Consider the following 103,736-nt stretch of genomic DNA (forward strand, 5'->3'; position numbering starts at 1 on the left):
TATAGTAAGTAAAATGACCCGATCTTTGTCTATCCCGATTTCTGTAGATATCGAACAGGGGTATGCCCAAGATGAAACAGCATTGCTTCAAAATATTAACCGATTAATTGAAGCTGGGGCTGTTGGAATCAATATTGAGGATGGCTTTCAATATTTAGAAAATGAGAATAACGAAATATTTAGTATAACAGATAGAATCAGGGCTATTAAGGCACATTGTAACCAACTAGATGAGCCTATGTTCATTAATGCTCGAGTGGATACCTACTGGCTGCAAGTATTTTCTGAAGAAGAAAGATTGCCACGCACTATCGAGAATGCAAATGCATATTTAGCTGCAGGAGCAGATTGTATATTTATACCTTCAGTCGATAACAAAGAGATAATGGAACACTTCATTTCTCAAATCAATGGGCCGATAAATTTCCTTCTTGGAAAAAACACACCAAGTCAAGACGTTTTATCAAAAATAGGTGCTGCACGATTAAGTACCGGTTCAGCTCCTTTTAGAAAAGTAACCTCAGCACTCCAAGCTCTTAGCTCGGAACTTCGAGAAGGGAATTTTGAATATTTATTCGAAGGCAGCATGACCTATTCAGAAATGTTTGATCATTTAAAGTAAAGCTAAGCTTGTCGACCATCAGCTAATCGAATCAGAAATAGACTCGCATCGAAGTGAATAGGTCTTGACGTCTGAGAAGCCGGCGGTTAGACTATAACAAATATGTGAAATGGTGGGATAGCGAAATGATGATGAATATGTTCCTGACAGCAGTTATCGGTTAATCGATATCTGAATAATACATGAACTTGTTGAAGGTTCCAAACAACAGCCTGTCCAAGGTTTGTTTGTGTTTGCCTAAGTTCGTGTACTACTGTCATGAACATTCATCATTATAGCTATGTATACATGAACCTCAAAGGATTCATTTTCTTTGTGATCTCATGTTGTCTTTAGCCGTAGATGGACATTTGTTCATCTACGGCTTTTTTGGCGTCCATTTTACTATATTTATTTAAATGAAAAGGAGATATCGAACGTATGAATCTTAAGCCAGAAGTATCGATTACAACGGTTCAAACGGTATTACAGCAGCACTGGGGGCGTCCTGCCGGGGAAGTATCCGCAGTCGTCGAGAACGGTAATTTCAGTACCGTCTATTACTTTACAATGGAAGGGGCAGAGTATGTCATTCTGTTTAATCAAGCTGGGGGAAGTTACCTAAGAGAGCAATACATTGCTGACTTACTGTCCGCTCAAGGTGTACGCTATCCCAAAATGCTGGGGAAAGGGACTGCGGGAAGCTATCGTTACTGTATCTCGGAGCGAATACAAGGGAATGTGTTGGCTGATTGCCACCCCACACAGAAGGTTGATCTGCTTGACGACTTGGTTCAATCGATCACTGCCATGAATCAGGTTCGATTACCTGAGACGACAACCGGATTCGGACCTGTGAGGGAGGACGGCAACGGAGAATTCCCCTCATGGCTAGACTATGTTCAGACTTTTTTTGCTAAGGATCAGACGGGGACTTTCTGGGAGAACTGGCATGATCTCTTCCACACCACTTGCTTGGAACGGGACATCTTCGAAGAATGCTTTGGCCGGCTGCTAACGTTTAGCCAATACAATGCGCCGTACCGTCATTTTGTCCATAACGATTGTCATGCTTGGAACATCCTATCTGATGGTAAAAGGATCACGGGCATTATTGATTCCAATGCGTTATACGGCGATTTTCTCATTGATGTAGCGACGATTGAAGATGCTATACCAGGGAGAGATGTGGCAGAGGCATTCCGTATTTATGCTGAACAGACAGGCAGACCGATACACAACTTTGCTGCGAGACTGACTGGGGCAAGGTACTTTAAGGGTCTGGATGGCATGCGATTTTATGCCAAAATGGGCTATGCCGACGCCTATGCCGAGCTCCGTGATAGTCTGCTTGCCCTTCCAACGGAGTTTCGGTAGTGGAGTACTTGTATGAGAAGAATGGCAACAGTTATGAAGATTTCGCAAGCGGAAGGGTGCTGTACAATGCCCGCGGTACCACTTCGTTTCCAGTCAGATTAGCCAGTGAAATTATTCAAAGATGCTTCCGGTTACTTGAGATAAAAGGAAATAAAGGTCCTTATTCCTTATATGATCCATGCTGCGGAGGAGCGTATATGCTTACTGTAGTTGGTCTAATGCACGGCCATCGAATTAACCATGTCTATGCTTCCGATGTTAATTCTGGGGTTTTGCAAGTGGCTGAACGAAATTTATCTTTACTTTCACCGAGCGGATTAGATCAGCGTAAAGAACAGTTGATTCAATTAACGGCATTATTTCAGAAAAAATCACATAAAGAGGCTTTAGTTAGCTTGGAGAGACTGCATGGACTCGCGGCTCGATTAAATATAGAAGGGACATTCGTGTCTCAAGGCGATATTACCTCACCCGAGAAGAGCAGCGAGCCGCATAGTAAGGTTAGTATTGTTATGACGGATTTGCCCTATGGCGACATAGTCAATTGGAGAACGGATAGCACAGATCCGGTATCGGACCTTTTTGATCAAATCCTGAAACGGTTAAAACCGGATCATTCGGTTGTAGCGATCATTGCGGATAAAGGCCAGAAGCTGAAGCACAAGAGATTTAAACGGCTGCAATATTTCAAGATAGGGAAAAGGCAAGTCGGGATATTTGAGCCGATCTGTTAGTTTAATTAATTTAAATAAAATAGGGCAACCGAAAGGTGGAGTAGATATGGGAAATGAACAAAACACGCTTATGGAGAAAAAAATACCTTTATTTATTGTGACAGGTTCGAGCGGCTCTGGAAAAACTTTCGTCATTAATGAACTTCGAAAAATATTACCTGATTTCGATATTTTTGATATCGATAATCTCCGCGAATTGGGTGTTTCGGACGAGCAACAAATACGAGAGGTTTGGCTAAGAGTTGCGCGAAATACGGCTGAAAGCGGACGGATGAGCATAATCTGCGGAACAGCAATGACATGGGATATAGAAAAATGTGTGGATTATTCTTATTTTAAGCATGTCTATTATTTGAATTTGCATTGTGATGATGCAACCCGCGAGAAACGGTTACGTGAAAGAAATTGGCCGGAAGAAATGATTCAAGACTACAAGGATTTTGCAAAATGGCTGGTTGATAATGCGGAGAATGCATACAACCCGCCAATGCCTATTGTCGATACTTCGGTTGCTGAGGCAGGTGTTGTAGCAGCTCAAATTAAAGAATGGGTTTTTCAATACGCTTGAACTAAGTTTCAGATCGTATGTAAAGATGCAAGCGGTTGAGAAGTCTTTGTACTCTTAAGTGATAGGAAGGAGCAGTTTACCAATCGGCAGCTGCTCCATTTCAGTTGTCAGCCGGATCGTTATCCGCCACTTGGCCAACGTCGAAACGAAATGTTGCTGTTAACAATCCCGCCTAGAATAATGATGACTCCAAGCCACTGAGGCCAGTTTATGACTTCTCCCAGCACTAATGACGACATGGTAATAACAACCGGGAGCTCGGATGAAGTAAGAATGGTCCCTAACCCCGAACCGACATGCGGCATTCCGATGGAATATAGAAGTGGTGGTAGGACCCCGCCAAATATACCTAGCGCTAATCCATAAGGAATGATTTCTACAAATACATTCAAGTTAAACAAAAACGCTGGCGGAAATACGATAAATACGGTCAATGCACCTCCCGTGGAAAGAAGGGCGCTTTTCAATATGGGAGGGACTTCCTTTCCAATTGAACCGCTTAAAAAAATGAATGCGGAAAAGGACGATGCCGCAAGCATTCCCCAAAGGCTTCCCTGCCACGATAACGGAAGGGATTCCTGAGATAGAATGTTGGCTGCTAACATAGAACCCATTAGAAGCAAGGCGATAGAGACAAGCTTCGTCCTGGTTGGTTTTTTCTTGTGGAATACCCACTCCAACAGAGCTCCGATCCAAACAAATTGGAATAAAAAAACGATAGCTAGAGAGGCATTTAAGGTTTGTAAGGCTTGATAATAAAAAATACCTGTTAGCCCGAATGGAACACCGGAAAGAATAAGCTTTACCGTTTGTATCCGCGTCAATCTTTTCTTTTTAGTAAATAACACTGCAAGCCAAGTTAGCACAAAGCCGAAGAGATACTGACCTCCAGTTACGGTTGACACGTTAAAACCTGCTGCATAAGCCAACTTAACAAAAGTAGACAAAACCCCATAACTGCAGCCTCCTAAAAAAACGATCAATGCATAGTGCCATAGCTTCATCTAATCAAGCTCCTCCTTTGTGAACGCAAAGAAACCACACAAATGACCGCACGGTCTTTGCGTGGCGAAAATAGAGATTGCTCTCCAGAAAAGTCCACATCATCCAAATAGGTTTTAGGTGTGATATTCAAAATCTTTTATAGTATAAAAGCATATTTTGAAATTTGTCAATTAGAAAAAACATTCCAGATTTATTCATAACGGAATCCATGCTTTGACTGAATGTGAAAAAGTAGGCTATAGTTTTGTTGTTGGTACTAGTACCTTATCGAGGGAGATGTGCAACTATGAAGTATTTTATAATAACGGGTACATCAAGGGGCATAGGAGAAGCTATTGCTGAACAATTAATTTCATCCGAGCACTTTTTGTTTTGTATTTCACGAGAAAGAAACGAGAAACTGTTAAATAAATCTAAGAATATAGAGTATCATGACTTTGATCTACAATACATTGATCAGATAGAAGATTTGTTGAATCGTATATTTGATGCAATAGACATATCCAGTGCAGAGGGAGTATACCTAATCAATAATGCCTCGATGATTTCCCCTGTTTCATTCATCAATAACGCCATGGTTAAAGATATCACTGGAAATATTAATGTTAACTTAATTGCACCGATCATATTTACTTCTTTATTTATTGCCCGTACAGAAAATTATCAAATAGAAAAAAGAATAATAAATATCTCTTCAGCTTCTGCTAAGAATCATCATCCTGGAATGAGCTTGTATTCGGCTGCAAAAGCAGGGCTAGATGTATTTTCTCAATGTGTTGGCCTCGAACAAAATCACTCCAAAGCACCAGTGGGAATAGTCTCGATCTGGCCTGGAATGATTGATACTAATCTGCAAAGAGAAGCCCGGAACCAAGACAAGGCTACTTTCCCATCTGCAGATATATTTGAAATGGTTAAAGAGAATGGAATGTTGACATCACCAGAGGAAACCGCGAAACAAATTATCGATTGCTTATTTAAAAAAGATTTTAAAAATGGTGAAGTTGTTGATATTTACGACTATTCAAAAGTTCAAAAGCATTTTGAAGCTCCATCGGAGGCTAGAAGAGCTCGATCTTCAAGTGAGACGGGAGATAACTAAGATGATATTTGAAAATAATGTATGGATTTTTAAAACAGATTATCCATCATTTTTATATTGTCGAGACATATTAATTGATTTGATAAGTCGATTTCCTCTAAATCAACAAGAAGCATTAAAGTTGATAAATACAAGGTGGGCACTTATAGAAATTAATGAAGGTGACATCACATACCATGAATTACCTAAGTTTTGGTCGTCAGATATGTATTGGGGAAGGGATTCTCTTTGGTGGAAACAAGGAAAGGAAAGAAAGAATTATAATCTGCCTGAATTAAAGCCATATCGGCCGGATAATGAAACAAAGTATGAGTTATGGGAGCCGCTTAATAGCAGTTTAAATGATAGTGATTATATTGACGATTACGTATTTGTAGATTACGGAGAAATTAATGAATTGATAGATAATCAGTTGATCATTGGGCAATATTATAAAACATGGGAAGTGACATCAAAAAATTATAGAGAAGCATTAAAGCTATTGCATGAGTATAAAGGATGGGGAAAGTATTTTGAGCTTTACTAATGTCTAAAGGAAGTTGCAAAAACTGCGGCTTTTTTTGTTATAAGCATAACAAAAAAGCCATTATTTCTTGACCCAGAAGCTGACCATGGTATCCTGAAGAAAAGGAACCTCAGTTTATACTATAATCTCACAAAATACCAATAGTTTCCGTATTGTTTATTGAGCTATGGTTAACGAAGAGGGGGGAACAGGAATGAAGACGATCAAATGCATGATGGACCACCTGTACTGGGCGGACGAACGTATCATGGACGCACTTGAGGAGAGTAAGACGCAGAACAAGGATCTTTTGAAGCTGGTTCGGCATGTCGCAGTTGCGGAACGCGTCTGGCTGTCCCGATTACAAGGCAAGGGCAGCGCGCATTATTCGTTGTGGGAGGAAGCGGAGGACCTAGTGGAGATCCGGACGATGTTCGAAGAAAATGCGGAGCAATATCGCGTTTACATCGAAGGGCTCGAGGAGTCCGATTTGGACGGAATTATCGACTACGCGAACCAGAGCGGGATTCCATTCCAAACGTCCGTCCGGGACATTCTATTGCAGGTCCTCTTACATGGTCAATATCACCGGGGACAGATAAACCGGGCACTTCGGATCGAATCGGCAGAGCCTGTCCAAGTCGATTACATCACGTTCGCGAGGCTCTAGCAGGGCTTAATAGTTGCAATTATGATGAATAGGAGTGACATTGAACTAACGGTAGATGATAGTAAAAAACATCACGACAGCTAACCAGAATCTAAAGTGAGTATTACTGAATTCAATTTTTGTGGAGATGAACATGAAAACTATATTTATAGTTCAACATTCTTATGAGGTTGGGGAAGGCAGCTTGTATGATGAGACAAAGCTAATAGGCGTTTATTCCTCTAAAGAAATAGCTGAATCAGTAGTTGAAAAGTTCAAAAGACTACCAGGTTTTAGAGATTATTTAGATGCCTTTTATATTAATGAATATGAAATTGACAAAGATAACTGGACTGAAGGATTTATTACATGTTCAGTAGCAAATGAATAAATAGATGAGTAAGCCATAAGTCCCATTGAGCATATGGAGAGCGTTAGTTCAATCAAAAAGCTGCAGCAGATCGAAGGATCTGCTGCAGCTTTTCTTCTTTATTCAGGCTTTCCAAGCCGTAATTACAATACTGCCCATCAGATTGGAGAAGCTGCTCATCAGGCGTTCATTTTTCATCATCATCGCAACCGCATCTGGTTTCGTGAATAGTTCATGCTCGATTACTCTTAAAGGATCGTTATCGGTGACCAACTGCTTCATCTTTGTGAAAGGAGACGTGGAGTACTTATGAAACCTTGATAGGCTCAACAGCTTCAGCCATTCCGGAACGGTACGCATATGATGAAGTCCGTAAAATGACTGGAGTTTTTTCTTTTGCACCGTGGATAATTTTCTGGCAAATGCCAGCTCGCGATCGTATAGAACTCCTTTTGGCTTCAGCACTCGCCAGTATTCGCCTATAGCGGAGCTTCCTTGGGTAAAAGCCGTAACTGACTCCGTAAAAACAGCATCAAACGTCTCATCAGGAAAAGGAATGGAAGCCGCATCCGCCTGTACGATGCGGACGGGAAAATTGCCTGTTTTCGCACGGTAAGCCGCTTTTTGAATCATTTCTTTGTTTCGATCTATTGCTGTCACGTTGCAGCCTAAGCTGGCTAAATAACATGCAGTCCGGCCTGTTCCGCATCCTGCCTCCAGAACTTTTGTGCCGCGCGGAAAGCTGATTTGAGTGATTAATTCTTTGGTCGCTTGGAAACCGCCAGGATGCGCACTTCCTTCGCCGAGCCGGGCTAATAAAGTAGGGTAATCCATCACCTTCTCACCTCTTCCGATATTCTATTCATAACCTCCGTCATGACTGCACCCATTTCTTTGCTTCTCTTGAATAATTGCTCCGTTGTCATCTTTCAGCATTTATCATGGCTTGAGAGAATAGAGCACATATCTTTTTTTTTAAAATAGAAGACAATCGTACAAACCTTATAGCAGTTTTTTTCATAGTCTAAGATATACTGCATCAAATTAGGAGGAATAAGATTATGCAGGAAGTTTATCCGGTTAGCCAGAAGACGGTCTATCCGTACATTGGGCGGAAGGTTAGTGCGGTTACGCATGACGGGAGGCATTTTATCGGTACTATAACAGGAGTGAAAGACGGTAAGTTAATGGTAGAGGACTGTACTTTTGACAAAAAGCCTTTAACTCTGTCATCCGTTCGAAACGGAAAGTCTTCAGCCAAACAAACCCGCTCTCAGCATAAAGCCAGAATCTCCGGTTATTATGACAGTTATAGCAGCGGTTATAACAGTTATGGCGGGGGTTATAACGGTTACGGTGGCGGCAACGGCGGAGGTTACGGTGGAGGTTGTGGCGGGTTCGGTGGCGGCTGCTTCTTTTTTCCATTTGCAATCATTGCTTCGCTTTTCATTTTGCCTTTCTTCTGTATTTAATTGTGTGGATACGATAACAATTGTGAAAAGAGGAATCATGCGATGGCATCCAGGAAATCTTCTAAAAAAAGAGAGCCTGAGGGAAGAGTTCATGCAGTCAAAAAAGCTAAACGATGGGTTGGGCAGCCCGTTTGTGTGTTATTAAATAATGGTGATTGTTATGTCGGAACGGTTCAAGCCATTCATGAACATAAGCTGATCCTTTCTGATACCAGAAACTGTGGTAAAGTGAATCCTTCTAATCGTTCCAAGACACCAGAAGTCCAAGTGTCGGGACTACTGGATTCCCTAATAGGGGGAATTGGCGCGCTCAACTCTTTTGGTTCAATGGCAACAGGCTTATTTAAGCCAATGTTTTCGAGTCCGTCAGTTTTGTCTGGAGCGGGCAGTCTAGCCAATCAAAAGGATGTGAAAGGCCAGTCAGGACCGATAGGTGGAGGGCAGCAGAGCGGATTATTCGGATCTTTTACACAAATGCTGCCGAATATCCAAGTCGGTCTTAAAATGGTCAAGTCGATTATGCCTTTAATGGGTATGTTCAAAATCTGATACTTTATTCCGTTGTACAGCCTGCCGGGAATCCCCGGCGGGCTGTTTTTATGCAGAAAAGCTTGACTAGAAGATTCCGAAAACCTTTTTGCAAGAATTTTTGCGGTTCAAGTTAATGACATCATCCGTGCCTACCTTATTGAGCTTATCAAATAATGCCTCCATGCCATTTTTGAGTTTATAGTCCATTTCCTCCTGATAAATTGGAATCAATGTGAAGAAATGTACGTCTTTTTCACTGGAGATAGATAGATTGAAAAATTCTTTTTTATCTTCAACGTCTGGAAGTGAAAGCAGCATTCCTTGAAATTTCACGTCCTCGCTGTAAGGCTTCGCCGGGTGACTATTCGCAAGGGTATGTCCCATATAAAGCCAGGTATTGTGCTCATGCGGAAATCTCGCCAATGTTTTTAGAGCACGGAATGGCCAGTAGTTTCGTTCATCTTTAAAATCTTCATCCGAGATCTTCCATGTAGGCGGCAAACAAATCATAAGTTCTGCGTAACGAAAATCCTCCGCACCCTCTGGTACCGTCATTGGCAATTCACTCATTCCATATGTAACCAGTGTATAATAGTTCCGTTTCGAAGTTGGAGCCGCTACTATAATGTCAATTGCTGTAGTATCCGAAATGATTTCCTGAAATACGCCTTCAATAGGACCAATATATCTTTCTACATGGGCATAAATCTTCTCATAATTCTCTGATGAACGAACCATATGGTTATCTCCTCTTTCAATTAATGTGCTAAAATAATAATTTTCGACATTTTCCTTTATTATCCTTCTTTTGTTGGTGATATTATCAATGTCAATGTATTTTGGAGATACCTATAAGTAATATTTCTTAAATAGTTTCATAGAGTAGATTCTCTAACGAAATACCTTCAACATTAGGCTTTTGAAATAACAGAGGATAAGCGTTATTATAATGTCGCTACAGCAGAAGAGCACTGCAATTCAACAGGTCATTTTACATATTCTTAGTGTATAAGTTATATTTAATTTTACATAGCACGTGTTTACGAATTATTGAAAACAGGCATATAGCCATTAAGGAATATACAAATGAAGTACTTTAAGTGGTATGTTTTTTCTTTTTATTTGATATTAATCTTTTTCATAATTAATGATCAAGAAGCAATTTTACACTGGATACGTGCTGACGAAAATGGACAGTTTTGGGTCATTTTTATATGTGCTATAGCACTTGCCACTATACCTTTCATTCCATTCGGGATCGTTGGGGCGATAATAGGTGCAAAATACGGCTTTTTTCTTGGCGGGGCAGTGAATTTAGCAGCATCCTCAATCGCAGCCGTACTCACTTATCTCCTATTTAATTCTCTATTTCGAAAACAGGGGCTAGCTTATAGCGTAAAGTCCGGCCGGATACAATTCATTGAGAGATCGATACGCAATAACACGTTTTGGTCTGTGTTTATTGGAAGGTTGATTCCCGTCATGCCAGCCTTTTTGATCAACTGTTACGCCGGTACATTTAAACTGGCGTTTAAGCCATTCCTGGCTGCGACTGTTCTAGGGAAAATACCGGCAATGCTAGTATTTGCATACATCGGGGATAATGCTATAACAGGTGCTAAACAATGGTTATTAGTACTTTCGATTTATGGTTTGTTTATACTTATTATTTTTAGGATTTATAAATTGTATATGAGCGTGCATCCGAAAAATTAAATAAATTACTTGAAGACATGCACGTAAATAAGGAATGAAGTGAAAGAACTAATAGTATCTAAATAATTCTTAATATAGTTGAGGACGTAACTCAAGTGAAGGCAAGCGAGCGTCCCTTTATATTATATAATTTAGAAAATAAAAAAGGGAATATATTGTATAATTATAGAGGGATTGGCTTATACAATTCAATCCAAAATGTGCAAAGATAATTCGTATGATAATGGTGCGCTTAACGTTCTAGAACTGTATAAGTACAGAACTGAACTATCACGGGAGGCAAAACATGAGTAGAGAAAGAGAAATAAAAGAATTCGAAGCACGTTTTAGTGATGAAATCATTGAGGTTGCAGTAGTTACAGGGGCAAATGGGGTTGGAGCTGGCAAGGGCGGAGGAGCTGTGATGTGGCATGCTTCGATCGATCTGATTGCTTGGAAAAACTTATCGAGTGACGAGCCCGCGAGTTATGAAAAACTCCAGTTGAGTTGGATAGTGGAAGATGGAGGTTTGGAACAATTCAGAAAGATTCTTGATAAAGATCGAATCTCAAAATTAGAAGTCCGGAGAGGAAAAGATTCTCTGATGCTGGTCAAGGTTTTGGAAGCCCATTATGCAGATCAGGAGTTAGACGGTTTTTTAAAGGAATCTCTCAAACCTGTGTTTTATCACGATGAAGTATTGGGTGAGTTTTCTTATGAAAGAGATTTAGATTGGTTTAAAAAGGATGTTTTGTGGGGCGGGCAAAACGGGAGTTTATATATTCATAAAGATTCCGATAAAAATATAAGTTCTGCTCTGAAAACAGCATGTGTACTCATTAAAGATGAGGAGACATGGAGTGAAAAGGTAAAAGAATATGCAGCAGATGAAATGCTAGACTTAGCAAACGAGTGGCTTGAAGATGATGGCGAGGCTGAAATAGATACAATTACAAAAGAAATGTTTGTGAAACGGATGGAATTTAGTTCGATCAGTGTTTATGCAGACGGCAGTTTTGAAATGTTTTTTGATGATGGAGATATGTTCTGGGGTCATTCGATCATCGTTGCCGGGAATATAAATGGACAGATGGAATCTGCACATATTTAATGAATAGCATCGAACCAATAATGGGCAGCCGACATATTTAGTTCGGCTGCTTTTTTTATAGAAGTTAATAAACATGATGTGGTTGTAGTGTATGTTTAGGCAATAAGTTTGGAAGTCCAACTAGCTCCTTTTTACAGGCTTATGCATATAATGTGATTAAATTTTTAGTGATTACATGAATAGTTATAATCGCAATTAAAGGAGGCGGCTGTCTTGTCAACTCACCGCCGATTTAAAAGTAGCGGTAAAAAAAAATTATGCGAGTATAAGAAGAGACGGTTTCGAAAGTGTAAAGCGACTAGAAAAAAACATAAATGCCCCACGCCAATCATTAAAATGATTGGTCCAACCGGTCCAACCGGTCCAACCGGACCAACTGGCCCTGCCGGTCCTCAAGGAACCACAGGCACTACAGGGCTGATCGGCCTGCAAGGCGAACAAGGACCCCAAGGAGCCCAAGGAATTGTTGGTCCTATGGGCCAGAATGGTTTAACAGGAGCAACGGGAACAACGGGCGTGACCGGAATAACAGGTGTGACTGGGGCAACAGGGGCTACTGGAGCAGGAGCAGCTGGAGTAACAGGTGCAACGGGATCTACAGGAACAACTGGGGTAACGGGAGTAACTGGCGTTACAGGTGCAACTGGGGTTACAGGAGTAACTGGAGCTACAGGAGCAACGGGCGTTACAGGAATAACGGGGGTAACTGGAGCTACAGGGGTGGCTCCGACTACTTCAACAAAAGTTATTTTGTTTGGAGGTACAAGTGAGGGTTTTCAAAAAGTTGCGTCATCCCCTGGAGCGGTTTCTAACATACTTCCATATGTAGTTGCAGGAACAACCGGAACCATAGTGGGCATATCTGGATCATTTAGCATCAATAATCTTCAACCTGGCGTTTATCTGTACGAGATTTGCAAAAATGTAACCAATAATGCTGTGTCACCATTGCCTGCAAATATTATTTCGACAATTACGATCGTACTCACGGCTGCAATTACTGGAACCGTTATTTTTTCCAGCCGGCCGTCAGATGGCGAGGGGGTTCCCACTGCCAACGTACTCGTATCCAACGGCGCGCCGTACGTGCTTGCTCCCGCAACAATTTCTTGGACTAGTACAATCATTGGTAATCCCATTACACGGGATAATGCGCTGAGTCTGTTCATAAACCCTAACATTACCCAAAGCGCTTCATATGCTGTTTTTATCAATACAGCAATCTAATCAAAACAAATCAAATAGGGTCAACCAATAAAACTGGCTGACCCAATCATACATATTCTATTAAATTTCAAAAAAGATGAGCCTCCGAAAATCCCGGGGCTCATCTTTTCTTCAATTAGTTCATCACTGCGTTCAGCCGCTGAAGCAATACAACTGCTTCTGCTCTGGTCGTCGACGCCTGCGGGAGGAACGCGTTGCTTGCTTGGCCTTGCACGAGCTGCGCTTTAGCCGCAGCGGCGACCCAGCCTCTGGCCCAGCCTGCGATTTGTGCGTCATCCGCGAAGGTAGTATTGGTGGTTGTTGAGGACAGACCGGCTGCTTTAGCGATCATGACCGCTGCTTCCGCGCGCGAAATGTTCACGTTTGGACGGAAGGTACGGTCTTCGTAGCCGCTCAAGATACCTGCCTGTGCAGCAGAAGCGATCGCCGAGGCAGCCCAATCCGGGATGCTGTTCGCATCATCGAACGGTAAGGATTGCGCTGCAGGCAGTTGAAGCACCTTGCTCAACATAACAGCGAACTCTGCTCGTGTGACAGCCCGGTTCGGCAAGAACGAACCGTTCGGATAGCCGTTCACCCAACCCAGTGCCGCGCTGGCTTGGATTTCTTTTTCAGCCCAGTGGCCGGCAATATCGTTGAAGGATGGTTCCGTGCTTCCCGGATTCTCCGTCACTGACAAGACGGCAAACAGCGTAAAGTGATCGGTTTCACCGGCTATTGTTGTGCCCGCGGAATTACCGGGTAACCGCTGCCACTTCTTGGCGGCCTCATCATAGTAGAACACAGCAGAAGTCTGTCCAGAGTCAACATTGGAGCTGCTGCGCGTCATCGTTATTGTGATAGGGGAGGCAAACTTCCCGTCTACATCTTTCGTCAAGCGGTACGCATCGCTTAGCAGTGCTTGATCGGTACCAAGCAGCTTTTGCGCATCGCTAGTGGCATTTTGAATGGAAATGGTTGTCTTCTGAGTCACTGCGCCTACCGGAATATGCAAGGTCATACTGCCATAGTTGAGCGTATAAGCTTGCCCGGGAACAACAACGAACTGTCCAGAAACTGGGGGCGTATAGGTACCTGAACCAGATTCCGGTGGCAAGTTCGCCACAATCGCTGTAATCTCGATGGAAGACACTTGTTCATTTCCAATGGAGTCTTTTGCGTACACGGTGTACTTGCCATTTTGCGTAATCGATATTCGATTCGAGACAGCTACAGCCGTGCCAAAAGCCGGATTCGAAAAGCTATCAATATTCAGTTCACCTGGCGCCCAGCGCAAGTCGGTAATTGAGTTTCCGGATGCTTCTGCATTGGCTGTTGCAGCAACCGTAATCTCTACATTCGTTGGCTTTCCGGCTTTCGGTGTATAATCCAGCACAATGGTTGGCGGGCCGTTTACGATGTTGCTGATAGTGATCGTCTCAACGTGATTGTTGCCTGCAGCATCTTCGGCATAAACCGTATATGTCCCGTTGCCCGGCACCTCGAATTGACCTGAGTCTACAACCGTTCCTCCGCTTGCAAAATAGGAGGCCGTCTGCGAGCCGGCAGCCCACTTCAATGAACGAATCGCACTGCCCGTTCCGTCAGCTGTGACTTGGACGATCAGCGCTCCGTTTGTAGGTGCCGTAGTCGATGGCGTCAAGACGATAGAAGGGAGGACGCCGTCAATCAGTACGCCGCTCAGCGAAGGTACGCCAGCAAGTGCCAACGGCACGCTATCTCCGATCGATGTGATTGCAGCTGGTGCTGCAGCTGTAAGGGAGCTGCCGAGGGCAATCCCATCCGAATCAAGGTCGCCGGCTTTCACCGTGTAGGTGAATGTCAACTGGGGCAACTGACCCGCCGGTTGCCCAGTATAGGCAGCGTTAGTATTTGAGCTGTTCAAGTGAATCGGAAGCAGTGGCATTCCCGTAACATCGACCGGATGATTGAACGTTACTGTAAAGTTCAGGTCCTGACCGATTCCGTAAGTTCCATTCGGCGGGACTTGCACGGATTGAATTTGCGGTGTCGGTACTGTGAGCTTCAAGCTATACAAGCCCTGCGATAGACCGTCCTGTGAAGTGACAAGCACATTGATCGTATTGTCCCCCAAATGAAGATTCAAGCTTGAGGATGATCCGCCATTTAGTGTCACTGTTGAGCCCGCGACGGCCGGTGTCGCAGTGATGACAGCTGTTGTCACCGGTGTATTTAAGGTTGCTGTGTAGAGGCCTGTATGCGCATCGAAACTCCCGAGCGAATGCGATGCCCCTGGCGTACTTAATGTCAAACCGGATAAAGTAACTTTAGCAAAGCTCGCCTTCGGCATCGGATAACCAGTACCCTCAATCATATCCCAGCTCTGGCCGCTGCCGACCGACCAATTGTCGGACGTGTAGGTTGACTTTTTCATCAGGTCGCTGGTTGTCTTTCCTGTGGCGCCGCCGCTAGACGTTGATTGCTGGCTGGTCTCCGTATCCCAGAAGGAGTGCATGATTGATCCAGCGTTCACATCGGCGACGAGACCTCCAGTGATTCCAGAAGCAGGGGCGGATACATAAGCTGTCGATAAAGCATAATTGATCTGCGAAGCTCCGTTTAGCTCACCGACCAGACCAGCCACACTGTCGTTTCCGTAAACGGCACCATGCACGGTTGCGTAGTTAACGGTCGTATTGATCGATGTACCGATCAGTCCGCCAACAGAATTGTTGCCGGTCACGTGTACATTCGTTATGGCCAAATCGGTAATTTGTGCACCATCTGTTCTCCCGAAAAGCCCGACTTCATCCGTCAACGGACGATTCACTTTTAGATTCGCAATCGTATGCTGATTGCCGTGAAAAATACCCGTGAACGGTACGGAGCTGCTTCCGATAGGCAGCCAGCCGTCGCCATCAGCATAACCGGATAGATCCAGATCAGCTTCCAGCTCGTAGATATGATTCATGCCGTAACCTGCAGTCCCATGACTGAGATCAGCAAGCTGGGCAGCAGTCGAAATGCGATGTGGAAATTGTGCCGTGCCCGCATCTCGGGTGACGTGCAGCTTATATTCGGCAGTTAATCCAGCAGCCGAAGTTACTTTAATCGTGATGGTGTTGGCTCCCGGATTCAGTGCAACCGTCTCCAAACTGCTGCTATTGTTAATGGAAACGGTAGACGTGCCTAGCTTGGCGGTCCCTGCAATATTAAGGTGGTCGATTTGGCTCACCACTTGTGCATGATAGATGCCATAATTGCTGGAGAAGACACGGTCTATGGGAATGGCTGTACTGTCGGCAGCATTAGCGACACTCAATGAATCTAAGGCAATGCTGTCGAATTGACTGAGGAGCAGTGGGGAAGTTGCCTCCTCAACGATGCCCCAAGTATTGGTGAAATCCCATCCCGCAAAAGTTGCCTTTCGCTTCATATCCGCTGTGGGGTGCCCTACACCGCCGCCACTTGATGTCAAGCGTCCGCTTGTTTCTGTATCCCAATGGGCATTGCTTACATTGGGAGCACCTTCCGCTTTGCCAATGAGCCCGCCCGAATTCGAGCTGGCATTGACTACGGCACTAGAGTAGACATTCCTGATAAATCCCTTGGTGTTACTGAAAGTCGCGTATCCTGCAATTCCTCCAAGCTCATCAGCGGCTGAAGTATCTCCAGCTATGCTTCCCGTCGTATAGCTGTCGGCAATACTCGACAAACTGCTGTACCCGGCCATACCGCCAACCGCTTCATGTCCGGTGACTGTACCAGATACCGATGAACCCGACAATTGGGATGAGGTAAAATCACCAACAAGTCCTCCGACGAACGTATTTCCACGAACATTTACATTCGTTAAATGCACATTCGTAATGCTGGCGCCATTGGTTTGCGCAAACAAGCCTATATTGTTGTCTCCCGGCCGATCAATTGTCAAATTGGAAATCGTGTGCCCTTGGCCGTCAAATTTACCGGTGAAAGGTGAAATGTTGTACACGCCAATTGGGCTCCAATTGGCATAACCCGATAGATCGATATCCTGGATCAGCCTAAAATTTTCGGAGGGATGATTCCTAATTTCATCGAGTTCCGCTGGTGTGCTCACATCAATCCACGTTTCAGCCGCAGCGGCTTCCTGCACTGCTGCAAATGAAGGCGCCAGCGTCATAATCAGCAGCAGGAACGCCGTCATGAGGGAGAAGCGCTTCTTTTTCAAATTTATTCACTCCTTCGTCGTATTTCAATAAAATGCAAACTTATATACATTATCCTTTTATCCTCAAAATCCTTTATTTTTTTCGACAAAAATTACCATGTTCTTATAGGCTGACCGGAGACGTTAATTAGGGAAATACAAAGCGACTGTCGGCTTTATTATATGTATAGCTAAATTTGCTTTAGTAGATATGTCTTTCGTACAATATTCATATAAATTATGGAAAGCAAGAAAGGTTGATATGAAGAATTATCAATTGCTAAGTGACTACAAGGACATTAAAACTTATAAGGAAAGCTTTAATGAATTAGGCAAATTAGTATTTGGACTTGATTTTAAAAAATGGTATTAAAAAGGGGGGGGGACGACAATTATATATGTTATTCCTACGTTGAAGGAGATAAGGTGATCGCAAATGCTTCTATAAACAAGATGACGGTTGTATCTAACGGTAAAGAATATAAAGCTATTCAAGTGGGTACAGTTATGACGCATCCCGACTATCGCAGCCAAGGATTATCAGGGAAATTGATGAAGCATATACTTGAGAAATATGAACAAGAATACGATCGATTACGATGTTATTTTAAATAGAATTGTTACGTCTGATACAGAAATCATTCATTTTCATTTCACGCCAGATTACGATAATGAAAGCCTTCATATAGAATTCATAACAGAGAGTGATGATACCTTGTTTGTTCGTCCGTTATGTGAAGATAGAACAAGACATTTCTTAATTCCTCTCACATCACATGCATAATTTTGCAAATAGAAAGGAAGGGTATTATGAGTGACTGGAATCTCTGGGAACAACGGTTAATTTCGTTTATAGATGCGATAGAACATATTGGGGGAGAAGCTGGCGGTTACAAAATCAAACCTCCAGCTGATCTTGGGGAAATCAAGAAAATTGAAGAGCAGCTTGGTCAACGTCTTCCGCAATCCTTTGTACGAGTTATGACTGAATTCTCAAGAGGGATGGAAGTATACTGGTCATTGCCGGACGAGGATTTACTCTCAATCCCATTACCAGAGGAGTTACAGGGATTATTTGCGTCTAACTTTTCTTGGGATATTGATGAGATTCTCTCAATTGAAGAAGCCAGGAGGGGCTGGGTAACAGAAGTGTTCCCTGACCCTAATGATCCATATGATTCTGTTTGGCACAATAAACTAGCTTTCATGGAAGTAGGGAATGGTGATTATCTAGCATTCGATCTAGCATTTGCTGAAGACTCTCCGATCATATATTTATCTCATGACGATGGTGAAGGGCATGGATTTCTTATAGGCAATAATTTTATTGATTTTTTCAATAAATGGACGCAAATTGGTTGTGTTGGATGTGAAGATTGGCAGCTGCTTCCTTTCATTAAAGATAGTAAATCAGGAATAGATCCGTTGTCAGAGAACGCTGTTCTTTGGCGCTCATGGTTAGGCAATGCAACAAACATTGTGTAAGTAATTAAAGGAAGAGAATTCTGCTAACACCGTAGCAGGCAACACCCCAAATTTTATTTTTTAGTTCATAATAGTAAATCGGGCAGCAGAGATCCGCTGCCCGATTTATTTGGAGCTAAGTCATCCCTAAGCACATATAAATAAACTTAGTTTGTTTAATATACAAACTAAGTTGCGAGTGATATCATCTCACCATAATAAACTTTACTCGTACATTATGAAGGAGGAGTAAGCCATCATGGATCAAAAAATTAAACAAGCGATAGTCAGGGGAGAAACCTCGCTTGGCATCGAGTTGGGATCCACACGAATCAAGGCTGTAATGATTGATTCCAATTTTGAAACAATAGCTTCCAGCAGTTACGAGTGGGAAAATCAATTGATCGATGGATATTGGACCTACGACCTCAATGAAATGATTAACGGGGTGAAAGAAACCTATCGCCAATTAAAACAAGAGGTTGTAAATAAATATGGCGTAACCTTGCAAAAAATCGGTTCAATTGGATGTTCTGCCATGATGCAGGGCTATATTGCACTTGATCAAGCAGGGGATCTACTGGTTCCATTCCGTACATGGCGCAATGCCACAACGGGCACAGCTGCATCGGAGCTAACTGAAAAATTTCAGTTTAAAATTCCTCAACGCTGGAGCATTGCACATTTGTATCAAGCGATTTTAAACGAAGAAGAGCATGTCCCTAATATAGATTATATTACAACTTTGTCAGGCTACGTTCATTGGCTGTTGACTGGCAGCAAGGCTCTTGGTCTGGGAGATGCCTCTGGTATGTTCCCAATTGATGAATCTCATCTTAAATATAATGAAGAGATGGTGGAACAGTTTACCGAATTAATTGCCGATAAAGACTACCCGTGGAGTCTTAAAAGTATTTTACCTAAAGTTCATACTGCTGGTGAACATGCTGGATATCTCAGTGAAACGGGAGTCAAGCTATTAGATCCATCAGGCAGCCTGCAGTCAGGTATTCCACTATGTCCTCCAGAAGGTGATGCCGGAACGGGCATGGTCGCTACGAATAGTGTGAAAAAGCGTACCGGCAATATTTCCGTAGGTACGTCTATTTTTGCCATGTTTGTATTGGATAAAGCTATATCCGTACACCCTGAGATTGATATCGTAACTACACCTGACGGCAGCCCTGTTGGCATGGTACTTGCTAACAACTGCTCCAGCGATATTAATGCATGGCTCGGCTTGTTCCGTGAATTCTATGAAGCGATGGGACTGAGACCCGACATGAATCAGTTATTCAGTGTCCTGTTCAACAAAGCGCTTGAAGCAGACGCTGATGGCGGCGGCTTGCTGAGCTATGGCTACTATTCAAGTGAGAACATTACCGGGATTCAAAAAGGCCGTCCACTGTTCGTCCGATCTCCAGAAAGCCGCTTCAATCTGGCGAACTTTATGAGAGTACATCTGTTTACCGCATTTGCTGCACTAAGGATTGGGATGGATATACTGACACAGAAGGAGCATGTGACGATTGACCGTATTATGGCGCATGGCGGATTGTTCAAAACGCCTTTAGTCGGTCAAAAAATGTGTGCCGCAGCACTGAATGTTCCTGTTTCGGTCATGTCTACTGCAAGTGAGGGCGGTGCGTGGGGAATGGCAATACTGGCATCCTATATGATTAATAAGGAGAAAGACGAATGCTTGGCTGATTACCTTACGTCAAAAGTGTTCAAGGATACAGAAGGACAAGAGGTTTATCCTGACAGTGCAGATGTGAGTGGCTTTGCCTTGTATTTTGAGCGTTATACGGAAGGGCTGGCAATTGAACAGGCAGCGGCAGATCATTTGATAGAAAATTGGAGGAAATGATTCACGGCAAAAGATGAAACTGGATCGACGACGATGGCGTAATGGCACGGAACAGCTCGCGGACGACAAGAACATCTCTGCAATGGAAGTCGCATAAACTGCGGCTTTTTTATTTTATACAAAGACCGTATTAGGACAAGAACTTCTAAACAGCCTCATAATCCCAGAAATTCACGATTTACTGAGATAAACCAGCTAATAGCTTGCCCCATTCGATTGGGTGTAAAGTACGAGCGAATTTTAAAGAAGGTTCAGGTCCCGCTGGTGTAATAGCTGGTATAATGGAGAATGAACTTTAAAAATACATAACGAAATAACCGGGAGTCAACGGATTATGGATATGGACTACACGCTGGATGACGGTGCGTGGCGGCTGCTGCTGGAGGGCGTCGCCGCGAACTTTGACGAACTGACGATTATACGAGGGTTTCAACAATATAAACAGGGACGGGTCGAGGAACTGGCGCTCCGCGACGATGGCGTCCATGTGGACGCGCGCGTTAAGGATAATCGAATGTACGACGTCGCCGTCGATCTGGGCGACCTTACAACGAGTGAATGCACTTGCTCTGCGAACCGCGCTTGCACGCACATGGCCGCAACGCTGATGGGGTACGCAGAGCTATGCGGCCGGCCGACTCAGGCGCTTGCCAACGCGCGCAGTGCTTTGAAGAGCGCAGCCGCAGCCGGCAAGTCAGGCGCGTCGCTGGACGGCAGAGGCGGCGGTGCCGCCCGAGTGGGCGAAGGAGCAGCTACGGAAGAACCATCCCGGGCTGGCAGCATCAGTGAAGGTGAGAACCGCAGCACCACTTCGGCGCCCCCTCGAACCGTCAGGCCGACCTTGTCGGAGGCGGAGCTGACCAAGCTTCCCGTGGTCAAGTGGCACGAACGGTTCGAGGAACGCTGCGGACAGATGCACCTGCACATCCGTACAGCGAAGGAAGCCAAAGAACTGCTCACCGACCTGCAGGCGATGCGATCCGAGCTGCCTTGGGCGCTGGAGCAGTTGTTCACACTTCATGCTCTGCTGTTCGTTCTGGAACGGATGGTAAAACCAGCCCAGGTGGACGGGCGCCAATCGGGTGCGTTCAAGGGCTACCATACGCAGCTCGCTTTGGACGGACTGCTTGTCCAGGCGAGGAACCTGCTCGAGGACAAGCTTGCTCTGGCAGACGACAGTTCCGAATACTGGGGCCGTCTGATGGAGACGGGGGATTTTCTCCGAAAGCGCATGTTAATCGAGGATCAGACACTCGGCTGCTTTGCGGGTCTTTATACTTCGCTGTGGCTGCAGTGGCTTGGCCCGGGCTCGGCCGGAAGTGAGGAACTCTACGATGAGGAACTCCGCAAGTTGCAGACAGCGGAAGCTGAGCTTGGACCATCATTGTCGCGGCAGCCGTGGACGCTCGCGCAGTGTCTGCTTCTGCTTTATAGGGCGCGCGACAAGGAAGCACTGGCACTGCTCGTGCGGGAAGGGAGCAAGCTGATGCTGAAGCCAGAGCATCTCGCGCCGCTGCTCGGCGTCCTTGAGCGGGCACAGCATTGGGCGCAGTTGAGCAACTGGCTCGCGGAGACTGGTCCGCTGATCGTCGGCTTCCGTAACGAGGACCTGACGGCCTATGGCGAATTTTGGGCCGTGGTCGTAGAGCAGCTTCCAGAGTTAGAGTCAGCGATGTGGCGGGCTCTCCAGGCGATGCTTCCATTCTCGCGGACCGTCTATGAGGACGCGATTGGCGGCGTACGGTCGATGGGACCGGTGGATCGATTTGCAGATGTGCATGGGGCAGGATCCGCTGTCATTCCGCATAACCACACTGAAGCCGATCGAGAAGGAAGCGCCAGAGCTGCTGCTGCCCTTCTACCATCAGGCGGTGGAACGGTATGTGCTGCAGAAGAATCGCGATGGCTACAAGGCGGCAGCCAAACTGCTGAATCGGCTCGCCGAGCTGTATGGGCGGCTAGAAAAAGGCGAGCGGTGGGAGCAGTTCTTCACCGCGTTCGTAAGCCGGAACAGCCGGCAGCGGACGCTGCAGGAAGAACTGCGTATAGGAGGGCTGCTGTCATGAATGTGTACGCTGATACGCTTACGATTCAAGCGAACCTGACCGAACAGGGCGACGCTTTGATCTTTGGCGCAGACGCATCGGGCTACGTGCCGGCGCTGCTCATCAAGCAGAGGTTGTTCGCGCGGCATGAGTCGTCGTTCTACGGCACGGAGCTTGAGATCGAGAAGGTGGGGGACGAGTTGGAGCTCGTCGTGCTGCCGGCCGAGATGGTCCTGCCGATTTTTTGCCGACCACAGTCTGCTGCCGATGCACGTGACTATTCGTTTCGAAGGCGACGCTGAACGGCTCGCCGCGATTGCTCCAGCGTTAGAGCGCGGCATCGCGGAGCGGAAATTTGTACCGAGCTTCGAGGCCTACAAGATTGGCAAGCTGCTTTGGACGTGGGACGCGGAGGCGTTCGACGTGAAGTCGCGACGGGCACTGCGCACGCTTGCGGGCGGTGAGGACCAGATGAATGGGGACAGCCTGTATGGAGGGCCAGACGAAGACGGTGATTGTGATGAAGAAAACCCTGGTCTGAAAGGTCTCGGCGCCGCCTTCTCCGCGGCGGTGTTCCAGCGCTATTACAGTACAGAGGAAGCTGCCGGCGATCTGCGCCGCGACTTCCCGCTGCTATTCGTTCGCGACCGCGCTGCGTCGGCCGCTGGCTTCGACGAGCGAGGCTGGCTCGTCGCCACAGGCTGGAAAGCTGACACGCTGCCGTTTCGGCCGCTTCTGCAGCTCTTCGAGCCCGCGGACGCCGAAGTCGGCGAATGGCATCTCACGCTCATGCTACAGGATAAGTTCGAACCGGCGAAGCTCGTGCCGATACGGCTGGCCGAGGATGGCGAAGCCTCCGGGACGTGGCCCTCGGGTTGGATGCCGCATGTGCAGGAGCGCTCCGCGGCTTGGCTTGCGCATCTGCGCGCAGGACTTCCGGCGGACCGGCTGGCCGGCAGCCGCGCGGACATACTGAACGCCCCGCTGTCGGACGACGACGCGTGGCGGTTCCTGACTGCGGAAAGCCAGCACCTCCTGGCCACAGGCTGGCAGGTGCTGCTGCCCGCCTGGTGGGAGGAGGCGAGCCGTAAGAAACCGCGAGTGCGCGCAAAGGTTCGCCCCGGTGAAGGCGAAAGAGAGGGATCGGGCAGCAGCCGCTCCTTCTTCGGCCTAGACGCGCTAATCGAATTCGACTGGCGCGTGTCCATTGGCAATACCGACCTCAGTGAGGAGGAGTTCCGGGAGCTGGTCGCCCGCGGCGAGCGGCTCGTACAGTTTCGCGGCCAATGGGTGCCGCTCGATCCCGCCCTTATCGCGCAGATCCGCAAGGCGATGGCAGGCGTTGATCCGCGGCGGGGCTTGTCCTTCCAGGACGTACTGCAGCTGCAACTGCGCCACAACCGCGGCTCTTTCATGCCGTTTGCCACAGACAAAGACAACGAAGGTGTTCGTGAAGATGACGGCGAGGACGAAAGCCAACTGGAAATGGAAGTTGAATTAAATACGCACTTGACGACTGTTATGGCGCAGCTGACGCAGCAGACGGAATTGCCGTCGGTACCCGTGCCGCCGACTTTGCACGCGGAGCTGCGCAGCTACCAGCAGGATGGCTTTTCCTGGCTCGCGCTTCTGCGAAGGTTAGGAATTGGCGCCGTTCTGGCAGACGACATGGGCCTCGGCAAGACAATTCAGTTCATCACGTACTTGCTGCACGTCGCTGGGGAAGCATCTGCGAATGGAGGACGCCATCCGTCACTGCTAATCTGCCCGACCTCAGTGCTCGGTAACTGGCAGAAGGAGGTGCGCCGCTTCGCGCCGTCACTGCGTATTCTGCTGCATTATGGCAGTAAGCGGCTGAGCGGGGATGAGTTTTACGCGGAAGCGGCGGAGGCCGACCTCGTGTTGACCTCGTTCGCGACGTCGACACTGGATCAGGAGCTGCTTAGCGGCTATATGTGGTCGGCGATTTGTCTCGACGAGGCGCAGAACATCAAGAATGCCGGCACGAAGCAGGCCAAGGCGGTCAAGAGCTTGCCCGCGCGGCACCGTATCGCGCTGACGGGTACACCGATTGAGAATCGGCTCGCGGAGCTGTGGTCGATCTACGATTTTACCAATCCGGGATATCTTGGTACTGCCCGCACCTTCGCCGAGCAATTCGGCCAGGCGATCGAACGCGAACGCGACGAGAAGCGGACGCAGGAGCTGCAGCGCCTGGTAAAGCCGTTCATGCTCCGGCGTAAGAAGAAGGATCCGAACATTATGCTGGACCTGCCGGAGAAGAACGAGATGAAGACATACATCCATCTCACCGGCGAGCAGAGCGCGCTTTATGAGCGGACCGTGAAGGAGCTAATGGAAGATGTAAAGAAGCTGAAGGGCATTCAGCGAAAAGGCGCGATTCTCTCCGCGCTGACACGGCTGAAGCAGCTGTGCGACCACCCCGTGCTGCTGACGAAGGAGGCCGTTCCGTTGCCGAAGGACGAACGAGAGGAAGCCGCCGAATCAGCGATGCTCATCGGCCGCTCAGCTAAGCTCGAACGGCTGCTAGAACTCGTGAAGGAGCTGCGCGATGAGGGTGAACGGTGTCTGATCTTCACACAGTACATCGGCATGGGGGAAATGCTGCAGCGGCTGCTCGGCCGGGAACTTGACGAGCCAGTTCTGTACCTGCACGGCGGTTCGTCTAAGACGGCCCGCGACCGGATGGTCGAGCAATTCCAGTCCCGGGAGCTGCCAGACGCGGATCAGCCGAATGTGTTTATCCTATCGATTAAGGCAGGCGGCGTCGGGCTCAACTTGACTGCGGCGAACCATGTTTTCCATTTCGACCGCTGGTGGAACCCCGCCGTGGAAAATCAGGCGACGGACCGTGCTTACCGGATGGGCCAGACGCGTGACGTGCAGGTGCACAAGTTCATCTCGCTCGGCACGTTGGAAGAGCGCATCGATGAGATGCTCGAGAGCAAGCAACAACTGAGCGACGATGTGATCACGAGCTCAGAAGACTGGATCACGGAGCTGTCGACAGACGCGCTCGGCGATCTGTTCACGCTGCGGCGCGACTGGTCGCAATAACGGCCGGTGCGCCTAGACGCCTGCTGGATTAGTTCCCCGCTACGGGTGAGACAACACATTCGCCCCATAGCATAACAGCATCAAGGATGGCCTCGCGCCATCCTTTTCTTAATGATGTTAAATTGGCGTGGAATATGAGCTTGAAAATCTTCTATAATTAAAGATACGTAACATTACATGCCAAGATTAAAAAGGGGAAAGTCACTTATATGAGGGGATTTATTAAGTCTACAATACTGCAAGGTAGTTTTCTTGGGTGTGTAGTGTTAATCGTATTGTTCACATTGAATTATCGTGTAGTGTTGGGAATGCTTAATACAAACAAACAAGAGGATTTTTCATATCAAGACAGTTATTCAATTGTTTATTATGGTGTTCTTCAGAATTCACCTAAACTCGCTATTATGTTTTGGATATTAATCGTTGCTATTGTTTCAATTACGATCGTAGGAGTTGCGAAGTTATTATGGCTTAGATTTCGTTCAACTAACAGGAAACAATAGCTTAATAAACAAGTAAAGCCGCTAGTAACTATGATCGGCGTGCAAATAAGTAAGCCATGGAATACATATATCTCCGGAAAACAATAACATATTTACAACGAACGCCGCATAAAGTGCGGCTTTTTTGTTTTTGTACAGATTCTCCGAGAGAAAGCCTTCATTTTTATAATGCCGCTTCAGCGGAATGAACCCGATTCAACATATTCGATCAATCCTGCACTGGCCTGTCGTTTCACCTCTTTAACATCTTGCAGGGGAGGGAGACCGAACAGACGGCGGTATTCCCGGTTAAATTGCGAGGAGCTTACATAACCTACCTCTAAAGAAGCATTGGTTACATCCATTTGGCCGCTGATTAGAAGCCTTCTGGCTTCCTGAAGTCGAAGCTGCTTCTGGTACTGCAGCGGTCCCATCGAAGTAACAGCTTTGAATTTGTGATGCAGACCAGACACGCTCATGTTGGTGGCATTAGCGAGCTCTTCCATAGTAAAGGAACGGGCATAGTGATCCTTGATCCAGGAGATAGCCTTGCCAATGCCCTCCGCTTGTTGATCAAAGAACACCTGTTGAAAGAATAGATGGCAATACTCGCCGGTCAGCAGTTTAAAGATCATTTCCTGTTTGATCAATCCTGATAAGAAGATGATTTCTTCTTCGGGTTTGTCGAGAAGCATCAAAAGCCTAACAAACAAAGCGAGTAATTCCAAATCGGCTTTTCCAATAAAAGCTGCATTCGAATGCTTTTCGCGTGGCCGAACTCTCAATCCGGAGTCCGTGATGACGGAAGCTATTTCTTGAATCGTAAAATCAATACGCAAGCCGATGTACGGTTGCGTATCTAATGTGTCTGCATTCACTTGCGCTATTGCCGGTAAAGCGATTAGGGATGTCAAAAAATCGCCTTCCCTTGCAAAAAGAATATGGTCTCCGGAATGAATTTTTTTGGAGCCCTGCAGCACCAGACAAAACGAAGGACTCAATACGACGGGAATCGGCGGTGTCTGGCGGCTGTATCGCCTCATTGTCAAATAGGGAATTTGTGTTTGATAACTGCTGTCAGTACTAATTCGGTTTTATTGTAAGTGCCTTAACTTGCTCCAGTAAATGTATCCGCAGCTCCTGCTGCCCTTCCTCGTCTAAAGATGTGAAGTTAACCATCGCGCGCACCTCTCTTTGCATTTGCAGGATTAGGCAATTTTCCGGCAGGAATCATCAGGTTTTTATGTTTATTGTAAGATATAATTTGCTTCAGCGGAAAATTGTTTTATCATCATTCAGCACTCAAAAGGCTGATTGTTTTGTAATTATTCCTATTGGAGAGTTGCATTAACCACTAAGTGTAATAAGGATCATAAAGGAAACGAATCAAGGAGGATATGAATATGCAGGATCAATATAAACAAACCGTTTTAGTTACCGGCGGTACTGGTTTTGTAGCGGGATGGGCCATTTACGAACTGATCAGACAAGGATATAAAGTTCGAACCACTGTAAGAAGTAAGGAGAAGGAACTGTCGGTTCTTAATATGCTTTCGGGTGTAGGAATAGATACCTCACCATTATCTTTCCATATCGCAGAACTTACCAGCGATGAAGGTTGGGATGCGGCGATGGCTGGAGTGGATTACGTGCTTCATATTGCTTCTCCTCTTGTTGCGGGGGATCCTGATGACCTGGATGCTTTCGTGATCCCGGCACGCGATGGGGCGCTTCGTGTACTCAGGGCGGCGGTTAATGCCAATGTCGAACGTGTGGTCATGACTTCTTCGCTCGCTGCGGCAACCCCTGATATTTCTAGTGAAGATCAGCAGGTTAACGAGACGTTCTGGTCTGATCCCAACGACAACAATCTGAATGCTTACCGCAAATCAAAAGCCATCGCTGAAAAGGCTGCTTGGGACTATATGAAGGAGCATACCAGCAAAACAACTTTAACAACGGTTCTTCCAGGAGCTATATTTGGTCCAATTCTTTCCGCATCCGTTCCGAGTTCCATTGGGGTAATCCAAAAGCTGGTACAAGGGGAAGGGCCCGGACATCCCAATATCGGCTTCGAAATCATTGATGTACGTGATTTGGTTGACCTTCATATTCGGGCGATGACTGAGCCGAAGGCATCTGGACAACGGTATATTGCAGTCAACGGATATATGATGATGATCGAGATGGCCAAGTTTCTGAAGCAAGCGTTAGGCGAAGCTGGAAATAAGATTGCGATCCAGTCTATTCCAGATTCTGTGCTAAAGGATGCAGCTAAAACAAATCCGTCTCTTGCCTCTTTAGTTCCAATGCTGGGACGTAAATTCCGGTACACTTCGAACAAAGCAAAGTCGGAGCTGGATTGGAGCCCTCGTCCAGCGGAAGAGACTGTTTTAGACAGCGCAAATAAGCTGATCGATTTTCATTTGATTTAATGAAACGTAACTTGAGATTAAATAAGTTCGGACATAATTTAGGAAGATATACAGGTATCTGATATATCTTTCTCAAACTATTAATTCGGACGTTGAAATGGCCCGAGACGAAACAATCGTCTCGGCTTTTTTATTTTCTTCCATAATCGCAGAATTGACAGATACGCTGTTTTGGATTGTAACAAATCGATGGTTTTGGATATTAAAGATCACTCCATTAATTGCTATACTAACGAGACTATTCATCAATACATAGGAGTGAAGATATGGAAAAGGTACGCTACCAGATTAGAGAAGTAACAGACAAAGCGAAAATCGAGGTTTTTCTGCAGCAAGCCCGCGTTGGCCATCTTGGAATGGTTGATGGACAATTGCCTTATGTTGTTCCACTTAATTTCGTTTGGACAAATGATAAGCTTTATTTCCATGGTGCTGCTGGGGGAAGACGAAATCAGGTTATGATGGCAAACCCGGAGGTTTGTTTCACGGTATGTGAAGAGTACGGGACTATTACGGATCCTGTGCCAGCTAAAACAGATACAGCATACATGAGTGTAATCATTTTTGGAAAAGCAGAGCGTATAGATGGTTTGGATGAGGCCACGCACGTACTGCAGGAAATGATTAATAAGTATGTTCCTGGGTACTATAACCGTCCATTGCCGCAACAGCATGTAGATAAATACCGTTCCGCTGTATTTGGCGGTCCGGTAGAGGTGTACCGCGTTGATCCTAAACATATTACAGCGAAAGCAAATCCAGTTGAGGAAGAGAAAATGTTTAAACCTAATAAATCGATCTAGACAATCAATTGAATGAGACTTTCCGGGAAAAAAATGGCGCTTTATCAATTTAGAAGCTGGCCTATAGAACGCAATTAAAAGGCAAATCCTCATCACATTTTATGATGAGGATTTGCCTTTTCTAAGCCTGTCTTCAAGGTTTGAACGTACTGCTGGCCATTCTTCTGCAAGGATTGAGTAATAAGCGGTATCTCTTATGCTGCCATCGCTTGCAGGAGCGTGAGCTCTGCGTATGCCTTCAAAAGCAGCACCTAACCTTTGTATGGCAGAACGGGAAGGAGTATTGCGAGCATCCGTTTTCAGGGTGACTCTGGCTGTTTTCCACGAATCAAATGCATGGGTAAGCATGAGAAGCTTGCATTCTGTATTGACACCAGTGCGCTGGAAAGAAGTTGCATACCAAGTGCTTCCAATTTCAGCTACAGTAGGCGGGACAAGATCCGTGGGAGAAGGCCCGCTAGCTACACCGGGAGGCCAAGGCGGGGGCCATGTAAAAACTTCGAGATCAAGAAATCGTGTTGTCCCGACAATACGGTCTGTTTCGAGGTGACGTACAACAAACGGCATCGCACGATTTTTCGAAGAGTCTGCCAGAGCAATTTCGATATAACGTTGGGCATCTTCCAGCCCGTCGGGCACATACGTAAAGGAGTAGAATGATCTATTTTCTGAAGCAGCATCGGAGAGGGCATTGGCGTGGTTAATTGTCATCGGTTCTAGTGAAACCAGACGGCCACAAAGGGTCACGGGAGTCAGCATAGTATCACATCCTATAATTGTTGATTAGCTTGAAATCAATTTTTGGATTGCTTATTTTTAATGTTTTGGATGTATGTAGCCAATCCATTTGTTGCTATACTAGCACAGTATTCTTCATACCTGCAATATTACACTGAAAGGGTTGAATCCATGGATCAGCTAGTAGAGCAAAACCTCAAAACAGTTAGGCAGCAGATGGAGTTGGCCTGCATCGCTTCCGGCCGCCATATGGATGACGTGAAATTGTTACTAGCCACCAAAACCGTTCCTCTTGATAAATTGCACCAGGCAATTCAAGCTGGAGAGGCGTTATTTGGTGAAAATAAAGCGCAAGAGCTACGAGACAAATTCCCGCTTATGCAGCAGCATAAACAGGTAGAGTGGCATTTTATCGGACATTTGCAAACAAATAAGGTGAAGGATGTTGTGAAATATGTGACACTCATTCATTCTGTAGATCGTTTAAAGCTTGGGCAGGCTTTGCATCAACAGCTTACTAAAGAGAACAAGTCGATGGATATTCTGGTGCAAATCAACACGTCATATGAAGAGAGTAAGTTTGGAGCCTCTCCGGAAACAGCGCTGGAACTGGTAGAACAACTATGCCAATTCGATACCTTAAAAATTAAAGGCTTGATGACAATAGGCAAATTAAATGCCACATCAGAAGAAACACGGGATTGTTTTCGATTGTTGAAAAAAGTGCAAGCACAAATTAAAGATAGAAATTATCCGCAAGTAGAAATGGACACTCTTTCAATGGGAATGTCCGGTGATTTCAAAGTAGCAATTGAAGAAGGAGCCACGATCATCCGCGTAGGGACAAGCGTATTTGGCCAACGGTACTTGCCGGATTCCTACTACTGGAACGAAAACATGCGCGGAGATGATTAGGTGAGAGGCAGGAAATATCAGAAAATGATACGCTCCATCAACTTCGTGGTCGTGATTTCAGATCATCTACAAGGAATGTTCTGCAGGAAAAAACTGGCAAGGATACCTATTGCAACAGTATCCTTGCCAGACGCTCAATGCCTCGCTCGATAGCGGCTTCATCTACTTTAGCAAATCCAAGAATCCATCCTTTTCGCTCACTTTTCAAGCTATATTTGCTGAGCGGATAGATACGAATACCTTCTTCAAAGGCTATATTTGTCACGGTTTCCTCGTCAAAGGATTGATCAACCTCAAGAAGCATATGCAAACCGGTCTCGACTCCGCTAAGTGTAAAGCGTTCACTCAATCCAGTGGCGATGATAGCTTTTGTCATGGCTTCGTGCCTGCGCCGGTACACATTTCGCACCCGCCTCATATGACGCATAAAGTGACCGTGTTCAATGAAATGCGCCAGCGTAAATTGCTCCATAATCGGAAGATGACGATAAGTCAATTCCTGAACTTGAGCAAGCCGATGGATGGCTTCATTCGGACCAATGATCGCTGATAACCGGATACCAGGCGCCACCATCTTGGAAAAGCTCATCATATACAACGTATTCTGAGGTCTTTGGCTGAACAAGGTAGGAAGCGGGTCTCCGCGGTAACGAAATTCGCTGTCGTAATCATCCTCTACAATCCAAAACTGTGATTGAGCAGCCATATGTAATAATTGCTGCCGGCGCGGTTCGGACATGATAACACCAACAGCGCATTGATGGGATGGTGTAACAAACACAAGCTTGGATTGTGGATGTATATGGTCTGTGCATAGTCCAGATTCATCGACTGGAGCGGGACATACTCGCATGTTCCGATAATTCATAGCCATCCACGCAGCAGGAAAACCTGGATCTTCGACAGTAACCGTATCCCCTTCCTGCAAAAGAGCTTGGGCTATCAAATCGATGCTGTGCTGTGCACCAGAGGTTAATAAAATTTGATCAACTTGCACATAAATGCCACGTTCAAGTGATAAGTACCGCTGAATTTGTTCCCGAAGTGGAAGATAACCTCTAGCATCACCATAAGCCCATATATTCAAATCATTACTGGTCGACGCCTGCAAAAAAGATTGTCTCCAGCTTTTTTGAAATTGTTCATCGAGATATGGCTCATGAGGAGTGAAATCTATTTCAGGAATAATTCTTTCTTTATTGCCAAACCAGCTGTGCAAATGCTTAATCGAAGCATTCAGTACTGGCAGATCGGGGAGAAGGGGGCCTTTTATTTCCTCGGCCTCTGAAATAGGCTTCACATAGATCGTCTCACTAACCCTTGTCCCGCCTCGACGGGAAGTTACCGTGTATCCTCGGCTAAATAACTCTTCATAAACAATTTGTATGGTCGAACGTGACACGCCGATTAGAGAAGCTAATTCACGAGAAGGAAGCAGCAATTCGCCTGGTTGCCATTTACCGGTTGTAATATTATGGATCGCTTGATCAAGAAGCTGCTGCCACATAGGACGATCATCATTACGATCAACTTTGAGCATTTTATCACCATGATTCTAATGGATTTATGGATTGATGGAAATTATGTTTATTGTTATTTAGTTACAATCCATTGATTGATATCCTATCATAGTGATCATTCATGTACAACTCTACTTGTCCAATCAGAAAAGCGCCATTCAGGCGCTTTAGAATAACAGCGTGATAATCGTGTAATTGTCAATTTACAAAATGGTACTTTTACCTTATTATGCTAGTGTGGTTAACCGAGGGAGGGTAAAAAATGATTTCAGTTACTGAGATGAAATTAGAGGACTCATACAGGATTCGTGATATTGACCGGTCCGAAACAATAGAGCTGATTTATAAATGCCTTGATGGTGAGATTCAAGAGGTAAAGCTTCCACATGAATGCCCGAATTGGGAGGAAGAACATTACCAGGAGATTATAGAGCGATATGAATTTGAACTAAGTAACGGTGGTACAGCCTATGGAGCATATGACGGGGACAAATTGATTGGATTCGGAGTGCTGGCACACAAATTCAGGGGCAAAGATCAAAGGCAGCTTCAGTTAGACCTGATGTATGTATCACGCAATTATCGAAGGCAAGGAATTGGAAGCCGAATTTTCCATGAATTAAACCAAGTCGCAATAGAAAAAGGAGCTGCACAACTATACATATCCGCCACTGAAACCGAGTCAGCAGTAAAATTTTATACCAGTCGTGGTTCTGCATTGACATCGGATTTGGACGAGGAGCTTTATCGAAAGGAACCGAACGACATTCATATGACTATAGAATTGTGAAACCGTTAATCTCACGGAAAACTTTATCATCATAAAATAAGGAAAGTGCCAGTCACTATGACTGGCTCAGGCTGTAGAGAAACCCCTTATTTTTTGTAGGGGCCTAAATCTCTCGAAATTTTTTCACCTAAATGTGGTTCTCAGATCGTTTTAAATCGATTTTTCTTTGCTAAGACGAGAGCCACCAAATAAAAATAAAAGTGTCGAAAAGTCCATAGGACTTTCTCGACACTCTGTGCCAGTCACTACGACTGGCTGTTTTTCTAAAATAATCATCCCGTTCGTTATCGAACTTTCACCTGCTATCTAAAACAGGAGGTACCCTATGAGTTCCATTCTTAACGTTATAGAAAAGCTAAAGCTGAACGTCAGGAGTATAGAAGATGTTCCAGAGTCATTTAGCTCAGAGGTGTACAAGCTTACTCTTTCTAGCGGAGAGAACGTTTATGTGAAAATTCCATTTAACAAAGATAAACTATATCGTGAATTTCAGATCCTTGAAACATTGCAGGGAGTTATTCCTGTTCCTAAGGTATTGGACATTTGGTATGGGGATGAACGTACTACTGGAGCATTGCTTCTTTCAGCAATTCAAGGCACGCCTTGTACAGGGGACATTGATGAAAAACTCGCTTATCAAATTAGCATGTATCACGCTATGCTCCATGAGGTTAAAACTCCCGGGTATGGTTATTATTTAAGCGATGGTTATAAGGTGCTTGACCAAAACAATTGGAGATTATATATCAAAAGCAATTTTGAAAATTAGAAAGAGCCATGCAAGGAGATTCTCGATTCACAATTGTTTGAAAAATGTATTCTTCGTTTCGATGAAATCTTATCTGCTTTACCGGCCCCTGATGGACCAGGCATTGTTCACATGGATTTTAGACCAGGTAATATATTGGTGAAAGGTAACGAGGTTGCTGGCATTATCGATTTCGAGAGTGCCCGTGGCGGATCGTCGGAAATAGATTTTACAAAAGTTAATCGAGATATTTGGGAAGTCAATCCGAGAACAAAGATACCGTTCATTGACGGATATCAATCGATTCGACCTATGCTGGCCCTGGAACAAGTGCTGCCATTTTATAATATTTACGATGCTTTCAGTGCCGTTGTTTGGTGTAAAAACAGAGGAATCGAAAAAAATCAAACATTCCTTCAAGAAAATATTGTTGTTTTAAGGAATTCGGTAGGTTATTGAGTATAGTTGTTTTCGCTTGGAATGCTCACACATTGGTTGTATACGTTTCGTAAGAAAAGATGATGTAGAACTTAATCTGCAACTAAACCCAGTCGAATCTCGGCTGGGTTTTTGCTGTGGATTTGTATTATAAGCATGAGAAACCGGGAATGAGAAAGGGGAGAGCAAGTTCCCGCTGATCCTTAGATTGAACCTTTAATAATTCGTACAACAATCAGAAAACCTTGCTGTTACTGGGTTTGTTCAATCCACTTTCTATTACCTGATCATTTTCAACTAAATTTTAAAATGAAAACGCTTTACAACAAAATTGAAAATATGTTATAACAACATTACGACATAATCAATTTGTGAAAAGGAGAGACCAAATGCTTGACCGTAGCAAGAAAGGCAGCCCGCTTTATTATCAGCTCAAGGATGTCATCTTAAAGCAAATTGAAGAGGGGCATTGGATTGTAGGTGATAAAATCCCAACGGAAGGAGAGTTATGCGAGCTTTTTAAGGTTAGTCGTACGACTGTTCGATTGACGCTTGCCGAGCTGGTAAATGAAGGTGTATTGTACCGGATCCAAGGAAGCGGCACCTTTGTCGCTGAGCATGCTCTACAAGGGGAACGACCGAAGCTGCTAGGACTGGTTGAGGACTTCGAGAAAAAGGGCAACAAAGTTAAAAGCACCGTTATCCAGGCTGGAGTCGTTCCTGTAACGAATGAAACAACACGGAATTTGGAGCTGATTTGGGAGAAAAATGTGTATCAGCTGAAGCGGGTAAGAATTGTTAATCAGGAAATTATAGGTCTTCAGGATGCTTATATACGCAGCAGCCTGCTCAATGTAGATCTGAACAGCTATGATTTTAGTAATCAATCCTTGTATAGAACCTTGAAGAATGATGCTGGCATAGTTCTTACGGAAGCAATAGAGAAGGTTAAGGCAGTACTCGCTGACGAAGAAACAGCTGTATTGCTTGGTATAAAATCAGGGTCACCGCTTCTGTATATCGAACGAGTCACTAAGACCGATAAAGGGCCCATTGAGTTTACAAAAATGTACTTCTTGCCTGACAAGTTCCAATATGTCAACGTTTTGAAAACAACAGATTAACAAAGCAGTTATTCAAGTTTCCTTCCGATTGATAAAGAATCTACAGATTACAATCATGCGCGCAAGTCTGTAGGTTCTTCTCAATATAAAAAATTGTTGGGGGTATTCTTGTGAAAAAAGCGTTGTTCACTACACTTTTGGTAGCGCTAACATTACTATCGGCATGCGGTTCTGGTCCAAAGGGCCAGCCGGAAAGCACAGCAGGAGGCAAGTCAGACGGTGACAAAAAGCTGGTAGTTGGGGTCACTTATACAACGCTTAGACATGAATTTTTCATTGATATTAGTAAGGGGGTAAATAAAAAAGCCGAAGAGGCAGGCGTCACGGTTTTGACGAATGACCCTAACCTTGATTTGGCTAAGCAAGTATCGGCTATTGAGGATTATACTCAAAAGGATGTCGATGCTCTAATCGTTCTGGCAACAGATAATGCAGGTGTTATTCCTGCAATTGAGGAAGCCAAAAGCAAAGGTATCCCGATTATAACGGCTGATAATGTTATTAATTCCGAAAGCGTTGATACGTTTATCGGTACTGAAAACTATGAAGCAGGAAAACAAATTGGCGAGCAGCTGAAAAAGAGCATTGAAGCTGAAGGCAAGGATGCTACGATCGCAATTGTTACCTGGAAGCAGTCCTTTGTTCAGAAGGAAAGATTAAGAGGGTTTAAAGATGCGCTTGCAGATGTCAAGGGTGTTAAATTCCTCAATGAGCAACCAGGCTATAACCGCGAAGAGTCGATGTCCACGGTTGAAAATATTCTTCAGGCCCATCCTGATGTGAATTATATTTTTGCAACTAGTGAAAACAGCGTATCCGGCTCCTTGGCTGCACTTGAATCGGCTAAAAAAAGCAACATCAAAATTGTAGGCTTTGATCCAACATCAGAAACTGCAGAAGGAATTCGCAACGATTATATTCTGGCACTTATTCAACAGCAGCCGCAGCTAATTGGTGAAAAAGCTATTGAAGCGGCGATTGATGCCATTAACGGTAAGAAGCTTGAAAAAAACATTAGCATTCCCGTCATTCTGGTAGATAAGAGTAACGTAGACGAGCATTTCGCAAAGTGAATTAGAAATGGGGAATTTCCTTGAAACAACCAATTCTTGAATTGAAAAACATCGTCAAGGAATTTTACGGCAACCGTGCCTTATCTAATGTTTCTTTAACGCTTATGCCTGGCAGTGTTCATGCTATCGTAGGTGAGAATGGAGCAGGGAAGTCAACTTTTATAAAAATTTTGACTGGCGCATACAGCAAGACGAGCGGCGACATATATGTCGGTGGCGAGCTGATAAACCAGATGGACCCCTTGATGTCCAAAAAGCTTGGGATCCATTGCATCTATCAGGAGCTGAATGTAGCGAATGATTTGACGGTAGCCGAAAATGTATTCCTGGGCATTCAACCTGTCAAACGGTTTGGCCTTATTCATTGGAAGAAAATGAATCAAGATGCGAAGGTCATATTCGATTCCCTGCAAATCCGGATCGATCCTAAGCAGCTAGTGAGGCATGTGAGCATTGCCCAGAAACAAATGATCGAAATAGCAAGAGCCATTTCACAGCAAGCTAAAGTGCTTATTATGGATGAACCAACCTCTTCGCTATCGGATAGAGAAATTGAAATACTGCTTCGTTTGATTGGGGAGCTCAAGCAGCAGGGAATAGGAATCTTGTATATTTCACATCGCATGGATGAAATTTTCCGGATTGCAGATACGGTGACCGTGCTTCGTGACGGTCAGCATATTAAGACGATGCCTTTGAAGGAGGTAAGCGGGGTTGATGAGCTGGTGGAGCTCATGGCTAACCGAAAGGTTGCGGATTACTTCAACAAGGTTGAGGTACCGATCGGCAAGCCGGTGTTGAAGGTAGAAGGGCTTAGTAAAAGCAATATGTTCCATAATATTGGCTTCGAGCTGCGAGAGGGAGAAATTGTAGGAATTGCTGGCTTGGTAGGATCAGGCAGAACCGAGATCGCCATGACATTATTCGGAATGCTGAAGAAGGATAGCGGTACGATTTCGATCGACGGCAGGCCAGTCGACATTCGCAGTCCTAGAGACGCCATTAAGCTGGGCATAGGCTTTGTAACCGAAAATCGCAAGGAAACAGGACTTGCCCTAAAGATGAGTGTTCGAGAAAACATGACACTGCCTACCCTGAAGCAATTTGACAAGATGCTATGGGTAGATCGCAAGAAGGAGTCCAAGGCTGCTGAAGAATACCGTACTCGGCTTAATATTAAAACGACTAGCCTGGAGCAGCAAATTTCGAAATTAAGCGGAGGCAATCAGCAAAAGGCCATCATAGCACGCTGGATGATTCAGGGCACTCGAATTTTGATTTTGGACGAGCCTTGCCGCGGGGTTGACGTTAGAGCTAAGGCAGAAATTTTTGCTCAGATCAGCAAGCTGGCACAGCAGGGCATTACCGTTCTGATGATCTCATCAGAAATTCAAGAAATTGTCGGCATGAGTGACAGAGTCATTGTCATGAAAGAGGGACATATGGCAGGAATGCTGGAGAAGCCGATGATTACACCAGACCATATTTTGAAACTCGCTTTTGGGGGGGCTAACAGTGCTTAAAGCCAATGCAATCTTACAACCAGAACAAGCGAAGTGGAAGCAACTCGCATACTTCCTCTTTAATAAGGGCAGCACAACAATCGGACTTATTCTCTTATTCGTCATTATGTCTTTTGCAAGCAGTGATTTTCTTACAATAGACAATTTGTTAAATGTATTTCGACAATCAGCCGTGCTTTGCATTATGGCTGTTGCGATGACCTTTATCATTATATCCGGTGGTATTGATTTGAGCGCAGGCTCTCAAATTGCTGTAAGCGGTGTCATTGCGGCAGGATTAATCGCAGCAGGTGTACCCGTGCCGCTTGCAATTCTCATTACCATTGTAGTTGGGGCTGCCATCGGTCTATTCGTCGGTACGGTCATATCAACGCAAAAGATTCCGCCTTTTATTGTTACGCTGGCGATGCTCACCATATTGAGCGGAATTGCCTTCGTATATACAGAAGGTAACCCCATCCCGATCAACGATGCATTTTTCCGATCGCTGGGAAGAGGTTATCTTGGCCCGATTCCAGTGCCAATTATTATTATGATAGCGGTTGCAATCGTTGGACACCTGCTGCTGACGCATACAAGGTTTGGCAGAGCGATCTACGCGATAGGCGGCAATGAAGAAGCTGCTAGGCTTTGCGGCATTCGAGTCAATTGGGTAAAGACAGGCATTTATGTATTTGGAAGCATGGTCATGTCAATCGCAGGTATTTTGTTAGCTTCTCGTTTGTCTACAGGTTCTCCAAATGCTGGTACTGGATCAGAGTTGGATGCTATCGCTGCTGTTGTATTAGGAGGCACCAATTTATTTGGCGGTGAAGGGAAAATCGTAGGAACGCTGATGGGTGTTGCGATTATTTCGATTTTGAACAATGGACTTAATTTATTGAATGTCCCTTCCTATCATCAGCTTATGATCAAAGGTATTGTCATTTTGGCTGCTGTTTGGTTTAACTCGATGAAAAGCAGAAGAGCATCAGCTGCTTAAATTGATTTAAATATTTGCATAATAAAATATATAGTAAAGGTGATGGAGAGAAATGAGCGGAGGAATTTTTCCAGCAAAAAAGAATGCACTAGATGAGTTGTTTGGCGTTAAGAAGCCGATTATCGGTATGATTCACTTGAAGCCGATGCCTGGTGCGCCTCATTATAAAGGCGAAAGCATGGATGAAATCATTGAGTTTGCACTTAAAGATGTCCGGACGCTTGTGGAAGGTGGCGTTGACGGCTTGCAAATCGAGAATGCTTGGGACCTTCCTTTCCCTAAGCCAGAAGATTTTGGCATGGAGACGGTTGCAGCTATGACAGCTGTAGGCGTTGAAATTCGTAAGGCAAGCAGCCTGCCGCTTGGTGTCAACTGCTTGGCAAATGCCGTGCTGCCTTCTATTGCAATTGCCAAAGGCTGTAAGGCAACTTGGGTTCGCTCTAATCAATGGGTAAACGCATATGTTGCCAATGAAGGCATCATAGAAGGAGCTTCTGCTAAAGCGATGCGTTATAAAGCGGGATTGTTTGGTGACGATATTAGAGTGATGGCAGACGTTCATGTTAAGCATGGCAGTCACTCCATTGTAGCTGATCGCAGCTTGGCAGAGCAGACACGCGACAATGAATTTTTCGATGCGGATATTCTGATTGCAACAGGTAATCGTACGGGCGACGAAACAGAGTTAGATGAAATTAACGGCATTAGTAATCATACAAGCCTGCCAGTCATCGTAGGAAGCGGAATGACAGAGAGCAATGCAGTATCTATCCTTTCTGTTGCTGATGGAGCCATTGTTGGCAGCTGCTTGAAAGTTGCCGGAAACTGGTGGGAGCCCGTTGAGCTGGAGCGTGTGAAACGGTTTATGCATCAGGTCGCAACCTTGCGTTAGGAGGGTCAGGTATGGCCGCAATAGCAGTTCATGGATTTATAAACGTAGATCTTGCAGGTAAAACAGCTGCTTTTGCAGGCGCTGACCAGGAAGCAGAGCTAGAGGAGTTTCAAGTATTCTCAGGCGGTTCGGCGGCGAATGTCGCCGTCGGGCTGTCCCGGCTCGGCCAGGAGGTGTTCTTCCTAGGAGCAACTGGTGATGATGGTTATGCCTCCTTATTGATAAAGGAGCTGGAGCAAGTCAGATGCGACTATATACAGCAAGTACCTGGAGTGGTATCAGGCACCGTTATGATAACAGTGGATCGTCAGGGTTTGCGTACCATGTATACTTATCCGGGTGCCAATACGCATTTTAATTGGAGGCTTGTGCCGCAATTATTTGTCGGAGGGCTGGATTACTTGCACTTAAGCAGTCCTGCGGATGCTGTTATCGAGCAGTTGGTGCAGTTAAAAGAAGCGAATAGCGGACTTCAAGTTTCGCTTGATCCGAGCAAGCTGCTTACTGGTAAAGGACTTCGGTACTTAAAGCCGTTGCTCCAGCAAACATCTATTTTATTTCTGAATGAAGCGGAGCTGGATGATTTATTTCCTTCATGTCAGCGCAGCGAGGGGATTAGGCAGCTGCATAGCATCGGACCTAAGCATATTTTTGTAAAGCTTGGTGCGAAAGGTGCAGAGTACAGCTTCATGCAAGAAAGCGGGCAGCCGAATAGGATGCATCAGGGTGCGCAGCCCGTTCATGCAGTAGACTCTACGGGAGCAGGCGATGCTTTTGCTGCAGGAGCACTATATGGTCTTGCAAGAGGCTGGGAGCAGCAGAACGTGCTTCGACTTGGTATTGAAATGGGAACACGAGCTGTTGCAGCGGTTGGAGCAAGAACAGGATTGCCATATAGACATGAGCTAAGCGGGCTGAATTGGTTCTCTTGATACCGTGAAGATAATATTATCATTGTTATTTAGTGCATTGTAAAGCCGCAATTTTTGCGGCTTTTTTTGCATTCAGTTTCGGGTTGAAAGTAACTACTTATGCAAGCTTTACAGCTTCTATATATGTCCATCTAACTTAAGATATATCTCCCTTCTAAATAAAGAAACGTTTGCGAGTCCTCCAATACTGCAAGATCAAATAAATCACTGTAAGGTAAATGTAAGACAATGTAAGGCAAATCGATGGCTTACGCTAGCCTGGCAGGATAAGATTGGAACAAACGAAAATAGTATTTTTTTGAAGGAGAATCGAGATGAGGCTGTTTGAACTATTGCTTATTTTGTCAAACATCGGGTTGTTTGCTTTAACAGTGCTATTAAAAACAGGGCGGCATAGAATTCCATTATTCATTGGAAGCGGGATTTCCACACTTTTACTGGTCGTTCATTGGACGGTGGAAGGATACAGAATTCAGCTGATTTTCCCCTATTGCATAACGATCATTTGTTTAGCCATTTCAAGTTATCGCTATTTTAAAAAAACTGGCCTAAGTAAAATCCCGCGATTCATCTTGGGTTCAACTTATACCGCCACAGTGGTAATGCTGGTCGTAACTGCGGGTCTCATGTATGCTTTTCCTGTATTTAAACTGCCTGAACCGACAGGTGAATTTAAGGTAGGAACGCAAACTTTTCATTTCGTGGATCCCAATAGGGAAGAGATTTTCGACGAAGCCAGAGAGGGTAAGAGAGAATTGATGGTTCAAGTATGGTATCCGGCTCAAGCTGGCACCGGCAAATACGCTCCCTTTATTCCAGACACTCAGATTTTACGTTATATGGCCGAGAGCTATGGCCTTCCCGGGTTTACTTTGCAACACCTGAAGTACGTATCCAGTCATTCTTATTCGGGGGCCGAAATCTCTTCGGCACAGACTTCATACCCGTTGATCATAGTAAATCCCGGCTATGGCTCTTCCAGGTTCCTCCATACATCGCAAGCTGAAAATCTCGCGAGTCACGGATATATCGTGGCAGCGATCGACCACACCTACAATACATTTGCAACCGTGTTTCCTGACGGTCGAATCACGATCAGCACAACCAACAATCTATTCTCGCCCGACCATGATTACAGGACAGAAAGCGCTAATCGAGACAAGTTGGGAGAAGTCTTAACCGATGATGTGGCGTTAGCGCTGGACCAATTCAAGCTCATCCAATCGGGGCAGATTCCAAGTCATTTAAAAGGGAGGATTGATCTCGGTCATGTCGGAGTATTCGGTCATTCCATCGGCGGAGCGACGGCTTATGACGCTTCTTACGATCCGCGAATCACGGTTGGAATAGACTTAGATGGAGCGCTTTATCGACTGCGTGACAGAGAGGGTCTGAGAAAACCGATTTTTGTTCATGAACTCGGAAAGTGAATTCGAAAGATTAAAGATGGTGATGGATAACCATGCCTACACGGAGGCAGAGCTTAAACGTATGGGCGACACAAGAGAGTGGATGGATCAAGTAACGGAAGATAAAAAATTGGAGCTTGAACGGATGCGCGAAACGGCCGACGAAGGAGGACAATTCCTCTATATCGAAAATTCGGAGCATTTGAATTTTACCGACGTACAATTCATTTCTTCGATTTTCAAAATTTTGGGAATTACAGGAAAGGTTGCACCCGAAAGAGCGAATTCCGTCATCAATGCCTATATGCTGGATTTCTTCGATATGTATCTTAAAAATCAAGGCGGAACCTTAATGAAAGGACCAGATCGTCGCTTTCCGGAGGTGAAGTTCGCAACCTCGCTATTATAGCATCACGTACAGGCTGCCGATACGGTAGACTCCCCTTCAAGCAGACAAAGTTTATTAAATAAACCGTTTGACGGGGGAGTTTTTTTCTGAAAAACGAATGCTAAATGGTGACATAAAGTAGTCACCCCCCTATATTATACTTCTCTTATAACAAGAAGGAGGAATTGCTCGATGTCTATCCTTGATAGCAGGGAACTTTTTGTTCGGGTTTCTTGTTAACAAAAGCATGACGAGAACAGTTATTCTGTTCCCGCTCCTATATGCTGCCATTTATTTGTTTCCTTTTCGAACATTGGTATTACGGTAGGAACACTAATAGTCGGCTGGTTTATTGCTCAGTGGGGTACACATCAGCTCATGGAGAAAGCAAGTGTGAAATAGGATGAGATTTTCACGTGACAGTTTCCTCTAAATTAAAGCTGCAGGTGGCAGCTTTTTCTTGCGATCTTATGCTTTTTGACAGGAATTAAATCATTGTTTACACCTCGTATTACCAAACAGTAAAATTGAATGAATACAGTTTATGGAAACATGAGAATAAAAGAGGCAGGACTGGTGCCGCAGCTGACAAAGGAGAACGAAGCTATGAAAAAGTACATACTATTCGATCATGATGGTGTTCTGGTTGATACTGAATTCTGGTATTACAAAGCGGGAGAACGTGCTCTAGCTGACATTGGATTTACTTTGGATAAAGATCAGTACCTCCGTGACATGACCCAGTCATTTGGCACTTGGTCTCAAGCGAGGGCGGCTGGTATTGATGAACAAACCATCAGTAGGCAGCGTGAGGTCCGCAACGTTTATTATCAGGAATATCTACGTACAGAAGCGATCGAAATTGAAGGCGTTATTGAAACTCTAGCCGAATTGTCAAAATACGTACGCATGGCCATCGTGACGACTGCAAAACGTGCGGACTTTCAACTTATTCATGAAACGCGCCAGATTAAACAATTCATGGATTTCGTCCTTGTGCGTGAAGACTACGAGCGCAGCAAGCCGCACCCGGAACCATACTTGACTGGCCTAAAGCGCTTCGGAGCTGCCAAAGAAGAGACTCTGGTAGTAGAGGATTCAAACCGAGGGTTGAGCTCTGCCGTGGCGGCTGGTATCGACTGTGCTATTGTCCATAACGATTTCACAAAAACACATGACTTCTCACAGGCCAGCTACCGAATCAAGACTCTGATTGAACTAAAGGATATTATCCTTAATTAATTTGAGAGAGCATTCCATGCTGGAATCGTTTAAACAAAGTCAAAAAACGAATAGAAGTAGGTTTGTTATGAAAAAGCAATTTAAGAATGGTCACCGAATGTTAGAGAGTTTTGGATATGAATTTATTGTACAATGTCCTAATTGTAATGAAAAATCTAAGGTCATATCACCTGAAGGACTCTATTATAGAAATGCAATAATTAGATTCATTTGTATGTCTTGCGGTTTGCTAAAGGAAATGATTCCGAGTACAAATTGTTTTAATCAAAACGTTATTTCTTATGGTAATTCATGGCGTGAAGGTTTGATTAATATAGGCGGGAATTATGACTGGTATTTTGGTTATCCACTGTATTTACAAGTTGCTTGTTGTGGCCGTACTCTTTGGGCTTATAATTTAGAACATTTAAGTTATCTTGAGAAGTATGTTGAAGCTGAATTAAGAGGGTCATCCCCTTACTATTTAAGTGTGGAAAGCAGGCTTCCAATTTGAATGAAAGCAGCAAAAAATCGTGAAGCTGTTTTAAAAGCAATAAATAAAATAAAACAGATGTAATCACTGTGACAGGTCTGATCGAATTACCCTGCTTGTCGTCACAATTTGCTTAAGAAGGTAGCGATAGACCTAAAAACAAGAATGGCGATGCAGAGATGAACTCCTTCAGCATCGCCATTTCTTTATAATAGTTCCTTTTAATAAAGTGAATGGTTTTAACTTAATTATGGATACTAGCCATTACATGCCAGCTGCCGGAAGCGGACAACGTATAAAAATATTGACCAGCTGTCGTTCCTGTAGCGATAGGGATAAGAGGCGCACCTGATGCACCAGGATAGGTGTATTGCTGTGAGGACAGGCTGATGGTTTTGGAGCCAACCAATACGTTTGTGCAGGATGTTGTGGTACATTCCTTTTTGTACACCTTGACGGTAAGGGTGTCGGAACTTGTGCCGGTATTGACGATTACACCGTTTCCGAAATAGATGGTACCGCCGCTGAGGTTGTAAACCGGGCTCGTGTACGAAAAAGCAGCGAATACAGAAGGTGCGAATGAAGCCAACAGGGCAATCACCAGCAGGACGGAAATAAAAGCTCTTTTCATCACAGAACCTCTGATCATTCGATCAGTAATAACTTGTTGTTGCATCATCATTAAATGATTCCTCCTTAGAATTAATTATTGATTCAAATTTGAGTCATCCTGCAAATTCATATTCATTCAATAAATCCATATCCTCCTTCCCGAAAAAATTCATTGTCCAGCCCTTCAATAGATAGAGAGTGTTATCAATACTGAGAGAATGGAAGGAGGACGATTACATATATTCTATTTTATGTCTATTTTATAGACAATAGGATTTCGGGTATATTTTTACCTTTTATTAGGGGGAAATTTAACTTGCAAGGGGTTGGGGGCTTTGATACTCGGAATAAGCTTACCCGGAAAGTGGTTCTTAGGAGGAATTGATATAATTAATTTATTGTCTCTCTCTTATCAGTTAATGGGCAGATTTGGTATTAGCAAACTATAAGAAACAATCCAAGTTGAATTCAACTAGAAATATAGTTAAAGTATATTGTAAGATATCCTTCATGAGCAAAGGAGAACTCAAAATGAGAAAACTCGTTCTATTTCTGCACGCATCGCTTGATGGTTTTGTAGAAGGGCCAAATGGTGAAATGGACATTGGCTGGGTTTCCTACGATGCTGATTTGGAGAAACACGCGAAAGAAATTCTGAGTACGGCCGACACTGTCATTTGGGGACGCGGGACTTATCAGATGATGCACAGTTACTGGCCATCTGTGCCTTCGAACCCATCAGCTTCGCAACATGAACTAAATCATGCTGAGTGGATTGAAAAAACAGCTAAAATCGTTTTTTCCACGACGCTGGAGAAAGTCGAATGGAATAATTCCAGACTCGTAAAAGAAGATATCGAGGAAGAGATCTATAACCTCAAACAGCAGCCAGGCCAGGATATGGTCATCCTCGGCAGTCCCAGGTTCGCACACCACCTTATGCAGCTTGATTTAATTGATGAGTATAAAATTACGGTTTCTCCTGTCCTGATCGGTAATGGATTGCCGTTATTCCAAGGTATTAAGGAGAAGGTCAATCTTAAGCTAATTGAAAACAAGAGCTTTGATTCTGGAGCAATTGGTCTCGTTTACCAGACGGTAAGATGACCTTGTCACTTAGGTGATTTAGCAAACGGGAGACAGCAGTTCAACATAACAGCAGCCGGTGCAGTACTTCCGGTTGCTTTTTTTGTTATGCCAACGTAAGACTTTGTTTAAATTGAGCAGTACTCACACAGCAATTTCCGAGTCATTACAAGAAAATTATTGTTCAATGTAATGGTGCTGAAGGGACTTTATTTGAATCTTTAGCTTCCTTATCGAACTAAAGGAGCGGAGAACTATAGCTCTATCAAAAAAGCTGTAGCAGATCGGAGGATCAGCTACAGCTTTTATTCAAGTAAAGGGCAGCTATGTTCCAATATGTGGTATATTCAGGTGAGACAATTTAAAAGTTAGAAACAATGTCATTATAGAGTGGGAGTTGGTTTTACTGTCAAGGAATTTGAAAATCATTATATTTTATACCATCGCCATTTTACTAATTGCCTCATATTTTTTGAACATTGGACTAAAAGACAATGACAAGGAAATTGAAAAAGCTGTTTTATCTTTACACCAACCGATGGCAAAAATCGTTCATATTGAAGCATTAGAGAATAAGAAAGCAATTGTGTTTTATGAATGGGGAACAGCACCCGATGATTATTTTGGGATTGCAATAGTAAAGAAGAACCTTTTTGGCTGGCACTTTATGAATGGATCTACTTCGCTATCACCAAAGAAGCATAAAATAGGATGGACTTTTTTCGACTTAAAAAGAGACTTTTCAAATTACACAGACCTTCTCTATGGAAAAATATTAGACGCCGAAATCGCAGACGTACTTGTTAATGCTAATGGCGGTAAGCAAATTTCAGCAAAAATCATCAGCGATATAAACAATGATCGGTATTGGTTCTTAATAACAGATGGAGTAACGCTTATGAGTTCTACGGTTACAGCCCGTTCTCAAACTGGAAAAATAATCGATCAGATACCAAGATAAACATTGATCATGAACTCTTCCGAAAAGATGACAAAGTGGCTTATATTAATTCACTGGTTGGAGCGTATTCAAATATTTATCTTAATTTTAATCTAACCAAAAAAGATAATTCAGTTGGTAAAAATTTTCCTGAAAATATAAATATATTCAACAGCCCGAAGCCTTCGTCACCCATTGTCTATTCTTTGGATAATCGTTCAACCAATGTATCCAACGAAGAAATAGATCAGAAATTAAAACTATATATCTCTTATGTTTCTCAAGTCGTTGATACGCTTGACTTTCCAAATAAAATCAAAGGTAAGAGTTTAAGCGAACAGTATAGAACATTAAACGAAGTTAGCGCTTTGATCGATGGATTTAATTTAGAAAAGTAATCATTAATCTTTACGAGTATCTCTTAGGAGGAGAAAGTATGTTCTATGTAAATGTAGAAGGAGCTGTTTTCAGAGAAGATAAGTGGTTAATAATTGAACGAAGTACGAAAGAGGAACACGCTGGAGGACTTCTTTCTCTTGTTGGAGGTACAGTAGAGAAAGAAGGTAATTCCAAGGATATACTAGAACGAACTATAAAAAGAGAGTTGTTTGAAGAAGTAGGCGTAAAGGTGAAAGAAAAGATGGAATTTGTAAGAAGCACCACTTTTTCATTGGAAAATGGCAGTGAAGTTATTGATATTGTTTTTCTATGTGAATTTGATGAAGGGGAACCCTTTGCTAAAAGTCCAGATGAAGTAGATGCTGTATATTGGATGACAACGGATGAAATACTTAATCATCCAAGGTCCCCAATCTGGTTAAAAGATAGTATACAAGAAGCGGGAGCCCTGCTGCATAAGGTTAACTTGTCATTATGCTAACGGAGAATGATAGTTGAATCATTATATCCTTTAAAAAGGGGGAATGAGCAATATGGCAAATATCGAGCACTTACAGACCGTGAATGCTCCAGCTTCAACGGTATATGAAGCATTAACCACTGCAAAAGGACTTTCAGAAATATGGACAAATGAACTAATAGTCAATGATCAGATCGGTTGTGTAAATGAGTTCAGATTCGGCGGAAAAGGCTTAACAAAGATGCGAGTTGATGAGCTTGTTACCGATAAAAAGATTTTGTGGCAGTGTGTGGATTCAGATCCAGAGTGGATAGGTACGACAATTTCTTTCGATATGGAGGAGAAAAACGGGAAGACTTCAATCATTTTTCGTCAGATGAATTGGCAGGAAGTAACCGCATTTTATCGCTTATGTAATTATAATTGGGCCATTTTTTTGTACAGTCTTAAACAGTATTGCGAAGAAGGCGAAGGTCTGCCGTATCATAAACGGAAGTTTTAGGACCATTTGATAGTAGGCAGGTTTGAATGGGATTTGAAGTCTGATATCATCAAGTAATCAATGAAATGAACCTGGATGATGGATCAGCGAGGGAAAAGAAAATGAATAAAACGGAACGGCAGCTTGCCATAATGCTTGAACTACAACGAAGCAAGGTATTAAGAGCGGAAGATATGGCTTCTATATTTGAGACAAGTGTGCGGACGATATATCGGGATATTCAAGCCCTGAGCGAGATGGGGGTACCCGTATTGGGATCCCCTGGTCAAGGATATTCCTTGATCGATGGTTATTTCCTCCCTCCGGTCAGTTTCTCGGTGGAAGAGACTGTGGCCTTGCTTATAGGGACAGACTTTATTGAACAAAGGCTGGATGGTATTTACGGAACCGGAGCTCAGGCCGCCAAACGCAAGATTGAAGCTATTCTGCCGGAGCCAGTTCGTGACGAGTCGGCACGGGTGCGGGAAACCATGAGGCTTCTTCATGTTAGTGAACCGCTAACTGGCTTGAAGGAAAAAGAATATCTCGGACAATTGCGGATGGCGATTTTGGAGAGGCGAAAAATTAAGATTTCGTACCAGAAAAAAATACCGGAATCGGACGGCAATAGGAAGAGTATGCGTGAAGTCGATCCTTACGGACTGGCGCTCGTTCAGGGCAATTGGATTTTGCTCGGACGCTGCGACCTGCGGCAGGATATCAGGCATTTCCGCTTGTCGAGAATGACTGAATTAGTCGTGTCGGATAAGTACTTTGTTATGCCGAGTGACTTTAACTTGAGCGATTACCGTCCGCCAGATGACCGCAACGAACGCGTGCTAATTCGGGCCAATCCAGAAATAGCCGATAAAATCGCTGAGACCGGTAATTTCTATATAGAAGCGTTCGAGGAGCGATTAGATGATGTTTGGATCCACTTTCGTGTTCGAACACCAGAAGAGTTGCTGCATCTGATCCTTAGTTGGGGAGGAGACGTCGAGGTGGTGGAACCGGAGTCTTTACGTTGCCGGATTCGGGAAGAGGCCGAAAAAATTTTAAAACGCTACTGACATGCTGTTGTCAGTAGCGTTTTTTTATACTGGGATTATATCCGAGATGAATGAGGAGTGTTGTTTATATGAGAAGTACAACAGAAGCATTGCAATCGTTTGAAGCGACGGTTGGCCGGTATTTAGTTGAACTGGAAAACCTCGATATGGAGCAACTACATGCGAAGCCAAACGAGGAGGAATGGTCGATTGGGCAAATGTATATGCATTTAATACAGTCGGCTCAATTATTGCAGCTGCGTAATGTTGATCAGTGTTTGGCGGGGAGCGAAGCAGAGCTCAGCAGCACGGGTGAAAAAACGGAAAATGGCAGGGCCGCGTTTGAACTTGGAAGTATTCCACCCATACGGATACGGGTCCCGGCTTCACCACAGTACACACCGCAGCAGCCGGAGAGTAAGGAGCAACTGATCGAAGGACTTCGTAGCGTAGTAGAACGAATGAAACGTACTGAAATCGCTTTGGGTCAGACAGTGGAAGATAATAAAATCCTTCATCCAGGGCTCGGCGCGTTAAACGCTACAGAGTGGTTTTTGCTGGTAGAAATGCATTATAGGCATCATTTATTGCAACTTGAACGTTTGAAAAGTTTTTTAGAAAATGGGCTGGGTAGTTCCAATACCATGTCTCAAAATTCATGACAAATTCCAAAACAACCTAAACCCATATACAATGATAGCCGCATAAACTGCGGCTTTGTATTTTTTATATGGTCATACTAATTCAGTTCCAGTTTCTAGTGTCAATTTTATAATTAAGCAAGTGTAGGTAAATGGACTAGTAACACTAGCGGAGCGTTTTTTCATACGTATATGTCATGAATGATTATCAGCATATGACCAGTTTGGGATGTTCTCATTTGTAGTTCCTATTTTATCGGTGCTGATAATCATCACATGAACATATAACGGAGGCTTACTGAAGATGAATGAATTTAAGAACGATCTTCAAAATTTGAATATGGATGCGTTTAAAACGAGCGGCATGACGCCGAATGCGGGTCAAGGTCAAGTGGATCCTAAGAATGCTCGTCTATGTATTGGCTTCTGTATCGGCTTTTGTGTCGGATTTTGTTCATGCGGAGGTTGTGGCGGCTGTGGTGGTTGTGGTGGTTGTGCCAGATGTGGAGGCTTTGGCGGCTGCGCACGTTGCGGAGGATGTGCACGCTGCGGCGGCTGTGCCCGTTGTCGTTAAAAGTTACCTATTGAATGTAAACAAAGGTTCAGGACACCTCTGCAAAACTGCAGGGGTGTCTTTCTATTCATGTGCGGGTATGACGGACAAGTAGCCTTACATACCTTTATATAGGAAGCCATATTACGAACGTTTGATTTCAATAATAAGGAGGAATAAAATTTGGATCCTACTACACGCCTTAAAGTGAGAGGCGATACTTTTTTTCTTCCCAGCTCGGACGGAAGTGTCTATTTCCGCAACAATATCGGTTCATTCCGGATGGAAGGCAGCACAATCGCTCAATGGATTGAGAAGTTGATACCTGTATTTAATGGTGAACATACGATGTATGATTTAACGGATGGATTGCCGGAACAATACCGTGATCATCTTTATGAGATTGCTAAAATATTGCATGCAAACGGTTATGTCCAAGATGTAAGTCAAGATCGTCCGCATCAGCTGCAGGAAAGCATCGTTAAGAAATATGATGCTCAAATTGAGTTTTTGGACAGCTTTGACGGGTCAGGTGCATACCGATTTCAATTGTATCGTCAGTCCAGCGTGCTAGTTGTTGGAACTGGCACTTTTTTAGTTTCACTTGTCAAATCCTTATTAGAGTCTGGCTTGCCGCAATTCCACTTTCTAAGCTTGAATACGGAACCGGAGAATCGAACACGGATTTTGGAGCTGGAGCAGCATTATCGTAAATTTGATTCAGAGGTCAAGGTAGACGAGATCAGCTTGTCGAATAATGCAGGAATAGATTGGCCTTCTATTGTAGAGCCTTATGAAGCTGTACTATTCGTCTCTAATCAAGACAGAGAACAGGAGCTAAGATTACTTAATGAAATTTGCCGGCAAAAAAACAAGGTTCTGCTGCTGGCTGTTATTTTTGAGCAAGCGGGTCTAGCGGTTCCATTGTCCTATTCTAATTCGGAAGGTGATCTGGAATCAGCATGGCGCAGAGTTCATCATTCTGCGATTTATAAGGATACGGAGGTTTATACGGCTTCATCCGTTGTGGAAGCGCTGCTCTCTAATATAATCGTCTTCGAATGGTTGAAAACAGCAGCAGAAGTAACGAAAACGGAGAAAAATAATAAGCTGTTTCTGCTGAATTTAGAGACGTTAGAAGGAAATTGGCATTCGTTTCTTCCCCATCCATTAGTTAATGGTCAACGATTCATCGAGAGGATTGAGGATACTCGGCTGCAAGCGGGAACGGATGCAGAGAAACGAGTTTCAAGTGAATTGCTGTCTTTCTTCAGTCAGCTAACATCAACGGAGACAGGCATCTTCCATATTTGGGAAGAAGGGGAGCTAGGACAGCTTCCGCTTTCGCAGTGCTGTGTTCAGCCTGTTGATCCGCTATCAGTTGGCCCTGCGCATCTGCTTCCTGAAATTATATGTAATGGTTATAAGCATGAAGAGGCACGAAGAGAAGCGGGTCTTAAGGGAATCGAAGCTTACGTGTCGCGTATTGCGAATTTTCAAATCAAGCAGGTGTTTGAAGAAAGCGGAATTTCAGACGTTTCAAGATTCGATGAGATTGCTCATGCAGGTGCTGGTGAGACGATTGAGGAGGGCGTTTGCCGCGCTTTGCAACAATATTTAATGAATGCACGGATAAAGTTGTATGAAGCTCAAACACCGTCGATCTCGCTGGTGAAGCTGAGTCATGTAGACGATGAACGATGCCGTTATTATATTAATGCCCTAACCACGATGCAAGGCGCACCATCGTTTGGACGGGGTGAGGACGTATTAGGCTTTCCTATTGTATGGTTACATGCAAATGACCGATGGTATGAAGCCGCTGATCTTAATGTAACGCGGGCTCTTCGGAGCGTATTAATGAGTGCCTTATTTGATGCTCAGAATAAAACTAATCTAATGGCAGTAAAAGCGCATCATATTGCAGTACATGTAAAAGAATCTATTACGGACTCTATTTCGATACCCGCTTGTGATCCATTCGAGCATCGAGAGGTTTTGCAGATGGCTGTGCAGCAATTGAATCGAATTCACAAGCGTTTGCTCGTATTTGACTTAACACCAGAGGCTTTTTTGAGAGAGGGACTGGCAGGCGTGTACGGCGTCTCGCTTCGAGAGGTGGTTGAAGAATGAGCACTATTGTGGCGATTGTTGGCGCAGGTCAGCTTGCGGACTATGTAAACGATATATTATCTGCAAGTTATCAGCTTGTGAGGGTAAATGAACTGGCTTCCGAGTTACCAGAAACGACTGAACTTGCGCTCGTGCTTAGCGATGGCAACGATGCAGCCTCTCATCTTATCGCAGAGGACGTTTTCAAGAAATCAGGTATTCCGTGGCTGCGCGGGTTTGTAGCATTTGGTGAAGGCGTTATTGGTCCGCTTGTCGTTCATGGGCAGGCGGGCTGTTCACAATGCGCTGATTTGCGGCTATTAATGGCTGGAAATGATCGGAAGGATATGTGGGAGCTGCAGCAGTTCATGCATGGAGAAGTTTTCCCTGATAGCTGGTCTTCTCGAAGCGGACTCTTGCATATGGCTCATCATATTGCAGCAGAAGTCCATAACATTCTTATCCGTCATACGGCTCAGCTTGAAAATCATATTAAGCTCATTCACCTGCAAACACTCAATAGCTCGGTTCATTTCTTTTTACCAGATCCGCAGTGTACCGTATGCAGTGAAATACCGGATGACACGGCCATAGCTGCGCGAATAAAGCTGCAGTCCAGCCCGAAAATCAGTGAAAACAGCTACCGCACTCGTTCAATGGTTGAGTTGAAGGCGGTTCTTTCCAAGGATTATCTGGACAATCGCAGCGGACTCTTGAACGGAAAAATGATTGATCTTATATCACCATTTGCCGACGCCAGCATCATTTTACCGATGTTCTCAAGGGATGAAGGCTGCGCAGGACGTACGCATTCTTTTGCAGCCAGTGAAATGACAGCGATATTGGAAGGACTGGAACGTTATTGCGGCATATCGCCGCGAGGGAAAAAGACAGCGGTTCATGACAGTTTCGATCATTTAACAGAGACTGCACTGGACCCCTCTCGAGTAGGAACACATGATAATGCGCAGTATGAGCGACCCGATTTTCCGTTCCAACCCTTTGATCCAAGCAGGAAAATGGATTGGGTCTGGGGGTATTCGTTCATGCAGGAGAAGCCGATTCTTGTGCCAGAGCTGCTCGCTTATTACAGCTCCGGCTGCGGTCACGGCTTTGTCTATGAAACCTCAAATGGCTGCGCTTTAGGAGGAAGCTTGGAGGAAGCTATATTTTACGGCATATTGGAGGTTGTAGAACGGGATTCTTTTCTAATGACTTGGTATGCGAAGTTGCCGCTCGTTCCTTTAGATCCTTATTCCTCCGGTGATCTTGAAATGAATTTAATGGTCGAGCGACTGCGCGATGTCGTCGGCTATGATGTGCATTTGTTCGATTCGACGACGGAGCATGGCATTCCCAGTGTATGGGCGCTTGCCAAAAACAGAACAAATCAAGGCATAAATATGATTTGCGCCGCAGGAGCGCATCTTGATCCCATAAGGGCTGCAAAAGGTGCAATACATGAGATAGCGGGTATGCTGCTTGCGTTTAACGAAAAGTTAGAGGCGAATCGCGGGGAATATCTGCAAATGCTGGATGATCCTTTTCTCGTTCGGCAAATGGAGGACCACTCCATGTTGTACGCCTTGAAGGAATCTGAAGAACGTCTGAATTTCCTGCTCGATTATGATCGTCCGGCCCTTTCGTTTAAGGAAGCTTTTAAACCACGGGCGCAGCATGCCGATTTAACCGATGACCTGAATATGTTGATCAATACGTTCAGCAATCTTGATCTGGAAGTCATTGTTGTTAATCAGTCAACGCCAGAGACGCTAAGAAATGGTCTTCATTGTGTGAAGGTGCTCATTCCCGGCATGCTTCCCATGACGTTCGGCCAACACCTTGTCCGCTTGACTGGCCTAGAGCGGGTGCTGCGAATACCGGCAGAACTGGGCTATGTGAAGGAGCAGCTAAAGCAAGAAGAACTTAATAGCCATCCGCATCCGTTTCCATAAGCAGTTTCTTCTCATATACGTTAATTTTCCTAGTATTGGGACTTAGGAGGAGGAGAAATGAGCTTGAAGGAATTTTTGTACCACTTGCAATACGAGCCGGACAAAACGAAACCGCAAGATGTGGAGGTGGATTGGGAGAACGCGCCGCTGCCGTATAAGCTATATCGTCATTTGCCTGTATTTCCTCTCGCTTCCGATGTTCCGCTAGAACTAACGGATAAGCAAGGGCAAGGGAACGGGCAAGAACAAGAGCGAGAGAAACCAACCCTTCGGGATATCGGGTATTTTCTTTGGCACACCTTCGGTCTGGCACAGCTTAGTCATTCTGTTATTGAGCAATATACGGGGGACAAATGGGAAAGTCCATTGCATCTTTGCAGACGATTTGTTCCTTCAGGCGGAGGGCTTTATCCGAGCGAAATGTATTTGTATTTGAAGCTGGAGGAAGTTCCCTATGGTATATATCATTATGATGCGGCTCATCATCGTTTGATTTTATTGCGTGAAGGCCAATTTGATTCCTATGTGAGCAAGGCCTTAGGCAATCGCTGCGATATAACTAGCTGTTTCGCAGTTGCTTTTGTCTCGACTGTATTTTGGAAAAACTTTTTTAAATACAATAATTTTTCGTATCGTTTACAGGGGCTGGATGCAGGTTTGTTATTGGGCCAGTTGTGTGAGGTTGCGAAGCGCTTTGACTTTGAAACGGGGGTGTACTTTCAGTTTCTTGACCGTGCCCTCAACCATTTGCTTGGATTTCCTGAAGCGGAGGAAAGTGTATATGCTGTAATTCCGCTTGCAGCAGATTCAAGCATTGAATGGTTCTACCAAGACACAAACAATAAAACTCCGATTTCGTCAGCAGAGTTATGTAGTGAGCTTCCAAATATTAAGCATGATCACTATATGCGTTCAGGAAAAGTATTGGACTATCCAATGCTAACCCAGATAAATGAAGCATCCATAATGAATTCCACTTTTTCATTTAAACAGCTTGGAAGGGAGCAAGGGGCAGTCCCTCAAACCGATGTTCATGTGTTGCCTCAAGTGAATCGATTGACATATGATTTAGCACAGGCGTGCAGGCAGCGTTACTCGCCAGAAATTGAATTTGTATTAGGATCAGTGAGTCAGTCGGATTTAGCGGCACTATTGCAAGAGGTTATGATATCCTGCCGCTATCGAAACGATCTGGATGGATCGACCGAGAGTCCAATGTCTCGAGCAAAATTAATTGGCTGCTTTTATGGCGTTGAAGGCATTCGTGATGGTGCCTATCTGTATGATGAAATAGCGCATACGTTGCAGCTTATTAGAGCCGGTGATCAACGGCCATGGCTTCAGAATGGGATGTCGTTGGATAACGTGAACTTATTCCAGGTGCCGCTGATAATTCATGTGGCGGGTGATCAGGGACATCTTCACGCCGAGCTTGGTTATCGCGGCTATCGCATTCAACAAATGGAAGCGGGAATGTTGGTTCAGCGCTTACTGATCGCTGCTAGTGCATCAGGAATGGGAGGACGTCCGCTGCTAGGATTTGACGTTAGTTCCGTGAATGAACGTTATGGATTAACTCCGCTCGGACAAACGAGTTTGATTCAAATCCCGGTCGGCCCATGTCGGAGTCGTTCACGGCTTGAGGGTAGTTTATCACAATAATTGCTTTTGAAATAAGAGGCAGACTGAATGTCATTACCATTCAATCTGCCTTTTATAATTTGCAGTCTTAAGGCTGGTGAGCTGCTGCCTTCTTCTGGAACTCATCGATTTCTTGGCATGTGACAGGGTAATGCAGGTGATGATGCACATGCATTGTAGGATAAATCCAAGTATGATGGTAATCTAATGTTTCGATCTCCCATCCATCGTGATGATAATCGTGGAGCATGTGGTCATCCCACATTTCATGCATCATGGGATGATAGTCATCCATCATGGGATGATAGTGATGCATGTAGTGGTAGTCGAACATGTGAGGAAATTGATGCATCTGACTAAAATCAACGTTATGGGAAGGAAGAACAGGCTGTTCATGAGTGGCTTGAGGTCCCCAATTGGTCTGATTCGGGCTTGATTGTATCATTTGAGGTCCCCAATGTGCCTGGTTCGGACTTGTTTTCATTTGTTGGTAATACTCGGGCTGAACAGCAGATTGTTGCATATAAGGCTGATTGCTTATCATGGTGCGCCTCCTTTTAATTATACACTACAATATGCTTTGAACGAAAAAAGGGCACCTATCCCTGTAAAATGGGCTATAACCTTAAGCATTTACGCATAGGACTTAACGAAGAGAAAGACTCCTGTTTGAAGCAAACGGGGAGGTTATTACAATGTGCGCTTCAAAAAAATTATAATGAGCGTAACAGTAGAGCCTTTGAATTAGGTGTGAAAGCAATTAATGCTCTGCAGGATAAATCAAAGAAAATAAGGCAGGATACTTCCAATATGTGGTGAAATAATTATGATAGGAAAAAAAGGGAGGGAGAAACTGCAACTGCATGGAAAAATCCTATCTAATTTCAGATGTTGATGGGTTCACGCCTCACGTCAGTAGATTAGTCTCAATGATGAATTATGTGAGACATACTACAATCGAAAGTGTTTCTGGCCTAGATAGTGAGCAATTAGATTACTTACATGATTCGGAAAGTAATACGATTGGCGCATTATTGTTTCATATTGCTTCTGTAGAGTTTGCATATAGAGTTTGGACAACAGAAGAAAGGCATTTAACACCTTCTGAGTATGAATTCTGGGACCCAGGTATCAAGCTTGGAAACACAGCTAGAGAGCTAATACATGGAAAAAATTTAGAGTACTATATAGATTTACTCAATAAAGTACGCTCGGACACAATCTCAGCATTAAGAGCAAAGGATGATGATTGGTTAAATATTCAACGTCCTTTTAATCAACAGCCCTCAAATAATTACTTTCGATGGTTTCACGTTTTTGAAGATGAAATAAATCATCGCGGACAAATCAGATGGATTATTAAAAGGATTAACCTGTCTGATAATAACCGAGGTAACATGGTTTCTACAAGTAGGGGCGATCAGTATTGACGCCGGGTTACAGTCGTAACGCCATCATTCAAATGAATGATGGTTTTTGATTTGTACAAAGTTATAATCTAGATTTTTATATAGCAAAATAGTGTTTAGAAACTTATTAAATTAACCTATCAAGCCAACGAGGCAGGAAAATCTAGAGTTAGTAAAGAATACATAATTTGTATTTCCAAAATAGGTTGATTAACGTTGTTCCAACTTTCGAGTAATGAATGAAACATAAAATTAAAGGGGTAACTATTACTATGGAGGATTTACAAAGTTTTGTTTCAGATTACACGAAAGATAAGAAGCATTTACAGCTTGCTATCGGGCTTATTAGGGAGGGAGATACTGAATACTTTTCGTTTAGTAATAATAAAAAGAAAAGTATGATCCCGCCTGAAAATATGTTGTTTAAAATCTGCTCCATAACCAAGGTTTTTACATCAATACTTTTATTGGAAATGGAAAAGGGAAAACTGGTTTCCTCGGATGACACTGTTGGTAAGTACGTGCAAAATACGACGGCAGCTATTGGGATTTACCTGCTGTCCAAATTATATTTGACTTAGTAGTCAAAAAGTTGTAAGGTACTCCTATGACAAGACCAAGAGAATTTGATGCGGAGCAGGTACTTCTTCAAGTTATGGAAGTATTCTGGTCCAAAGGATTTAAATCTACGTCGTTCGAAGATCTCACGAATAAGACCCACGTAAAAAAACAAAGCTTTTATGGAGTCTTTGGCGACAAACGTTCACTCTTTCTCGAAACATTAGCTCTTTATCGCATGCAAAATCTTCAACATCTGCAAGAAATCTTATCGCGAGGACAGACGCCAGCAGACAAAATGGACGCGATTCTACACGTATCGCTTTGTCATGATAATGATGAGAATCGAAAGGGCTGTCTTATGGTAAACACCTCCTTGGAATTTGGAGTAAGCGATGATGAAGTAACGAAGCAGGTTGAAGGCATGAATTTGGATGTCCGACACGCATTGGAGGAGGTAATTGAAGAGGGTCAATCGATCGGACAATTCACGACGAAATACACAGCTGCAGAGCTCGCGATGCATTTAAGCAACACACTGCAAGGCATTCGAGTCGCAGAAAAATCAGGGGCGGATAAGAAACAGATAGATACGATCTTACGAACCTCATTTGGTTTGATCCAACTATAATTTTTTTTCGTTTCATTTTTGACCCGTGAGTCAAATAAAGAGAAAAACTGGGGGGTGATTGAAGAAGTCAATCAATCGGATAATTTACGATGAAATACACGGCTGCAGAGTCTACGATGCATTTAAGCAGCTTGAGTGATCCAACTGCTTTTTTTTGCCCCTTTTTTGACCCGTGAGTCAAAAAGGTAATAAATAAAACCAACTGACATTTAGAGAATTTAACGGTGCCTAACTATACGATGGGACATCTTAGTCAAAACAAAAGGAGAATATAAAACAATGACATTAAAGAATCTAACTGTACTATCTGACTATAAATTGGGGCATTTAAAGTTAAGAAACCGAGTCGTTCTTGCCCCGATGACACGTGCTTCAGCAGATTCGGATGGACGACCTACAGAGAGAATGGCGCGTTATTATGCGAGCTTCGCGGCTGGAGATTTTGCCATGCTTATAACTGAATCGGTTTATATGGATGACAAACTGAGCAAGGGATCCATAAATATGCCCGGCATGACGAATGAATCCCATATACAAGGCTGGAAACGACTGATTGACGCTGTACATGCAAAGGGAGCACATATCATTGTTCAGTTGGCTCATGCAGGAGCGTTATCACAGTGGTACCGCGACCAAGACGTAACTGTGGCTCCATCGTCTTACAAACCAGAGGGAGAACGAGTTTTGGCTTACGGACAAGGTGGAGAGTACCCGGCAGCAACCGAACTTACGACGAAGGAAATTCAGGAGCTTGTCAGCGACTTTGCTAAAGCTGCCTCAAATGCTCAGAAAGCCGGAGCAGATGGCATTGAAATCCATGTCGGGAAAGGATTTCTGCACGACCAGTTTCTAACTGAATACACCAATAGCCGTAAAGACCAATATGGAGGATCATTAGAGAATCGTCTAAGATTTATCGTCGAAACCGTGCAGGCGGTCAAAAAGAGCACAGAGGAAGGCTTCGTTGTAGGGGTGGAAATATCACAATATAAAATGAATAACTTCGGATTCAAATGGCCAAATCGTGAAGCCGATGCGAAAATCATTTTTGAAAGCATTGCGAATGCCGGTGCTGATTATATACACGTGACCGACTATGTCGCCAAGGATCCCGCTTTTGGTGAAATCGGAGGCCCGACACTTGCCGCATTGGCTAAAGCATACGGAAAAATTCCTGTCATTGTTAACGGAAGTATCGTAACGAAAGAAGATGCAGAGCAGGTGCTTCAAGAAGGCGGAGACATGATTTCTATTGCAAGAACGGCACTGGCCAACCATGATTGGCCGATCAAGGTTCGAGAAGGAAGCCCGTTAAATCCATTTACGGGAGAAATGTTGGCTGATGGACCAACTATTAAAGATTATGAAATGTTAAATGCCTCGGAATTGCCGCAAATCAAACCAGAGTGAATTTTATAATGAAGATAATAAATGAAGGGAGTTGTAAAAATTGGATCTGGGGTTGTCTGGTAAAACCGTTCTTATAACAGGCTCTACTCTGGGATTAGGCAAAATGATTGCGAAAATTCTGGTTCGAGAGGGCGCAATAGTTTATATAAATGGCCGTGATGGTGACAGAGTGAACTCCGCCATTCAGGACATACAAAAAGAATTTCCGAAAGGAGATATACGGCCCGCAGTTGCTGACTTAGGAAGCGAAGAAGGATGTAAGGTAATTAGATTAACAGTTCCTAAAATAGATATTTTAATCAACAATATGGGGATATTTGAGGCAAAGCCACTATTAGAGATTCAAGATGAAGATTGGTACCGGTTTTTCAATGTAAATATAATGAGCGGAATACGTTTGTCTCGCCATTATCTAAAGAAGATGCTTGAACAAAATTCAGGAAGAATTATCTTTATAGGAAGTGGAGCAGCACTTTTACCATCTATTGAAATGCCTCATTACAGTGCCACGAAGACAATGCAACTCAGTATTTCAAGGAATTTAGCCGAATTGACACGAGGAACAAACGTAACTGTTAATACCGTACTTCCCGGACTTATGATGACAGAATTAGTCGAGAATATGATACGTTCTGTTTATGGAAACGAGATTAGTATTGCGGATGCAGGGAAAAAGTTTATGGCTGATAATGGACATTCGTCATTACTTGAACGTCCGATTGAAACACAAGAAATTGCTGAATTTATTGCTTTCTTAAGCAGTTGGCGTTCATCAGCAATAAATGGAGCAGCTTTAAGAGCAGATGGTGGCGGAATAAAAAACATCTTCTAAATCACAGAGGTGATCGTCCCTGCCCAATTGAGCACAATATTCGTTCAAGAAATCAGCGTTGCCATATATGCGGCAACGCTGATTTTCTTGATTGTGACACAATAATATTGTCGATCTGACGATAACTCCGAAACTTTCGAAGAACTTGACAATTTACTATGGTATTGATATCATTCACTTGTCTGACAAGTAAATTCATAAGTAAGACAATTATAAAAACAAGTCATACAAATAATTATAATTTACACAAAAGCAAGTGGATTAGTCACACAAGAGTAAGCCATACACGTTAGGAGGGTGAAGTTAGAATATGAATACTAAGACCAACATCATTATTCAGAAAATAACTCAGGAGATAGAAGATGGCACATGGCCAGGTGGATCGCAGCTGCCCTCAGAAACGGAGCTGTCAAATATTTTTCAAGTGAGTAGAGCAACAATCAGGCAAGCCTTGCAGGAGATGGCTTTTTCAGGAAAGGTCATAAGAAAAAGAGGAATAGGTACATTTGTAGGAAATGCAACCATTCAATATGGAATTAATGATTTAGTAAGTATAACTAATTTGATTAGTCAAAGTGGTTATAAAGTAAGTGTAGAGCATGTTTCACTTAAGATTGAAAAACCAAGTGCTAAAGTTTGTGAGCTTCTCAATATGAGTGAATTCGATCCTGTTTATTCCGTTGAAAGAATAATTTTAGCAGATAACATTCCCGTGGTTTTTGAAAGAATTATTTATCCTGCACATATTTTGACGGGAGTTAAAGAAGAAGCATTCTATGGATCGAATTTTAAAATGCTGGAGCAACGCGGGATTTATATACAAAGTTCAGAAGGAAAAATTAGTCCAGTGTATGCTTCAAAGCATATGGCATCTCTTCTGAAACTTCCAACAAATGCGCCGCTTTTATTTATGGATTCCGTTTTTAAAAATCAGAACCAAGAAGCGATCTATTGTGTCGAAGAATATTTTACTGAAATGTTTTCATTTCCAATTCACCGGGTTCGATTAAATTAAATTCAGAGTTGGTTAGTTACCATTACAGCTTATTATCAGGCTTATGAAGGGGGTGAAAATGAATGAAAGTAAGATAGGCGCGTGAACTTTTTAATTATCAAATTTAAAAATTTCGGAGGTAAAAAAGATGGAAAATGTAAAAATCGCCATTATTGGAGGGACTGGAGTTTACCGGCTGCCAGGATTTAAAGAGATTAAACAAGTCTTAGTGGAAACAGAATTTGGCTCAATTCCAGTTAAAATTGGAACATGGAATGGTAAGAAAATTGCTTTTATAACTAGACATGGAGAAAAACATTCAATTGCACCAGGGTGCATTAATTATCGAGCAAATATTAAAGCGCTTTCAATGCTGGGAGTGAAACAAATTTATTCAACTGCTTGTGTAGGATCAGTAAATCCGGATTATAGACCAGGGACATTTGTAGTTCTGCGTCAAATTTTTGGAGTTTACAAAAAACAGAAAGAGTTCCTTTTTTCTTTTCGACGGAACACAGGAGGGGGAAGTTATTTCTCATGTAGACATGACAGATCCTTATTGTGATAGCCTCTCAAAGGTTTTAATAGAAGCTGGAAAGATGGCGGGGATCGATGTTAAAGATGGTGCAACGTACTGCTGTATGGAAGGACCGCGTTATGAAACAAGAGCAGAAGTTAAGATGTTAAGAATGCTTGGGGGAGATATTGCGGGACATACCAGTTTCCCAGAACAAGTCTTAGCTAGAGAAGCTGAAATTTGTTATGCATCGATTGGCATTGTATCCAGTATGGCAGCCGGGATAGAGGAAGGACATGTCAACGCTGGTGTTGTTGAGGATACTATGGAAAAGATGTTTGACGATGTGCAGCAAATCTTAATGAATGCAATTGAACTTACAGATGTAGATGAAGATTGCTGGTGTAAACATTCTTTAGAAGGCACAGTACATCAGAAATAATAGGAGAATTATGAAAAATACTCAAAACTTCAATAAAAAAAGACCCCTGAAATCATAAATTCATGTATGCTTGCCGGCCACAGAATTTATCAAAACAGGAGAGCTTTTTCGTTAACCACATTCAAATTTATCGTAAATATTGAAATATTGCAAATGTTGTTTTGCATGCATACCTTATTAATAATAAACAATCTTTGAATAGATAGAAAGGAACATCAAATGGATATCGATAAAAATGGATTGATGAGATTAAGAATCGTCATTGGAATCGTATTTTTATATACTTTAATTTTCCAACTTACTGACAATGCATTTACATTGATAACACCTGCTTTAATAGACACTTATAACCTTTCTACCGGTGTAGGTAGCTGGGTTGCATCTATAGGAGGCATGGGTGTAGCAGTTGGATTCTTGCTTTTTTCTAGTTTCACGGACTTTTTTAATGAGCAAAAAATTACTGATTATTGGCGTATTATTGACATGTCTACCATCTATTTCATCACTGCTAATTCCGGATTCTTATTATGTGATAGTTGGATCCAGATTTGTTCAGTCGTTTGGAGAAGCTGTAGCTTATGCATTGTCTCTAGTCTTGGTAGCAAAATATCTGCCTACAAGAGAACAAATAATCTGGTTAGGTTTTAGTTGTGCTAGTTTTGCATTGGCAACTGTTTTAGGAACATCTGTAGGCGGTTTTCTGTCAACACATGTAGGTTGGAAATTCATCTTCTACATTCCGTTAATTTCTATACTAGGATTGCCTTTTATTTATAGGTTTTTACCTGATCATTCGAATAAAAAAACTAAAATGGACTATTTGGGATTCACCATTTTGGCAGCGTTGTTTGTATGTGTTAATTTTATTTTTTCCAGTCCAAATCTCTATTTGCTTATTGGGATTATTACGTTAGTTATACTATTTGCTATTCATATAAAAAGAGCCAAACAACCGTTTATACCACCACTTTTTTTCAAAAACAAGAGATTTATTAGTATTCTTCTTGCACTCATCTTTTTGTTTTTGGCCCAGACGGCAATTGTATTTTTACCGCCATTTTACTGGAAGATATATACGGGTATTCTTTAGAACAGTCATCCTTAATATATATTGTTCCATATACGACTGCGGGAATACTTGCAGTAATTTCAGGAATTATCGTGAATAAATTAGGCATTAAAAGGACGTTATTGATATCAGCTGCAACTATAATAGTTGGTTTAATGATTGCCGGCTTTTGTTCAGCTGAAAGTGTCAGCTATGTTATTGCTGCTTTAACGCTTATCACTGTTGGCTATGCTTTTGCGTATGGACCATTGTTTACGGGTGCGATTTCGACGCTAAACCAGAATGAAATGGGAACGGGAATAGGTTTGTTTAATTTTACTTGTTATCTTTCAAACGCTCTAGGCATTTCGTTATCCGGAATTTTGCTGAATTCCAATATTTCTAAGACTATTCATATTTTTAATGTCAACGAGAAGCTGGGGGTATATACCAATGCGTTTTTGTTTTTCGCAATAACCGCATTAATTGGAACAATCGTTTATTATGTGTCAACTCGTAAACAGGTGAAATTAGAAGCAGAATAAATAAATTATTATATTAATAGGAGTGCTATAAATGAAAAACTTAGAGACAGTATGGATAGAGATGGAGAAAATAACCCGAGATGCAGGAAAATTGTTGCAGAATGGAGTAGAAGCATCTGCAATCCGTCAAAAGGGTGATGTGGATTACGTTACAGAAGTAGATCTTCAGGTACAGACTGTTATATGTGAACAGTTATCAGAGCGTTTTCCTTTGATACAGTTTATGGGGGAAGAGAAAGACAATTCTGAATTAGACTTTGATGGAACAGTTTGGATTTTAGATCCCGTTGATGGAACTGCGAATTTAATCCACGATACAAGAATGAGTGTAATTTCTCTAGCTTTAGTAAAAAACAGAGAAGTTCTAGCGGGAGTTATTTATCAGCCTTATACTGATGAACTCTTCTCAGCTGCAAAAGGAAAAGGAGCATTTCTTAACGGCAGGAAGATTCATGTCAGTAATGTTGATCGTTTGAAAGGAAGTCTAGTTGCCATAGGGACAAGTCCTTATTATCATGAATATGCAGATTGGGTCTTCAACGTATCTAAGAAAGTTTTTCTTTCATGTCAGGACATCAGACGCAGCGGATCTGCCGCTATGGACCTGGCATATATTGCAGCTGGTCGAATGGATGGCATGTTTGAGCGTGTACTACAACCTTGGGACATTGCAGCAGGAAAAATATTAATTGAAGAAGCTGGCGGGAAGATGACAGATCTTCAAGGAAATGAAATGAATATTGTCGATAAAGGAAGTGTGCTTGCATCAAATGGAAGGGTTCATAAAGAACTACAATTACTAATGGATTCTAAATGATTGTTTTCATTAGATTTCTTCTATAAATAAGAAATTGTTTTGATGGGGTGTCCTGAAAGTCATTCTAGATGACTTAGGGACACCTCTATTTTATTTTGCAGAAAAAAATAAACCGTTTCTTGGTAAAATGGCGGCACCACCCAATCATTTACAAAAGGAACGGTTTCTTTGTAGATTCAATATACTATGGATCAACTCTGTCTACCAATAGATTTAGAAGAAGATATCCCCGCTAATTGAATTCTCATCTTTCATACTCAGGCATGTCTCCTTTTGTGCCAATTAGCAATCTGACCGGAACGCCGCGCGCCGGCCGAAGCCAACGGTGATTAGTGTTATAAACGCCAGAATGATCATCGCTAAAGGGAGGGGCCATGCTCCGGTGCCTTCGACGAGAAACGCACCGATTGCGCCGCCCGCGAAATCGCTAGGTTGAAGGATGTGGTGACCAGGGATATGGCCGCGTCGGCATTCTCTCCAGCTAATGAAATCGTAATAGAGGTGTAGATGTGAAGAGTAACACTGAACCTAAATAAAATCTCATATCGTCACATCGTTAATAAGAATACTAGAACAAATGAAAATTGTTTCTGATAGCCTAATGAGCATAGGAGTTTACTATAACATCATGTCTATATAATTTCTCGTTGACGTGTCCTGAAAAATGTTCTACAATAATAACGTAAAGTAAGTTACTTACATCAATATTTGTTGTTCACATATGGAAAGCAACTTTCACTTTTTTCAAAAATGTGATATTGCAATCAGAATTGGACAACTTAAGCTAAATCATAACAGAGAGGGAGTTACATCATGAGTGAAGTTCAATCCAAGCAAGACTTTTTGTCGGCAATTGCAGCAAGAAGATCTATTTATGGCATCAGTAAGGAGCGTATCGTATCCGAGGAGCGTATTGAAGAGGTTATTGCATATGCTGTAAAACATACGCCCTCTTCATTTAACTCCCAAACCGCACGTGTTGTTGTATTATTTGGCGAGCAGCAAGATAAGCTTTGGAATATTGTAACTGAAACGCTCCGCGCAATTGTGCCTGCCGATCAGTTTGAAGCTACACAAAGCCGCATGAATACTTTGTCGGCTGGTTATGGTACTGTATTGTTTTTTGAGGATCAAGATGTTATTAAAGGTCTTCAAGAGCAATTTAGCTCATATAAAGACAACTTTCCAATCTGGTCCAACCAGTCCAACGGTATGCTTCAGCTAGTGATTTGGACTGCACTTGAGCAAGAAGGACTAGGCGCATCTCTACAACACTATAATCCGTTAATTGATGCAGAAGTTACAAAAGAATGGAACTTGCCAGCATCCTGGCAGCTAGTTGCGCAAATGCCATTTGGTAAGCCAGTAGCTGATCCTAGCGTGAAGGAATTCCAGCCAGTAGATGCGCGTATAAAAGTCTTTAAATAAGTTATACCAAGTAAAGCACGAGACCTCCTATTAGGAGGTCTCGGTTTTTTTATAGGGAAAAATACTAATGGGTGTCTCGATTGTTTGCAAAGAGAGAGAATGCCGACGATTGTGGAGGTGTGATATCAAACAAGTAAATTACACTACCGGGAAACGATAGTTGAAAACAACGTAAAGGCAGCCGATCGGAGGATCAGCTGCCTTTTTTACTACTTATTATCGGAGGCGATTTAGGATGGGATGAGACGATTGTATATATAGCAATAAGGCTGCCGTTTTCTTCAATTAGTTCATTACTGTGAATTCCCGAAGTAACTCGTTTAACTTGTCGCGCTCCTCGTAGAACGAACCGTGGCCGCTATACATAAACGGCACGAGCCGTGAATGGGGGATTTTCCGATGCATCTCTTCTGCCTGGCTGAATGGAATAACCTTGTCGTGAATGCCATGCACGATCAGTGTCGGCACTTGGATGCTTGGCAAGTCGGCATTCAGATCGAAATCGCGCAGCATGATGATGATCGAGGCCGTTGACCAGCCGGCAGCTTGCATGCCCATCTGATTGAACCAGTCCGAGAGAGGTTTGGTGATGTACTGAAAGAAGAAAATGTCAGTTACGCCGCGCATCATATTTGGCCGGTCATTCAAAGTTTGTTCTAGCAGCTGCGTTGCAGTCTCCTTGGTGAAGCCCCTTGGCGCTGCCGCGTCTATTAGCATGAGCTTGGATACGTTTCCGCCCTTGTAACGTACCACGTATTTGATAGCTATTGCGCCGCCAGTTGAATGTCCGACGAGTACGAAATCTTTCAACTGCAGCGCGTCAACGACTGCGCGGATATCATCTGCAAGCCGTTCTAAAGTGTAACCGTCATAGGGACGATCTGACTTACCGAAGCCGCGCCAGTCGATACCGATGCAGCGAAACCCTGCGTTCGGCAGTACATTGAACTGATACTCGAACTGGTCATGGCTGAGCGGCCAGCCATGAAGAAATACGATCGTCTTGCTTCCTCCAGGGTTGATGTCCTCTACGTAGAGATTTACACCTGGCTCTACCGTTACGTAATATCCCACTGTCGTTGCCTCCGCGAATCAAAATCCATTCTGGATAGACTATGCGACAAGCGCCCAAAAGTGATCTGAACAAGAAATATTACTCATGATGAAATTAAAGGGCGAAGGGGCAGAAAAACAAAAGCTGCAGCTTCAACTCGTAAAATTACTTGATAAGATTATAAAGGTGGAGTAAGATCCCCTTAAAGTGGACTTTAATTACTTTTTGCTTAAGGGGCTGAAACTATGAATTACAGTATTAAAGAATTTTCCTTAAAAACAGGGCTTTCAGCGCCAACATTACGCTATTATGAAAAGGAAGGTATATTACCTTTTGTAAAGCGTGATGGTAATGGAAATCGGATATACGATGATGAAAATTTTGAATGGATGGATTGTATTGTTGCATTACGTTCCTCAGGCATGCCTATGGCAGAAATCAAGCATTATGTGGATTCTTTTAATGATGGGGAAAAAACCATACAAGAGCGTAAACAAGTGGTATTAAACCATAAATTAAGGATCCAGAATGAAATCATGCAACTGAATAAGCATCTAGATAAAGTGAATTACAAATTAGCTTTGTATGACATACTAGAAGCAGACCAAAAGAAACAAAATAAAAAACTGTGAAAAAACCTTGACTTAAAGTTTACTTTAAGATTTATGATACTCCTGTCACAAAAATTATAAGCTTAAGGAGTGTTAATTCATGAATCATTTGAAACGTGTATGGTTTATTACAGGTACTTCCACGGGATTTGGACGCGCTCTCGCTCAGCAAGTTATCGCTCATGGTGACTATTTGGTGGCGACCGCTCGTAATATAAAGGATATCGAAGCTTTACAACAACAAGCACCTGAACGTGTTTTGACCCTTAATTTAGATGTTCAAAGAGAAGAGGATGCCAAACAAGCGGTTCAAAAAGCGCTTGAACAATTTGGGCAGATTGATATTCTTGTGAATAATGCGGGATATGGTTTATTGGGAGCGTTCGAGGAGCTAGCAGATGAGCAAATTCGCCATCAATTTGAAACGAATGTCTTTGGATTGATGAATGTAACACGAGCCGTCCTTCCAATACTTCGAGACCAACGCTCAGGCCATATCATCAATATTTCTTCTATTTTAGGTCTTACAGCGTTCCCTGGCCTTTCGGTTTACTCTGCAAGTAAATTTGCTGTTGAAGGACTCTCAATAGGTTTGGCACAAGAGCTTGCTCCATTAGGGATAAAACTGACACTGATTGAGCCAGGCGCTTTCCGCACAAAATTTGGTGCTACCACACTAGATAAAGCAGCGACACAAAATACGGAAACTTATGACGACACGGCAGGAGGCATACGAAATTTTCTATCTGATTTAAATGGTGTAGAACCTGGGGACCCGGAACGTGCAGCAAATATTATTGTCCAAATTGCTGAGATGGAAAAGCCACCTCTTCATCTGATTTTGGGGCGTAAAGCGCTCCAAGATGCGAAGGATAAATTGGGAGCGCAATTCAGCAGCATTGAAAAGTGGACAGATGTGACGATATCTGCTGACTTTGATGAGCCAATTCCTTCATCTTTCCCAGAATAAGTCATCGATTAAAAGGCTATGCGTGTCGATCAAGTGCACCGGCCAAGTGGCCGGTTGCCTTTAAAACTTACTCGAGAAAGAACCTTATAAAAGTTAAAGCCGCGATATGCGGCTTTTTGCTTTATTAGTAATATACACGATCTACTAGACAATAACATAGGCGGTTTTTTCCGAAACTGAAATAGTTGACTAATATTGTTGCACACTGATTTTCTAAACGATTATAATGAAAACATGAGCAAACATTCATATAATATTTAGGGGGGACTACGTTTGAAAATCCATTCTGAAAAGGGCAGGCGAACGCTGGGGCTGGCAGTTATTTGCGGTACTACATGTGAAATAAAAATTCATTCGGTGACTTTATGAACAACCGCTGGAACAGAATTATCTATAAGCTTTGGGTTCCTTTATATGATCGGTTTTTCAATTCAGGTGCTTTTGCCCAGGCGCGGGTAACCGTATTATCCGGACTTGATTTAAGACCAGATCAGCGTGTATTGCTGGTTGGAGCCGGAACGGGTGCGGATTTACCACTAATCTCAGGTTATGGTCTATCGATCACTGCCACTGACCTTTCTCCGGAAATGCTGGCTGAAGCCCGTTCCAAAGTCATGCAAGGCGAGAGGATCACATTTTTAGAGATGGACGCGCAAAATCTTGATTTTGAGGACGAAGCCTTCGATGTGGTCATTGCAAACCTGATCTTATCGGTAGTACCGGATCCGGTACGGTGCATGCAAGAAATCATTCGTGTAACAGGAGAGGATGGCAAAATTGTTATTTTTGATAAATTCGCAGCTAATGGCCGTTTATCTCTGATTATGAAAGCTCTCCGTCCATTGGCATCAGTACTTGGAACCGATATTGGCCGGGATTTTAACCTTCTTTTTCTTCCACATCAGGAGCGCTTGCACATTACCGAGGAGCGACCACTTCTGATGCGCGGGATGTATCGTAAAATTGTACTCAGGAAAGCAAAAGAGCGTCTTACGCCTTGAATTGCAGAGTGATTTAGTTTGCGCGGCAGGTTCAAAATGGAGCGGTTGAAGTAAAAGAAAATAAAGTCATAAAAGAATTGTCGGATGACAAGAACATAGTAACATTGTAAGCCGCATTAATTGCGGTTTTTTGTTTTATGTTATCAAGTTCTTGTCAAAATGAATTGACAAGAACTTGATAACATTCCCAACAAGATCCTTCAAAGGACAGCTGCTGATAACAAAATCAGCGATAGTTTTTATTAAAGTAACGGGTAGGAAAGTTACAATTTGTGGGATTTGAGATATACTCGATATTACCAGTTAAGTTATTAAATGAGCAGATTTTATCCATTTACTAACGGATAATCTCCTTATCAGTGCTCTATATTCTGCATGTGGAAAGGTGAGTATATGAAAGGTTCAGTAAATATATTGGGAGTTCCTTTTTCAAAACTAACGCTTAATGAAACGGTACATCAATTAGCTAAACATATCGAGAAAGAACGGCCAAAATTGTATCATTTAATCACAGTGAACCCTGAGATTACAATTTCCCACCAAACGGATAAGATGCTTCAAACTATTGTGAAAGAGGCAGATTTGATAACACCGGATGGGATAGGGATTGTGATAGCTTCAAGAAGAAAAGGTGAACCTTTATCAGAACGTGTCACTGGTTATGATTTACTTCTACGGCTATTAGAAAAAGGGAATGAACAAGGTTGGAGTTTCTATTTTCTTGGTACAGATGAAAAGACGAGTCTTGAGGCTATGGAAGAGATACGCAAGCGTTACCCAAATGTAGTAATTGCAGGGCGGCATAACGGTTTCTTCTCAGAAGATAAAGAAACATATGTACTCAAGGAAATTCAACAATCCAAACCCGATATACTTATTATTGCAATGGGTGCACCTTACACTGACAAGTGGATTTATAAGAACAAGAAAAAACTTGATAGTGTAAAGATTGTTTTTGGCGTTGGGGGAAGTCTTGATGTAATTGCAGGAAAAGTAAAGCCTACACCACCAATTTGGAAGGTGTTGAATTTAGAATGGCTCCATAGGTTACTTACTGTTCCTGTTGCAAAGGGGCAAAAATCAAGGTGGCGCCGACAATCGGCACTACCGAAGTTTTTTTATCGGGCAATAATCAAGAAGTATGAGGCTGAATAGTTAATCGAATTTCAATTGAGGAAGTTAGGCTAACGGGAGACATTAGTTCAAAACAATAAACCGGTAGCAGATCACTAATCTGCTACCGGTTTATTGTTTAAGTAAGGGGGCGGTAATGTTTAATAGCAATACAGGAAAATTAGCGGATAACTAGAATTTTATAAAAGTATGCTTTTACCATTATTTTGTAAGGGAGTGAGTGTAATTGTTTTATGTCAATGCCCGTGCCATCGTAGAGCGTGAACACAATGGGAAAACCGAAATTATAGTTCAGACACGTATTAAGCCAAATCAGCCGAAAGAGCTGGAGTTGCCGGGAGGCCAAGTAGAGAAGTTCGAGTCCTTGACAAACGCGCTGCGCCGTGAAGTGAAAGAAGAAACCGGTCTAGATGTCACTTGGATTGAAGGCGAAGATATACGTATCGACACAGAAGGGATCAATCCGAATTTTGTTGTCGAATGTGTTCGGCCATTTGCCGCATACCAGACGATTAAAGGCGGAATCGATTCGGTCGGTTACTACTTTGTTTGCAGGGCGGAGGGTGAACTACTCAAAGAAGGCGATCATACACATAACCCCCGCTGGGTCACCATAGACGAATTGGTAGAACGGATACACAATGATCCATTACAGTTTATTAACATCGACTGTGCGGCCATCATTTTCTATTTAAAACACCGTGTACATGTCTTGCCAGTTGTTGAAACAAATTAGATTAGAGAAGATTAGTTCACCATTGGGATTTGCAATCTTGGAATGCTAGCCCAGACTCCGTAAATGTAGCAATTACGAATTTTCAGGAACTGACTGGGTATAGAGAAAATCATTTAGTAATCGATGATTTGCTTGAATTGGGTTACATTAAAGCGAACAATAAGAAAAATGATGTGATTTTGTTTAAAGCATTTAGATGTTGAACTAATAATGAATGATTGTTTTTACGCGAGGAGACCTGAGCAATTGAAGCTTTTTGCAAAGGAAGTAAAGAAGATAATATTCAATAATTACGAGTTTCTTTGCGTAATTGACGAAAGACCTGAAAGGGAATTTATTAGTTTTAAAATATACCCGTCCAATACGAAAACGTCGTGTTTTTCAATAATGTTCCCTTGGAAGGCCAACTGGGAAACCAATCTTTGTCGACCGATGGTTTGTGCAAAATTAATTCAACATGCCATAAACAGTGGCTGGGACTATAAGATTAAAAATGCTTTAGCTAAGATCCAAGATGGAGACATCTTAATTACGAACTTAGGTTTAGATGAGTTAGAATAATGTCTTTAATCGGTTAAACTATTGTCGGACGACAAGAACATCTATACAGTCCCGTGAATCTCCAGCAATACCGATTTATTAAGTTAACGGGCAGGAAATCATTTAAGGAGCACGTTATATATCTCACTCAGGAACCAAAAAAAACAAGTATTGGTTAAACAAACTTTGTTAGGTACTGTCGTCTGGAAGCTTTGGTTTAGAAGGTTGAGGTTTTACCATTCGCTTCTTAAACCCTTCTGTATATTTACGAATTGTGTTTTGGTGGATACCTATTCCTTCTGAATCAATAACAAATCAGCATTGGTTGAAAAGTGAATTTGAGAAGTTTATCAATGAATGAACCCTATCTCTTTTACAAGCAATAACCTTCAAAGAAAAGGGCAGATTAACTAATTTCTGTCCTTTTAAGAATTTAACAAAAATGTTAATTGACGGAGCAAGTTGAGTGTGGTAGCATTGCTTTAACTTAAAACGAAAAGGCTATGATGAGAAATAGTAGCTATTAGGGATCTCACAGAGAGAAGATGGTTGGTGCGAATCTTCATTGATCTAATAGTGAAGCAGTCTCGGAGCTGTGAACCGAACAGAGGAATCTTAGTAGGCTTCAACGGAGTTCCACCGTTATTCAGGAAACAATATCGGAGATATCCCGTATTGATAGAGTGCAGAGAAATCTGAAATTAGGTGGTAACACGGACATAATAGTTCGCCCTAAGTTGACAAGAAATACGTCAGCTTAGGGCTTTTTTGTTTTATTTCTTATCGTTTGAATATTTGAAAAATTAAAATTTTTCAATAATAAATAATGATTAAAATGGAGGTATTGAGCATGGTGAAAATGACACCAGATGAGTTAAGAAAATCATATATTGATTTTATGAAAGGAATAGGGGCTAGCCAAGTGCCCTCTTCTAGCTTGTTACCAGAAAATGATCCCTCAACGTTATTTACAGGAAGCGGAATGCAACCTATGGTTCCCTATTTATTGGGGGAAAAGCATCCGATAGGTAATGATATTGCTAATATTCAGAAGTGTTTAAGGACAGTGGATATTGACGAAGTAGGAGATACGTCGCATCTGACATTTTTTGAAATGATAGGTCGATGGGAGTTTAAAGCAAATGAAAATAACTATAAGAAAAAGCAAATCGATGCTATTTGGAATTGGCATATTATCGAATTAGGAATTGATCCTGGCAGGCTGTATATCAGTGCTTTTGTAGGAAGTGATGATTTGAATATACAGAAAGATACGGAAGCCATTCAAATCTGGTCAGAAAAATTTAAATCAGTTGGTATAGAACCTATTATTGAAGATGATCCCTATCAATATGGGGCATCTAGAGGTGGAAGAATATTTTTATACGATGAAAAAGAAAATTGGTGGAGTCGAGCCGGGAGTCCATTGGATATGCCTGTTGGTGAACCGGGTGGGCCTGATAGTGAAATGTTCTATGACCTTGAACCAGGCGGTGATGCTCTGGATCATCCTGCTTCTGTAAGCGAGAGGTTTTTAGAAATTGGGAACAACGTATTTATGTGTTACAAAAAAGAAGACACAGGATTTGTAAAAATGAAAAATCCCAATATTGATTATGGAGGCGGATTAGAAAGGGTTGCAACAGCCCTTAATGGTGACAAGGATATTTATAATACGGCTTTCTTCTTTAATCCCAAGAAAAAATTGATGGAGTTAAGTGGTAAACAATATACTGACGATTTAAAGTCGTTTAGAATCATACTCGATCATGTGAGAGCGGCTACTTTTCTAATTAATGATGGTGCTGAGCCAGCTAATAGTGATGCAGGGTATATAACAAGAAGGTTATTAAGAAGGGCGATTCGTGCAGGTAAAAAAATTGGTATACAAGGAAGTTTTGTGGGTGAGTTGTCTGAAGTTTATATAGATGAAGCAACAGCTTATGAAGATTTGATCGGTAACAAAAAGAAAGTTATCGAAATAGTAAATAAGGAAGAAAATCTTTTCTATAGAACTTTACAGCAAGGTGAATTTGAAATACAAAAGCATCTTAAGAATAAGGGGAGAGTTACAGGTGCAGATGCCTTTTATTTTTACGAAACATATGGGTTTCCCTTGGAGTTGACGGAAGAGTTTCTAACTGAAAGTGGATATAGCATTGAGGACAAGGCGTCTTATATAGAGGCGGCCAAGAAACATGCTGACAAGAGCAGAACTGCTTCTGCGGGTAAATTTAAAGGCGGATTAGCTGAACATTCATCAGAAACAACAGCGCTGCACACGGTATCTCATTTATTACTTGCTGGGTTAAGGGAAGTTTTAGGTGATCATGTTCATCAACAAGGAAGTAATATTACTTCAGAACGATTACGGTTTGACTTCAACCATGATGAAAAACTTACGCCAGAGCAAATAGCTGAGGTGGAAAAGTATGTGAATGATGCGATTTCATCAAAAGCAGTTACCTATATTTCAGAGCTGCCTAAAATTGAAGCGAAAGAAAGTAATGTCGAAGGGAATTTTTGGGATAAATATCCGGATATCGTTAAGGTGTATACGATCAAAGATAATGAAGGGAAAGTTTGGAGTCGAGAAGTATGTGGAGGACCTCATGTAGAAGATACAACAAACTTAGGAACGTTCAGTATAAAAAAAGAACAATCTTCTGCTGCTGGAGTTAGAAGGATTAAAGGAGTAATTAATAAATAATTCCAGTACTCGGAACAATAGCTGATGTTTTAGGATTGCCATCGCTTGGTCTTATCGTTGGCGGTACCGCAGTATTCAAATAAAAAGCAACTCGGATGTATGACTTATTAACAACATTGTTTGCTTGTTTGATTATTGTGTTGCTTATTGAAATTTTTAAGTTTAATAATACAATTCATGAGGTGCATACACCTGATGACACTTTGTATCGCTCTAATTGCAATCACATTAATGTAGGCGCTGTGAGTATTATTGTTGCTGCATTTGTATCACTGAAAAAGTCTTTAAGCTAGGAGTTTCTTTATTTTATTTCACTGCTCGTAACGGAAGGAGTTTAAGCTTGTGACAACAACTATTTACGTAGAAACAAGTTCATATAATTTCTGGTGGGGCGTCTATGGCATGGAACCTCTAACAGGCTGGGAAGATATAGTGCTGCATAAAGATAACAAGCAGAGGAATAAGCTGATTGCAATTTGTGTCTGCACGAAAAATTACTTTCGAAACGCGGTTGAGGAGCTAAAGGATGATCCTGATGAGGCGGACTTCGTTCAGAAAATACAAGTTTTCCTTGACGGAGATAAGGTCTGCTATCATTACTATTATGATAGTCCAGGAGACGAGGATCTTTATGAATTGCCTTATGAGAAGTTGCCGCGTAATGAGCATGGCATGTATCCTCGTTCATTTGAAGTATGGTATCCGAGTGAGGGTATTAATGAGGCGGTCATAGAATCATGTGTCAGGGAAGTTAGCCGCGATTATCTTGATCTAGAGGCTGATCATATTTCATTTATTGAACCCACCAACAGGGAGGAGGCGCTGCAAGCCTATTCGGAAGATATAGCTCGTTTTCGGGGGAATGTGAAGTTGGTTTTCACGGAAGAACTGATTGAGTCAATGATGAAAAAAATGTCACTTAAGCGAGAGGAAGTAGTAAATCTGCTTGAGCGCGGCGTATAACCGTAACCAATATCGAGTTAATGGGTATCGGGTTACTCTAACGGGAGAACGTTAGTTTCATAAGATAAGTAGAAGAGGCTACCGGTAAGTTCGATATGAACCCCTACGAAAGAACGAATAGGTAGGGTGCTTCTCATGCCACCGCTCCATGTAAATCGCTCTTAAAATATTGTTCCCGTTTGGAGTAGCGTGATTGCGACAAGGAGGGGTGCTATGTGCAACAAACATTCTTGTTTATGGATGGGAATTATCGTATTAGTATCAATTTGTTTAACCGCCTGTGAAAGTAACAATGCCAAAGTGGTTTCAAAGGCGGTCCCTTCTGGATTTATTTCATTAAAAGAAGCCATCGATGATACTAACGGCTCTCTGCGTTACATGCCGTGGGAAAGCCAAATTGCATTTTTGGATGCTGACAATATCACGATATATCAAACGGGGTTCGACAACAGAGGTTTTATTGTTAAATATAAGGGTGAATACTATATCAATGAGGAAAAGTATTCAGACTTAGTCAAAATTGCAAATTTAACTATGGAACAGCGAAATCAGACATATCATCTAGGCGACACAGTCGGATTGCGAAAAAGTGCAACCGAACAATATGCAGTCAAAGTGGATGCGGTCGAGGTGGAAACGGTCGATGAAGTGGGGATATATACAATCAAATTTTCCGTAGACCATGTTGATTATGCTTACCAGAGGAAGCAATTTTTTGATCATTTTGAAACTAAAAATGGCAGGAGGACTAAGGATTCTACCGTTTTAAATGAAGGAACAGTACAAATTAAACTTCTAGCAGGGGATAAAATTAGGATGATTGTATTAAAAAGTCCAGATTACGATGAATGTATTAGGAGAGTAAGTATTGAGGAATAATCCTACTTGCACTAACACCCAGTCTGATAGTGGTATAACATTCTCATTTGAATATTCACCCAACGGTCTGCGCTACAAGATTGAAAACATTTTATAGCCACATGGAGTGTAACACCATGTGGTTTTTAAATACTATAGAATCGGGCAGCACGCCCATCTACTATCTGTTGAAAACCCAGATGGTAGTTATTATTCCAAACGTATTGTTTTCGAAATGGTTTTTGAACGGTTGTCGATTAAGAAATTAAGAAAAAGAAATATTAGTGTTTCATAAAAGACGAATACATATTCTCGTGCAAGCAATGTACGGAAAGTCATTTTTAGGTTGTAGACAATTGGCGGGCAAAGTTAGGATCATAAACCTATCTGAAAAGATAAAATAGGCAGGGACAGAGAGAGGCATTCGAACGGGGTTTGAATGCCTCTTTTTTGTGTTCGGGCCGCTGAATTTAGCGTTTGTCCCAAGCTGCGGTGCGATAGCGTTTCGGTGTGACACCTAACATGCCTTTGAACACACGGCAGAAGTACGATACCTGCTGGAAACCAACCTCGTCGGCAATTGCGCCGACGCTTTTGGTCGTAGTTTCGAGCAGCAGGCAAGCTTCCTTAATCCGGCGCGAGCTAATATATTGCGTCAGGCTGCTGCCTGTTTTATCGCTGAAACTATGGGACAAATAGTAGGAGGAAAGATGCAAGTCATCGGCCAGCTTCTCTAGCACAAACTTGTCGCGATAGTTCGTATCGACCCAGTTGAGAACACGCTTGATCGTTTGGAAGGTTTCCTGTTCCGGCGCTGTTTGCTTAGTGAGACCAAGCTGCTGTTCGCTGAGGCGGAGCAGTTGCAACGCCGACAGTAGAAACAGCATGTACTCTTCTTGTATCTTATGCGAGGGCACGTGCTGCAGGCGCTGATGAAGACGTTCATATAACACCAACAGCTCATTGTTTGTCGGCAAGAAATAAAGGACAGGGTTTGCCAACTTGGATTTCCATAGCCCTTTGAAGAAATGCTGCAACGCCGGGAACCCCACTAGTGCGGTATCAACGGGATAAGGATCAAACATGAGAACGGTGCGCACGTACAGTCTGTTCATCTCCAGCCGATGCAGCTGGAAGGGCTGGAACAAGAGCAGCGTACCCGGCTGGATTGGAAACACTTTTCCGTGGATATAGGCATTTCCTTCCCCTTCGTGGACATACAATAGTTCCATGCTCTGGTGGGCGTGGAATACCTCCCAGTTTTGCTGATTGCTTGTCCTGCAGTAATTCAGATGAAACGGCTCCTTCCTAACATCGACAGTTGTGCTAAGCTTCATGCCGATCCCCCGCTTTGTCTGGTTTTATGAAAGCACTTTCATACAATGTTTAAAATACAGCAATAAAATAACATTTTCAAGCAATTGCGTGAAAATTAAAGCGCTTATATTATGCTATGCTCGATGTGCTTGGAGAATATTTCTGAAATATTGAGGTGCTGCTGAGTCATTGATGAGTTAAGTCGGTTCCGTTGGTCAAAACCCACAAACAAAGGAGGAGTTGAAATGTTAGAGGTTTTCTCTGTAACAGACAGGTTGAAAAAATGGACCGCCGCCGGTACTGCCGCACTTATTGTGCTTGCTTCGGCGAGTTTATCGCCAGTTCCAGCAGTTGCCGCCGTCCACGCGTCGCTGCCGAATTGGTCGACAGCTGGATATAAGGGCGGGCAGGCGCTGCCGACCGGCGGCACAATCATTGATTTGACAACAAAAGGAATTCAAGCGAATGACGGCATTGACGACTCTAATGCGCTGCAGCAGGTGATAGATGATATTCGCAGCGGAACGCTTAAAGTGAACGGACAAAACGTAAGTGATACGAATCGGGCGATTCTGAAGCTGCCTGTTGGCCAAATAGATCTAAACAAGCAGATCCGCGTTGATGCCAGCTATGTGACGATTCGGGGTGCAGGCAATAGTCCAACGACTGGCACTAAAATCGTATTCAAGCCTACGGCAACCTACAGCGAAGATCCAGCCAATCCGGGTGCGCCGCTGATTGATGGCAAGCTCTGGCCAGGCTATGCGGCGTTCAGGGTGGAGGATCGGACAAAGCATACTAGCGATACGACATATGAGGGCAGCATTAATTTCCATTGGCTAAGCGGACAGCGAGTCGCTTCAAGCGGAGGAGGTACGAAGGGTAGCACGCAGGTGAAAGTGGCATCCGGCAAGGGCAGTACTTTTGCCGTTGGCGACACGATCTATGTAGGCGCTGCGAATACAGTAGAATTTTACAACGAAATGCAAGGCCCTCAGGAATACCGCTATAACGGCCACATGCGGACGCAGATGTTCAAAGTTGTCAGCGTCAGCGGCGATACGCTAACGATCGATAAACCGCTGGAGTTTGATGTACCGTTTAGCAACGGGGGATTGCTTCCGGCTGATCCTGGCGGATCGAACTCGACCTATTACAGCAAAGTGATGAAGGTGACGGCCGTTAAAGGGGTTGGCTTCGAGGATTTTTACTTCACGCAAGATATTTCCTACACTCCTTACGCTTCAACTGTAAATGCCAATGATTATGATCCGGTTACGAATCCAGGCGGCGTCGGGCTTAAATATAAGAACGAGGCGCTGGAATATGCAGTTCACGGCATCTTATTCAAATGGTCGCAAGACGGTTGGGTGAAGAATATTCGTACACACATGACGGGCTCTCATCCAATCGTAACGGAATTCGCCAAAAACATGGAGATTCGCGACAATATCATTTTTGGCTCGTGGAATAAAGGAAAAGGCGGTCATGGTTATGTGCGCGGCTCCAAGCTGTATGACAGTAAAATTATCGGCAACACCATTGATCGGGTACGCCATCTGACACTGCAATGGTCGGCAACAGGCAATGTAGTCCAGAACAATATACTAACAGCCGACATGAACCTGCATGGCGGTTGGGAGCGTCGTAATCTCATTGAGAAGAACACGATCACAATTCCGTTTGAGCACAGCTCATGGGGGGAAGGTGAAGGCGGTCAAGATATACTGGAGGGCACCTGGTATCCGATCTGGTACGGCGCTGGCCCGCATGCAACCAAGTGGTCGGGTGCGACAGGCGAGCAGAACGTGTTCTTCAACAATACGATGTCGAAGCAAGAGACTAAGAACGGCTCTTATGTTACTTACGCTCCATATAATGACACGCACCGTATCTATCAGTTCGGGTGGGACGGCTTGGCATGGACGCATCTGCAGAAGCCGGACGGCACGTTTATCAGCACTTGGGGCAGTAACGAGAAGACGAATTTCACCTCTGCTCCGAATAAAGGCGTATATGCATGTCTAACGTACACAGGCAATTCGCTGCTTGAGTCAGGAACCGCGGTGCAAAGCTGCACACGCGGCGGGGATACCGTCCCGCCTTCGGCACCGGCAACCTTAACTGCAACGGCAGTATCGAGTACGCAAATCAATCTAAGCTGGCCAGCGGCAACGGATAATGTAGGCGTGACCGGGTATGAGGTATATCGCGGAGCGCAACTGATCAGTGCACCAACAACGACGACTTACAGCGATACGGGACTAACGCCGAGCACCGCTTATTCCTATACGGTCAAAGCCGTCGACGCGGCAGGCAATCGCTCATCTGCTAGCCCTGCTGCGGCGGCGACAACGCCGGCAGGCACCGGCGGGGGTAGCAGTACGGTTACGCTTGCTCCAACTGACGATTCTTATGTACATGAGAGCAATGTAACCAAGAACTACGGCAGCGCCACATCGATGTATGTGAAGACGGATACTTCACAGTCGCGGCTCTCGCTGTTGAAGTTTGATGTCAGCGTGCTTCAAGGTGCAGTTGCCAGTGCGAAGCTGCGCGTGTACGGCAATGCTTCGGCTGCCACCACATTAACGGCATATGCCGTAGCGGATACATGGACAGAAGCAGCCGTTACCTGGAACAACAAGCCGGTGACCGGAGCTTCTGCAGGCTCAACGACAATGAGTGCTACGGCAGCCTATTACGAGATCGATGTTACGGCTTATGTGGCCGCGCAGGCAACGGGAGATGGCGTTGTATCGTTTATTCTCGGAGAATCGTCGGGCAAATACACTACGCTGAATACAAGTGAGAGTAATACGAATCAACCGCAGTTAGTCATTACGTATTAAGAGATGGAGAAGGAGGAACTAACCATGTTGATGAGATCGATCAGAACAATTGCTGCAATGTTGTGTATGAGCTTAATGTTGATGAGCGTGCCGCTTGTGGCTGTGTTTGGAGCCGTAACAACGATTAATCCGGCAGATGACACTTACGTTTATCAGAGCAGCGCTTCAACCAATTACGGATCGGCAACCTCGATGTTCGTGAAGTCAGACAGCAGCGCGCAGCGGCTTGCTTTCCTGAAGTTTAATGTAACCGGCTACTCTGGTATTGCCAGCGCTAAGCTGCGCGTCTATTCCAAAGCTTCCGCCATCTCGACCATGACAGCTTCCGAAACAACGGATGGCTGGAATCAAGCTGCGATTACTTGGAACAACAAGCCATCAACGGGCATCCTGATCGATTCTAAACCGCTGACCAACACATTCCAGTACATCGAGCTGGATGTGACCGCATATATTCAGGCGCAAGCTGCGGGAGACGGCATCGCTTCTTTCGTACTGGCTGAGACAGCGGGCAAATATACAGAAATTGCGAGTAATGAGAACGCAAGCAACAAACCGCAGTTGGTAATCGACGCCTCTGGCGTGGGTACGGGCAGCGACACGACTCCGCCGTCAGCACCTGCGGGACTGACGGGAACTGCTGCCTCATCGAGCCAGATTAATTTGAGCTGGTCGGCTTCCACCGATAATGTTGGCGTAACCGGTTATGATATTTACCGCGGCGGCTTCTATTTGAAATCAGTGACGACGAATTCGGCCAGCGATACGGGGCTGGCGGCGCTCTCCTCTTATAGCTATTATGTGAAAGCAAAGGATGCTGCAGGGAATCATTCAGCGGCGGGAAATACGGTAACAGTCACCACGTTGGCTGGCAGCGGCGCAGCTAACTGTTCCACCGCATTGAACACAGCGGCATCGATCCAAACGGCGATGCTGAATGCAACGCCGGGAACAGTCATTCTCATTGCACCGGGCACTTATAACGGCGTTCGCGCAACGGGCGGCGATCCGCGGCTGGACGCAAACGGCGTGCCGACCGGAGTGTTCTATTCTGGCAATAGCGGCACAGCAGTTAATCCTATTGTGCTGCGCGGCTGTGATGCGAATAATCCGCCAGTGCTGCAAGGGCCAGCGGTGAACGACGGTTCTTATGGAATTCATCTGACAGGCGATTATTGGGAGATTCGCGATCTGGTCGTTACGAGAGCACAGAAGGGGATTATGATCGATAACGGCAACTACAATCGGATCAGCGGAGTGGAGGTGCACAATGTCGGTGACGAAGGCGTGCATTTCCGCGACGGCAGTTCGTACAATACGTTGGAGTTGTCCTCAATTCATGATACTGGCAACTATCAGGCTGGTTATGGCGAAGGAGCTTATGTCGGCTCGGATGCGAGTGCAGCTTATGAGCATACGGTTATTGGCAACATTTTTCGCAGCACCGACTTTGGACCAGGAATCACAGCCGAACACATTGATATCAAAGAAGGCGCTGACGGCACAATCGTGGAATACTGCACATTTAATGGCACTGGCATCAGCGGTGCCAACTCGGCAGACAGCTTTATCGATGTGAAGGGCGTCAATTCCAAAATTTATTACAACAGCGGCAGCCGAAACGGCAATAGCTTTGTCGTTGACGCTTTCCAGAACCGTACGCATGGAACGGGTTTTCCGACCGGTACGAACAATGACTTCAAGGGCAACAACGTCCATCTCGACGGCGTAGGTTATATCGTTAATGCCGTTAACGGTTCGGCAATTGTAAATGGAAATACCCGCACCGACGGATCATCAAATCTGTACAAAGGAAAATATTCGGTATATTAATTCGTTTAAAAATGCTCCCCTTGCAGCGACAGGTATTGCATTCGCCTGTATGCTGCAAGGGGAGTTTAATTGCATATACGAGTACGATAGGAACTGATGCCACGGTTGCGTGAAAATAGTCTGCACCTGAGTCATTAAATGAATAAGCACGGCTACCGGCTTGGATCGGCAGCCGTGTTACGCTAACGGGCAGTTTAATTATATGAGTTTATTAACTTCCAGTTTTCTCTAATGTTAGGTAATATATAAGTAACTGAAATTTTATGTTAGGCGGTGTACGTCAATTGGAACATAGCGTTATTTTTCACAAAATATTAACTGATTTAAATTTAGGCTCTTTCGTACTACAACCACAAAGGGTTTCTGGTGGTTTTATGCACAAAATGTATTGTTTAGAGACCACTACAGGAAAATATGCATTAAAGCTATTAAACCCCGTTATTATGAAAAGGCCGAGTGCATTCCAGAATTATCAAAAGGCAGAGCGTTTAGAACGATTATTGCAAGAAAACAAAATGCCTATTGTTCCGGCAATGGAGATAAATGGCCGCAAAATGCAGTGTATCGAAAATCAATATTACTACGTCTTTCCGTGGGTTGAAGGGAGCGCGCTCCCTGGGGATGAAATAAAAGAGGAGCATTGTAAAATAGTCGGTGAACTCTTGGCTAAAATTCACAAAATTGAGCAGATTGAGAAACCCTTTGTCAGAGATGAAATTAGTATTGATTGGGGCACATATATTGCGACGGCAACTACAGAGTGTCCAGAAATCGCAGAGAAGTTAAATAGTTATAGAGAAATCTTGTACGCTTGCCAAGAAGAATTTAATAGGGCACTAAAAAAGATACCGACTGTCACCTGTATATCCAACGGCGATATGGACTGCAAAAATATTTTGTGGGTGAATGGAAATCCTTTAATTATTGATTTAGAATGTCTTGATTATGGAAATCCATTTTGGGATATGTTTACACTGGCTTTAAATTGGTCGGGCAATGATTCTTGCAGCATAAATTTTGATCTATTAAAGGCGTTTATCGTATCCTATCACGAAGAGTATGGGGATGTTCAGGTTGATTGGGAAACGCTGTACGGCAGCGGCTTTGGTTGGCTTGAGTGGCTTGAATATAATATAAAAAGGGCTTTGATGATTGAATGTACAGATGAGGAAGAAAGAAAAATGGGAATCAGCGAAGTCCACAACACAATTCATCGTATCGTTTATTATCATTCTATAAAAGGAAAAATACTACAAAATTTAACATCGGTGTAGACCACCATGCGACATGTATAAAATGACTCGTTCAGCTAGCGGAGAACGCTAGTTTAAAAAAGTCAGTCTAAAACCTTTCATAAGAAGCAAACTAGATTTAATAGCTCTTATGGGAGGTTATTAGATTGGATCGGGGAAAGCTATAAAAAAATATTCATGATTTCACATGATGGTACGATTACGAATTATCGGATATTGCTTGGAGAAAAAGGATTGACCAGAAAAGATTTTCTCGGTGAGGCCGGGGTATATCGAAATGAAGTTGTAGTCTGTTGGTTGCTAAAACTAGGGAAACGTTAGTTCAATTAAGCAATTAAGCACCAGGACGAAGCTGCCAACGACTCTCGTATAGACATATGTATAAAATACGAGTTTTGTGAAAATGTAATGAATAATATTCATGGGTTGGTTTAATGTAACTATTAAACTCAGCCCATTGACGTTCCTTCTCATGATTACTTTCGACTGCATTTTTAACGTAGAACTCCAAGCTTCAGAACCCAAAGTGCATCAAGTTCACCCTTCACCCGAAAAAATGCATTCTAGAAAACTAAAAAATCTACTGATTTCATCAAAACTTATAGTGGATTCTGCATTAACAATTTCGATAAAATCCATTTTATATTGTGATTTCACAATATATCCCGATGTGCCATAATCCCATAAATCCAATATAGATGGCCTCTTATACGAATTATGTTTCAACAGTGAATTATTCCATTCAATCAGAACTGGAATATTAACATTATCCTTTCTGCGAATAATATCCCCCTCGTACAATGAAGGTATCAATCTATCAAGGTTTTCTTCAGTCAAATTCCAACCTGAAATAAAACATTCATTTAGGCCCTTTAATGAGTTAATTACCTCTATCCAAGGCTGGCTAGACCATGTTCCCGCTGTTGATTGACTTTCTGAAATCACTTCAATTTTAGGTATCTTTTCATCAAAGAACTTAATAATTTGCTCTTGAAGCTTATGATCTACTCTATCCTCATAATAAGCTTCATTGTAGTTTAATGGAATGCAAATCCCCATTTCTCCATGAATGAATTTCATAACTTTTTCTGGACTTAATACTTCTACTGTAAATTCTACCATACTACTTCGGTTCCATCCTTCCATCGGAAAATATTCGGGCCAGTACTTGGAAAGGTACTTGCATAGGTACTATTAGTGGAGTTAATCCATCCACTGTCATGTACTAAAGTAGAGTTATGAGATTGAAAATCTCCTGGATTTGGATCTGAAAAGTCCACTGTATCAACGCATTCTTGGTATTCGAAATAGCATTATCTCTTTAAACTCCAACGGGAATCATTATATCATTACAGGTAAATAAACATAAATACGTTTTTATTATAATATTTGTATAAATTCAAAATCAGCACCAAGGTTCGATTAATTAAAAACTAATCGTACCTTGGTGCTGTTACCTTCACCCAGAAATAACTTCTGTTCTTACTTCTCTCCAGTCAAAGCCTTCAATACATCATCGATCTTCAAACTGTCAGAAATCGGGCCGTTCAGCATCCAGTGCCTTGCCGATACTTTGTAGACATGATTTTGCTTCACAGCAGGTATCGATTTCCATAACTGAAGCTTTTCCACAGCCTTCACATTGTCCAGCTCTTTCTGAAAATCGCTTTCCGAGGAACCGGAATAACCAGCAGTAACAAACAGATAATCCGACTCTATTTCCGGAAGCTTCTCTAAGGACAATGTTATGCCCCAATCTTCGTCAGCCTTCTTCTGAAAATCAGCAACGCTTGATGACGCGGTTAATCCCAAATCATTATATAAGATACCGCTATAAGGGAAAGTTGGAAAGAATAAATCGACCTCTTTGTCTATAGTGCGAACCAATGCAACCGTGTTATTCGATCCAACCGTTTGTTCGATCTTCTCCCGGGCTGCTTTTAGTTTATTATCATACGTCTGGATAATTTCATTCGCTTTATCTTCCCGATTGAGCGCTTTTCCTATTTCGACGATAGAAGTTTTCCAATCATCACGGTCATAGGCAATCGTAGGTGCAATTTTAGCTAACTGTTCGTATCCAGCTTGATCCACAATTCCATTAATAACAATGATCAGATCCGGTTCTGCAGCTAATATGGCTTCATAATTAGGGGTATCTGCAGAACTCGTGACAGGAATCTTTTTTTCCATAAGCCTATCATACAAATAACCGCCTTCTATACCGCCTGCCTGTACTAAAGGCGCATCCAGTGATAAGAGCATATCCTCCAGTCCGATAGTAACAATATGTTTAGGCTCAACCGGAATTTCGACATCACCGAGAACATTTTTTATGATTTTGGTTTTCGCTTGTGTTCCCGTTACTGGACTTGTATCCGTCTCGTTATTGGTTTTATTGCCGGCAGCTCCATTAGATTGAGTTTGAGCTGGCCGGTCGGTTGCTATATTTCCATTTGTATTCGTGTTGGATACACCGCTCGAGCAAGCCCCCATGAACAACGTGAAGCACATGAGTAAAATTGCAATCGTAGATGACTTTACTTTCTTATGCATAACTAAATCCCCTTCTCTCAATTGTAGATAACGATTATCGTTATCAATATATCGTCTATTTCTTTGAGAGACTATGGACAATCTTTTAGAAATAATAGGACGATCCTTTATAGCCCTATCGCTTTTAGCTGCGGATCGGTATTTCCCTGGTGAGATGCCCTTTTCTTTTTTGAAAAGACGGTTAAAGTAGTTAACATCTGCATAACCGATGCTGGCAGCAATCTCATGCAAGGCTGCCTCTGTGCTAAGCAATAGGTCAGCCGCTGCGGCAATTCGCACTTGTATCAGGTATCCGATCGGACCGACGCCTATTTTATTTTTAAATTGAATCGACAAATGAGATGAGCTGTAGTTCAGGCCTTCTGCTAGCGATTCAAGGGTAATAGGATTCGAATAATATTCGTGAATATATCTTACGGCTTGGGAAACAATCTCCGGTTTTTGCGTCTGGATACCTTGGCCCTCTAACTGACAGAGCAATTGATATACAAATTGATAAAACGATGCTTTGGTATGAAAGTGTCCCAGTGAGGCTTGCTGCCTCCATCCCTGCTCCATCTCTCTAACCTTGTGCAATAAAGAAATCGAGTGCTGCGGAGCAAAACCGTATTCAATATGAAACGGACGATTTCGTTCTATCATACTTACAATTTCCTGACGGCAAGGCATAGGCAAAACCGCTCTGTAGAAAACAATATAGTACTCGAATTCATCACCTGTCAGGAAGATATCGATGGAGAGCCCCTTTCCGCCATGCAGTACATGAAAGCCCTCGGATAGATATTCCGTTTCGTTTAACAAAATACGTGCCCTGCCCCGGACCGAAAACAAGAAGCTGCTGGCAGGAAGAAGATAGCCACGCAATTCCTCGCCATTTGTCATCCGTGAATGGCGAACGTCTAGCACTTTAATGGAAACGTTGTTCCATGACTGAATATGCTCATCCAAATTCATAAGTTCCACTCTCATATCGTCATCGCAACGGTAAGTGCGATTTACTGTATTCCGGTCTGCATCCAGCAACGTGCTTCCACTCATCACACAAACTGCCTGTCAAGACCCATAGTAATCGATAACAATTCTCACTGTCAATCAAAAAGCGGCGGTCACTCGCCGCTGTGACATCATAGCATCGTTTTTAATTCTTCATTCTCGGATGTATCCATACTTTCCTGTGAATTTCCTTCCCGCTGTTCTTGCTGCATATCATGCGGCTGTTGCTGCTGTTCTTGTCCCTGACCCTGGGGCGCATGCTTGCTCCTGGACCACGTAACAAATGACAAGATCACAGACAGGATTAGAAATAAGATAGGCAGCGCCCACGGATGCTTCAGCATCACATTGGATTGCCACGGCCAAATATAATCGCGCATATCGGCTCCTCCCATCTCCCTCACACTTAACTAGTTGCTGTGCTTATTTTATTGCGAATCCACGACACCACAAACAATAAAATCGGAAATACGAACATTAAAGATAAGTAGATCGGGTTATACGGGATCACTTTCTGGACCACAGCTATATGTTCAACAACATTAGGCGCCATCGTCAGCCCCAGGAATAGAGCGATAATCACGACCGGGAATATGTAAATACGGCTGCTTTTCGAATAGGTAAGCTTCTGGAGACTACGAATTGTGGCAAATAGATAAATATAGGTTTTCAAAAAAGCCATGAAGCAAAAATAGATGACGCCTGTAGCATCCAGCTGCGTAATAAAATCACTTACGGATATAGCTTGTATTAAGGCATACATCGGATAGGTAGCCCGTTTGAAAATCTCCTCTCCGAATACAGAAACAGCCAAGGCATCCGTGAATGAGATGAATACACCGGCAAACAACGATGAAATAATCATCGTCCTTCCTACTGATTTTCGCTCGTTCATTGACGTCCAGACTAATGCCAGCGCAAGCGACTCGCCAAAGGATTGAATAATGCCAAGCGGCCACACGACTTCCCATATGCGCCCCCACCCCTTATCCAGCAATGGAGCTAAGTTGTCGAAGTGTACGACCCCGGAACTGAAGATCAGTATGACTTCCAGCAGATAGATTAACAGAATAATGGGTAGAATGATTTCGGTCAGCTTGCCCATGACCTCTATTCCAGAATAAAGACCATAGGAGATGACCAGCATAAAGAATAGCAGAATGACCCAAGGAGGCGTGCCGGGCAATATGGTTGTCGGCACCAGGTTTTTAATATCTGCGACAATCCTTCCCGAGATATACAAGAACAACAGCGGGTGCATCCAAGCGATCGGAGTACCCAGCACCTTGCCGAACTGTGCCGGATAGCATTCGATATAAGTCAGCCCTGGATTGAAATGCGTAATCCTCGTATAGATCCAGACGACAGCTGTGCCAAAAAAGGTAGAAATCAGAACAGCAAGCCACGAGTCTCTCCCAGCCCCTGCAGCAAAACCAAATATAATGGTTGTCCCGATCTGATAAATAATGGATATCGTGAGCAGTTGGTGACGAGAAATGATTTCCATAGTATCACGATCCCTGTTCTTTGTTCAAATTTTTGCTGACTATTTTTTCATCTCTTTTTCTTCCCAGATTAACGAATCGTTAATACGGCCTGTCCCGATAATCGTGAATTTCGTCGTAACATTTACTTTAATATTGGAAAACTCTTCATCCCATCGGTCTGCGTATTTTTCGTTCCATACTTTATTGTTTTGCCGATGCACTTTACTTCCAAACCCGATAATGTCAGTTTTGAATTTTTTTTTAGATTTTTGAATCGTTAACCGTACCCGCTTTTCGACCTCATCTTCAAACAGTCGTTGAACCGTGTGTAAATTATTACTGCTATTTGTACTTAATTTCGTCGTATTTTCAAATAAATCACCGGTCATTTCTAAATGAACTTGAAACTGTACCTGGTCATTTTCGATTTTGGATTTAATGGTTGCTTTCGATTTCATCAATTGAACACTTAATTTACCGAACAGCTTGTTTTCCTCAGGAATCATAACGGTAATGACAGAGTCTTTCATTTTATTGCGCAGCCATAGTAACGTCTCCGCCTCTTGGGCATTCATCCATCCAACCAGACGATCCTTGCGATACACAGCAACACCAACTAGAGCCAAGGCAAGTTCATTATTTTTGTTTTTCTTTTCAGATGAAGACGGTTCTGTAGCCTTCTCGCCAGCGGGAATGATTTGAAGCTGGGACGTAATCGGTTCGATCCCTAACTCCAGCAGACGAAAGGCAAAGTCTCTGATCGTTGCGCTATCTATAACCCTTGCTTTTTGCTCTTCTCTAATTTCTTCTGCCGAAAATTTTTCAAAGTTAGGACCCACGTTTAACAGATCATACGCTTTGCCTTTCGTAGTCAATAAATAACTATTTCCCCGAACATCCCGGTATCTGGAGAAAAATTCGATAATCGGCGTTATTCCCGAACGTGCCAGCTTTTCACCAATGATTACGATCCGATTATGCGAGAAAATAAGATTTCGCGGTATTTTTTTCTGAATTTTCCGGTATGCGTCCATAACCGAGTCCCCTTGTTCAGAGAAGATTAACGTCGTATCTTCGCTGGAATCCCCTTTCCCGGCCGTGCCTTTCGTCATTTTCGTCTTCATCACTTGTACACCTAACTGGATTTTTTGATCATCCACGAGGTCCAGAGAAGCAGCTGTAACGATCGCAATATCATTTAATTCTATACGGCTCCAGCAGCCCGTAATCATGTACATGAATACAGAGAGACTAAGGAAAATGGTTAATTGTTTTCTCATCAAAACCTTCCTTTTCTGACGCAAACCACATTATCTGTTTTGTCTCTGTCGAAGGCGCTTAAACGGATTATGGTATCGTTGAGATTTCAGTTCTTCTGCGTGTGACGACTGTTTTGGCCAGTTAGCACGAATAATGACATCTTTAAGCCCGCTAATACGCAGCGGAGCCATTGGCGTCAAATAAGGCACACCGAAGGAATGAAGACGCAGCATATGAATGAGCAGCAGCAACAGCATCATTAAGATGCCATAAAGCCCAAAGGTAGCAGCAGCAACCATCATCGGAAACCGAAGCAAGCGGAAAGCGAGTCCGAGCTGGAAGCTTGGGAAAATAAAGGAGGCAATCCCCGTCATCGAGACGACGATGACAAGCGGCGATGACACAATTCCGGCTTCTACAGCAGCCTGGCCGATAACTAAACCGCCAACGATACTGACAGCTTGACCGACGGGACGCGGCAGGCGTACCCCTGCCTCCCTTAAGCTTTCGAACGCAATTTCCATTACAAGAGCTTCAATAAAAGCAGGAAATGGGACGGTTTCGCGAGAGGCCGCAATACTGATCAAGAGCATGGTGGGAATCATTTCCTGATGATAGGTCGTTAAAGCAATATATAGCGAAGGCAAGAGCAGTGAAAAAAGGACGGCAAAGAAACGCAGCATTCGAATCGCAGAAGCAATAAAATACCTTTGATAATAGTCTTCAGGGGACTGCAGCAGTTGGAAAAAAGTTCCGGGAACAATAATAACAAAAGGTGTATTATCGATAATAATTCCGACTTTGCCTTCTAATAAATTGCCCACTACCCGATCCGGCCGCTCGGTAATTAATACTTGCGGAAACAAAGAAAAGGAATTGTCCTCGATTAACTCTTCGACATAGCCGCTTTCCAGAATGGCATCAATTTTGATTTTCCCGATTCTTTTCTTCACTTCATCTACTAATTTCTTGTCGACGATCCCATCCAAGTAAGTAATGACGATTTGAGTATTGGAAAGCCTGCCTGCAATCATATCTTCCATCTTGAGCTGCGGTGTTTTGAGCCTTCTGCGAATCAGACTAATATTCGTGCTGATGGTTTCTTGGAAGCCTTCGCGTGGTCCGCGTATGACCGCTTCGGTTGCTGGTTCATCAACAGCTCGTTTATCCCAATGCTTTGCATTAATGATCAATACCTGTTTCAACCCATCTATGAGGAAGGCGACATTGCCCGATAAAATATGCTCGACAACATCCGAGAACTCGTCGAACCAGCTCAGCTGCGAAGAAAATAGAAGTCTATTCTCAATTAAATGCTTCATACTATCGTCATTGAATCCGGAGCCGGAGTCCTGAAATAAACGTTCATCCGATTCGACCAAAGGCTTCATAATCTCGAAATCAATCGTCTGGATATTGACCAAGCCGCTTAGAAATACAAGCGCGCCTTTCCTGGCGCCGTGAATAACAAATTCACGAAATTTAATATCGATACAGTTATCAAATATAGTTTTGAAGTGAGCCAGGTCCTCGCTTACATCGCTGCTTAGAATATAATCGTAATGATGTTCCAGCTGTATTTTTTGCACCACACGGATTCATTCCTTTATTTGGGTAACTGTAGTTTCGAATAGTATGATCATTTTGTATTTGCACTATACGCCAAATAAGCGCCTGCCAGCTCGAAGCTGACAGGCGCTAGTAGTATGAAGACCTTTATTTCAAATATTTAATGAGGGTAGACCAGAATGCCGGGTAATGCTCCCAATTCATGAACTCCAGCGACCCCCAGTGCGGAGAGCAATCACTTGCAAACGCTGCCGTCTTTCCTTGCCCATAGGTTCCGACTGTCAGAATGGCATCGCCGCCATGACTGAGCAATTCCTCTGCATCAGCCTTGGCCGACAGCTTGTTGTAACCTAGCAGCCTAGGCCATTCGCCCAAGTCATTTACCAATGGATGAGATTGAGATACTTCTGGTGAGAAACCGCTAGGCATCTCTACACGATCATCTTTATCCTCCATAACAACAGGCAGCACATCAGCCAAAACTGTGTTTCTATAATTCGCTTTTCCTTCGATGCCCATGAAGGTCAAGTAGCCGCCAACCATCAGCAGGCCGCCGCCTTCAGCGACATACTGCTTCATTAACTCAAGAGCATTCGGGATGATTTGCATTTGATAGAAGGTCGGATTTTGAAGCAGGAACGTATTAGCACCCACATCGCTCAGCACAATCGCATCGTAAGCCTTCAGCTCTTCCAGCGATTGCGGGAAGCGAACTTGCACTTCATGCGCAGGCATGTAGGTAACGTCAATTCCCTGCTCGCGCAGACAAGACAGTAAATACGTTGCTCCCTCCTCGTACTTCGTCGAAGTAAAGCTGTCATAGCCTTTCGTATGAATCATATGCACAACCCAGGACTCTCCAATAAACAAAATTTTCATCGGTTTGGCACCTCCGTGTTTTATATATCCAAGGCCGTAAACGGCCAGTTCTTTCAAACTTTAAGCTTCCTCTACTTCACACCAGTCCACGATCGTTTTGGCAATCATTTTAACAGCTTGAATAACTTCGTCTAAAGGAATAAATTCATCACTATGATGAGCAAGGCTTGGATCGCCAGGACCAAAGTTGATCGTCGGAATACCTACATTTACAGGCCAGCCCATATCGGTATGGAAGCCGAGGCCCTCAATTTTGCCTTCTTCGCCAATTCCCTTTAACGACTCCACGCAAGTCTGTACGAATGGATGCGATACAGGTGTCTCTGCGCAATCGGCATCTACGAGCCATTCGATTTCCGGCATATGCTCGCTAAGCCAAGGGTCAGCTTCCGCTGCTTGGCGCAGGAAATCTGTTAATTCCTTCTTCACATTGCCGCCTACAAGCTTCTCATCACGTTCGGAAGGCAAGTATTGTGCATTAAACACAATTTCAGCCTCATTGGCAAATGAAGTCGGGTATTCCCCGGCATTCAATTGCGCTACATGCACCTGACAAGGGATCGCAAGATAAGGATGTGTTTTGTTAGCCGCCCATTCTTCATTCAAGCGATCCAGCTTCTCCAAAATATATCTTGCTTTTTTAATCGCATCGACCGCACCGCCATCCTTCCAATCTGCTTGCGGCATTTCGATATGTCCGCTGCGGCCTTGGATCTTGATTTTCCCCCACAAGATCCCTCTGCAAAGCGGAGCGATTGTCAGCGAGGTCGGTTCGGTTAAAATGCAGCCATCCGCCCGGTAGCCATGATGGATGAAATCTAGCGCTCCCATGCCTCCGGCTTCTTCATCGACGACCGTGCCGACGACAACAGGCCCTTTGAGCTTGAAGCCGCTGCGAAGAATCGCTTCGACGGCCATGATCATCGCAGCGACGCCGCCCTTCATATCGACCGTGCCGCGGCCGTACATTTTACCGTCAACGATTTTTCCCTCGAATGGGTCCATCGTCCATTTCGAGCCGGCCATAACAACATCGATATGACCGAATAGCAGCAAGGACTTTCCTGCCGTATCTTTGCCGAACGTCGCTGCCAGATTGGGTCTGCCTGTAAAGTCTCTTCCCGGATAATAGCCAGCCATGCCCTCATACTGCTTCAGCTCATCTGCAACAGGCTCCCAAAGCTCAATGTCCGCGCCTAAGCCTTGCAGTTTACTGGCAATAAACTCTTGGACCTCCTTTTCTTTGGATGGCGCCGGCTCGTCAAAGAACCAGGGATTAATGCTTGGAATTTGAATGAGCTGCTGTAAAAAATGAATAATTTCATCTTGATGATTGTCGATCCATTCCATGACTTGCTTCTCTTGGTTCATCGCTGTTGCTCCTTTTTAAGCGGCATGCTCCTGATTCCGAATAAATAAATGATAGCTGTGGTCTACAAGGATCAGGAGCGTGCCTGCTCGTTTATTCGAATCGAATGGTATGACCGTCTGTGAAATCTACCCATGGATTAATCATTTCATCGCCAAATTTATCCTTCTTCTTCTCAATGCCGAACAAATAGCGGGCATCTTCCGATGCGGGATAAGCCGGGCTATGCCAGACGCCGCGATTGATTACGATAGCTTGTCCAGGCTTGATTCTGAAACACTTGACGGTGGCAGTGTCTGGACTTTCATCCGGATCCTCAATATCTATGCACTTCGCTACCGGCTGTACGAGCTCGCGGTCAAAGGTAAGAAGCAGCTCCTCGCGGCTGACATGCCGCTCCATCGCCGTTACAACGAATTCCCGCCGCTTTGTGACAACCAGACCAAAACCAATTGGCTCCGATACGTCCAGCATTTGAATATAGCTCCAGCAATCCCACCCGTCTCCGGATTTGGAGGGGTCAATTGCCGGCAGGTCAATCACTTTGCCATAGGGCGCAAAGGCTTGCTCCGTTAAATCTTCGATTTGCACGATATGCTCCATTCAAGCTGCCTCCTGTTATAGGGAAGATTAGAAATCAAAGCTGTCTACATTTTCTTTGGTCACTTGAAGCGTACCGATAAATACATTTTGACCATCGACCTTAATCGTTCCTACGTTCGGAATTTCCATGCCGTCTGTAATTTCTTTGCCTTGAGCCAATTGATCCAGAATATAGACGGTCACATAAGCCAGCTTGCCCGGGTCCCAAATAATATCTGTTGTGATCGTACCGTTCTTAATATAATTTTTCACGACGCTTGGAACGGCGATGCCGGTAATTGCGATTTGGTTTTTCTTCAACGTACCGGCTTTAACAGCTTGCTCTACCACTTCTGCTGCTGCTGGCGGTTCGCCGCCTGCAAATCCGACAATACCTTTTAACTCAGGGTAAGTCTGAATCAGGTTTTGCGCATTGGCATACGCCTTTTGCTGATCATCATCGCTGGCTACAGTCGTGACTACTTCGATATCTGGATAATTGGCTGCAAAATAAGCTTTTGCCGCATCGGATTTGGCAATTTGGTTCTGAGAGCCGAGACCTGCAACCATGAATGCAACCTGGCCTTTGCCGCCGATTTCTTCGCCGATGGTTTTAGCAAGCAATTCTCCGACCTCTAGGTCTGTAGCTGGCGCTACATAATATTGACGATCAGTTTCTGGCGCGTCGCTATCCCAGGTCACAATGTTGACGCCTTGTCCTGCCGCTTTTTTGAACACAGGGCCAACTGCTTTGGCATCGTTAGGCGATACGCCGATTCCGTTCACTTTACGCGTCAGCATATCTTGAATCATATTGATTTGTTTGGAAGAATCCGCCTCTGTCGGTGCGTTGAACAACACTTTGACCTTCAAATCAGCTTCCGCCTTCTTGGCACCCTTTTCGGCGGCTGCCCAATAGGCAGGACCAATTGACTTCGGATTCATAAAGTAGGTTCTTGTGCCCGAAGCGGAATTCCCCTGATTCGTACCATTTCCAGTATTCGTTGGTTTGTTGTTCGTAGTTCCGCAAGCTGCCAAAGTCAAAGCCAATACACCCGTCATTACTGCCAATGTCATTTTTCTCATAGGTCTCACACTCCGTTGAATTTTTTGTTTCCTACAGCAAGCAGAAGCAGCGCCCCTAATATAACTGCCTGATAAAGCACGGATACGCCTAACAAATTCAATCCATTACGCAAGAACACGATGATGAGCAACCCGACAAATGTGCCTGAAAGACTCCCCCTCCCTCCAAAAATATGTGTGCCCCCTATTAAAGTAGCTGTTATTACATCCAGCTCTATATTGGTACCTGATGTCGCTTCCGCGCTTGCTAGACGTGACACCAGGAATACACCCGCTAAGGCTGAGAACAATCCGCTGAGCATGAAGAGCAGGAATCGGATACGTACAACCGAAATGCCCGAATAGCGGACGACCTCTTCATTATTGCCAATCCCGTACACATACGTGCTGAATCTTGTTTTCTTCATAACGAAGCTCGCAATAAGGAACATAACAACCAGGAAGATCGCATTAACCGGTATGCCTCCTATATACTGTTGGCCCATGAAATAGAAGGCGTCCGGAAAGCCGCTGACCGGTCTGCCCTGATTAATGACGTAGACAAGACCCCGCAGCATGACCAGCATCCCGATGGTGACGACAATCGCTTGCATCCGGTGCCTCGCAATGAGATAGCCGTTAACTGCCCCGCATAGCAAGCCTGCCAGCAGTCCGATGATCATACTGAACCAGACGTTCATGCCTCGCTCGAATGCAACGCCCATACATACAGCGGAGAAAGCCAGGATGGAGCCGACCGAAAGATCCATCGCGCCGGATATGATGATCATCGTCATGGGGATTGCGATCAGTCCTACTTCAACCATCTGGTTCAGCACATTCATGAAGTTGGTGACGGATAGGAAGTAAGGAGACAAGAAGCTGAACAGGACGAGAATGACGAACAGCAGAATGAGCTGAACGAGCAGCTTATTCATCCGGAGCGAGCTAGTCCATGTACTCATACCAAATCCTCCTCTTTGCCTTTGTTCTGTCGAATACGCTGAAGTGTATTAATAACAATTGCCAGAATAATCAGAAAACCAGTGGCGGCATCTACCCAGAACGGAGAGACCTTGGAAATAATCAGTCCGTTTTTAATGATGCCCATGAACAGTACGCCTAGCATCGTTCCGGCTATCGTACCGACGCCGCCAAATATGCTTCCCCCGCCGATCAGAACGGCTGCCATGACTTCAAAGGCTAAGCTGTTGCCAGCTGTTGAGGCCTGTACGCTGCCTACCTTCGCTGCGAAAATCACCGAGGCGATCCCGACCAGCAGACCAGTTAATACATAGACCATAAACTTGGACTTGGCTACACTAATTCCCGCCAGCTTGGCTGCGGAATTGTTCCCGCCGATCGCATAGATTCTTCGGCCAGGCCGAGAGAATTTCAACAGATAGGTAAAGATTGCGATGAGAATGATGGCGATTAGCAGCGGAAACGATAGTCCGAGCAGATGACCTTGTCCGAAGAAACGAAAATCTGCCGGAAAGTTCGTCATCCAGGTGCCACCGCTGATCCCTACCGCAATGCCTCTGAAAATGTACATTGTGGCCAAGGTTACAATGATATCCGGAATCTTCCTCACCGCGATGAAATAGCCGTTGACCATTCCGCATAGTACTCCAATCACTATCCCCATAGCAGCAGCAATCCAGGGGTGGATGCCGTGGCTGAGAAATAGCCCAACTGATGTTGCGGTTACAGCGAGAACAGAGCCGACGGATAGATCCATGCCGCCAAGGAGGATGACCATCGTCATTCCGATTGCCACGATAAACATGGAGATGTTCTGATCCAGAATGAGCTTAATATTATCAAATTGCAGGAAATCGGGAGAAATGAACGCAAACAGCAGGGTAACAATAATGGTGAACAGAATAATAGGCGCTTCATGCACATTTAACAGGCGTTTCATAAGCTGCCTCCTTCGATGAGCGGGTGTGAAGCCCTCTGCAGCAATTGCTCCTGGTCCGCTTCGCCATGCGCGAATTCATGTACAACCTCGCCTTTGTACAGCACCAGAATACGATCGCTTAGTCCAATAACCTCCGGCATTTCGGAAGATATCAGCAGAATGCTTAACCCATCCTGGGCGAGTTGATGAATAATATTGTAGATCTCAGCCTTTGCCCCGACATCAACACCCCGGGTTGGTTCTTCCAGAATGAGAATATCCGGATGAGCGGCAAGCCATTTGCCGATCACAACCTTCTGTTGATTGCCTCCACTCAGAAAGTCTACACTTTGCCCGTCACTGGGCGCTTTAATCCGCAGCTTCTCCATATATTCTCCGCTCATTTGCTTGATTCGCTCCTGGTCGAGCACTAAGCCTTTTGACAGCTGCGGCAGAATTGGGATCGACAGGTTTTGCCGGATCGACATTGGCTTTATAATCCCTTGACGGTGACGATCCGGAGGGACGTAAGCAATCTTCTTCGCTTTGGCTTCACTAGGACTGTTGATTTTCACCGGTGCGCCATGAATGCTGATTTCGCCCGATCCGCGTTTAAGTCCGAATAATCGCTCCGCGATCGTGTGTGTGCCGGAACCCGGAACCCCGAACAATCCTAGAATTTCTCCCCTTCGCAACTCGAAAGAGACACGGTGCGTAGAATCAAGCGACAGTTCCTTGACCTGCAGGACTACTTCTTGATCTTGCTGCTGCTCTCTTGCCGGATACAATTGGCCAACCGCTTTACCGACCATCATTTGAATCAAGCTCTGCTCGGTAACCTCTCCGATCATTCGGGTATCGATCTTAGCCCCGTCCCGCAGCACTGTTACTTTGTCTGCAATTTCAAATATTTCCTTCATCCGGTGGGAAACATACACGATGGCTACACCTTGCGCCCGAAGTCGATTAACAACATCAAACATTTTCTTCACTTCGTTCTCGGGAAGCGCGGCGGAGGGTTCATCCATTATGAGCACATCTGCCTGAAAGGATAACGCTTTGGCAATCTCGATAACTTGCTGGCTATGAACCCCGAGATGCCGAACCTCCTTGCGGACATCAATCTCGCCGCCCCCGATCGAATCGACTAGACGCTGAGCCTCCTCGTACATTTTGGCCCATCGTATTCGTCCAAACCGGTCCATCATCTCCGGCCGGTCGATAAATATGTTTTCCGCTGCGGACAAATTTGAGAACAAGTTAAATTCCTGATGAATAATCGACACTCCTTGACGCTGGGCATCCAGCGGATTGCGGAACGACACTTCCTTGTCCTTCAGCCGGATTTTCCCTTGTGTCGGTGAATACACACCTGACAGCACCTTCATCAACGTCGATTTACCGGCTCCGTTTTCACCCATTAGTGCATGAACCTCACCTGGATACAGCTCAAATCCAACATTGGATAACGCTTTCACGCCTGGAAACTCTTTGCTGATTCCTTCCATCGTCAATACTGGATGCGTCATCGTTTGACCTCCCATTCACCTGCATCAGACTGAATTTTGGGTAACTTTAACAAGACTAAGCGTTAAATCGTCAAAGTCTTGGTATGCAGGTATTTCTTTCAGAGAAAGAAATACCTCCTATCACATTGCTTAACTACGGTATTATTAATTTATTAGTTCTACACGCTGAAGAAATTCATGTACTTTATCCTCTGACGGAATCGAACTCTGAGCACCGGCTGCTGACACGGCAAGCGCTGAAGCTGCCGTTGCATAGCGCAGACTTTCGTTCAACGGGGTTCCGCCGATATACTTCGCAACGAATGCCCCGATAAAGGTATCACCAGCCGCTGTTGTATCCACGGCATCAACTGAGAAAGCAGGTGTCTCGATTTGAGTTCCAGCTTGGTCCAAGTAGAGTGAGCCTTTACTCCCTAAAGTGATAATGAGATGAGGAAGTCCAGCCTCAAGCATTTGCTTCCCTGCCTGCAGCGCCTCGCTAATTCCATCTATCCGTATACCGCTGAGCTCCTCCGCTTCAACTTCATTCAGAATCAGGAAGCTGACGTTGTTCAGCTGAGTATGATCGAATCCGGTAATCGGAGCAGGATTCAGGAACACCGGGATATGGGCCATTGCGGCTTTTTCGAGCACTCTTTGATTAACAGCTTGTGCGATTTCATTCTGCAGCAGGATGACGTCGAATCCAGTTAGATCTAGTGTATCCACCTCGTCTTCCCCGTATTTGCCATTCGCGCCTGCTGATAAAATAATGTTGTTCTCACCTGTCTGATCAATCGTAATCACTGCAATTCCTGTCATAGCGGGCTGCTCCGATACGTAATCAAGATCAATTCCATCCTCCGCCAATTGCTTTCGGATATCTGCACCGAAGGAATCTGTTCCTAAACCTCCTGCCATAGCAACGGATGCGCCGGAACGGGAGGCAGCAACCGCTTGGTTGGCTCCCTTGCCGCCTATGAAGAAGCGGGTTTCGTTGCCATGTATCGTTTCACCGGGAACCGGGTGACGTTCAACCTGAGTAACAATATCCATATTCATGCTGCCTACTACTAAGATCTTCGCCATAGCTCTCCCCTCCCCCAAGTTTAGACTTTAAGTTTTTTCGACCGATCCGTATTTCATCAACTCGACGTCCAAGATTACTTTTTTCAGCTTTGTCTGCTCGGATGGCTCTCCTTTAATTTTCTGAATGAGCATTTCCGCTGCTTGAATCCCCATCTCTCTAGTTGGTCTGCTGACGACTGTGACCCGAGGCTGTACAAACTGAGCAAGCTCATTATCATCGAAGCCGATTAATGAAATATCCTCCCCAATCTGAAGATTCAGATCACGAATCGCTTTGATCGCGCCGGTACAGATCACATTGTTGGCCGCGAATATAGCGGTTGGCGGCTGCTCGGAGCGCATAAGCTCCATCGTATACCGGTAACCGTCCTCCTCCAGCCAATTTCCTTGCTTATGATAGTTGGGATCAGGTGTTAGACCGCCTTCATGCATCGCTTGACGATAACCCCAGTAGCGATCCTTGCCGTCGTTAAAATCATGTGCTCCATCAATTATCGCAATACGTTCATGACCATATTCTACAAAATGTCGGGTTGCCTCATAGGCTCCGCGGAAATTGTCAATCAACACGCCGTCATGACCGCAGTCATTGATATAACGGTCCACCAGAATAGTAGGCTTGCGGATATTCCGATAAAACCCGGCGTCCTTATGCGTACCGATTAGAATGATACCGTCTACATTTTTCCCTAGAAAGCTGTCGAAAAACTCGTCCTCTTCCGCTTCGTCACTGTTCGTTGCAACGACCATCGTGAAGAACCCTTCCTTCTTGGCGACCTCCACCATTCCCCCAATGACTGCGGTATAGAAAGGATTTTGAATTTCTGGTACAACGACGGAGAGCATGTTGGTTTTTTTATTAACCATAGAGGCTGCCATCGTATTAGGTACGAAATTCAACTCTTCAATGATCTTTAATATTTTCTTCCGGGTTGAATCACTTACACGATCCCTTCCGTTCATTACCCGGGATACGGTAGCTACGGACACGTTGGCGTGCTTTGCTACGTCTTTAATGGTGATTTCCTTGTTAAACATAGCTACCCCATTCCTTATTTCATTGTCATAACGTTTTCGCAAAGTCAGCTCATTCATTGTTTGTAATAAAAATATATTTGGAATGTATTTGTGCGAAACCGTTTACGCAATTTCTAATTTCATATTAGTACATGCGAAATCAGATTACAATAGGTTTTTTCGAAAAATAGAAAATAAAACGTTTACATTTTATATATGTATCGCCAATATGTTAGATTAATGATGCTTATTTCATGATTTCAATAATATTTCGATTATTTTATGTCACTTTACATAACGCTAAATAGACATTTTTGGCAGGTTCGAGCTTTTTTGATGAGCATCTTGTGGATAGTTGATCGACCGCAACGATTTACACTTCTGAGATTTCCGGACTAAATTAGCTGGAAAGTCGTCCAATAAAGGAGCGATTATCCAATGAAAAAGTTGCGAAACCGTTTACGCAAAGTGCATCAACAATCGATCCTTGATCCTCAACTACGCATTCCACCTTCCCCTCCTCTCCTCTCGTCATATCTTTATTGCCATTAACCAATAATTTGGCTTTCACCTACAGGGTAAATACATCTTTCCAATTTCTGCATAGCGCGTACTATGATGCATATCGCCTTAATGAGGAGTGGAGTGATGAAAGCGTTAGTTACCGGGGGTGCGGGATTTATAGGTTCTCATCTTGTGAATTTGCTTATCCAGCGCGGTGCTGAAGTTCATGTTATTGATAATTTATCGACGGGGAACAAAATTCAAGTGAATCCTGCCGCAACCTTGCATGTTGCAGATATAAATAGCGAATCCAGCTGCAAAATTATTGAAACGGTGCGTCCGGATGTTGTGTTTCACATGGCTGCACAGGTTGATGTTCAGCTATCGCTGGCGGACCCTGCCTTCGATTCCAACGTCAACATCGTCGGAACGGTCCGGCTTCTGAAATCTTGCCAGCAAGCTGGTGTAAACAAGATCATTTTCTCTTCTACCTCTGCTGTGTACGGAGAGACTAATGATGAACGGAACTTGGAGAACAACTCCCCTGCTCCAATTTCCTATTATGGGCTCTCCAAGTACTCAGGTGAACGCTATATCCGATTGTTTCATCAGCTGTACGGCATGAACTATACCATATTGCGTTACAGCAACGTTTATGGTCCCCTTCAAAGTGCTAAAGGAGAAGGCGGAGTCGTTGCAATTGCGATGAGCAAGCTGGCAAAAGGTCTTCCTCTGCTCGTACATGGCGACGGTGAGCAAACCCGGGATTTCATTTATGTCCAGGATGTCGTTCATGCCAATCTATCTTCCATTGATCAAGGCCATCTAGAAACGATCAATATCAGTACAGGACTAAGAACTTCGATTAACAGCTTAATGCATACGGTAAAAACAATTCACGGCGGGAACGTTGAGATTCATTATGACGCCGAACGGGCAGGCGATATTCGAGACAGCTGCCTGGACAATGCCAAAGCTGAACAAACGCTGGGCTGGCGTCCGCAGGTCAGCTTAACAGAAGGTTTAACGCATACCTATCAGCATTATTTTCAGCATTAATCTAGAGCAGCGTATTACAATGCACTACACGTAAAAAACGC

General features: G+C 43.8%; 92 protein-coding genes, 2 pseudogenes and 1 other annotated feature. Of the genes and pseudogenes, 68 read left to right on the forward strand and 26 right to left on the reverse strand.

Annotation, left to right across the window (positions count from 1 at the left end; genetic code table 11):
- From TY10_RS05560 to TY10_RS05575, 4 genes are all read left to right on the forward strand, one after another.
- Positions 1-622: isocitrate lyase/PEP mutase family protein (locus TY10_RS05560; protein WP_042161448.1), on the forward strand; the 622-nt coding region annotated here is incomplete at its 5' end.
- Positions 623-1,042: 420 nt separating this feature from the next.
- Positions 1,043-1,978, forward strand: a complete 936-nt coding sequence (locus TY10_RS05565; protein ID WP_042161450.1) for a phosphotransferase family protein — start codon at positions 1,043-1,045, stop codon at positions 1,976-1,978.
- Positions 1,978-2,712, forward strand: coding sequence for a hypothetical protein (locus TY10_RS05570; protein ID WP_042161452.1), 735 nt, complete (start codon positions 1,978-1,980; stop codon positions 2,710-2,712). Before TY10_RS05565 ends, TY10_RS05570 begins: the two co-directional genes overlap by 1 nt.
- Positions 2,713-2,758: 46 nt before the next feature.
- Positions 2,759-3,280 carry an AAA family ATPase gene (locus TY10_RS05575; RefSeq protein WP_238327463.1) on the forward strand — a complete coding sequence of 174 codons (522 nt, stop codon included), beginning with the start codon at positions 2,759-2,761 and terminating at the stop codon, positions 3,278-3,280.
- 119 nt (positions 3,281-3,399) lie between these two features.
- On the opposite strand, the gene TY10_RS05580 is transcribed toward TY10_RS05575, so the two are convergent.
- Positions 3,400-4,284 (reverse strand): EamA family transporter, encoded by an 885-nt coding sequence (locus TY10_RS05580; protein ID WP_042161454.1) that lies wholly within the window; start codon positions 4,282-4,284, stop codon positions 3,400-3,402.
- Between the two features lie 287 nt (positions 4,285-4,571).
- On the opposite strand from TY10_RS05580, the gene TY10_RS05585 reads away from it, so the two are divergent.
- The 4 genes from TY10_RS05585 to TY10_RS05600 all read left to right on the forward strand — a co-directional run bounded on the left by TY10_RS05585 (position 4,572) and on the right by TY10_RS05600 (position 6,932).
- On the forward strand, positions 4,572-5,387 hold the full coding sequence (locus TY10_RS05585; RefSeq protein ID WP_052350380.1) for a (S)-benzoin forming benzil reductase: 816 nt from the start codon (positions 4,572-4,574) through the stop codon (positions 5,385-5,387).
- A gap of 1 nt (position 5,388) precedes the next feature.
- On the forward strand, positions 5,389-5,913 hold the full coding sequence (locus tag TY10_RS05590; RefSeq protein ID WP_042161456.1) for a hypothetical protein: 525 nt from the start codon (positions 5,389-5,391) through the stop codon (positions 5,911-5,913).
- Positions 5,914-6,106: 193 nt separating this feature from the next.
- Positions 6,107-6,562, forward strand: coding sequence for a DinB family protein (locus TY10_RS05595; RefSeq protein WP_042161458.1), 456 nt, complete (start codon positions 6,107-6,109; stop codon positions 6,560-6,562).
- Positions 6,563-6,695: 133 nt separating this feature from the next.
- Positions 6,696-6,932: a DUF7336 domain-containing protein gene (locus TY10_RS05600; RefSeq protein WP_042161460.1), complete on the forward strand. Its 237-nt coding sequence runs from the start codon at positions 6,696-6,698 to the stop codon at positions 6,930-6,932.
- Between the two features lie 102 nt (positions 6,933-7,034).
- On the opposite strand, the gene TY10_RS05605 is transcribed toward TY10_RS05600, so the two are convergent.
- A complete protein-coding gene (locus tag TY10_RS05605; RefSeq protein WP_042161464.1) occupies positions 7,035-7,745 on the reverse strand; it encodes a class I SAM-dependent methyltransferase in 711 nt (236 codons plus the stop codon).
- A gap of 227 nt (positions 7,746-7,972) precedes the next feature.
- Between TY10_RS05605 and TY10_RS30975 the strand changes: the two genes are divergently transcribed.
- Together TY10_RS30975 and TY10_RS05615 are read left to right on the forward strand one after the other, a co-directional pair.
- A complete protein-coding gene (locus TY10_RS30975; RefSeq protein WP_042161465.1) occupies positions 7,973-8,383 on the forward strand; it encodes an LSm family protein in 411 nt (136 codons plus the stop codon).
- Between the two features lie 42 nt (positions 8,384-8,425).
- On the forward strand, positions 8,426-8,932 hold the full coding sequence (locus TY10_RS05615; protein WP_042161467.1) for a hypothetical protein: 507 nt from the start codon (positions 8,426-8,428) through the stop codon (positions 8,930-8,932).
- Between the two features lie 66 nt (positions 8,933-8,998).
- Here TY10_RS05615 and TY10_RS05620 read toward each other — a convergent pair whose 3' ends face one another.
- On the reverse strand, positions 8,999-9,652 hold the full coding sequence (locus tag TY10_RS05620) for a suppressor of fused domain protein (RefSeq protein WP_052350381.1): 654 nt from the start codon (positions 9,650-9,652) through the stop codon (positions 8,999-9,001).
- A 348-nt stretch (positions 9,653-10,000) separates the two neighbouring features.
- On the opposite strand from TY10_RS05620, the gene TY10_RS05625 reads away from it, so the two are divergent.
- The 3 genes from TY10_RS05625 (at position 10,001) to TY10_RS31980 (ending at position 12,947) form a co-directional block, all read left to right on the forward strand.
- A complete protein-coding gene (locus TY10_RS05625) occupies positions 10,001-10,630 on the forward strand; it encodes a TVP38/TMEM64 family protein (protein ID WP_042161471.1) in 630 nt (209 codons plus the stop codon).
- Between the two features lie 286 nt (positions 10,631-10,916).
- On the forward strand, positions 10,917-11,720 hold the full coding sequence (locus tag TY10_RS05630; protein ID WP_042161473.1) for a DUF2262 domain-containing protein: 804 nt from the start codon (positions 10,917-10,919) through the stop codon (positions 11,718-11,720).
- Positions 11,721-11,933: 213 nt separating this feature from the next.
- Positions 11,934-12,947, forward strand: a complete 1,014-nt coding sequence (locus tag TY10_RS31980) for a hypothetical protein (RefSeq protein WP_052350382.1) — start codon at positions 11,934-11,936, stop codon at positions 12,945-12,947.
- Between the two features lie 115 nt (positions 12,948-13,062).
- Here TY10_RS31980 and TY10_RS28680 read toward each other — a convergent pair whose 3' ends face one another.
- Entirely contained in the window at positions 13,063-17,121 is a 4,059-nt protein-coding gene (locus tag TY10_RS28680; RefSeq protein ID WP_052350383.1) for an S-layer homology domain-containing protein, read from the reverse strand.
- 405 nt (positions 17,122-17,526) lie between these two features.
- On the opposite strand from TY10_RS28680, the gene TY10_RS31305 reads away from it, so the two are divergent.
- The 4 genes and pseudogenes from TY10_RS31305 to TY10_RS05665 all read left to right on the forward strand — a co-directional run bounded on the left by TY10_RS31305 (position 17,527) and on the right by TY10_RS05665 (position 25,557).
- Complete coding sequence (locus TY10_RS31305) at positions 17,527-17,715, forward strand: GNAT family N-acetyltransferase (RefSeq protein WP_238327465.1); 189 nt, start codon at positions 17,527-17,529, stop codon at positions 17,713-17,715.
- A 195-nt stretch (positions 17,716-17,910) separates the two neighbouring features.
- Positions 17,911-18,585, forward strand: a complete 675-nt coding sequence (locus tag TY10_RS05650; RefSeq protein ID WP_042161475.1) for an SMI1/KNR4 family protein — start codon at positions 17,911-17,913, stop codon at positions 18,583-18,585.
- A gap of 238 nt (positions 18,586-18,823) precedes the next feature.
- Entirely contained in the window at positions 18,824-20,434 is a 1,611-nt protein-coding gene (locus TY10_RS05655) for a xylulokinase (RefSeq protein ID WP_042161477.1), read from the forward strand.
- Between the two features lie 2,062 nt (positions 20,435-22,496).
- Positions 22,497-25,557, forward strand: a pseudogene (locus TY10_RS05665) (DEAD/DEAH box helicase).
- A 679-nt stretch (positions 25,558-26,236) separates the two neighbouring features.
- Here the strand turns inward: TY10_RS05665 and TY10_RS05675 are convergent.
- A complete protein-coding gene (locus tag TY10_RS05675; protein WP_420329381.1) occupies positions 26,237-27,088 on the reverse strand; it encodes an AraC family transcriptional regulator in 852 nt (283 codons plus the stop codon).
- 354 nt (positions 27,089-27,442) lie between these two features.
- On the opposite strand from TY10_RS05675, the gene TY10_RS05680 reads away from it, so the two are divergent.
- Positions 27,443-28,474, forward strand: a complete 1,032-nt coding sequence (locus TY10_RS05680) for an SDR family oxidoreductase (RefSeq protein WP_042161481.1) — start codon at positions 27,443-27,445, stop codon at positions 28,472-28,474.
- 266 nt (positions 28,475-28,740) lie between these two features.
- Positions 28,741-29,277, forward strand: a complete 537-nt coding sequence (locus TY10_RS05685) for a pyridoxamine 5'-phosphate oxidase family protein (RefSeq protein WP_042161483.1) — start codon at positions 28,741-28,743, stop codon at positions 29,275-29,277.
- A gap of 99 nt (positions 29,278-29,376) precedes the next feature.
- Here TY10_RS05685 and TY10_RS05690 read toward each other — a convergent pair whose 3' ends face one another.
- Positions 29,377-30,036, reverse strand: coding sequence for a GNAT family N-acetyltransferase (locus TY10_RS05690; RefSeq protein ID WP_042161485.1), 660 nt, complete (start codon positions 30,034-30,036; stop codon positions 29,377-29,379).
- A 150-nt stretch (positions 30,037-30,186) separates the two neighbouring features.
- Between TY10_RS05690 and TY10_RS05695 the strand changes: the two genes are divergently transcribed.
- A complete protein-coding gene (locus tag TY10_RS05695) occupies positions 30,187-30,930 on the forward strand; it encodes a YggS family pyridoxal phosphate-dependent enzyme (RefSeq protein ID WP_042161487.1) in 744 nt (247 codons plus the stop codon).
- Between the two features lie 106 nt (positions 30,931-31,036).
- Here the strand turns inward: TY10_RS05695 and pdxR are convergent, their stop codons facing one another.
- Positions 31,037-32,470, reverse strand: a complete 1,434-nt coding sequence (pdxR, locus tag TY10_RS05700; protein ID WP_042161489.1) for a MocR-like pyridoxine biosynthesis transcription factor PdxR — start codon at positions 32,468-32,470, stop codon at positions 31,037-31,039.
- Between the two features lie 242 nt (positions 32,471-32,712).
- On the opposite strand from pdxR, the gene TY10_RS05705 reads away from it, so the two are divergent.
- From TY10_RS05705 to TY10_RS30260, 12 genes and pseudogenes are all read left to right on the forward strand, one after another.
- Positions 32,713-33,240, forward strand: coding sequence for a GNAT family N-acetyltransferase (locus TY10_RS05705; protein WP_042161491.1), 528 nt, complete (start codon positions 32,713-32,715; stop codon positions 33,238-33,240).
- A gap of 325 nt (positions 33,241-33,565) precedes the next feature.
- Positions 33,566-34,009: a protein kinase family protein gene (locus TY10_RS31310; RefSeq protein ID WP_238327471.1), complete on the forward strand. Its 444-nt coding sequence runs from the start codon at positions 33,566-33,568 to the stop codon at positions 34,007-34,009.
- 33 nt (positions 34,010-34,042) lie between these two features.
- Positions 34,043-34,447 (forward strand): phosphotransferase, encoded by a 405-nt coding sequence (locus TY10_RS31315; RefSeq protein WP_238327472.1) that lies wholly within the window; start codon positions 34,043-34,045, stop codon positions 34,445-34,447.
- A 368-nt stretch (positions 34,448-34,815) separates the two neighbouring features.
- Positions 34,816-35,550 carry a GntR family transcriptional regulator gene (locus TY10_RS05715; protein WP_042161492.1) on the forward strand — a complete coding sequence of 245 codons (735 nt, stop codon included), beginning with the start codon at positions 34,816-34,818 and terminating at the stop codon, positions 35,548-35,550.
- 110 nt (positions 35,551-35,660) lie between these two features.
- Positions 35,661-36,623: a substrate-binding domain-containing protein gene (locus tag TY10_RS05720; protein WP_052350384.1), complete on the forward strand. Its 963-nt coding sequence runs from the start codon at positions 35,661-35,663 to the stop codon at positions 36,621-36,623.
- A 20-nt stretch (positions 36,624-36,643) separates the two neighbouring features.
- The gene (locus TY10_RS05725; RefSeq protein WP_052350385.1) at positions 36,644-38,146 is read left to right on the forward strand and encodes a sugar ABC transporter ATP-binding protein; all 1,503 of its coding nucleotides are present in this window, start codon (positions 36,644-36,646) and stop codon (positions 38,144-38,146) included.
- Positions 38,139-39,128, forward strand: a complete 990-nt coding sequence (locus tag TY10_RS05730) for an ABC transporter permease (RefSeq protein WP_337588334.1) — start codon at positions 38,139-38,141, stop codon at positions 39,126-39,128. The genes TY10_RS05725 and TY10_RS05730 overlap by 8 nt, the downstream gene beginning before the upstream one ends.
- Before the next feature lie 52 nt (positions 39,129-39,180).
- Positions 39,181-40,020 carry a BtpA family protein gene (locus tag TY10_RS05735; RefSeq protein WP_042161494.1) on the forward strand — a complete coding sequence of 280 codons (840 nt, stop codon included), beginning with the start codon at positions 39,181-39,183 and terminating at the stop codon, positions 40,018-40,020.
- A gap of 11 nt (positions 40,021-40,031) precedes the next feature.
- On the forward strand, positions 40,032-40,952 hold the full coding sequence (locus tag TY10_RS05740; protein ID WP_042161495.1) for a carbohydrate kinase family protein: 921 nt from the start codon (positions 40,032-40,034) through the stop codon (positions 40,950-40,952).
- 314 nt (positions 40,953-41,266) lie between these two features.
- Positions 41,267-42,770 (forward strand): annotated as a pseudogene (locus TY10_RS05745) (alpha/beta hydrolase family protein).
- 585 nt (positions 42,771-43,355) lie between these two features.
- Positions 43,356-43,991, forward strand: a complete 636-nt coding sequence (locus TY10_RS05750) for an HAD family hydrolase (protein WP_042161611.1) — start codon at positions 43,356-43,358, stop codon at positions 43,989-43,991.
- A 67-nt stretch (positions 43,992-44,058) separates the two neighbouring features.
- Positions 44,059-44,484: a hypothetical protein gene (locus TY10_RS30260; RefSeq protein ID WP_155985714.1), complete on the forward strand. Its 426-nt coding sequence runs from the start codon at positions 44,059-44,061 to the stop codon at positions 44,482-44,484.
- A gap of 223 nt (positions 44,485-44,707) precedes the next feature.
- On the opposite strand, the gene TY10_RS05755 is transcribed toward TY10_RS30260, so the two are convergent.
- On the reverse strand, positions 44,708-45,145 hold the full coding sequence (locus TY10_RS05755; RefSeq protein ID WP_042161496.1) for a hypothetical protein: 438 nt from the start codon (positions 45,143-45,145) through the stop codon (positions 44,708-44,710).
- A gap of 461 nt (positions 45,146-45,606) precedes the next feature.
- Between TY10_RS05755 and TY10_RS05760 the strand changes: the two genes are divergently transcribed.
- The 11 genes from TY10_RS05760 to TY10_RS05810 all read left to right on the forward strand — a co-directional run bounded on the left by TY10_RS05760 (position 45,607) and on the right by TY10_RS05810 (position 56,413).
- Entirely contained in the window at positions 45,607-46,182 is a 576-nt protein-coding gene (locus TY10_RS05760; protein ID WP_042161497.1) for a dihydrofolate reductase family protein, read from the forward strand.
- A gap of 397 nt (positions 46,183-46,579) precedes the next feature.
- On the forward strand, positions 46,580-47,122 hold the full coding sequence (locus TY10_RS05765; protein ID WP_042161498.1) for a hypothetical protein: 543 nt from the start codon (positions 46,580-46,582) through the stop codon (positions 47,120-47,122).
- A 35-nt stretch (positions 47,123-47,157) separates the two neighbouring features.
- On the forward strand, positions 47,158-47,499 hold the full coding sequence (locus TY10_RS05770) for a hypothetical protein (protein ID WP_042161500.1): 342 nt from the start codon (positions 47,158-47,160) through the stop codon (positions 47,497-47,499).
- Between the two features lie 38 nt (positions 47,500-47,537).
- On the forward strand, positions 47,538-47,981 hold the full coding sequence (locus TY10_RS05775; RefSeq protein WP_042161501.1) for an NUDIX hydrolase: 444 nt from the start codon (positions 47,538-47,540) through the stop codon (positions 47,979-47,981).
- A gap of 52 nt (positions 47,982-48,033) precedes the next feature.
- Positions 48,034-48,462 carry an SRPBCC family protein gene (locus TY10_RS05780; RefSeq protein WP_042161502.1) on the forward strand — a complete coding sequence of 143 codons (429 nt, stop codon included), beginning with the start codon at positions 48,034-48,036 and terminating at the stop codon, positions 48,460-48,462.
- A gap of 101 nt (positions 48,463-48,563) precedes the next feature.
- Entirely contained in the window at positions 48,564-49,511 is a 948-nt protein-coding gene (locus TY10_RS05785; RefSeq protein ID WP_042161503.1) for a helix-turn-helix transcriptional regulator, read from the forward strand.
- Positions 49,512-49,579: 68 nt separating this feature from the next.
- A complete protein-coding gene (locus TY10_RS05790; protein WP_042161504.1) occupies positions 49,580-50,152 on the forward strand; it encodes a DinB family protein in 573 nt (190 codons plus the stop codon).
- Positions 50,153-50,495: 343 nt separating this feature from the next.
- The gene (locus TY10_RS30265) at positions 50,496-50,705 is read left to right on the forward strand and encodes a hypothetical protein (RefSeq protein WP_420329382.1); all 210 of its coding nucleotides are present in this window, start codon (positions 50,496-50,498) and stop codon (positions 50,703-50,705) included.
- A gap of 162 nt (positions 50,706-50,867) precedes the next feature.
- Positions 50,868-52,817 (forward strand): putative thiazole-containing bacteriocin maturation protein, encoded by a 1,950-nt coding sequence (locus TY10_RS05800; RefSeq protein WP_042161507.1) that lies wholly within the window; start codon positions 50,868-50,870, stop codon positions 52,815-52,817.
- Complete coding sequence (locus tag TY10_RS05805; RefSeq protein ID WP_042161509.1) at positions 52,814-54,751, forward strand: TOMM precursor leader peptide-binding protein; 1,938 nt, start codon at positions 52,814-52,816, stop codon at positions 54,749-54,751. The genes TY10_RS05800 and TY10_RS05805 overlap by 4 nt, the downstream gene beginning before the upstream one ends.
- Before the next feature lie 57 nt (positions 54,752-54,808).
- On the forward strand, positions 54,809-56,413 hold the full coding sequence (locus tag TY10_RS05810) for a SagB family peptide dehydrogenase (protein WP_042161511.1): 1,605 nt from the start codon (positions 54,809-54,811) through the stop codon (positions 56,411-56,413).
- Between the two features lie 67 nt (positions 56,414-56,480).
- Here TY10_RS05810 and TY10_RS05815 read toward each other — a convergent pair whose 3' ends face one another.
- Entirely contained in the window at positions 56,481-56,936 is a 456-nt protein-coding gene (locus TY10_RS05815; RefSeq protein ID WP_042161513.1) for a hypothetical protein, read from the reverse strand.
- 319 nt (positions 56,937-57,255) lie between these two features.
- Here TY10_RS05815 and TY10_RS05825 point away from each other — a divergent pair, with 319 nt between their 5' ends.
- From TY10_RS05825 to TY10_RS05875, 12 genes are all read left to right on the forward strand, one after another.
- Positions 57,256-57,822 (forward strand): DinB family protein, encoded by a 567-nt coding sequence (locus tag TY10_RS05825; RefSeq protein WP_042161517.1) that lies wholly within the window; start codon positions 57,256-57,258, stop codon positions 57,820-57,822.
- A 251-nt stretch (positions 57,823-58,073) separates the two neighbouring features.
- Positions 58,074-58,382 carry a serine hydrolase gene (locus TY10_RS05830; RefSeq protein ID WP_042161518.1) on the forward strand — a complete coding sequence of 103 codons (309 nt, stop codon included), beginning with the start codon at positions 58,074-58,076 and terminating at the stop codon, positions 58,380-58,382.
- 26 nt (positions 58,383-58,408) lie between these two features.
- The gene (locus TY10_RS05835) at positions 58,409-58,990 is read left to right on the forward strand and encodes a TetR/AcrR family transcriptional regulator (RefSeq protein ID WP_042161520.1); all 582 of its coding nucleotides are present in this window, start codon (positions 58,409-58,411) and stop codon (positions 58,988-58,990) included.
- 279 nt (positions 58,991-59,269) lie between these two features.
- On the forward strand, positions 59,270-60,400 hold the full coding sequence (locus TY10_RS05840) for an oxidoreductase (RefSeq protein ID WP_042161522.1): 1,131 nt from the start codon (positions 59,270-59,272) through the stop codon (positions 60,398-60,400).
- A gap of 40 nt (positions 60,401-60,440) precedes the next feature.
- On the forward strand, positions 60,441-61,232 hold the full coding sequence (locus TY10_RS05845) for an SDR family NAD(P)-dependent oxidoreductase (protein WP_042161524.1): 792 nt from the start codon (positions 60,441-60,443) through the stop codon (positions 61,230-61,232).
- A 310-nt stretch (positions 61,233-61,542) separates the two neighbouring features.
- Positions 61,543-62,247 (forward strand): GntR family transcriptional regulator, encoded by a 705-nt coding sequence (locus TY10_RS05850; protein ID WP_042161527.1) that lies wholly within the window; start codon positions 61,543-61,545, stop codon positions 62,245-62,247.
- Positions 62,248-62,374: 127 nt separating this feature from the next.
- Entirely contained in the window at positions 62,375-62,791 is a 417-nt protein-coding gene (locus TY10_RS31985) for a phosphorylase family protein (RefSeq protein WP_052350386.1), read from the forward strand.
- Entirely contained in the window at positions 62,772-63,185 is a 414-nt protein-coding gene (locus tag TY10_RS31990) for a phosphorylase family protein (protein ID WP_052350387.1), read from the forward strand. Before TY10_RS31985 ends, TY10_RS31990 begins: the two co-directional genes overlap by 20 nt.
- Before the next feature lie 445 nt (positions 63,186-63,630).
- Positions 63,631-64,275 carry an MFS transporter gene (locus TY10_RS31995; RefSeq protein ID WP_155985718.1) on the forward strand — a complete coding sequence of 215 codons (645 nt, stop codon included), beginning with the start codon at positions 63,631-63,633 and terminating at the stop codon, positions 64,273-64,275.
- A complete protein-coding gene (locus TY10_RS32000) occupies positions 64,257-64,778 on the forward strand; it encodes an MFS transporter (RefSeq protein ID WP_337588335.1) in 522 nt (173 codons plus the stop codon). Before TY10_RS31995 ends, TY10_RS32000 begins: the two co-directional genes overlap by 19 nt.
- Positions 64,779-64,809: 31 nt before the next feature.
- Positions 64,810-65,595 carry an inositol monophosphatase family protein gene (locus TY10_RS05870; protein WP_052350388.1) on the forward strand — a complete coding sequence of 262 codons (786 nt, stop codon included), beginning with the start codon at positions 64,810-64,812 and terminating at the stop codon, positions 65,593-65,595.
- 813 nt (positions 65,596-66,408) lie between these two features.
- Positions 66,409-67,023 carry a nitroreductase family protein gene (locus tag TY10_RS05875; protein ID WP_042161532.1) on the forward strand — a complete coding sequence of 205 codons (615 nt, stop codon included), beginning with the start codon at positions 66,409-66,411 and terminating at the stop codon, positions 67,021-67,023.
- 285 nt (positions 67,024-67,308) lie between these two features.
- Here TY10_RS05875 and TY10_RS05880 read toward each other — a convergent pair whose 3' ends face one another.
- The gene (locus TY10_RS05880) at positions 67,309-68,097 is read right to left on the reverse strand and encodes an alpha/beta fold hydrolase (protein ID WP_042161535.1); all 789 of its coding nucleotides are present in this window, start codon (positions 68,095-68,097) and stop codon (positions 67,309-67,311) included.
- A gap of 225 nt (positions 68,098-68,322) precedes the next feature.
- On the opposite strand from TY10_RS05880, the gene TY10_RS05885 reads away from it, so the two are divergent.
- The 9 genes from TY10_RS05885 to TY10_RS05930 all read left to right on the forward strand — a co-directional run bounded on the left by TY10_RS05885 (position 68,323) and on the right by TY10_RS05930 (position 77,621).
- Positions 68,323-68,709 carry a MerR family transcriptional regulator gene (locus TY10_RS05885; protein WP_042161537.1) on the forward strand — a complete coding sequence of 129 codons (387 nt, stop codon included), beginning with the start codon at positions 68,323-68,325 and terminating at the stop codon, positions 68,707-68,709.
- A 79-nt stretch (positions 68,710-68,788) separates the two neighbouring features.
- Positions 68,789-69,658, forward strand: coding sequence for an oxidoreductase (locus TY10_RS05890; protein WP_042161539.1), 870 nt, complete (start codon positions 68,789-68,791; stop codon positions 69,656-69,658).
- A 365-nt stretch (positions 69,659-70,023) separates the two neighbouring features.
- The gene (locus TY10_RS05895; protein ID WP_042161541.1) at positions 70,024-70,659 is read left to right on the forward strand and encodes a class I SAM-dependent methyltransferase; all 636 of its coding nucleotides are present in this window, start codon (positions 70,024-70,026) and stop codon (positions 70,657-70,659) included.
- A gap of 393 nt (positions 70,660-71,052) precedes the next feature.
- Positions 71,053-71,814 (forward strand): WecB/TagA/CpsF family glycosyltransferase, encoded by a 762-nt coding sequence (locus TY10_RS05900; RefSeq protein WP_042161543.1) that lies wholly within the window; start codon positions 71,053-71,055, stop codon positions 71,812-71,814.
- 205 nt (positions 71,815-72,019) lie between these two features.
- A complete protein-coding gene (locus tag TY10_RS05905; protein ID WP_042161545.1) occupies positions 72,020-72,529 on the forward strand; it encodes an NUDIX hydrolase in 510 nt (169 codons plus the stop codon).
- A gap of 246 nt (positions 72,530-72,775) precedes the next feature.
- Positions 72,776-73,090 carry a hypothetical protein gene (locus TY10_RS05910; RefSeq protein WP_042161547.1) on the forward strand — a complete coding sequence of 105 codons (315 nt, stop codon included), beginning with the start codon at positions 72,776-72,778 and terminating at the stop codon, positions 73,088-73,090.
- Positions 73,091-73,563: 473 nt separating this feature from the next.
- Positions 73,564-73,807, forward strand: a binding site (T-box leader).
- Positions 73,808-73,919: 112 nt separating this feature from the next.
- Entirely contained in the window at positions 73,920-75,779 is a 1,860-nt protein-coding gene (locus TY10_RS05915; RefSeq protein ID WP_042161550.1) for an alanine--tRNA ligase, read from the forward strand.
- Positions 75,780-76,121: 342 nt separating this feature from the next.
- Positions 76,122-76,742 (forward strand): hypothetical protein, encoded by a 621-nt coding sequence (locus TY10_RS05925; protein WP_042161553.1) that lies wholly within the window; start codon positions 76,122-76,124, stop codon positions 76,740-76,742.
- Positions 76,743-76,955: 213 nt separating this feature from the next.
- On the forward strand, positions 76,956-77,621 hold the full coding sequence (locus TY10_RS05930; protein WP_155985720.1) for a hypothetical protein: 666 nt from the start codon (positions 76,956-76,958) through the stop codon (positions 77,619-77,621).
- A 449-nt stretch (positions 77,622-78,070) separates the two neighbouring features.
- Here TY10_RS05930 and TY10_RS05935 read toward each other — a convergent pair whose 3' ends face one another.
- The gene (locus tag TY10_RS05935; protein WP_042161557.1) at positions 78,071-78,937 is read right to left on the reverse strand and encodes a helix-turn-helix transcriptional regulator; all 867 of its coding nucleotides are present in this window, start codon (positions 78,935-78,937) and stop codon (positions 78,071-78,073) included.
- Positions 78,938-79,162: 225 nt separating this feature from the next.
- Between TY10_RS05935 and TY10_RS30280 the strand changes: the two genes are divergently transcribed.
- The 3 genes from TY10_RS30280 (at position 79,163) to TY10_RS05950 (ending at position 84,876) form a co-directional block, all read left to right on the forward strand.
- Positions 79,163-81,769 carry a CBM96 family carbohydrate-binding protein gene (locus TY10_RS30280; RefSeq protein ID WP_052350389.1) on the forward strand — a complete coding sequence of 869 codons (2,607 nt, stop codon included), beginning with the start codon at positions 79,163-79,165 and terminating at the stop codon, positions 81,767-81,769.
- Between the two features lie 24 nt (positions 81,770-81,793).
- Entirely contained in the window at positions 81,794-83,602 is a 1,809-nt protein-coding gene (locus TY10_RS30285) for a CBM96 family carbohydrate-binding protein (protein ID WP_052350390.1), read from the forward strand.
- A 284-nt stretch (positions 83,603-83,886) separates the two neighbouring features.
- Positions 83,887-84,876, forward strand: a complete 990-nt coding sequence (locus tag TY10_RS05950) for a phosphotransferase (RefSeq protein WP_042161558.1) — start codon at positions 83,887-83,889, stop codon at positions 84,874-84,876.
- 516 nt (positions 84,877-85,392) lie between these two features.
- On the opposite strand, the gene TY10_RS05955 is transcribed toward TY10_RS05950, so the two are convergent.
- From TY10_RS05955 to TY10_RS06025, 15 genes are all read right to left on the reverse strand, one after another.
- Positions 85,393-85,977, reverse strand: coding sequence for a hypothetical protein (locus tag TY10_RS05955; protein WP_042161560.1), 585 nt, complete (start codon positions 85,975-85,977; stop codon positions 85,393-85,395).
- 360 nt (positions 85,978-86,337) lie between these two features.
- Positions 86,338-88,449 carry an AraC family transcriptional regulator gene (locus tag TY10_RS05960; protein WP_042161562.1) on the reverse strand — a complete coding sequence of 704 codons (2,112 nt, stop codon included), beginning with the start codon at positions 88,447-88,449 and terminating at the stop codon, positions 86,338-86,340.
- An 86-nt stretch (positions 88,450-88,535) separates the two neighbouring features.
- Positions 88,536-88,784 carry a hypothetical protein gene (locus tag TY10_RS05965; RefSeq protein ID WP_042161564.1) on the reverse strand — a complete coding sequence of 83 codons (249 nt, stop codon included), beginning with the start codon at positions 88,782-88,784 and terminating at the stop codon, positions 88,536-88,538.
- Positions 88,785-88,810: 26 nt separating this feature from the next.
- Positions 88,811-89,911, reverse strand: a complete 1,101-nt coding sequence (locus TY10_RS05970) for a GerAB/ArcD/ProY family transporter (protein WP_042161566.1) — start codon at positions 89,909-89,911, stop codon at positions 88,811-88,813.
- Positions 89,912-89,950: 39 nt separating this feature from the next.
- Positions 89,951-91,171 (reverse strand): Ger(x)C family spore germination protein, encoded by a 1,221-nt coding sequence (locus TY10_RS05975; protein ID WP_042161568.1) that lies wholly within the window; start codon positions 91,169-91,171, stop codon positions 89,951-89,953.
- Between the two features lie 30 nt (positions 91,172-91,201).
- Positions 91,202-92,743, reverse strand: a complete 1,542-nt coding sequence (locus TY10_RS05980) for a spore germination protein (protein ID WP_052350391.1) — start codon at positions 92,741-92,743, stop codon at positions 91,202-91,204.
- Between the two features lie 124 nt (positions 92,744-92,867).
- On the reverse strand, positions 92,868-93,599 hold the full coding sequence (locus TY10_RS05985; RefSeq protein ID WP_042161579.1) for a glutamine amidotransferase: 732 nt from the start codon (positions 93,597-93,599) through the stop codon (positions 92,868-92,870).
- Between the two features lie 60 nt (positions 93,600-93,659).
- Positions 93,660-94,970, reverse strand: a complete 1,311-nt coding sequence (locus TY10_RS05990) for an ArgE/DapE family deacylase (protein WP_042161581.1) — start codon at positions 94,968-94,970, stop codon at positions 93,660-93,662.
- Positions 94,971-95,061: 91 nt separating this feature from the next.
- Positions 95,062-95,571, reverse strand: a complete 510-nt coding sequence (locus TY10_RS05995) for an ureidoglycolate lyase (RefSeq protein WP_042161583.1) — start codon at positions 95,569-95,571, stop codon at positions 95,062-95,064.
- A gap of 27 nt (positions 95,572-95,598) precedes the next feature.
- Positions 95,599-96,636: an autoinducer 2 ABC transporter substrate-binding protein gene (locus TY10_RS06000; RefSeq protein WP_042161585.1), complete on the reverse strand. Its 1,038-nt coding sequence runs from the start codon at positions 96,634-96,636 to the stop codon at positions 95,599-95,601.
- Positions 96,637-96,641: 5 nt separating this feature from the next.
- Positions 96,642-97,580 (reverse strand): ABC transporter permease, encoded by a 939-nt coding sequence (locus TY10_RS06005; RefSeq protein WP_042161588.1) that lies wholly within the window; start codon positions 97,578-97,580, stop codon positions 96,642-96,644.
- A complete protein-coding gene (locus TY10_RS06010) occupies positions 97,577-98,539 on the reverse strand; it encodes an ABC transporter permease (RefSeq protein WP_042161590.1) in 963 nt (320 codons plus the stop codon). Before TY10_RS06010 ends, TY10_RS06005 begins: the two co-directional genes overlap by 4 nt.
- Positions 98,536-100,047, reverse strand: coding sequence for a sugar ABC transporter ATP-binding protein (locus TY10_RS06015; RefSeq protein ID WP_042161592.1), 1,512 nt, complete (start codon positions 100,045-100,047; stop codon positions 98,536-98,538). Before TY10_RS06015 ends, TY10_RS06010 begins: the two co-directional genes overlap by 4 nt.
- 144 nt (positions 100,048-100,191) lie before the next feature.
- The gene (gene rbsK, locus TY10_RS06020) at positions 100,192-101,115 is read right to left on the reverse strand and encodes a ribokinase (RefSeq protein ID WP_042161593.1); all 924 of its coding nucleotides are present in this window, start codon (positions 101,113-101,115) and stop codon (positions 100,192-100,194) included.
- 27 nt (positions 101,116-101,142) lie between these two features.
- Entirely contained in the window at positions 101,143-102,153 is a 1,011-nt protein-coding gene (locus tag TY10_RS06025) for a LacI family DNA-binding transcriptional regulator (RefSeq protein ID WP_042161595.1), read from the reverse strand.
- 627 nt (positions 102,154-102,780) lie between these two features.
- Here TY10_RS06025 and TY10_RS06030 point away from each other — a divergent pair.
- A complete protein-coding gene (locus tag TY10_RS06030) occupies positions 102,781-103,695 on the forward strand; it encodes a GDP-mannose 4,6-dehydratase (protein WP_042161597.1) in 915 nt (304 codons plus the stop codon).
- Positions 103,696-103,736: the final 41 nt, after the last annotated feature.

This window comes from Paenibacillus gorillae, from assembly GCF_000513275.1.
In the GTDB taxonomy this organism is placed as follows: Bacteria; Bacillota; Bacilli; order Paenibacillales; family Paenibacillaceae; genus Pristimantibacillus; species Pristimantibacillus gorillae.

Excerpts from the sequence above, each read along its gene's own strand:
- TY10_RS05565 (WP_042161450.1), top strand. The coding sequence starts at position 1,043 with ATGAATCTTAAGCCAGAAGTATCGATTACAACGGTTCAAACGGTATTA.
- TY10_RS05575 (WP_238327463.1), top strand. The coding sequence starts at position 2,759 with ATGGGAAATGAACAAAACACGCTTATGGAGAAAAAAATACCTTTATTT.
- TY10_RS05580 (WP_042161454.1), bottom strand. The coding sequence starts at position 4,284 with ATGAAGCTATGGCACTATGCATTGATCGTTTTTTTAGGAGGCTGCAGT.
- TY10_RS05585 (WP_052350380.1), top strand. The coding sequence starts at position 4,572 with ATGAAGTATTTTATAATAACGGGTACATCAAGGGGCATAGGAGAAGCT.
- TY10_RS05590 (WP_042161456.1), top strand. The coding sequence starts at position 5,389 with ATGATATTTGAAAATAATGTATGGATTTTTAAAACAGATTATCCATCA.
- TY10_RS05595 (WP_042161458.1), top strand. The coding sequence starts at position 6,107 with ATGAAGACGATCAAATGCATGATGGACCACCTGTACTGGGCGGACGAA.
- TY10_RS05600 (WP_042161460.1), top strand. The coding sequence starts at position 6,696 with ATGAAAACTATATTTATAGTTCAACATTCTTATGAGGTTGGGGAAGGC.
- TY10_RS05605 (WP_042161464.1), bottom strand. The coding sequence starts at position 7,745 with ATGGATTACCCTACTTTATTAGCCCGGCTCGGCGAAGGAAGTGCGCAT.
- TY10_RS30975 (WP_042161465.1), top strand. The coding sequence starts at position 7,973 with ATGCAGGAAGTTTATCCGGTTAGCCAGAAGACGGTCTATCCGTACATT.
- TY10_RS05615 (WP_042161467.1), top strand. The coding sequence starts at position 8,426 with ATGGCATCCAGGAAATCTTCTAAAAAAAGAGAGCCTGAGGGAAGAGTT.
- TY10_RS05620 (WP_052350381.1), bottom strand. The coding sequence starts at position 9,652 with ATGGTTCGTTCATCAGAGAATTATGAGAAGATTTATGCCCATGTAGAA.
- TY10_RS05625 (WP_042161471.1), top strand. The coding sequence starts at position 10,001 with ATGAAGTACTTTAAGTGGTATGTTTTTTCTTTTTATTTGATATTAATC.
- TY10_RS05630 (WP_042161473.1), top strand. The coding sequence starts at position 10,917 with ATGAGTAGAGAAAGAGAAATAAAAGAATTCGAAGCACGTTTTAGTGAT.
- TY10_RS05650 (WP_042161475.1), top strand. The coding sequence starts at position 17,911 with ATGAGTGACTGGAATCTCTGGGAACAACGGTTAATTTCGTTTATAGAT.
- TY10_RS05655 (WP_042161477.1), top strand. The coding sequence starts at position 18,824 with ATGGATCAAAAAATTAAACAAGCGATAGTCAGGGGAGAAACCTCGCTT.
- TY10_RS05680 (WP_042161481.1), top strand. The coding sequence starts at position 27,443 with ATGCAGGATCAATATAAACAAACCGTTTTAGTTACCGGCGGTACTGGT.
- TY10_RS05685 (WP_042161483.1), top strand. The coding sequence starts at position 28,741 with ATGGAAAAGGTACGCTACCAGATTAGAGAAGTAACAGACAAAGCGAAA.
- TY10_RS05690 (WP_042161485.1), bottom strand. The coding sequence starts at position 30,036 with ATGCTGACTCCCGTGACCCTTTGTGGCCGTCTGGTTTCACTAGAACCG.
- TY10_RS05695 (WP_042161487.1), top strand. The coding sequence starts at position 30,187 with ATGGATCAGCTAGTAGAGCAAAACCTCAAAACAGTTAGGCAGCAGATG.
- pdxR (WP_042161489.1), bottom strand. The coding sequence starts at position 32,470 with ATGCTCAAAGTTGATCGTAATGATGATCGTCCTATGTGGCAGCAGCTT.
- TY10_RS05705 (WP_042161491.1), top strand. The coding sequence starts at position 32,713 with ATGATTTCAGTTACTGAGATGAAATTAGAGGACTCATACAGGATTCGT.
- TY10_RS31310 (WP_238327471.1), top strand. The coding sequence starts at position 33,566 with ATGAGTTCCATTCTTAACGTTATAGAAAAGCTAAAGCTGAACGTCAGG.
- TY10_RS05715 (WP_042161492.1), top strand. The coding sequence starts at position 34,816 with ATGCTTGACCGTAGCAAGAAAGGCAGCCCGCTTTATTATCAGCTCAAG.
- TY10_RS05735 (WP_042161494.1), top strand. The coding sequence starts at position 39,181 with ATGAGCGGAGGAATTTTTCCAGCAAAAAAGAATGCACTAGATGAGTTG.
- TY10_RS05740 (WP_042161495.1), top strand. The coding sequence starts at position 40,032 with ATGGCCGCAATAGCAGTTCATGGATTTATAAACGTAGATCTTGCAGGT.
- TY10_RS05750 (WP_042161611.1), top strand. The coding sequence starts at position 43,356 with ATGAAAAAGTACATACTATTCGATCATGATGGTGTTCTGGTTGATACT.
- TY10_RS30260 (WP_155985714.1), top strand. The coding sequence starts at position 44,059 with ATGAAAAAGCAATTTAAGAATGGTCACCGAATGTTAGAGAGTTTTGGA.
- TY10_RS05755 (WP_042161496.1), bottom strand. The coding sequence starts at position 45,145 with ATGATGATGCAACAACAAGTTATTACTGATCGAATGATCAGAGGTTCT.
- TY10_RS05760 (WP_042161497.1), top strand. The coding sequence starts at position 45,607 with ATGAGAAAACTCGTTCTATTTCTGCACGCATCGCTTGATGGTTTTGTA.
- TY10_RS05775 (WP_042161501.1), top strand. The coding sequence starts at position 47,538 with ATGTTCTATGTAAATGTAGAAGGAGCTGTTTTCAGAGAAGATAAGTGG.
- TY10_RS05780 (WP_042161502.1), top strand. The coding sequence starts at position 48,034 with ATGGCAAATATCGAGCACTTACAGACCGTGAATGCTCCAGCTTCAACG.
- TY10_RS05785 (WP_042161503.1), top strand. The coding sequence starts at position 48,564 with ATGAATAAAACGGAACGGCAGCTTGCCATAATGCTTGAACTACAACGA.
- TY10_RS05790 (WP_042161504.1), top strand. The coding sequence starts at position 49,580 with ATGAGAAGTACAACAGAAGCATTGCAATCGTTTGAAGCGACGGTTGGC.
- TY10_RS30265 (WP_420329382.1), top strand. The coding sequence starts at position 50,496 with ATGACGCCGAATGCGGGTCAAGGTCAAGTGGATCCTAAGAATGCTCGT.
- TY10_RS05805 (WP_042161509.1), top strand. The coding sequence starts at position 52,814 with ATGAGCACTATTGTGGCGATTGTTGGCGCAGGTCAGCTTGCGGACTAT.
- TY10_RS05810 (WP_042161511.1), top strand. The coding sequence starts at position 54,809 with ATGAGCTTGAAGGAATTTTTGTACCACTTGCAATACGAGCCGGACAAA.
- TY10_RS05815 (WP_042161513.1), bottom strand. The coding sequence starts at position 56,936 with ATGATAAGCAATCAGCCTTATATGCAACAATCTGCTGTTCAGCCCGAG.
- TY10_RS05825 (WP_042161517.1), top strand. The coding sequence starts at position 57,256 with ATGGAAAAATCCTATCTAATTTCAGATGTTGATGGGTTCACGCCTCAC.
- TY10_RS05830 (WP_042161518.1), top strand. The coding sequence starts at position 58,074 with ATGGAGGATTTACAAAGTTTTGTTTCAGATTACACGAAAGATAAGAAG.
- TY10_RS05835 (WP_042161520.1), top strand. The coding sequence starts at position 58,409 with ATGACAAGACCAAGAGAATTTGATGCGGAGCAGGTACTTCTTCAAGTT.
- TY10_RS05840 (WP_042161522.1), top strand. The coding sequence starts at position 59,270 with ATGACATTAAAGAATCTAACTGTACTATCTGACTATAAATTGGGGCAT.
- TY10_RS05850 (WP_042161527.1), top strand. The coding sequence starts at position 61,543 with ATGAATACTAAGACCAACATCATTATTCAGAAAATAACTCAGGAGATA.
- TY10_RS31985 (WP_052350386.1), top strand. The coding sequence starts at position 62,375 with ATGGAAAATGTAAAAATCGCCATTATTGGAGGGACTGGAGTTTACCGG.
- TY10_RS31990 (WP_052350387.1), top strand. The coding sequence starts at position 62,772 with ATGACAGATCCTTATTGTGATAGCCTCTCAAAGGTTTTAATAGAAGCT.
- TY10_RS31995 (WP_155985718.1), top strand. The coding sequence starts at position 63,631 with ATGAGCAAAAAATTACTGATTATTGGCGTATTATTGACATGTCTACCA.
- TY10_RS05870 (WP_052350388.1), top strand. The coding sequence starts at position 64,810 with ATGAAAAACTTAGAGACAGTATGGATAGAGATGGAGAAAATAACCCGA.
- TY10_RS05875 (WP_042161532.1), top strand. The coding sequence starts at position 66,409 with ATGAGTGAAGTTCAATCCAAGCAAGACTTTTTGTCGGCAATTGCAGCA.
- TY10_RS05885 (WP_042161537.1), top strand. The coding sequence starts at position 68,323 with ATGAATTACAGTATTAAAGAATTTTCCTTAAAAACAGGGCTTTCAGCG.
- TY10_RS05890 (WP_042161539.1), top strand. The coding sequence starts at position 68,789 with ATGAATCATTTGAAACGTGTATGGTTTATTACAGGTACTTCCACGGGA.
- TY10_RS05895 (WP_042161541.1), top strand. The coding sequence starts at position 70,024 with ATGAACAACCGCTGGAACAGAATTATCTATAAGCTTTGGGTTCCTTTA.
- TY10_RS05900 (WP_042161543.1), top strand. The coding sequence starts at position 71,053 with ATGAAAGGTTCAGTAAATATATTGGGAGTTCCTTTTTCAAAACTAACG.
- TY10_RS05915 (WP_042161550.1), top strand. The coding sequence starts at position 73,920 with ATGGTGAAAATGACACCAGATGAGTTAAGAAAATCATATATTGATTTT.
- TY10_RS05930 (WP_155985720.1), top strand. The coding sequence starts at position 76,956 with ATGTGCAACAAACATTCTTGTTTATGGATGGGAATTATCGTATTAGTA.
- TY10_RS05935 (WP_042161557.1), bottom strand. The coding sequence starts at position 78,937 with ATGAAGCTTAGCACAACTGTCGATGTTAGGAAGGAGCCGTTTCATCTG.
- TY10_RS30280 (WP_052350389.1), top strand. The coding sequence starts at position 79,163 with ATGTTAGAGGTTTTCTCTGTAACAGACAGGTTGAAAAAATGGACCGCC.
- TY10_RS30285 (WP_052350390.1), top strand. The coding sequence starts at position 81,794 with ATGTTGATGAGATCGATCAGAACAATTGCTGCAATGTTGTGTATGAGC.
- TY10_RS05955 (WP_042161560.1), bottom strand. The coding sequence starts at position 85,977 with ATGGTAGAATTTACAGTAGAAGTATTAAGTCCAGAAAAAGTTATGAAA.
- TY10_RS05960 (WP_042161562.1), bottom strand. The coding sequence starts at position 88,449 with ATGAGTGGAAGCACGTTGCTGGATGCAGACCGGAATACAGTAAATCGC.
- TY10_RS05965 (WP_042161564.1), bottom strand. The coding sequence starts at position 88,784 with ATGCGCGATTATATTTGGCCGTGGCAATCCAATGTGATGCTGAAGCAT.
- TY10_RS05970 (WP_042161566.1), bottom strand. The coding sequence starts at position 89,911 with ATGGAAATCATTTCTCGTCACCAACTGCTCACGATATCCATTATTTAT.
- TY10_RS05975 (WP_042161568.1), bottom strand. The coding sequence starts at position 91,171 with ATGAGAAAACAATTAACCATTTTCCTTAGTCTCTCTGTATTCATGTAC.
- TY10_RS05985 (WP_042161579.1), bottom strand. The coding sequence starts at position 93,599 with ATGAAAATTTTGTTTATTGGAGAGTCCTGGGTTGTGCATATGATTCAT.
- TY10_RS05990 (WP_042161581.1), bottom strand. The coding sequence starts at position 94,970 with ATGAACCAAGAGAAGCAAGTCATGGAATGGATCGACAATCATCAAGAT.
- TY10_RS05995 (WP_042161583.1), bottom strand. The coding sequence starts at position 95,571 with ATGGAGCATATCGTGCAAATCGAAGATTTAACGGAGCAAGCCTTTGCG.
- TY10_RS06000 (WP_042161585.1), bottom strand. The coding sequence starts at position 96,636 with ATGAGAAAAATGACATTGGCAGTAATGACGGGTGTATTGGCTTTGACT.
- TY10_RS06005 (WP_042161588.1), bottom strand. The coding sequence starts at position 97,580 with ATGAGTACATGGACTAGCTCGCTCCGGATGAATAAGCTGCTCGTTCAG.
- TY10_RS06010 (WP_042161590.1), bottom strand. The coding sequence starts at position 98,539 with ATGAAACGCCTGTTAAATGTGCATGAAGCGCCTATTATTCTGTTCACC.
- TY10_RS06015 (WP_042161592.1), bottom strand. The coding sequence starts at position 100,047 with ATGACGCATCCAGTATTGACGATGGAAGGAATCAGCAAAGAGTTTCCA.
- rbsK (WP_042161593.1), bottom strand. The coding sequence starts at position 101,115 with ATGGCGAAGATCTTAGTAGTAGGCAGCATGAATATGGATATTGTTACT.
- TY10_RS06025 (WP_042161595.1), bottom strand. The coding sequence starts at position 102,153 with ATGTTTAACAAGGAAATCACCATTAAAGACGTAGCAAAGCACGCCAAC.
- TY10_RS06030 (WP_042161597.1), top strand. The coding sequence starts at position 102,781 with ATGAAAGCGTTAGTTACCGGGGGTGCGGGATTTATAGGTTCTCATCTT.